The following is a 115,343-nucleotide window of genomic DNA, read 5'->3' as shown; positions in this document are numbered from 1 at the left end:
CGCCATTGCGGCAAATCTGGCGGTTGCGCGTGAACGGGTGGGGCCGGCCACGAAAATCTACTTTGTCTGTAAGGGCGACGGATTCGGCTTCGGTGCCGCGAAGGTTGCGCGGCTGGCGGCGCAGGCGGGCGTCGATGGCTTTTGCGTGGGGAGTCCGGAAGAGGGCGTCGCGATTCGCCGTGCCGGGATCGACCGCGACATCCTGCTGTTTGCCGCGACATTGCCCGAGGATGCGGCGCAGGTTGCCGCGTTGGGACTGACGGTGACGATCCAGAGTCGGGAAAGCCTGCATGCTTTCATCGACGCAGGCGTCGCGGTCGATGCGTTCCTGGAGATCGATCCGGGCTTCGGACGCTTCGGCTTCCTGCCTTCGCAATGGCAAGGTGCGTTTGACGTGCTGCGCAATCAGAAAACAGTACGGCTCAAAGGCGTGTACACGCACCTCAGCTCACCGGAGAACGACGATGTAACACGCCGGCAGGCTGGCGTGTTCGACGCGGCGCTTGCCGATGCGCGTGCCGCGGGCTTCAACGACTTGATAACGATGCTGGCAAGCTCGCGGGTCATGCTCGCGCATCCCCATCTGGCGTATCACGCGGTCGATCCAGGGCGTCTGCTCTACGGTGCGCTGGACGCGGACTGGATGGCCCGCGCGCCGCTGCGTCCTCTGTTGCGGGCCGTGCGCGGGCGCATCATTCATGTGCAGGAGCATCGAGCCGGGTCCACGCTCGGGATTGGCTATGCAGAGCCGATCCAGCTCGAACACGATGTGCGTATCGGCGTCGTGCCGATCGGTTTCTGGGACGGGTTGAATCATGTGCCGCCGCTGGGTCGCGTGCTGGTGCACGGGCAAAGCGCTCCTTTACTTGGACGCCGCTCTTTCCAGCATACCGTGATCGATATCACCGAGATCGGGCAGGCGAGGACGGGGAGTGTGGTCACGCTGCTGGGGCAGGACGGCGACCAGTCGATCACGATCGACGAGATGGCGCAGACGCTGCGGCTACCGGTCATGGAGTTGATTCCGCGACTGGCGAGGGGGTTGCCGCATGTTAGTGCAGGGGTGAAGGATTGATTTGGCCGTACTTGGCTGATGTTGATTGGGATGGGGCGGTGTTGGGAGCGATGCCTCAATCACGCAGCTTGCCCCTCAACTCGCCACTCTCCCGCCATGGCGCGACCAATCTCCTGCTGATCGCATTCTTCTATCGGCCTGTGATAGACAATTTCGCCGTCGCTCATCACGGCGACGTGGTCGGCGAGTTCCATGATTTCATCGAGATCCTCAGACAGCAAAAGCACTGCTGCACCGCGATTGCGCTGTTCGACGATGCGCGCGCGAATCTCGGCGGCCGACGCAAAGTCGAGGCCGAAGCAGGGATTCGCGACGATCAATAACCGAACGTCGCCCGACAATTCGCGCGCGAGAATCGCGCGCTGTACGTTGCCGCCAGACAGATTCGCAATCGGCTCATCGAGCGACACGGTTTTCACGCGATAGCTGGCGACGAGCGCTCGTGCATACCGGCGGATTTTTGCGGGCGAAAGCCAACCCGTACGCGAACTGACGCCGGTGCGATCGAACGCCCGAAACGCAATGTTCTCGGCAACGGACATGTGGCCGACCGCCGCATTTCGCAACGGCTCTTCGGGCAAGCCGAACACGCGGCAGGCCGCCATTTGCGTGCGACGTGGCTGAAACGGTTGCCCGTCGACCGACACGGCGCCGCTGGTGATCGCGCGTTGTCCAGAGAGCGCCTCGACGAGTTCCGCCTGACCGTTCCCCGAGACACCGGCAATGCCGAGGATCTCGCCGCCGCGCACACGCAGGCTAAGATCGCGGACCGCCGGTTGACCGCTGGTGTCGTCTGCGCACAAGCCCTCCACATTCAGCACGACATGGTCTTGACCAGTCCGCCGCTGGGTGCGCGATGCAGCCTCACGCACGGTCGCGTCGCCAATCATCATCCGGCTCATCGCTTCGACACTCAACTCGCCGATTTCGCCCGCACCCGCCAGCTTGCCGCGTCTGAGCACGCTGACGTCATCGGCATAGGCGAGTACTTCGCGGAATTTATGGCTGATCATGATGACGGTGAGGCCGGTTTCTCGCGTCAGCTTTCTGAGCAGCGTGAGTATTTCGTCGGCCTCGGCGGGAGTCAGCGCGGAGGTCGGTTCATCGAGAATCAGCAGGCGTCGACGGAGATACAACTGCCGCGTAATTTCGAGCTTCTGCTTTTCGCCCGCCGAGAGCGCCTCGACCTGTCGGTCCAGTTGAAGACGAAACGGCATCCGGTCGAGAAAAGCCGAGAGTGCGGCCTTTTCCGCGCGCCAGTCGATCAGCGCGGGCACATCCGCGCGCGCCATGACGAGGTTCTCGGCAACCGTCAACGAAGGCACCAGCGTGAAGTGCTGATAAACCATGCCGATGCCGAGCCGATGAGCGTCGCGGATGTTCGTAATCGCAACCTCGCGGTTGTCGATCGCGATCTGACCGCTCGTCGGTGCGATCTCGCCCATGATGCATTTGACGAGCGTCGACTTGCCCGCACCGTTCTCTCCGAGCAGCGCGTGGATCGAACCCGGCTTCACCCTGATCGATACGTCGTCCAGTGCGAGATGAGTGCCGAAGCGCTTCGACATACCGACGATTTCAAGTGCAAGTCCGGTCATTGGCTGGCTCATGTTGCTTCGCTCCATGCAGTATTCGATACTTCAACGGCGTGCGATCGACAACTCGCCCGGCGCGCCTTTAAGGTTGCGTTGCGGCGACGACGACACGATCAGCAGGATCAGCGTCAACACGTATGGCGCTGCATTGAAAAAGTAATAACCTTGCGTGATGCCCGCACTCTGCAATGCCGGACCGATCGCGCCGGCCGCACCGAAAATGAGCGCGGCGCTCACGCAGGCCATCGGACGCCAGCGCGCGAAGATCACGAGCGCGACCGCCATCATTCCCTGTCCTGACGAAAGACCTTCGGTCCAGCTGCCCGGATACGAAAGCGAGAGGAATGCGCCGCCGATTCCTGCCATGAATCCGCCGATAGTCGTTGCGACGAGCCGCACCATATCGGCGGAATAGCCCGCGGCTCGGGTGGCGGCCGACGAGTCGCCCGTCATGCGAACAACCAGGCCCCAGCGCGTACGTTTGAGAGCCCAGGTCAGTCCGAGAGCGAGCGCGATACCGGCGAAGAACAGCGGATTGATCTGCAACGCGACCCGCACCTGTGGCAGCGACGACCAGTCGCCCAGCGCGAGCGACGGCAGATGAGGTGCGTCGGGCTGGATATACGGCTTCCCGAGAAAGAAGGCAAGACCGGTGCCGAACAGCATCATCGCGATACCGATCGCTATGTCGTTGACGCGCGGCAGCCGGCAGATATAGCCGTGCATCGCGCCGAAGAGCGCGCCCGCAATGCCTGCACCGAGGGTTCCGAGCCACGGCGAGTGCGTGTGGAAGCTGATTGCGTAGGCGGCCATCGCACCGAACACGAGCGTGCCCTCAAGGCCCAGGTTGATGCGCCCGGACTTCTCGGTCAGACACTCCCCGAGGCTCACGAACAGGAAGGGCGTGGACACGCGAATCGCGCCCGCGAACATCGCGAGCGGGATACTCCAGGCGCCGATGTCGGTCGTGGTCATGGTGGGCTCCGTTGCGTGATCGATGAATAGATGAGCGGCACATCAGGCCGTACGCGAGCTTCGTGGCGCGCGAAACAGCGCAAAGCGCCCGTACAGCGTTTCGCTGACCAGCAGCACGAGAAAAAGCGTTGCCTGCAACAGGAGGACCGTTGCGTCGGGGAGATCCATGCGTCGCTGGATCAGGCCGCCGGCTGCCGCGAGACCGCCCGCCAGAAACGCGACCGGTACGATGGCCAGCGGGTTGTGTCGCGATAAAAACGACACGAGGATGCCGCTGAATCCATAGCCCGCCACCAGCGACGCGTTTGCCCGTCCCTGCACGGCGGCGACTTCGAAATAACCGGCGAGTCCGGCGCAGGCGCCCGCAATCGCAGTGGCCGTGACGATCAGCCGGCCGACGGCGAGTCCTTGCGCCTTCGCTGCGCGCACGTTGCCACCGGTCATCCGCGCGGCGAACCCGAAAGTCGTGCGGCGCATCAACAGCCACGCGAGCAACGCAGCAACGAAGCCAACCACGAGGCCCCAGTGAATCGAGCTTGTGCCGATGTTGCCGACCGTGTTCGCGTCGCCGATGGGCAGCGTCGACGATTTGTTCGGGCTTGCCGGATCTCGCAGCGGACCGTCGACAAAAAAGTTCATCGTGGCAATGGCGAGATACGACATCAGAAGGCTGGAGATCGTTTCGTTCACGCCCCGGTAATGCTTCAACGCGCCGACCAGCCCGATCCACACTGCGCCGGCGACGACCGCCGCCGCGAGCATCGCGGCGCTCCCGAGGCCATACGGATTCGCGCCGTGAAAGGGCAGCGCCGCGCACGCGGCGGCGAAACCGCCCAGCACGAGCGCGCCTTCGCCACCTATCACGACGAGGCCGAGTTGCGCGGGAATCGCGACGACCAGCGCCGTGAAGATCAGCGGCGCCGCGCGCACCGCTGCGTTTTGCAGCGAGAACCACGTGCCGAATCCGCCGCGCCATAACAACGCGAAAAAGGTGGCCGGCGACTTGTCGAGCGCGAGCAGGAAGAGTGCGAACAGCGCCGCTGTGACGATGATCGCCAGCGCGGTGATCGTCATCGTTTCGGCAATCGCGCGCGCGCGTGTGCCCCATTCACCCGCTTCGGACGACTCGGCGGGTGCCAGCTGGACCGGCGGTAAAGTCGATTGAGTCACGTTGCTCGCCATGAGATGCTCCCGAAAACAGCGCGAATGACCTGATCAGCTGATCGAGCCGATCACGCCTTCCACCAGGAAATTGGTCTTGTCCAGAATCGGGTCGTAGTTGCCGGTGGCTTTGTCGAGCACGAGCTTCCCTGTATTGCTTTTGACCGGTCCCGCGTACATCGGCTTGCCCGACTTCAGGTCCGCGATGGCGGTCAGCGCAGCCTGGCGTGCAGCCGGGCTGGCACCCGCGCCGAACGGCGTGCTCGCCACCAGATCGCGGTCGTAGCCGCCGTACATCGTGTTGGGCAATTTGCGACCGGCGGCGATATCCGCCGTGAAGCTCCTGTAGGCCGTCGACCATTTGGCTTCCGCGCCGGTGATGAAGCCCTTGGGGGCGAGCGACGCCTGCGACACGTTATGGCCGCAGGTTTTTGCGCCGTGCTGTTCCGCCGTTTCGATCACCACCTTCGGGCTGTCGACGTGACACGCGATCACATCGCATCCGCCTGCGACGAGCGCATTGGTGGCCTCCGCTTCGCGCACCGGCAACGACCAGTCGCCAGTGAAGATCAGTTTGACCGTCGCATTGGGATTGACCTTGCGCACGCCGAGCGTGAAAGCATTGATGTTGCGCAGAACGATGCCAATCGGCTTCGCGGCCACATAGCCGATCTTGTTCGTTCGGGTGGACAGCCCCGCGGCCACGCCATTGACGTAATGCGCCTGATCCAGATAACCGAAGTAGCCGCCGAGGTTGTCCGGATGCTTGCCGGGCGTCCGGAGCGTGGTCGGGTGGCGAAACTGTACGTTGGGATTCGCTTTCGCCAGTTCGATCATGTACGGGTCGAAATAGCCGAACGAAGTACCGAAGATCAGCGACGCGTCGTCGAGCTGGATCATCGACTCCATCGTCTTCCTGACGGCGATGGTTTCGGGCACGTTCTCCTCTTCATCGACGGTGACGCCCGCAACGCTGCGCAGCGACTGTGCGGCCAGTGCGTGCGACTGATTCCACCCGAAGTCGTCGCGCGGACCCACGTAGACCATGCCTACGGTGACCTTTTCCTTCGCCGCGGCGGCGAGCGGGCGCAATCCTGTCGCCAGACCGAGACCGGCGGCGCCGGTGAGGGCGAGGAAGCCGCGTCGATTGATGTGTGCCATTGAATGCTCCGGTAGGGTTCAGGTGCAGGTTGACGTTCGTTTTTTTCGGAAAGCGCAGCCCCCGGAGAACCGGCGTGAGTCATCCTCCGGTGGCCGGTTGCTTTCATCTGGAGCAGGTATTGCAGTGAGCCGGTCCAGCCGTCAGGCAACCGGCGGCTCGGCTTTAGCCAGTTCCGGCGCGTTTTTTGGGCGTGGGCCGCGTTTTCCGCTCGAGCGCGATCGGCTGCGGCTCGGGCGAAGAGAATGCGCGCGAGTACTGGTCGAGGATGTCGAGAATGTCGTGCGCAGCGGCCTCGGGTTCCGGCGCGAGCGCGCGCTCCGCCACTGCATGCATGTGCGTGGTCATGAGCCGTTGCGCAAGCGGAACGTCACGCGCGCGCAGTGCCGCGATCAGCTCGAAATGTTCGTGGATACCGCATTCCTGCGAATGCTCACGACCGTAGACCGCGAGGATCAGCGAACAACGCGAGACCACTTCGGAGACGTATCGCTCCAGCAGCGGATTGCCGGACATCTGTGCAAGCTGAAGATGGAATTCACTGGCGAGGCGGCTGGATAGCTTGCTGTTGGCCGATTTCGCCGCCTCTTCCTCCTGGCGTACATGGCCTTCGAGGGTCGCGCCGTACGAAGGCTGCCAGCGCTCGATGACCAGGCGCACGACTTCTTCCTCCAGGCAACGGCGAACTTCGAAGACCGCTTTTGCTTCCTCGCGGCTCGGACGCGCGACCGTTGCCGTGCGCTTGTTGCCGATATCGATCAGACCTTCGCTCGCTAGCCGCGCGAGTGCAGCGCGAATCAGCGTGCGGCTGACCTTGAAATGCGTGGCGAGGGCGTCTTCGGGCAGCTTCGTGCCCGGCACGAGCGCGTGCTCCACGATGGCCTGCCTGAGCGACAGATATGCAGCGTCGGATCGTTTGATCGTGGTCATGGTGGATTTGCCTGGCGTAAAGCGGAAGTGTCGATGTTGACGATGATAATGCAACAGGTATGCCAGAAATAAAATTCAAGAATACAAAATTCGTGAAGCCGAGGCCTTATATGGGCGATCTGGTCGCGTCCGTTAGATCGACAGTGATGTATGGCGTCTGAGAAGTTGTCCGGCACGCACACATTTGGCGCGAAGCATGATCCAGAAATGGGAAATCACGCCCGGTTTTGGTATTCGTAGATTTATTTTTTTGTATACGTGATTTGGCTGTATTGTCCACAACGTGAAAACCGTGGAGCTTCGAAATGAATCAGCAGATCGTCACTCTCGTTCTGAACCAGCAACAACTCGAACTGATAGACCGCGCGGTCGCAGCGGGTGAGGCCGCTGACCGCGTCGCGCTGGTCACGCGAGCCGTTCGCGAAAGCGCGGGTGAGCACGCGGTCGTTCCGAATGCGTCACTACGAGCAACGCTGAAGGGCGCGGGAACGAGCGACGCCTTCACGGCCGAGATGATCGCGCGGGCACCTGCCGAGCGTGAACTGCTCGACACGTTGATCCTGCAAGCCGGCACGGGAAAGGCAATCGAAATTCGCGCGGGTCAGGTTCTGAGAATCGAGCAGATAGAAGGTGCGCAATGCGTCGACTTCAACTGCTTCAATTTGCACGACTACCGGGAATTCATGCATACAGGGCGCACTCGCACGCTGCATGGCATCAATCCCACAACCGGCGATTTTCTGTGGTCGGCGCCGCCGCGTGAGCGGGCAATGATGTACATCAGCCGCGACACCGTGAATTGCAATGACGTGATGTTTCCGCGCTGTAGCGCGAACCTGTACGAGTCTGTCTACGGCTATCACACGCATACCAACTGCCACGATATTCAGGCAGAAGCACAGCGCGAATACGGTTTGACTCCGGATGACGTGCACGACTCGTTCAATCTGTTCATGAACACCGGTGTTCGCGATGGAAAGCCCTTCGTCGATCGCCAGAGTTCGCGACCTGGCGATCATGTCGAACTGCTGGCGTTGATGGATGTGCTTGCGGTACCGAACGTCTGCGGCGCCGATGTCATACGAACGAGTAACTACTCGATCAAGCCGGTCAAATTGCAGGTATTCACGGCCGCTGCTGCGGAATTGCGCGACGTGCCCGCATTGCGACGTATGAAAACGCAGCGCAGCCCCGCCGATTTCAAGGTGTCGACAATACGTGCCGAACGCAGTCTTGCTCGCGACCCATCCTATCAGCCGCAATTCTTCAATACGCCGTTGACGTTCGTCGAACTGGACGTTCCGCTCGGCGATGGAGATTTCGAACTATTCCGCCGTAACCACCGCGCCGACCTGTATCAGGACGACGGCGCGTCGTTGCGCGATGTCGTGTTCAGCTGGTGGGAAGCACGCTTTATCTAACGGGGCGGGGCGCAGCGGCCCCGGAGAAACATGGATATCGACTTTTCGACATTGACCGCGTATCAACGCTACAAGCTGATGGCAAGCCTGATCGTGCCGCGGCCCATCGCGCTGGTCACGACGGTTGGCACCAACGGTGTCGTGAACGCGGCGCCGTTCAGCATGTTTGCGATGCTTGGAGAAGATCCGCCCATTCTGATGATCAGCATCAACCGGCTCGCGGACGGCGAGTTAAAGGACACGTCGGTCAATATCAATCAGACCGGCGAGTTTGTCGTGCACATTTGCGACGAAGCGATGGCCGTCAAGATGCATCGCTGCGGCGAACGTTTTTCCGCCGATGTGAGCGAACTGGAAATGGTCGGACTGACGCCCGAACCGTCGCAGGCCGTTAAGCCGCCGCGCATTGCCGAGGCGCCGGTTGCATTCGAGTGTTGTCTGCACGAAAAACTCGAGACGCCGAGCCGCGAAATATTCATCGGCCGGATTGTGTCGCTGCACGCGCGTGCGGGACTGATCGATACCGACGCGTGGCGTGTGCGATTGCAGGATTTTTTTCCTGTCGCGCGTTTCGGTGCGAGTTTCTATATCGATACGCGTAACCGCTTCTCGCTCGACGGCAGCGGGGTTCAGGCACCCCATGCATCGACCAACATAGACGAGATGTGACACGGCTAGCGCAACACGACCGTGCAACCCACACGCGCCTTTCCGAAGAATCGCAAAAGTTGCGCACTTCCCTCAACGCTCACTCGCCGTCCGGCTTATACCGCGTCACTTCACAGCCCGTTCACGCAGCTGAATCAGTATCACGTCGTCGAGGAAGTCGATCCGTCGTTTCAGTTGACGACCGACGCACTCGCGCACCTTTATGTAAGATCACCTTCGACGAACGAACTGGTCCCGCTCAGCACGCTTGCGAGAGTGGAGAACAATGTCTCGCCGATTTCGGTGAATCATCAAGGGCTCTTTCCGGCCGTGACCATTTCGTTCAACCTCGCGCCGGGACAGTCGCTCGGTAATGCGGTAACGGCGATTCATCAGGCAGAACTCGCAGCGGGAAAGCCCGATAGCCTGACGGGTTCGTTTCAGGGCACGGCGCAGGCATTTCAGGCTTCGCTCGCAAGCGAGCCGTATCTGATCGCCGCTGCGCTGGTGGTCGTGTACCTGATTCTCGGCATTCTCTACGAGAGTGCGATTCATCCACTGACGATCATCTCCACCTTGCCGTCGGCGGGAGTCGGCGCGCTGTTGGCATTGATGTTGAGCGGCCAGGATCTGTCGATTATGGGAATGATCGGCATCATTCTGCTGATCGGCATTGTGAAGAAGAACGCGATCATGATGATCGACTTCGCACTCGTCGCGGAACGCGAGCAGGGCTTGAGCCCTCGCGAAGCGATTCGTCAGGCTTGCGTGTTACGTTTCCGGCCCATCATGATGACCACGCTGGCCGCGCTGTTCGGCGCGTTACCTTTGGCGTTAGGGCATGGCGCGGGCGCGGAATTGCGCGTGCCGCTTGGCATTGCAATTGTCGGTGGACTGATTCTGTCGCAGATGCTGACGCTGTTCACCACGCCTGTCGTGCATCTTTGGTTTGACCGGCTGGCGCATTGGCTGGATAAGTCTCGTGCGAGCAGCACGGTTGTGGAGCGTGAGCCTGCCGCGTGAAAGCTGGAGCTTCGGGGAATGTTCGCGGCATCGTGGCCGACATTAATCGACCATGGTGCCGGCGCCGATCTTGTGCGATCAACGCATGAACAGCCCGCCATTCACATCCCAACATGCTCCATTGGCGAAATAGGCATCCACCGACGCGAGCAGCACGGCGACGTCGGCAACGTACGACGGCGAACCCAACTGGCCTACGGGTATGTTCTCGATCACCGCCTTGAGCTTTTCCGGAGGCACGCTTTCATGCACGATCGGCAGATCCATCGGACCCGGCGATATCGCGTTGACGGTGACGCCGCGCGCGGCGAGATCACGCGCAAAAACCTTGGTCAGGGTAATGGCGCCGCCCTTGGCCGCGGCGTAGTGTGCGCCGGTCGCGGAGCCGCCGTTCTGTCCCGCGAGCGAGGCGATATTGACGATGCGCCCCGCGCCGCGATCGGCGAAAAACTGGCCGAACACCTGGCATCCGAACAGGACGCTGCGCAGGTTGATGTCGATAACCTGGTCGAACTGTTCGGCGGTGATTTCCATCACCGGCACGACTTTAGATGCGCCCGCATTGTTCACCAGTACATCGACTCCGCCCCAGCGTTGGATCAGTTCATCCCGGGCCTGCTCGAAATCGGCTTTCGAGGTAACGTCCAGACGTAACGCGCAAGCCGTATCGCCATCGGCGCTGAGCGACTTCGCGAGTGCGCTCGCGTCGTCGAAAGCGATATCTGCCAGCGCGACGCGATAACCCGCTTCGTGAAAGCGACGTGCGACGACGGCGCCGAGTCCGCGTGCCGCGCCGGTCACTATGACGCCCCGTTTCGACATATCTTCGAAGTCTCCGTGAGTGAACTCAACGCCCGAGCGCTGTTTCGATGTGTGCGGCGACCGCGCACACGGTTTCGTCCGCGCCTTTGCGTCCGATAATCTGCAAGCCTGCTTTCAACGCCGACCCTTCGACAGGAATCGGCAGGCTCAACGCGGGATGCCCGCTCAGATTGAAGGGCCGGATCAGCGACGACATCGCGATGACCGGTGTGCCCGCGCGCGCCGCTTCGATCGTGATCGGCAGTGAGGGAAGCGTCGGCATCACCAGCACGTCGGCGTGTGTGAGGGCTTCGTCGACCAGCGCGGAGAAGCGGGCGCGCACCTGCTCGGCTGCGTCGAGTTGGGCGGCGGTGGTCTTGGCGGCTGCACGCAGACGCGCGTCCAGATCCGCGCCGAGCTTGCCCGTTTCCACGAGGTGGCCGAACGCGTGCGACGTCTCCACGTTGATGACTGCGAGGCCCGCTTCGAACGCGTCGCGCATGGCATCGAGCGTGATGTGGGTGGCGTCGTAATTTGCGCGGGCCACGGCGGCTTCGACGGCAGCGCGAATCGGTCCGTCCGCGTCCACCTGCACGATGGCGACGCGCATCGCCGACGCGTCGCGGGTCGCCGCATCGGCATCGAAGCCGGGATCGATCGCGGCCATCGTCGCAACGAGCATGCGCATATCGCGGGCGAAAGGGCCGACGCAATCGAGCGTCGTCTGTGCAGGCGCGACGCCTGCGCGCGACACGCGCCCGAACGTCGGCTTCAGTCCGATCACGCCGCAGCACGCAGCCGGGCCGCGTACCGAGCCGCCGGTGTCGGTACCAAGCGCGGCGTCGACCAGACCCAGCCCGACAGCCGACGCCGAACCGCTCGACGAACCGCCCGGAATGCGTGTCGGGTCCTGTGGATTGAGTGGCGTGCCGGTGAAATCGTTAATGCCGGTCATCCCGAACGCGAGTTCGTGCATGTTGGCCTTTCCGTGTATCTGCCAGCCCGCATCCAGCAGACGCTGCACGACCTCGGCATGCTGCGTCGATGGCGGCGCGTCGGCCAGCGCGCGGCTGGCGGCCGTCGTCGGATATCCGGCGACGTCGATGCTGTCCTTGATCGTGATGGTGGGACCGTTTGCGTTGTCGCTTGCGCGCAAGACGAACTCGCGGATGAATGCGCTCATGCTGCCGTTTCCTTGCGTGGATTGACCTGCCAGGGCGCGTCGAAAAGACGCTCGGTGCGGAAGTGTTGAATCAGCCAGGCAGCGCCCTGCGCAGTTTGCTGCGTGCACACGAAGTCGACCTCCAGCCGCGCCGAGATCAGTTCGGCCCGGCCGTCGATATAACCCGACGCCTGCAACATGATCCAGCGGCCTTTCGCACTCGCGCCCTGCACGGCGATATGTTCCGCAGTCAGAAAGTGCACGTTGGTGGCGAAGTGCGGCGTGGGTGGCAGATAGCGTTGCAGCATGTCCAGAATCGGGCCATGGCCTTGCAGACGCCCAAATTTCGCGGTGTATTGAGGACCGATGCCTTCCCAGATTGCGTCTTCGGCAAAAAGGGCGGCGAGCGATTCGCCGGGCAGCGCGCGCATCGGGACATCGCACAGCGCCATATAACGCGAAATCGTCTTGCGGACCGCGTTTTCAGCTTCGAGCGCGGCGACGCGATCTTGCAGGGCCTGCAGGGCCTGCAGGGCCTGCAGCGCTTGCAGTGCGTCAAGCGCCGGCGCGGTAGCGTCGCTCATCAGGAAGCCTTTTTGTCGAGCGGCGGCACGGTCAGCGCGCGCCCCACGCGTGCCTCGATCTTGCCGTAGCGCCACAGGTTGTATTCGCCGACCGGCGTCGTGCGATACAGATTGCAAACGGCGGAGGCTGTGTCGAAGTCGGCGACATCGGCCATGATGTAAAACGTCCAGGGCGCGCCGTCGGACTGACCGACGACGAGCCGGTCGTCATCCATTACGCCGAGCACGCGAACATTGTCCATGGCTTCGATTTCCGCCAGCATCTTGCCGTAGGCCTGCCAGACCTCGCCAATCTGCTCGCGCGGCAAGTCGAAGAAATTTTGCGTGACGCCGCAGCAGAACAGCACGCGCAGCGGCAAGGATCGATTGTCTGTCATACGATTGAGGGCTCTTGAAAGTTAAGTGCCATGTTGCATCGAAAGGCGCGGTTTCGTCCAGCGTACGCTGGGATTAGCGCCCGAGCGCGCGTGCGGTCTTGCCTCCGATACCGAAATCGGTGTTCGGAATATCCTTGATCATCACCCGTGTCGCCTGCAAAGGTGTGTCGAGTACATCTGCCGCCGTTTCGCAAAGCGCCGCGATCAGCGCTTCTTTCTGCGCGTCCGTGCGACCGGCGATCAGGATGGCGACGATGACCGGCAGCATGGGCGCGGCGCCTTGCGCGGCACTCTTTCCGCCGATCCCGAAGTTCGCGCCGGGTAGCTCGCTCAGCAGAATGCGCACGCTTTCCGCGGGCGCGCCGATCGATGAAACGGTGGCCTGCGTCAGTCGTTCAATCAATCTCGCCTTGCGGGCTTCGTCGTGGCCTTGCGGCAGGTAGGCTTCGAGTGTCGGCATGAGTAACGTGAAATAGCGTGGGCGCTTAGAGCAGGAAGCCGATCGCGCTGAGCGCTTCGGTCGAATCGAGCAGACGGATAACCTTCTCGACGATCTTCGGCTCGCCGTCGGCAAAACTCAGCTTATGCGTCAGATCGGCTGCAAAGAGCGTTGCCACGCCGCGCTTGTAGGCAACGATAACCTGTGCCGATTTGACTTCGACAACCTCGCCAAAGCCGTTCGACACCGTGAAGCGCGATACCGTACGAACGGTGCGCGCGGCGTCGGCGGCCGACGCGGAGAAGCCCGAGGTCATGCGCTGCACGCGCTTTTTACGCATCTCATGATCGTCGTAGGCGTAGTTCAGCGTGGCCTCGTAATCGGTGGTCTGCGGGTCGATCGGCACCACGTAGTGGCCCGACGGGTCCCACAAATCCAGCCATGCGGTGTAGTCGCGGCGGTCGAGCATTTCGGCTTCGCGCCAGATGAATTCGATTGCGCGGGCGAAGGTTGCTTGGGAGAAGTCCAGGTTGCGGTCGTTCATCATGCCTGCTCCATCATAATGCGCCACTGCCTGTACGCTTCACGCATGCCGGTTTCGTCAGTGGAGTGTGCGGTCTTTTCGCCGTTATCGGCCGTCGTTTCGCGGTTCAGGCCGCGGTTGACCAGAATCGGCACGTCAGGGCCGGCATGCGAGCCACGCTGCACGCGTTCCCAGGCTTCGGCGTCGTCGGGGCTGCCAAAACCGAACGGACCCTGAAAGTGCTCGTGCATGCGCAGACGTTCGCGATTGGCTTCTTCGGGGCCGCCATCCATGGCGAGCGCGATATGACGGATCTCGGTTTCTTCCGCGGAAATCGGGCGCAGCACGCGGAAAAATGCCATCGACAACGCGAGATTCGGAAACAGGTTCAGATTGAAGCCGACGCCCATCAGCGAGCGCACGATGCGGCGCACTTCTTCGGGCGAATGTTTTTCCGCGAGTTTTTTGCTCAGTAAATCGAAGCGCTCGGGCAACGGCGCGCCGTCGTCCTTGTCGAGATCGACCACTTCCGGCATCAGCACGGCAAGACTGTGGCCATTGCCGAGCGAGCGGCAGAACGCTTCGTCGCTCGTCATGAAGCTGGTGATCACCTTCGCCGTTTCGTCATCCACCGACTTCAGCCACGATTTGTGCACGACGGGGAAGTGATACAGGTCCGTGGTGTTTTCGAGCTGGATCTTCCAGTTGCCCTTGAACTTGAACTTGTGCTCGCCGTTCGTGCGGACCGGATAGCCCGCGCCCTGTTTCATGAACAGATCGATCCAGGTTTTCGCGCCGCCCAAAAAGTCTTCGAGCGGTTCGATCGACTCGTTGAAGCTGGCGAAAATCAGGCCGTTGTAGATGCCCACGCGCAACTTGCGCAGCGGTAGATCGCCTTTCTCGCAAACGCCTTCATAGCCGTCGCCATAAGGCAGTGCGCGTAGTGTGCCGTCGAGTGCATACGACCAGCTGTGATACGGACACGTGAAGCCTTTGGCATTGCCCTTATGCTCTTCGCACACCGTCGCGCCGCGATGGCGGCAGCGGTTTTGCAGCACGTTCACTGCGCCGGTCTTGTCGCGTACGACGATGACCGGCTGGCGGCCGATTGTCGTGGTGATGAAATCGCCCGGATTGCGCAGCTCGCTTTCGTGGGCAACCCAGATCCACGTCTTGTAGAAGACGCGTTCGAGTTCCACTTCGAAGATCTGCGGATCGTAATACAACGAGGGCGCAATGCGATCGGACTCGGCACGCTTGTACAGCGAGCTCGCGTCGATGGTCTGATAGGGAGTGTCGCTCATCGAGTTCTCTTGAGTGGGGGCGATCGGCTGCGAAAGCAGCGGTATTAAAGGTGTACGGCTAGTCTCGACGTATCCCACACATCGGTCAAATCCATCTAAAATGGGCCACACAATAAACCCCACTGATAAGAGTGTCCCGATGACCACGATCGATCACATCGACCTGAATCTGTTGCGGGTTTTCCAGGCCATTGTCGAAGAACGCAGCCTCACCAAAGCAGGTCAGCGGCTGGCGCTTTCGCAGCCGGCGGTGAGCTACGCGTTGGGACGTCTGCGTACGCTGTTCGACGATCAACTGTTCCTGCGCACGCGTTTAGGCATGCAACCCACGCCGGTGGCGCTGGAATTGTCGAGTATCGTGGGACGTGCGCTCGATACGGTGCGCGAAGCGCTGCGATACGCGGAATCGTTCGACCCGGCCGTCAGTACGCGCACGTTTCGTCTGTCGCTTTCCGACGCAGGCGAGATGGCGTATCTGCCCGCCATCTGCCAGGTGCTGCACGCGCAGGCACCGCGAGTTCGGCTGAGTGTGCGGCCAGTCTCGGGGCAGGAGATAGAAGACGCGTTGCGGTCGAGCCGGCTCGACTTCGCGATAGGTAATCACCCGCAATTGCTGGCCAGCACGCGCCACCAGCTGCTGTTCGAAGAAGACTACGTGTGTATGACCCGTCGTCGGGAAGGTCTGCCGACGAGTGGCAAGCTGAGTCTGGAGCATTTTCTGGCGGGCTCGCACATTCAGGTGCAGTCGCTCGAACACAGTCATCGTGCGCTCGACGACGCCCTGCGTGCTCAGGGCGTCGGCCGCAACACTGCACTGGAAATCCCGCATTTCGTCGCGCTACCGGCGATTCTCACGGTGACCGACCTGTATGCGACCTTGCCGCGCCGACTCGCGCGCATTCTCAACCAGGCGGACGCGTTCCAGATCTACGACTTGCCGGTGAAGCTGCCGGTGGCGTCGGTCACGATGCATTGGCACGAGCACTTCCACGACGACGACGGCATCGTATGGATGCGCAATCTGCTCGCGGATATCGTGAGCCGGTTCGATCAACCGGCCTGAGGCCTGATCTGGTTTAGCGCGTGAGAAGCGCGCTGCGTGCTTCTCAAAGATCGAGTACCAACACGGGCGACTTCGAACGCGACACGCAGCAGCAGATCACGTCATTGGCCGCGCGTTCGGCTTTGCTCAGGCAATGATCCCGATGATCGGGTTCGCCGCTGACCACATCGATCATGCAGGTTCCACATACGCCTTCGCCGCACGACGTGTCGATCTGCACGCCCACGGCCGCAAGGGCATCGACAATGCTCTGGTGGCTTTCAATCTTCACGCGTCGGCCCGATTGCGAGAGTTCCACTTCGAACGTGTCGAGCGTTTCATTGCTCGCACTGTCCTGTGCGACGTCGGCTCCGAAGCGTTCGAGATGGACCGATTCTTCCGGCACGTATCGCGACGCAACCGTGGTCACCCGAGCCATGAACTGAGGCGGTCCACAGGTATAAACCTGAGCGCCGGCTTGCACGCCTTCCATGCACGCAGTCAATTCATCGTCAAGTCCTTCGCGTACAACGCCGATATGCAGACGGACATGCGCGGCAAAGGGGGGCAACGTCAACAAATCGATGAATGCCGCATGCTCCTTGCTGCGAACGAAATAGTGCAGCGTGAACGGCGCGCCTTGCGCGACGAGATGGTGGGCCATCGACAACAGCGGCGTGATACCGATGCCCGCTCCGATCAGAATCGTTTCGCTTGCGTGCTGCACTAGGCGGAACAAATTGCGCGGCGCGCTGACGGTCAGTTCCGTGCCGACTTTCACGTCTTCATGAAGCGAGCGCGAACCGCCGCGCGATGTCAGTTCTTTCTTCACGGCGAAAAGCCGCGCCTCGCAGTGACGCGGGTCGCTGCATAGCGAGTACTGGCGTGTCGTGCCGGCCGGCGTCGTCACGTCGATGTGCGCGCCGGCTTCATATGCGTCGAACGGCTGCCCGTCGATGCGGGAAATTTTATAGGAGCGGATATCCAACGCTTCGTCGTGCACCGCGTCGACCCGGACCTTGAAAGATGTGGCGTTCATATAGGCGATTCAATCAACATTTCTATGGACCGAAGCATCGGCGTGGGTCGCCTGCCTCAGGTAACCAACATACAAAGCTGGCCGGTATAAGGCAAATCCATAGAAATTCGGAAGTTAAATCAGTGCGGCAAATGCGAGGGCGAGGGCGGCGTATGGCCACGCGCAGCGGCGCGAGTCGCTCGCGATTGAACGTCAGTTACACCTCGGGTTGCTGGAACATCTCGCAGATCGCATCGCGCAACCAGGCGATACCCGGATCGGCTGTGAATTGCGTGTGCGAATGCAACTGGATTTCGATCGGAGGAAGCGCGAACGGCAAAGGCAGGATGCGGAACGAGTGGTTGCGATTGAAACGTTCGGCGATGCTTCTCGGGAAAATCACGGCCAGATCGGTATGTGCAACGATTTCCGGCGCGACGACGAAATGCGGCAAACGCAGCACGATGTCCCGTTTGAAATTCAACTCTTCGAGCCATTGCTGCACCATCCGGTGCCCGGTTGCATTCGTGCTGGCGTAGATATAGCGAAGCGAGGCGAGGTCTTCCCGCGCCGGCTTGCGTTTGCGCAGCGGATGGCCCGCACGCACCACGCAGACGTGCTCGTCGACGAAGAGTCGTTCGCTGACGCAGCCCGCGTCGAGGCCCGGCACGTAGCCCAATGCAAGATCGACCTCGCCCGCGCGCATGGCCGCACTCACCGATTCGACGGGTACGTTGGCAACATCGATCCGTACGCCGGGCGCGGTTTGGTCCAGCATGGCAAGCAGCGGAGGGAGGAAATAGAACTCCGACATGTCCGACATCGAGACGCGGAAAACCCGCTGCGCCGTAGCGGGATCGAAACTCGCCAATTGCTGGACCGCGAGATTGATGATCGAAAAAGCTTGCGTGAGCGGCGGATAGAGCCGGTGCGCTGCGTCGGTCGGCACCATGCCGCCTGGCGTGCGGACAAAAAGAGGATCGTCGAACAACGTTCGCAATCGACGCAGAGCGTGGCTGACGGCGGGTTGCGTCAGGCCGAGCCGGTCGCCCGCGGCGGTCAGACTGCGCAAATCCCAGATTGCGAGGAAGACTCGCAGCAGGTTGAGATCGGGGACTCCGTGTCGCAGATTAGTCATGCGGGCTGTCGAAATGGGTGTCGTCGGGCCGGGAAGCGGAAGGCCGACGCCTTGCCGGAGGCGGCGTCGGCACGCTGACGTGAGACCGCGAATGTCTGCGGTGCCTTCAAATCTTAACCGACATGCCCCGCGAAAACTAATGCGCGCGCCACACGTGGCGACTCGTCAAAGCGCTTCCAGTCGCCGCCGTTCGTACACCCGCAAGTGCAGCGCCACCAGATCGAGAATAGAAGGGGCGCTTCTCATCGTCGGGTTCGCACGCTCTCCAACTGCCTCCGCGTCTCTCAAGCGGATCATCTCTCCGATCAGATGATCGGCCTCGACGCGTGCGCCGCGTTGGAGATCTTTCATCATCGACGCGGTGACACCCGAGGTCTTGTCGGTCACGGCCGACCGGATGCGCACCGACGCTTCCTCGCTCAGCGGATAGCCTGCGCGCGCCGCAATGGCTGCGCATTCATCGAAAAGCGCGTCGGCGAATGCGAGGCCTCCCGACGAAACGATCGTCCCGATCGACCCGCGCATCAAGGTCGTCATGCCCGCGGCGACTGCTATCTGGACCCACTTTTCCCACATGCGTTGAATGATCTGGCCGGTGGCAACGGCTTCGCAGCGCGCGCCCTCAAAAGCGGCCTTCAAACGGGACACACGAGCCGACATGCTTCCGTCGAGTTCTCCGAAGACCAGTTGGTGAGAGTCGTTCAGATGCCGGATGTGGCCGGTCTCGTCGAGCGCTGCGGAAATCAGACAGAAGCCGCCCAGCACGTTGGCAGGCGCGAATCGTTGCTGCATGCGGGAGAGATGCGCCATGCCGTTCAGCAGCGGCACGATTGCCGTTGCCTCGCCGACGGCGGGTGCGAATGCGTCCATCGTGTCCTCCAGGTCGTACGCCTTGCACCCGACGAGGATCACATCGTAGTGCTCCGGCGAGCTTTCCAGCGAAGCACGGGTTACGACATGTGGCGCGCGAATGCGCGTGTCGCCGAACGGACTGTGAACGATGAGCCCGGAATCGGCAATCTGCTTCGCGCGACCGGGACGAAGCAGGAACGAGACCTGAGCGCCATTGTCGGCGAGACGCGCACCGAAATAGCCACCCAGTGCACCCGCACCGATAACAAGAATCCGTATGGACATCAGGGAAGCGACCCTTGGTGGAGCTTGCAACCAACGTTATGGAGAAACGGCAGCGCGTCGGATGAAAAGGCGAGCGCAAAGCTGCCGTACAGACGCGTCGAGCTTAGCGCCTGCCCGTCAAGGCCGCCAATTCGCGCCATTAATGTCCGGCATGAATGAGTTTTATGGAGGCGCGTGCCGCTCAGTCAGATAAGCACGGTTTATTTGCCATGTGGCTTTTGGTTGATTTGCCTAAGAAAAGATGTGCGCCGAGACTTGGCATCGCGTCACGTTACGTCTCGTCGTTCCCAATGCAGCGTATCGGCCCGAACCGGAAAGCAGGGAAGTGTTGCGCGCTTCGAATCCGGCCCGGCTATGCAGGATAAAAAAAGCCAACCACGAACCCACGAAAATTTGCCCATGACGACGAACTACAAAGCGGTTTCGCACCAGAATATTTTCGCTGTACTGTGTACTTCGATGCTCTCTTGCGGCGCCGCGCATGCGGCCAACAATGTGACGCTGTTCGGCATCATCGACGATGGTCTGACGTATTCGAGCAATGTAGGCGGAAAGAGCGCATGGCAGATGCAAAGCGGTATCGCCCAGCAAAGTCGTTGGGGCGTGTTGGGCCGTGAAGATCTGGGCGGCGGCACGGCCGCCATTTTTCGCCTTGAAAACGGCTTCAATGTGAATCAGGGGACCTTGGGCAACGGATCGCGGATGTTCGGCCGCGCGGCCTATGTCGGCCTCAGCAACGATCGTTACGGCACGCTCACGCTCGGCCGCCAGAATGAGTTCATGGCCGACTATGTCGGCGCCTACGGTGCTACCGGAAACTGGGGGATTCTGCTTCCGCACGCCGGCGACCTGGACAATACGGGCATCGATTACCGCGTCAATAGCGCGGTTCGCTATGTCACGCCGTCTTTCTCGGGCGTATCGCTCGGCGCGCTATACAGTTTCGGTGGGACGCCGGGTGAGATGGGACGCAACGCGCTGGAGTCTTTTGGCGTCAACTATGTCAGCGGGCCGCTGAGCATCGCGGCGGCCTACACGGCAATCGATCACCCGGCCACTGCGGTCAACGAGGGCGTCTGGACGGCCAGCAATCCGGTCGACGGCAACTACGGTATTGCCGCTGGCCACTACCGCTCGACCGGCGTCTCCGTTCAATACGTACTGGGGAAAGCGAGGCTTGCCGCGGTGTACACCAACACGCGCTTCTCATCGCTCGATCCGACGCTTGGCGCGCACATCGACGGGGCAGTCACGTTCAATATTGGCGAACTGATTGCCGCCTATAACATTACCCCCGCGCTGCAGGTAGGCGGAGCCTACAGCTACACCGCGGGCAAGGTCTCGGCGAACGGAACCACGCCGCGTTATCACATTGCAGGTGGGGTGATCGACTATTTCCTTTCGAAACGTACCGACGTCTATTTTCAGACGACGTGGATGCGTGCAGCCGGGGATGCCACCGTTGCCGGATTGGCGCCGGTGATCGCCGCATCGAGTGGAAAAAGCCAGTTGGTCGCGCGCCTCGGACTGCGCACCAAATTCTGATGGTGGCACGCGTGGTTTGCCTCACCAGCCGATAGAAGGTTGGTCGTAGTCGTCGACATGCCGTTTCTCTGAAAAGAAGGTGACTCGTATGATCAATATGGATAGCAAAACCGGCAGTCTGCCTGCCGTCTATTCAGGTAAATTCAATTACGTCGTCCTGCTGTGTTTTCTCGTCATCGTGTGTGAAGGGTATGACGCGGCAATCATGGGTTCGATCGTACCGGCGCTGATGCGCTATGCGCCCTGGAATCTGAATGCCGCAGAGATCGGTGCGATGAGCAGTGTGGCGCTGCTCGGCACGCTCGTCGGGTGCTATGTCGTCAGCGTCATTAGCGACTTGCTGGGTCGGCGTCCATTACTGCTGGCATGCGTGACCATGTTTTCCATTTCGATGGCGCTCTCGGCCATTGCACCCACCCCTTTTCTTTTCACGCTTGCGCGTGGAATAGGGGGTATCGGCCTCGGCGGTGTGATTTCGGCCAGCGCGGCGTTGACAGTCGAGTTCTCCTCGCCGGACCGGAAGAACTTCAATTTTGCACTGATGTACTCGGGTTACTTTGTCGGTGCGTTGCTGTCGGCACTCGTCGCGCTGCTGTTCATGCAGGAATACACCTGGCGAGTCGTCGTGGCCGTCGGTGCGTTGCCCTTGCTGTACGTTCCGGTGTTGTGGAAATACATGCCCGAGTCGCCGCTGTATCTCGTCTCGCGCGACCGCGCCGCCGAAGCGAGAGTCATCGCCGCATCGCATGGACTGGTGCTCGAGAATCTGCTTGCCCACAGTGAAGCCGCGGCAGGCGGCGGCAAATTGTCGATCGCCAAGGTGTTCGGAGAAATATTCTCGCAGAGGAATTTTCTCGCGACGGTAGCGTTCTGGGTCGCGCAAGTCGCAGCCGTACTCAACCTGTACGGAATCGGCACGTGGTTGCCGCAGATCATGCGGCAAATGGGCTTCAATCTGGGATCGAGCCTCGCTTTCCTCGCGACTTTCATGACGGGATCGGCCATCGGCGGCATCATGATCGGCCGGTATGCCGATCGTCTCGGACCGCGCAAGTCCGTCCTGCTGACATATTTGATCGGTGCGGTTTGCCTGATCTCGTTGTCGTTCAAGTTCTCCATCTTTTACACCTACTGTCTGATTGCCGTGGCGGGACTCGGAACGGGCGGCGTGGCGATGGTGCAACTCGGATTGATCTCGAACTACTACGCTCCGCATGTTCGCTCGAGCGCAATCGGTTGGGCCGTGGGTATTGGTCGCGTCGGCGCGATGGCTGGGCCGCTGGTCGGAGGCTTCATTCTTCGCGAAGGCATCGACGTCAGGTGGAATTTCTATATCTTTGCGGCGGCGGCCGTATGTGCTGGCGTAGTGGTCGCGCTGGTTCCTAAAAGCGCCGAAGAAGTCGCCGCTGGAGACAAGCCGGCCCGCCTTTCTCATTGAGACACCTCTTTTCAAAGCGGCGACTCGATCCATAGCACAGCCGGCATCCATGTTTTGCCACCGGCAAAGCGGATGCCGGCGCATGTTGACTTCTTCTGGTTAGGGGTTTGTGTGAGATTCATCCTTCATCTGGAAGCGTCGGCTCATGCCGACGAACCCGCAACTACGCGAACTGGAACGACTGACCAGTCCGCTGCCATTCACGCGTGGCTGAGGAGCTGCAAGGCGAGCCGCAAGGCCTCATTGGATGGACTGACCAAGGCCATCGTCCACACGCCTGTCGTCGACAATGTCAGCGATCCCTATAGTGCCCATGAGCGTCCACCCGACAGGGTATTGCAGCTCTACTTCAGCGAACTCGATTTACTGGAGAAGAGTTGCGATCGCGACGGCGCAGTGGCCGGGCTTCTGGCAGAAATAAGCCGGATCTCGAAGATTCGCTATACGTGGACCCAGCAAACGATGGCGGCGCGCAGTTTCAGTGTGCCGGAAATCAACCCGCGTCTCGCCGATGAATCGTCGGGACCGCATTGCACGTTTCTCGTCGCCTATCCGGGACCGGCGGAGAATCTGCATGGATGGCTACGCCATTACATCGATCATCACGCGCCGATCATGGTCACGTTTCCGAACATTCGTGAAGCCGAGATATTCACGCGAGTCGATAGCCCGAATACATTGGATGTCGAGCGCGTCGATCTGATGCAACGAAATAAGGTCGTGTTCGACAGTCCGTCTGCGCTCAACGACGCGCTGGCATCCAACGTACGGCACGAAATGAGGGAAGACGGGCTGCGGTTTCCACCGTTTTCGGGTGGGAGCACGCATTACGCGATGGAAAGCGTGGCGCGGCTCTATTGAATCGATAATGCAAAAAAACCCGATCGACGTCTCGATACGTCGATCGGGTTGAATGCGTGTGTTACTGACGGTAGCTGGTGTCCTGACGATCGAGGCGGCGAATGAGTGCGTCGAGCACCTGGTCTCCACCGCGGAATCGCGGATCGTACTGAAGCGCGTCGCGAGTGGAACGTTCGCTGATGGTAGAAGGGACGGGCAGGATGTTGCCTCGCATCGAATGCGTCGCCACCTGTATCTCGCATGCGCGATTGAGCGTCCAGATGAGTACGAACGCGTGACCGAGCGTCACGCCGTGCGAGAGCAGTCCGTGATTGCGAAGGATCAGCAGGTTCTTGTTGCGCAACGACGTGACGAGGCGGTCTTTCTCGTCGTCATGAACCGTCGTTCCTTCGAAGGTGTGATAGGCAATCTTGTCGTGCAACTGGGACGAATAGATGTTGTGATCGACGAGGCCTTCTTCCATACACGCGACCGCGACGCTTTCCGTGGTATGGATATGCATCACACAGTGCGCATCCGGCACGTGCTCGTGCAGCGCGCTATGGATGGTCAGGCCCGCCGGATTGACCGGATAATCACTGTCGCTCAGGATATTGCCCTTCAGGTCGATCTTCACCAGATTCGATGCCGTCACCTCGTCATACGCCAGACCGAACGGGTTGATCAACAGCTGGTCGCGCTCGCCCGGCACGCGCAACGTGATGTGATTGAAGATCAGCTCGTGCCAGCCGATCATGTAGAAAACGCGATACGTCGCCGCCAGTTTCAGACGAGCCTCCCATTCGGCTGCACTGCAATTGCGTAAGTGGCTTGGGGGTTGGGATGTTCGGTGGTCTTCCATCGATTTACCTCGTTGCGTGAAGAGAGTTCGGGCGAACCCATGCGTGCGGCGGTTATCGTCCCACTTTCGCAATGGGTTCTGGAGCAGTCAGTGTAGTTTTGCTGGCGTGGCCGATCAAATCGACCAGATATCAGTGGATGTATAAACCGGATCTATAGCGCTATCTGGAGAAGAGGGCGCAGCTTCATCAGGCCTGCTGCGTCACAGCAGCAGGGAGCCGATGAAATTGACGAGCGAAGTAGACGAGACTGTCGCGCGTTTCATGCAAGTCGATGTGATGGATGCGCACGAACATGACGGAGTGCGTGCCGACGGTCTTGATGTCGTCCACTGTTCCCTCCAGGCGCACGATCGCATCGGAAAGCACGGGAACCGGCAGCACGCCCGGCTGCCAGGCCGTGTGTTCGAAGCGCTCTGCCATCGAGCAGCCCGTCATGCCTGCGAATGTCTTCGCGGTCTCCTGCGATGTCGCGCCCAGCACGTTGATACACACATTGCCGTTCTGGCGCAGCACGTCATGCACGAAACTCGTCTGATTGATGCACACGAGCATCGTCGGCGGCGAGTCGGTGACGGAACAGACGGCGCTTGCAGTGATGCCGCAGCGCCCGCCGTCGCCATCCGTGGTGATGACATTGACAGCCGCCGCGAGACGGGACATGGCATCGCGAAACCGTTGCTGGGTTGCGATCGCGGTTGTAGTGGTGATCATGTCGGGCAGAACCTGTCTCTGGTTTGGGTTGGGTTCGCCAACTCAGGGGTACGGCGCGAACGCGGGCGGCATGCCGACGAAGAGCGCACCCGCTGCGTCATAGACACCTTCGCCAAGAAAAGCGTGCTGCGTAACGACCATCGAATCGCGGACGAGCCGCTGAAGACGGTTCTCGCGGTAGATCGCACCGATGCCTGCCATCTGATAGGCCTGCATGACGACTTCCGCGCCCGTCTGAGCAGCGTGCGTAGCCGACAGGCGCAGCAGGCTCGCTTGCGCCGGCAGGACCGGATCGCCCGCGATCAGGGTTTGCCACGCCTGCTCGGCGGTATCAAAGAAGAAAGCGCGTGCGCTGCGCAGATTTGCTTCGGCTTTGGCGAGACCCGAGCGGTAATAGGCGCGATCTGCGAGACGCGGCGCGCCGGTGGTCGTTTTCGTCACGCCGGAGAGGCTGGCGAGGAGATCCAGCGCGGCGCGCGCGAGCCCGAGGTTGCAGACGCCGTGCACTTGCGCCTGGTAGGCGATGGCCGGGTAGCGGTAGAGCGGTTCGTCGATCAGCGCAGCGCCGCCGCGCACAAAGGTCCACTCGCTTCCGACCAGTTTGTCTTTCAAACGCAGATCGTGACTGCCGGTGCCCTGCATGCCGACCACGTTCCAGTTATCGACGATCTCTACTTCATTCGCCGGAAATACCGCGGTAAAAGGCTTGCCCGCATCGGGTTCGTTCTGCGCGGTCGGCGGCACGCCTCCGATACCGACGCCGATCCAGTCCGCGCCTTTGCAGCCGCTCGCGAAACGCCATTGACCGCTTACGCTGAAGCCGCTTTCAGTGCGCTCCGCTTTTTGCGGCGGATAAAGTCCGCCCGCGAAGACCTGATCGGGACCGTTCGCGTAAATGATCGCCTGTGTTTCGATCGGCAGCGCGGCAAGATACGTATTGGCCGAACCGAATGCGGCGACCCACGCGGTCGATCCGTCCGCGACCGCGAGACGTTCGAGCATTTCAAGGAAGCGGGGTGGGGGAAGCGCGTCGCCACCGAAACGTCGGGGCGTGCTTGCGCGAAAAATGCCGGCGCGCTTCATCGTGGCGATCATGTCGCGCGGCACATGCGACAGGGCGTCGAATTCGTCGCGGCGCCGCTCGACTTCGTCGATGAGGGTGTCGAGCGTGATCGCCCCTTGCTGCGGGTATGCGGTTTCCTGAGACGCCGGCGAATGAAAGGAGGAACTACGGATACCAGCAAATTCCAGATCGTTTAGCGGCTTGTCCATGGCATCGGTCGGTGGTGAGGTATGCAATGGAACGTAAATTAGAGGCCGCGCTAATCACCGTCAAATGAAGGTCAAAAATGGAGAACATGAATGGGATTCATGTTGATTGGTCGAGCGGCGCGAGGTGGATTTTGTGGTGTTCGAAAACAACGCTCGATCAATTACGGGCCATCACAGTCGCTCTGAAATTTTTCTCGACACATCCAACATCTGATCCAGATATCGTTCGACGACCTTCTCAGTCGTCAGCGCCGAAGCAAACCACGTGAGTCCAATCGAAGCGGCAACGAATTCTTTCGCCATCACCGGTACGGCAAGTGTGCCGGACACGGGTCGGACCGTAGAGTCGCGCAACGCGTACCCACGCGCGCGAGTTTGATCCAGCATCGCTTGAACGCCTGACTGATCCTGAGCAAGCCGGTCTTCGGGATGATGACTTTGGCGCACAACTTCCAGCAGCATCTCCTGCTCTTCGGGCGAGCAGAAGGCAAGATACGCACGCCCCAATGCACGCGAGACGAGGCTCAAACGCATGTTGATCGACGAATGGAGCAGCGAGAGAGGTGAATACGGAATGGTGCTGTAACGCACGACCAGCGCGTCGACGTCGAGCATGCCGACGGCGATCGGCCATTTGATTTCTTCCGTGAGTTTGCGCACGAGCGGCGCAGCAATTTCGACGACGCGTGGAACGTGGTGATAGCCCGAATTCAATGCGTTGACGCCGTCGAGCAAACGGTATTCGCCGGGTCTCGCTCCTCGCGCAGCGAGGCCCAGTTCTTCGAAGGTTCGCAGCAGCCGGACTAGCGTAGGCTTGGGTAGCGAAGTCGACTGATGCAGGCTGTCGAGCGTGGAAACAGGCATCTGATTCAGTGCCCGCAGCAGCGTGATTGCCCGTTCGACTGCCCGGATCGAAGTGTCGCGTTCCGCCATCGTATTGCCTTGCTCGTGTGGTCGGGCGCGTATCGGTGAATCTGACGCCTGCCCGGCGAGAAACGCGAATTATCGCAGGTTTTCGCGTGTGCGCCGAAGGGGCAGTCAGACCATCAAAGTCAGCGCGCCCTTGCGGAGGAGCGACTGGTCTGAGCCGATTACGAACCATGTAGCGCCCATCTGTTCGAATTCGCAACATTCGTTCGGTTCGCCGAGAGCGACGCCCGCCGTCTTGCCGGCGCGACGGGCAATGTCTAGCACCTCGACGGTGGCTTGCATCACTTCGGGCGCACGCGCGCTGGTGAGTCCGAACGACAATGCCAGATCGGCCCGTCCAACGAACAGCCCTGATACGCCGTCCACGTTGGCGATTTCAGCGGCGGCCGCGCAGCCCGCGCGACTCTCGATCTGACACATGACGACAGTGCCGTTCCCCGCAGCGACTGCCTTCTCCATACCCATTGCGCCGTAGCCGGCAAAGCGGGGCGAACTGGAGAAACCTCGCTCGCCGTCGATGAAGCGGGTACGCGCAACCAGTGCGCGCGCCTGCTCGGCGGAATCGACGTGCGGCACCAGCAGGCCGGACGCGCCGAGGTCGAGCGCGGACTGGATAGTCGCGGCTTTCATGTCGGGAATCCGCACGAACAGCGGCAGATTCACGGAACGGGCGGCGATCACCATGATGTCGAGCGTGGTGCGATCGAACGGCGCGTGTTCGGCGTCGATCACGGCGAAATGCAGCCCTGCACCGCCGAGAATTTCGATGATCTGCGGTGCGCCGGTTTTGACGAAGGTGCCGATCTGGCGCGCGGAAGTGTCGTGCATGGTGGTAGCCGTGGATGAATGCAAAATGAAAGCGCCGTATCAGAACGAGGAGGGGTCGACCGGCTGGCGAGCTGCGCCGATCTGCATGACGAGTGCGGTGCAGCCGAGCAGCAGCAGACATAGTGCTGGCAGCAGCATCGCGTAGGCGGGATGCCCGAGCGTTTTACCGATCCACGGCATGGCGTTTTGCGCGAGAAAGCCGCCGAAGTTACCGATGCTACTGATCGCGGCGAGACTTGCGGCGGCGCGCCGTCCACTGAAATATCGGGAAGGTAGAGACCAGAAGCACGGTAGCAGCAGCGAGGTGCAGGGCGTACCGACGACGAGCGCGACATAGCGCAACGTGGCATCGGTGACGAGCAGACTGACCACGAAGGCGACGCAACCGGTCACGCCGATCGTCGCTGCCGCCACGCGCACGTGACGCTCTTTCGTCAGCATGCGCGGCACGATCAGCAGCAGCGCGGCGGTCAGCGCCCACGGGAACATCGTCAGCAGTCCGTTGAGCGAACTGGACACGCCGAAACCCTTGATGACCGTCGGCAGCCAGTAGATCAACCCGTAGAGCGACGTGAGTAGCAGCGTGTAGCCAAGCGAAAACACCTGCACCTTACGATCGCAGAGCACACTCCACACGCTTCCTTCATGATTGGCCGCCGGTGCTTCGTCGGCAACCATACGCGCGAGCCGGTTGCGCTCATGCGGGTCGAGAAACGACGCTGTGTCGATACTGCGCGGCAGGCAGTACAGCACGACCGGCGCGAGCATCAACGCCAGCACGCCGGTGACAATGAACACCCACTGCCAGCCCGCGTGATGCCAGAAGCCGTCGAGCGACAGCAGCATGCCGCCGAATGCCGAGCCGAGCATGTTGCCGAGCGCGCTGCCGAGCGTCAGCAGCGCGAGCGCGCGCACCTGGTAGCGGCGCGGAAACCAGACGCTGAGGTAGTAGACGATGCCTGGATACAGACCTGCTTCGGCGGCGCCGACGAGAAAGCGCAATGCCGCGAATGCCGAGCCCGAGGAAATGTAGGCAATCAGCAAGGTTGCGATGCCCCAACTCAGAACGATGCGGAAAATCCATTTCGGTGCTCCGAAACGATGAACGCCGAGCGCGCTGGGAATTTCGAAGATCAGATAGCCGATAAAAAATAACGACGACGCGAGCCCGTAAGCCGTCTCGGTCAGGCCGATCTGATGCACCATCTGCAGCTTCGCGAAGCTGACGTTCATCTTGTCGATGACCGACACCAGGTACGTCACCAGAATCAGCGGCATGATGTGCCACCATACGCGCCGGATCAGGCGTTCGTCGTGCGTGACTTCGGGATTGGCCGTTTGGGTCACGGAAATTTCCATCTCTCCTCCAACGTAGCGGACCGATTGAACGCGGCGCAAAAGCACGCGGCGTGGGCTCGGCTTCATGTCATTGTGGCCGTCCCTGAACGAGGTCGGGTCCATGGCGGCCAATACTACGTCCCACGTCCCGCATGTCAAAGGGGCTTTCGTGAAGATTTCGCGTGGCGGAATCCATGACATGCGGGCTTTGCTTACAGGGCCAGGTAACACCCCATGCTTTCCGCTGTGCGGAAAGTTGCTGCAGCGAGCTTGGCTCGCCGGGGATGACGTGGAACCATGCGAGGCGTCGAACGTTGCACCGCCAGAAACCTGCGCCGGGCGGCTTCGGAGAACCGTTATAAACGCGAACGAACGCGAACGGGCTACAACACTGTGAGGAGACCCCACATGAAGAAATCGTTGTCATTGATCGCCGCGTGCGGCATTGCCTGTTCAGCGCATGCGCAAAGCAGCGTGACGCTTTACGGCATCGTCGACGCCGGCTTTCGCTATAACAGCAACGCGGGAGGCAAGTCCCAGTTCGCGATTGCGGGCGGCAACGAGAGCGCGTCACGTTTTGGGGTGCTGGGCAAGGAGGATCTCGGCGGCGGCTACCAGGCGGTCTTCACGCTCGAAAACGGCTTCACCACCACGACCGGCGCGCTGCAAGGCGGCCTGATGTTCGGCCGGCAGGCTTTCGTTGGACTCGGCACACCTTACGGTACGGTAACGCTGGGCCGCCAGTACCTCACTCTGTCGAGTTATCTGGGGCCGTTCTCCTCGGGCACTGACTGGGCGGCGCGCGGCGCGGGCTGGGGCTACCATCCCGCAGGTCTCGACGACGTCGACGGCACCGAGCGTGCGAACAACGCCATCAAATACGTCAGTCCGCGCTATCGCGGCGTGCAGGTGGGTGCCACGTATAGCCTCGGCGGCATCGCGGGCAACACGACGCAGAACGAGATGATTTCCGCCGGCGTCGATTACGACGGTGGGCCGTTCAAGATAGCGGCAGCCTATCTGTATGTGAAGAACCCCAACTTCTCGCTCTTCGGCAACAACGCGACCAGCAGCGCGACCGGCAATAACTTCGCGAGTCCGGTATTCAGCGGCTATGCGACAGCGGCGTCGCAGCAGGTCGTCGGCGCAGGCGCATCGTATGCGTTCGGTGCATTCACGGTCGGCGGAATCTATACGAACACGAAGTTCTTCGATATCGGCGCGCTTGCCGTGACTGGGGCGAAACCGCCGCCGGCCGAAGCCGGCAAAACTGCAACATTCAACACGGGTGAAGCGAATCTGAAATATCGTGTGACAACGTCGCTTCAGCTGGGACTGGCTTATACCTACACGCGGGCGAGTTCTTATAACGGAGAGAGCGGCGCGAGTTACCAGCAATGGAATGTCGGTGCCGACTACTCGCTGTCAAAACGCACGGATCTTTATTTCGTCGTGTTGCGTGAGACGGCCGGCGGTTTCGATTCGACAGGTCACCGCGCGGTCGCCGCGCTGACTTTCGCCACGCCGTCCTCGAGTGATACGCAAACCGGTCTCACTTTCGGCATCCGCCATCTTTTCTAGGCGCTTCGCAGCACGCCGTCGGCCGAGCTTGATAGCGGCGCCGACGGTCCGATGCGGCATCTGCCTTCGCACCATTCGACCTCATTGGAGACGACATGCCTTCTTTGCAAAACAATCCGAACGCCTCGGGTGATCAGCGAATCAAACTGTTCGACTCGCATGCCCATCTGGTCGCCGACGATCAGACGCGTTATCCGCGCAATCCCATGAAGCGCTCGCCGAATGCGCCACCGCGTCTGCCCGGCGTGATCGGCCTTCCGGGCGGCAAGCATGGTGTCAATCCGATCAACGAGGTGCCGGACGTCGCGCGCATGCTGCCGTGGATGGACGATGAGCGCGTCGAGGGCGCGGTGGCGGTGCAAAAGCGCATGGTTTACCGGTTTGATAACAGCTATATCCTCGATTCATCGGATGCGTATCCCGACGTGTTTTCCGCCGTCGTCATTCTCGATGCGGAAGACGAAGGCACGCCTGCGCTGGTGCGCTCGTACATCGAGAATCATGGTCTTGCGGGTGTACGCCTGTTCGGTGGCCGTGAAGCCGATGGCACGATGCCGTGGATGAATTCGCCGCGCGCCTTGCAAACGTGGGCCGTGGCCGACGAATTCGGCATCGTGATGGATCTCGAAGTGCTCGCAATCGGCGGTGGCGGTCCGTCGGTGCCGGCCATTATCGAACTGGCGCGACGCTATCCGAACCTGCGCGTCGTGCTCGATCACATGCTCGAACCGGAAGTGGAAGACGACAATTACGGCTTCGACGAACGCTTCGAGCCGCTCGCCGCGGAGCCGAATATCTTCTACAAGTTCACGTCGATCAATCTCGACATCTACCGGGAAACCAATACGCCCGCGGATCAGGCGCTGCGTAGCGCAGTCGATATGTTCGGCGCCGACCGGATCATGTGGGGTTCCGACATCGGCACGTCGTCGGGTACGTACAAGGATATGGTTCAGCGCATGCTCGACGCCACGAGCCTGCTCAACGACGCGGAGCGTCACGCCGTGCTGTACGAAACCGGCAAGCGCGTGTTTCTGAAAGGTGGCACGCGTGGCTGACCAGGCTCATGCGTACTTCGGGGTTTGCAATAGGAGAGGGCCATGTTTATAGATCTTGCGGCCACGCCGGACTTCAAGCGTACGTTGTTCAATGCGATTGTCGCGCCGCGCCCGATTGGCTGGATCAGCACCATGAACGGCAAGGGGCAGGTGAACCTCGCGCCATTCTCACACTTCAATCTCGTTTCGACGGCACCGCCGGTGGTGATTTTTTCCTGCAATGCGCCGGCTGACCGACACGAGAAGGACACGATCGCCAACGTGCGCGAAACCGGGGAATTCGTCACCAATCTCGTGACCTGGGATTTGCGCGAGCCGATGAATCTCAGCTCGATGAACGCGCCCTACGGCACCGACGAGTTCGAACTGGCCGGCCTCGAAAAAGCGCCGAGTTCGATCGTAAAACCGCCGCGCGTGGCGGCTTCACCTGCCAGCATGGAATGCCGCCTGTTGAGAATTGTCGAGATCGAGCCGACTGGTCCGGGCGAAACGTTCAGCCATGTGGTTTTCGGCCGCATTGTCGGCGTGCATCTGGATGACCGTTTCGTCGATGCGGAAGGCCGTTTCGACACTGCCGGCACGGAGCCGCTCACACGCATGGACGGGAACCGTTACGCGACTGTAGGCCGCATGGATGTACTGGGCCGGCCGAGTCCGCGGCGCGACTAACTTCGACAACATTGAGGGAAACATGATGACCAGTACCACCGATACTGCCGTGCGCGACACCGCCGTCTACGATCTCACGCCTGGCGCCGTGGCGCGTGGGCAGAATTTTTTTGTGCAGTGGCTCGAAGGCGAGGGTAAGACGTTCGACGCGCATAGCGCGCGAGAAATGCTTTTGCTGCTTCCCGAGCACGGTGCCGAGGTGCGCGTGGGAAATGGTGTGGCGCAAACCGTGTCAGGCCGCAGCGTGTGCGTGCTGCCGGCGGGCGACGTCACCGTGCGACCGGAAGCGGGTGGTCGTGCGGTGTTGATCGCGTCCTCGCGTGATGATCTGGCGCCGGGCGTCGCGTGCAACGAAAATGACTATGCGTCGCCCGATGCGCGCATTGTCGGCAGTGAGGCCGGCTATCGACGCACACACGGGAATGGCGAGTTGCAGGTGATTGCCATCGACGATATCCGTCCGCCTGCGGACAAGCCGCGCTTAAAGATGCTGCAGACCGACACGCTCAGCATCAATTGGGTGGAGTATCAGGATGCGCGCGATCGTTCAAAACTCAGCCCGCACAGTCACACGGATTTCGAGCAAGGATCGCTTGCTATCGAAGGGCATTTTGTACACCACCTGCGTGTGCAATGGGGCGCGGACGCGAACCAGTGGCGCGACGACCAGCATCTGGAAGCGGGTCCTGCATCGATGATTACGGTGCCGGTTCAGTTGATCCACACCACCGAAGGTGTGGGTGAGGGCCGTCATTTGTTGATCGATGTTTTCTCGCCGCCGCGCAAGGACTTCATCGATAAGGGTTGGGTTTCCAACTCGGCCGATTACACCCGCGCCTGATCGTCAGCGAGCTCCGGCATGTTCGCCATAGAGACCGGCTTGTGCGGCGCGCAGCCGCGCGAGCGCAAACACCATCTGCATGAGTGGCGCGGCGAATTCGAGTTGTTTCGCACATTCGAGCGGCGCGCCGAGAATGGCATCGAGTTCGACGTGGCGACCGGCTTCGAGATCCTGCAGCATCGAGGTCTTGATCGCGCCAAGGCGGCGCGTTCGCTCCATACGTTGTGCGATGTCGATATCGAGCGAAAGACCGGCACACCGGCCGAGCGCGAGGCACTCCTTCATCAGGTTGGCGAACAGCGCATGCGTTCCGGAATCGTCGATCAGGCGATCCGTGCTCGCCTGGGTGATCAGACTCAACGGATTGGCGCAGGCATTGCCCAGCAGCTTGATCCACAGATCGCGGCGAATGTCTTCGCTTGCGGAAGTCGGCAGGCCGGCGGCGCTCAGCAACTGCGCCCAGCCATTCGCGCGTGCGCTCACGCCACCGCAGGGTTCTCCGATCACGATGTTGCCGCCGCTGTGGTGATGCACGACGCCGGGCGCGGGCGAACTGCACGACGCCATGACGCTGCCACCCAGCACATGCTCGAGAGCGAACGCGCGCTCGATGTCGCCGTCAGGATCGACGCTGGCGAGGCGCAAACCCTCGAGAGGCTGGCCGGGCGCGAGAAAATACCACCACGGCAAGCCGTTTCCAACCGGCAGCACAATCGTGTCCGGGCCGATCAGCGGCGTGAGCGACGCGGCAATGCCGGGCAACGTGTGCGATTTCAGCGCGATTACGACCAGATCCTGATGGCCCATGTCGGCGCTGTGCGCGTAGGCCTCGACTGGCACAACGCGTTCGGCTTCGTTCGGACAGGTGTAGCGCAACCCGGAAGCGTCGAGCGCGTGCAGCGTTGCGCCTCGAGCGAGTATCGAGACACGGTGCCCAGCGAGTGCAAGTCGCGCAGCGAAATGACCGCTAATTGCGCCCGCGCCAACAATTCCGATATGTCGCGCCTGAGTGGATATTTGATTCATGGTGGCTTCGGTTCCGATCGACAGATCGACTTATTGTCGCCGTGTCGCTCGACTCGTCCGGAATTTTTTGCGCGCTTTCCTCCTGGCGAAATCTTTCTCCCGTATGCATCATGCGGACGGTTTTCGGCCGCGCTCCATCTAAAGGATTGAAGAGATGTCCATCGACAGTTCGACTCTCAAGCGCGTCACCGCGCAACTCTATGAACGTTCGCTCAAAGCGATTCCCAACGACACGCGCGCTTTCCTGCAACGCGCGTCGCGCAGCGAGACGAACGAAACCGGCAAGGCCACGCTGACGATCATGCTCGAAAGCGCCGACGGTGCGCGGCGTGACGGTACGCTGGTGTGCAGCGATGTCGGCATTCCAACCTACAGCATCAAGATCGGCACGCGCGTGCAATTCGATGGACCGGTGCGCGCCGCAATCCGGGAAGGCTTCGCGGAACTCGCAGCGAACATTTCGCCGCCTATCCTCAAGATGGTTACGAATCCGCTGACGCACGAGCGCAGTTATGCGGGCAAGGACATGCCGATCGTCAGCTTCGACATGATCGACGACGCCGATTACGTCGATATTGTCTGCGCGCCGAAAGCAATGGGCACAGGCCGCTGGGAGGCCGTTGAGGCGTTCGTCTATCCGACCCACGAACAGATCGAGCGCTTTGTGCTGGACACGATGCTGCGCGCGGGCTCGCAGCCTTGCCTGCCGCTCGTGATCGGCGTAGGCATTGGTGGGACGTTCGACTATGCGGCGCGTCTCGCGAAAGAGCAGATGCTGCGGCCGTTCGGCCAGACCAATCCCGAGCCTGTTCTTGCGAGCATGGAGCGCCGCCTGCTCGATGCGGTCAACGCGATGGGATTCGGGCCGATGGGCACAGGTGGCGACACGACCGCGATGGCCGTCCACATCGACTACGCAGCGAGCCACGGATTCGTTCCGGTCGCCGTCTGCTTCAACTGCTGGATCAACCGGCGCACAGCGGCGCGTATTCACGGCGACGGTCGCGTCGAATTCATGGAAGGCTGATGATGAGCAAAATACACGATCTGCGTTTGCCGCTCACGCGTGAAAGCGTGCTCGATCTCAAACTTGGCGACATGGTCCGGTTGTCGGGCGAGATCACGGTGACCATTGGACTGCCGACGCATCGCCGGATGGCGGAGGCGATTACGAACGGAACGCCGTTACCGGTCGATCTACGTGACGGCGCGTTTTTTCACTTGAGCACGTATGTCGACGAGACGGCAGCCGGGCCAGTGCCGCTTTATCTGAATCCGAGCACCAGCACGCGCTATAACCCCTGGATGCCGACGCTGATACGCGGTTTGGGCGTGCGACTCGTGGGCGGGAAGGGCGGTCTCGACGAAGCGAGTGTCGCCGCTTTACGCGAATGCGGCGGTGTCTATCTGTCGTTTCTTGGTGGCGGCGCGAACTTACTGTCGCGCTCGTTGCGACGGGTCGTGGCGATGAACTGGCCTGAATATATTTCGCAATTCCGGCTGCTCACTCTGGAGGTCGAACAACTCGGACCGGCAACGGTCGCAATCGATGCGCATGGCAACAGTCTTTACACGCAGTTGCACGAACGAGCCACGGAGCGCATGCCGGACATCATTCGGGCGCTTGGCAATGGTTAGCAGGGAGGGGCTTTGTTTTATTTCTACGGGCGGCGCTCGCGTTGATGTCGTTGTAGCTGATTCGCTTTCTATTCAAAAGCAACTGCTCAAAACAGAAGCTGGGGCCTGTTCCTTGCCGAGCGCGCCGCGTGGCATTACCTACTCGGGCGCGAGTACGCGCAAGCGGAAGTGCAGGCATACCGGGTGGCTCGTTGATGCGAGCTGAAAACCCCGGTGTTTGACGACGTGCGAAACGTCAAGTGATCGGGCAGACCAACGACGCATAGGCAAGTGTACCGGTCGCGCCGTAGCCGGCGCGCTGGTGCGCAAAGCTGCGCTGTCAAAAAACCGAAGTACGAACTGCACTCTGGAAGCCCTCGCTGTCGCGTCGAGGCAGGTGAGGGGCGCGTGCTGCCGGTCGCAACGCGGCATCGTTGAAGTTGTGTATGCCAATTGCATGAGGCGGCATTCAGGCATGAACGGTCGGTCGACGCCGACGCCTATTTTGCGGACAATTTCCGTGTCCGTCTCTTGATGAGCGAGTAGTGATATAAAGGAAAGCTGATGGGACAAAAATTGGCCGATGACGAACTGGAACTGTACCGACGAGTGGACGAAGTTCTTTTCTACGTTTAGCGTCGCAAACAGCCCGGCGACACGCGACGAATTTTATGCGTATCTGCCCATCGCTTTTTCAATGATGCAGGTTGAGGGAGCGAGTGCGTCGACAATTGCGGCATACCTTGACAGCATCACGAGCGAGCGAATCGGTCTGGATGCGAATCCTGAACATTTCAACCGCGTCGCCCAATCGCTGCTCGACTGGAAAACTGAAGTCCGTGCAATTTTTGCACGGCCGAAATGAGCCTGCGGACCAACCCAATCCCTCAGCGGCGATGACGCTGAGCTTCCACAGACGGCCAAAAGAGTCATTCGACGCGATGACATGAATCGCTGACAATGCTCGATTTGCCTTTACCAAGGGAGGTCCCAAGAGGATCGACGAAACGGGTCTGTACGCGACGAATAAAAACGTTTTGTGCTGGTTCGCTACAGCGAAAGCCCTTGCGCTGATCGTCCCGGTCGCTTTCCGATTGTCAATATCGCCTCGCCCGGTAGTGCGAGAGGACGTTGCATCGAGCACCGCAGTATGTGTGCTTTGTCGACCCTTTCGTTCAAAAGGGCTTCAAGAGCAGAGGCGGCGCCGGTCTTGCCACTTACCGCGATGGCTTCTTCGGATCGCTTCTGCGCGCCCTTATTAATCTAACTGGACCGGCGTTTCCTTTCTCGACGATATTCGTTATCGACGTCGTTTCTACTGAGCCGATCCTGGCGACGAGTTACCGGTTATATCCGGCGACGGCCGAGTCGCAACAGACCAAATCGGCTATGAAAGCTTACGGCGTGCGCGGCTTGAATTGCCGCAAAAGTGCTCGGTACGCATTACCGGGCGAATAAGCCATAAGTAAAAGTTTCATGCAATTTGAAATGCCCGGTGCATATTTAACCTTTCTCGATGGCCATTTAAAAATTTTTAAATATCCAATAATGGTTTATTCGTTTTATTCTTGTAGAATCGCGCGGGTTAAATAGTAACGGACAAAAAGAGGCGTTATGGGGGCGCAGGACGTTATCGCGGCCATTACAGGTCGTCTTGCACAGGATGACCGGCTGTTGAAACTGGATACGCCGCTTGGCAGCGATGTACTCGTGCCGCAACGAGTGGTCGGCAAATCGCGTATCGGGCGGCACTTCGAGTTCACGCTGGACGTCGTTTCGACGTCGTCGAACATCGAACTCAAGAAACTGATCGCGCAGCCTGTTACTCTCTGGATCCAGCAGTCCGATAAGTCCTATTTGCCGCATAACGGCTTTGTCCATACCGCACGCCGGCTCGGTTCAGATAGCGTGCTCACTAGCTATCAGATCGGCTTTGCGTCGTGGATGCATTTCCTCAAATTCAGGCGCGATCAGCGGATCTGGCAGGACGTGAGCATCGAGGAAATCGTCAGCGATGTATTCAATGCCCATCCTCAGGCTCAAGGGCGCTTCCAGTTTGCGCTGTCAGGGCAGTTGCCTGCGCGTTCGTATTGCCGGCAAGACGAGTACGACTGGAACTTCGTGCATCGATTGCTGGAGTCGGAAGGTCTTTATGGTTTCTGGCAACAGGCCGAGGATGGCAAAGCGCACACGCTGGTGATCACGGACAATCTGTCGTCGTTCAACCCCACGTCGCCGCAAACGGTGAGCTTCTACCGCGCTGGAACGAACAGCGAAACGGATGCGCTCACGCAATGGTCGGGCACGCGCACGTTGCAAAGCGCGCTGCTGACGACGCGTACGTTTGACTATAAAAGTCCCTCCGGTCCTTATAACCCGAAGGGCACCAGCACGCCGACGATGCCCATGCAGGGCGCGTTGCCGGCGCAGGCCGAGGTCTACGAATATACCGGTGCTTACACCTACGGCGAGCAGGATCGCGGCGATCAGCTTTCGCGTATCCGCATGGAAGAGTGGGAGTCACAAGCGAAGCGCTTTCATGGCGTTGGCGGTGTGCGCGGTATCGATGTCGGACAGCGCTTCACATTGAGCGGACATCCCGATCATGATCGCGATGCGGCCGATCAGCGGGAATTCGCTGTAATCGAAACCGTCTGGACGATCGAGAACAACCTGCCTGTCAGTAATGATGCGCCGGTCTTTTCACATAGTCTTCAGCAGACTGTCGCGAGTCTGCGTTCTGCATCGAACGCGTTGACCAGCGATGGATCAGAAGGCTTCTATCGCGTCGATATCGAGGCACAGCGAACGACAATACCTTATCGCAGTCCATTCGAGCACGCGAAGCCGGATGTGCAGCTTGAATCGGCGATAGTCGTCGGCCCGCAGAACGAAGAGGTCTATACCGACGAACTGAATCGCATCAAGGTGCGCTTCGTCTGGGACCGGCTCAATGGTGGCGATGAGCGCGCGTCGTGCTGGTTGCGAGTCGCGCAGTCGGATTCGGGCGGCGGTTATGGCGGCGTCCATCTGCCGCGTGCGGGAGAAGAAGTACTCGTTGATTACGTCGATGGCGATTGCGACCGGCCGATTGTAGTTGCACGTGTCTATAACGGCGCGACCAAGCCACAGTGGCATTCGAATGGTTTGCTGTCTGGCTACCGATCCAAAGAGTTCGCAGGCAGTGGCTACAACCAGCTTGTGATGGACGATGCGACCGGGCAGAACCGTCTTCAGCTCTACAGCAGCGGCGCGAATTCATATCTGCATATGGGTTATTTGATTGCACAGAATGGGAATGAAAGAGGCAGCTATCTCGGCAGTGGGTTCGATTTGAAGTCGGATGCATTTGGCGCGATCCGGGCAGGCCAGGGCCTTTACGTCAGCACGTACGCGAAGAGCGCAGCAAGTCAGCAACTCGACGTAAGCGAAGCACACACGCAGATCACCAACGCACAGAGCGTAATGGATGCACTCTCGCAAGCAAGCGAGACCCATCAGGCCGAAGCGTTCACTGACGGCCGGAACGCCCTGAAGGATTTCGCAAAGGCAACGTTATCGAGCGCACCGGGCGCGAGGGCGAGCGGCGGCAACACGGCTTGTGGCGGCACGGGTAGCGCGAATGCGTTCAGCGAGCCCGTCATGCTGATGGCGAGCTCTTCGAGTATCGCGCTGTCGACGCAGCAATCAACGCATATCGCAGCCAACGAGCAGATCAATCTGGTCAGCGGCCAAAGTGTTCATGTGGCAACGGGCAAGTCCCTGAGTGCGAGCTTCGCGCAAAAGCTCAGTCTCTTCGTGCAAAACGCAGGCATGAAGCTGTTCGTGGGCAGAGGCAAGGTCGAGATTCAGGCGCACGACGACAACATCGAAGTGACTGCGCAAAAGTCCGTCAAACTCATCTCGGCGACACAGGCCATCGAAGGCATGGCGAAACAGGAAATCCTGCTGACCTCGGGTGGCGCATACATCCGGCTGAAAGATGGCAACATCGAGATTCACGCGCCGGGCGCAATCGATGTGAAGGGCTCTCAGCACGGTTTCAATGGGCCCGTTCGGCTTGATGAGAAGTTCCCCACGTGGACCAACAGCGAGCCGAAAAGGTTCGTGGACTTTTCGGGGTGACAACGATGGGGCAGCCCCGTAAAAACGAACTGAATAAAGGATAGCTAGTGGCGCAGCAACAGGACAAGCCGTCGCAAGTCGAGAACTGGGCATATCCGTTTCCTTTGAAGAATCCTGGTGCGCAGCCCGCTCCCGAAGACTATCTGAGCGCGCTCGGTGCATCGGAAGATGGTTTCTATCCACTCGGTGCGAACGGCCTTTGGCACGGTGGAATCCATTTCGGAAAAGGCACAGCTGGCAAGTTCGATCAGGACGCCGGCGTCAAGTGTATTGCAGATGGTGAAGTCGTCGCGTTTCGCGTCAATTCGAAGATGCAGGAACTCGCATATCCGGAAAGTCTCAAGGCTGGATACTCGAGCGGTTTCACGCTTGTGCGGCATCGGCTTGTATTGCCAAAGCCACCCGCGCCATCCACCCCACCCGCACAGCCAGCGGCGAATACGCCAAACGCTGCGCCGGCGCAGAACGCGAGCACACCTGCCGAAGACGTTCTGACGTTTTTCAGCCTTTATATGCACACGCTGTCGCTCGATGGTTACGGAACGTCGAAGGCGCTGCCCGCCTACTACGGCGCGACCGACATTTACACGGTGGGCAACAAGGCAAACGATCCTCGCAAGAACGCGGCCGGTTCCGAGGATCACAGCCAGCCTGGCCTGCGCGTGCGAGCGTCGCATACGGCCGGTAGCGCAGTGATAGGTTGGCTGGCGCGCGATACGAAGATCAAGGTCGGCCAGAAGCACGGCTCATGGGGCAAGATCGCGAGTTTTGTGTCGGGTACGGTTCAGTCGTATCAGGAGGGCGCCGCCTTGCCAGCGGATGCCGCAACAGGATGGGTCTTTTTGGGCGAACTGGACAAGCAAAGCCAGCCGTCTGCAGTGGATCAGATCCACGTCCTGCCGAAGCCTCACGCGATCGCCGCAGGCGAGACGATTGCGCTTGTCGGCGAGTATCAGCGGCTCGTGGAAGCGCGGGCGCATCACACCTTGCCACCCAAACAAGGTGAACGACCACTGCTCCACGTCGAGGTTTATACGGGCGACGATATCAACGCCTTCATTTCGCGCAGCCGCGCACGGGCGCAGCAACTCGATCCGAAAACCCGCAATCTCCTGCTGATTTCGAAAGGCGCAAAGCTGGTGCAACCGTCTGCGCCCAGTTCATCGATCCCGCATTCAGCAACTGTCAAGGACGCGCCGGGCTCGCCAGCAAGCGGTCCTTGGCGGAAGGTCCTGCAGGTAACCGCAAACGGACAGCCGATCAATAATCAGGCGCTCTGGATTGCACGTTCTGATACGCAAGGCAATCAGGATCGCCCGGCGTGGAGCCAGTTTCCCTTGACCCTCCAGGCGGCGGGCGGCGCGGCGGCAGCCTGGACGCGTGTGGTGAGTACCGCATCGGCGCAACGTTGCGTCGAAGCTGACAACAAGGCGTGGTACGCAGTGAGCATCGCCGACGAGAACAATGCCGAAGTCAACGGTTGGGTCTGCGATCACGGGCATCCTCTCGTTGAGCTGAAAAGTCCCTGGGATTGGCCGGGGTTCGATGTCCTGACTCTGCAGACGTCGGTTTCCGATATGTTTGCACGCGCGCTCTATATCGCAGACAGCGGCACGCCGGACGAGATCGCGCAATTCGAGGGCTCATTCGCGAATGCGCGCTCCGACGAAACCATTCGCAAGCTTGAAGACGCGATCGACGCTCAGGGGCAACGCGATGGAAGGATCACTGCGCACGAATTGCAGATGGCGCTCGGCAAACCCTGGCTCGCGGATCGGATCGATCATCTGATCGTGCGATACGAAAGTGAATGGGGCGGGGAGATGAGCAAGTGGGATGCGCTCGATTCGCATATGCATGCAGGGCTGCCTGTGTGGCAGGCGGAGAAGACGCGAATTGATGTGCTGCGATTTTGGAGTGGGATCAGCGGTGTGACTGGATGGCCAACGAGCGCGAACGTTTATCACGTGCATCCTCTTGGTCTTGTGGGGAATTTCTTTAATCCCGACGCTTGTGCTTGCGGCTGCTGCATGTCCGTCACCGGAACACGATACAAGGCAGATGCCCACACCTATTGGTACGGCCCGCAGCATACAGGTACGATTTCGTTAGGTGCGTGCGCTGCGTTGGCTACGATGCGTGCTAGTGGGAAATTAAGCGAGACCGAGGACAAGATTCTCCGTGCGATGTCTCAGAATGAAGGCAAAGTGGATACGGTCCAGGCGATCGACAAAGCAATTATCAGCGCGGGGGCGATGCAGAAGACTATCCGTGGCGCGCAGAGTCGGGGCGAGTTAGCCACTCAGATCGCTGCTTTTCGCGACGCGTATCCTGCCGAGTATGAACAGTATTTTTCCGGTTGCGGCTGGACCGTCACCGGTTCAGGTAGCGATGCTTCGCTCGGTTATTCGCATTCGACATTTACGAATGGCAGCCGGATCGTTGGCGACGATCTCTACACCGCGCTGCGGCGCGATTGTTCGCTTGCAACTTTCGGCAAACCAGTAAAGTGCCCACCTGTTGCGTCGATGGCGCATGCTGTATCGTCGCCGCAGTATCAGGAACTGCAGGTCAAGGACTTCATCGATCGTCTCAATCACGCGATTGGCAAGAGTCTTAGTGGCTATTCCTATCAGATCAAGGACTATCTTCAATCGCCGCTTGGCCGCGCAACCGTCCTGGATCAGGACGTGAATGCGCCGGGTGCGACGGCAAACAGCATGAAAGCCTCGCTGGATCGATTTTTCCAAAACAATCCGCATGTGTCTCGCAATCCCAATGAGTGGGGGGCGAACAGGCCTGCTTACGAAACCAGCATTTTGCACGACTATGGCCCATCACGCTTCATGGCACAGGTCAACGGACAGTCAGTCGCACCGGGGCGATATGATCATCTGGTTAATGCGCTGGGAATGCCAAACTGAAAAACGCGACTTCTGAATTCATGAAAGCTAATACTCCACCGTATCGAACCCGCTCTCCTCGCATACAGGCTGTACGTATCGGCGCGGCCATTGCTGCGATTTTGGTGCTAACCGGCGGTACAGTCGAATTGGCTGTCGCCGCTGCTCCGCCGTCCACACTCCGTTTCGGATTGCCGGGCGGAGGCTCAATTCTGTATGGCAAGGCCACGAACCCTCAAGCCCCGTTATCCCAGCGTGCATGGCAGGAGGCCATATTCCATTTCCCGAACGGCGCAACATTCAGCGTATTGCCAAAAGCTGGCGAATCGATCTCGCCCAGTCTGGTAATGGAGCCTCCGAATGACAGCAATATCTCGCCATCCGGCCAATATATCGTTATTGGACGAATCGAGTCGGGATCAGTTTCGTCGAAGCCCGGGCAAGCCGAGTCCGATGCGAGCCGGGAATACTGTTCCACCATCGAGATTCGCACGGGGTGCATTACAGCTGATCAAGCTGGTGAGATATGCGGAGCGGGCTGGCAGACGGGCCAATCCGCTCAGTGGGGAACCGACGACCAGACGAACCTGATGTTGAAGGACGACCGTCCATCGGCCAGCAGACTGATGCGGTTTATCGGCGCTGGCCAACCACCGAGGTCACTCATTAGCAACGATTCGGGCGCCGACAATCTCCTGCGTTGCGACCCACCGTCAGCGGTCAATCGGGGAGCGTACCAGGGGATTGCGGCCGCGTTGCATGCCGCAGGTGCGCAAAACGATGCGCGACTGATTGACGACGCGTTTGCAAAGGCGGGTATTGGCACAACCGGTAAATCGGTTTTGTCCACCGAAGCAACGGGTCATCTCATGGCAACCATATCGGTGCAAAGAGCGACACTTTATAACGCCCCGGATGATGCCAGCGCGGGACGCGCCTATCTGGTCAAAAACGATAGAGTATCGGTATTGAAGCAGTCGCCGTCCGGTTGGGCCTATGTGGACTACGGCAACGCTTCTGGCAAGCATCTGCTTCGTTGGATCAAATCCGATCAACTGACGATCGAGCCGTAATGTGCTCCGTAATCTGAGCGAGATATACGACACGACTCGTATTGTTAGCGTCCGAATTACAGACATTCAGGCAAACATGTTGCACACCGATTCGGCCCGATACGGGATCAAAAACGCTATTCAAGCGTCCGCCGATTGGGTGTCCGCTGTCGAGCAATCTCATTGTCCGTTTCGGGTCGAAATTGCCCATTCACTGAAGCCAACAGCGGTCGTTCACCCTTGCCTTTGTTGACAGGTATGCAACGAGCCGCCGTCGTTTACGTGTAGATAAATAGTCGCCATCAATGGTCGATCACGGGCAAAGTTCAAGACGGTGAGGAGGGCGGCGGACCGGGCAGGGATGCGGTCAATCAACATAAGCGCTCGGAAGCAATCGCCGCCAGCATGACACCGTCGCCATTGTCCGCGCAGTTCGCGAATCCTCCTCGGGTTTTTCGAGGCAGCTGCTCGGGGTGGCTGCGGCGCTTGCACAGCACCTCGCAGCATCGTGTCAACGACCCTTTGAGATTATTGACCGATATCATCGACGGAACGCGTGCCGGATGGAGGTTGAGAGTGGTGAGCGTAGCGAAGGGTTTGAGGCGTGGCTGAACGCGTTGGGGTGGACTTGTGACAGTGGCTCTTACTCCATTCGAAGTGGCAGCTCTTCGGTCACAGTCCCAAGAATGATGTTTGTAGTTCTGTCAAATCCCGATGAGCCGCAGCGCATTCATCGCGCGGCGTCTGTCCGGAACCGATCGAAAAAGCCGCGCCTGGTGTCGGTGCGCTGAATTTTCGTCGACGAATCGATATAAATGTCCACGCGACTATACGGCGACTTGATGTTCACGCCGTCCCGGCTCGCGAAAGGCAGGCTGACTTCGGTCCATGAGTCGGATGCGGGAAACATGGGCATAAAGAATTTCTCCGTCTGACCCGGCGCCAGTTCACCGCGCGTAATTGCGTCGTTCTCGTTGAGGAGAAATGCGACCGGCTTTTGTGCATCCGCGGAGTAATGCAGCACGATTGCGGGGCGCGAAAAGAACCACGCGACCAACGCAAGAATGCATTGCAGACCAATCCATTTGAGTAATCGTACGGGCATTTTTTCGGTGATGCGCAGTGGTGCGTAGTTAATCACGTTAGGCCGGGTGAGAGCACTGATGTGGCCGCTTGGCGGCGTCGCTGCCCGCGCCCCACGGCATGGGAACGGCGGATATTTTGCGGAGCAAGAGATCGGTCGTCAATGCGTCCGGTTTGGCGGCTGCGTAAAGGTCGATGCCGAGTTGGATTGAAATATGATCGGGCACGTCGTCGGCGCTGCTCGGCCACGAGCCGTTTTGAGGGTGATTCTGTTTGGACGGAATCGGTGCGCCAGTGCCAATGCTGCGCAGCCGTGCATGTCGTTCAGCGTCGAGACAAGCGGACAGCTGGCGGAGGTTTTGTCGCCATGCAACACCTTACACTGTCCGCTCGGCAGCGTCGAGTTGTTCGCGCCCGCCACGACGTGGCAGCGTTTCGCGCACGACATCGTGGCACCGTCGAACGAGACATGCTGCCCGTGACTGCTGAAGGTGGGATCGCCCTGAGTGACAGTTGCGCCGCACGCTGCCTTGTCACCTTCGCGTATCCATCCGCGCACTTTCATAGCGAAGTTATTTGCCAGGGCAGGTATAAAAGAACATTTCTACGCCGCGCAGCGACAATGGGCGCTCGTCTTTCACAAACGAAAGCGAGAACCCCTGGAGCCGTTGCGACATTGCGCATGCGCCGCGCGGCAACTGATAGTTGACCTGCTGCACGCATTCGTTCTTCGGAAATTTTTTCGACGTGGTCAGATTGTCGACCGATGGCGTACCGCCGCGCAATTGCCCTTTCATATAAGTAAAGTCGGGTTTCTCAAATGCGAAGTTCGAAAACAGCTCCTTGTGATCGATCATCGTGCGCACGAGCCAGTCCACTTTTTCGCCAGCCGGCTTATGGTTTTTCTCGAGATCGACGCCGGCTTGCACGTTCGTGAGCAATTCAAATTTGCTTTTGTCCGCGTACTTTTTGAATGCATCGGCATCGGGAAAGTGCGCGAAAAAAATCTCCTGCACGCTTTGCAGGTCGGCAGATGTGAAGCAGATATTCTGCGGTACGGCGAACGCGGAATGGCTTGCGCAAACGAGGGCGAGCGCGAAAGCTGCGGCGATCGGCCTGATTGCTGATTTAGCGTGTTCCATGACCTTTGGGATCTTTGATGTGATGTAGTTTATTGAGTTCTGCGGCGTTCGCATCCGGTAGTTGCACGCCCTTTTTTATCTCTTCCTGCGCGTAGGGCAGATAGGTGAGAGGAACATGGAACCCGTGTATGGACACTTGGTGAAATCGGTAAAATCGATCGTGCCGCCGAAGGTTTCGTGTCCGCCCTGGTTGCCACCGAGTACCACGAGTCTCTTCTTCGAATCGTACCGTAGACAAACATCATGTGGCCAGGATTTCCGAGCAAGGCGATGCAACCGTATACCGCTTCCTTAATCTCCAGAAAGCTCGGGTCGTCGACAAATTTGCGCGCGCGATGCCGGTCTTCGGCCCTGGCCACCATCTTGCGGCGATCCTGCAGCATCACCCAGTTAACGAACGCAGCGCAATATGCGTTCTTGCTGCCGCTCAGCGTTTTTATCCAGTTTTTTCATCGACGAGATCGTGCTATTTCGTGATTTCGGTCTGCGTGATATGCATTGTCATCGGCGCTAACTACTTCAAGTCGCAGGGCGTCGACACCTCAATTGCCAATGACCCTAACTACCCATTTACGGGCGGTATCCGCTGAATCCAGATCGCTGTCAAATCGCGAAGCAATCGGTGCAGATGCATCTACGGCTTGGAGGCTTTGACGTGGCATTCAAAATCTGCTTCATCCAATCGGGCTTCTGACGTGCCCAGTGACGGGATTCATGCCAGGCACAGTGATCTCGCAGATCGATAGTTCGCATGGGTATTGACTGTGTTGGGCGACCGCTCTGGAGAAAGCCGAAGGTCCCTTCAGGGGCGATCACGGTCCGCTGCGTTGGGCGGTAGTCGGCCAGTCAGACTGGTCGTCCATGCAACCAGGCGGATGCCTGATGGGCTGCTTTCCGTCAACGCCTGGTCGTTCGTCGGATCAGGATCCCGGGTAGGCAAATTTTTCAGTAATTTCTGTCTTGACAGAAATTACTGAAGTCGATAGATTTGCCACATGAAACTTACACCTGTCGCTGAACGATTTATCCTGCATTGGGGCGAAATGGGCTCGCGGTGGGGCGTTAATCGCACCGTTGCCCAGATCCACGCTTTGCTCTATCTGCTCGGACGTCCGGTCGCCGCCGAGGAAATCGCCGACACACTGGGCGTCGCGCGTTCGAACGTAAGCACCAGCCTGAAGGAATTACAGGCGTGGCGTCTTGCAAAAGTCGTTCACGTGATGGGCGACAGGCGCGACCACTTTGAAACATCAACCGACATCTGGGAATTGTTCAAGTTGATCGTCGAAGGGCGGCGTCAGCGCGAAATCGATCCAACGCTGACCATGCTGCGCGACAGCCTCATGGACCCTGGACTGGCGAAAGAAAGCAAGGAAGTGGAGCAACGACTGTCTGACACGCTGGCGTTTCTGGAAACGCTAACGACCTGGTCCGACGAGATGTTGCGTCTGAAGCCCGATACGTTGATGAAGACATTGGGGGTGGGCGCGAAGATCAGCCGGGCAGTCAGGCGGAAGTCGAACTGATATTCAATGTGCGGGCCGATGGTCCGCTTTTTTTGGCCATCATATTTCTGTTTATACAGAAATAACAGTAAAGGAGAAAGAAATGAAGGCGATTCTGCTGATGGTTTTTCAGTTCGCGGGGCCCGTGCTGGTCGGGCTTTCGATAACGCACTATCTGCGCGCGGTGACAGTCCGGTTGCTGACCGACGTGTGCGGAACCCCCGACCGCGCGGAATTCTGGGCACGGATTGCGGCGGTACTGATGGTGTGCATGCCACTTGCGCTCGTACTGGTTGTCGCGACCAGCCCGATGAGATGCGTGACCAGTGATGTCGTGTGCGAAGACGTCGTCGTTCGGCAAACCTTCCTTGCCACGCTGCTGGGCTCGCTGTTCTCCGTCGCGTCGGTAGCGCTGGTAATCGGGCGATATCTCCCTCGCGCCAGAACTTCTGGCGAAGTGCAACCGGCCGTGGAGGCGACGTGAACGTTCTTATCTGCGGAGCGCATGGGTTCATCGGTGCCGCACTGTGTGAGCGGCTCGAAAAGAGTGGACATACGGTGATAAGAGGCGTGCGGCATGCCGTCGAAAAAAATGAATTAGAGGTCGACTACACCCGCGACCGCGAAGCGATGCAATGGGACGCTTTGCTGCAAGGCGTCGATGCCGTGATTAACGCCGTGGGCATACTCATAGAAAATCGCCTGCAGACCTTCGACGAGGTCCACTCGAAAGCACCGATTGCTCTGTTCGATGCCTGCAGTCGACTGCGTATTCGGCGCGTCATCCAGGTCTCCGCGCTTGGGGCGCAATGCGGCGCGACGCCATACTTTAAAAGCAAGCGTGCCGCGGACGACTATCTGCAATCGCTCCCTGTCAGTTCGTGGATCGTGAGGCCCGCGCTGGTTTATGGATCGTCGGGGGCGTCGGCTGCATTCTTTCGCATGCTCGCAAGTCTGCCGGTTCATCCGCTGCCTGCGGGTGGCCATCAACGGCTTCGTCCGGTTCACGTGGACGATCTGACGGAAGCGGTCGAGCGCCTGCTCGAGGCGGACGCCGGCGACCAGCGTGTGGTTGATGTGGTCGGCGGCGAAGAGGTCGAATACCGCGAAATGCTGGCGATCTATCGACGGTCGCTAGGTCTTGGCCGATTCTGCCAGATGTCGATTCCCGCCTGGTTGATTGGCGTCGGTGCCGCGTTGCTCGATCGCATACCGGGATCGATGCTGACCCGCGACACGTGGCGCATGCTGCAAGCAGGCAGCACTGCCGACGCTTCCGCGACGGCAACCTTACTCAAACGGCCACCACGAAGCCTTCGCACGTTTATCGATAGAGATGCAGCAGACTTGCTTCATCGAGCGCTCAGTTCCTGGCGATGCATCCTGCTAAGGAGCGTGCTCGCATTCGTATGGATCTGGACGGCAGTGTCGAGCGTCTTTCTCTACCCTCGTGACGAGAGCCTCGCGTTGCTTGCGCGCGCCTATCTGCACGGGACCAATGCGATCGTGGCGTTCTGGCTGGCAGCGGCGATCGATTTTGTCTTTGGTGCGCTGACGATGATCAAGCCGGGACGTTTGCTCTGGCTGTCACAAACGGCATTGATCGTCACTTACTCGCTGATTATCGCTGTCACGATGCCCGAAATTCTGTGGCATCCGTTCGGCCCCGTTCTAAAAAACCTGCCCATTCTCGCCATTTTGCTGATTCTGTTCAGCGAGGATACGTCGCGATGAACCTCTACCTTGCGATCAAGACGCTTCACATTCTGTCTTCGGTGCTACTCGTTGGGACAGGCTTTGGGTCCGCGTTCTACCTTTATTTCGCGCACCGCACCCGGTCGATTGCCGTTATCGCCCCGGTGACCAGACTGGTCGTACGCGCGGACTGGTGGTTCACCACGCCGGCCGGACTGTTTCAACCACTGTCCGGCTTCTGGCTGGCGCATGCCGCAGGATGGGCATGGAAGAGTCCGTGGATTGTTGCGGCGGTCGTCCTTTATGGTGTCGCTGGAATGTGCTGGTTACCCGTGGTGTGGCTGCAGATCGAGCTGACCAGGATGGCGCGCGTAGCGTCTGAAAGCCACCTGACTGAATTGCCCGAGCGCTACTGGCGATTCGCAAAATTGTGGGAGGGACTGGGCTACCCGGCTTTCCTGGCAATGGTGATGATCTATTTTCTGATGGTATTTAAACCTGCTTGACTTTCTGCTTACATCTGCGCTCAAGCCGCGCTTCAAACGGCGGCCACACACCCGTCCGCTGTCACCTGAATGCCTGCGATTACCATGAAAGCCGTCATTGGAGTTCGAAATGTATGGCTGACGGCAATGGGTCGGAACCGGTCAACCGTGTCGCCACAAGACACCTCGCCGAGAAACGAGATCTGCCACGAAGCGCCGAGCTTGCAACGGCTTCGAGCGCTGCTCCCTAAATCATCGCTAACCGCCGTCGGCCGCTGGATTTACTCCACGGAGTACCGTTCACTGGCCGGCTCGTATTCTGCAGCCTGCGCAGGTCGCCCTTATCTATATCCGCCTTGACGACCTAAGAAACATTCCGAGCTGGTTGACTCTCGAAGAGTCTCTGCTTCGTCTGAGGACTTTCTATTTCCCACGGACGGGAAATAAGTTGTGGATGCCACGCCTGATTTGCCGTCACTCGCTTTCGGTCCCTGTCCAAAAACCTTCGTTTGCTGCAGCAAGGACAGTGGTCCACGACCAGCGGCATTCCCTGCACCGCGCGCCGCCAGCAAAAAACCAAATATAAGTGTTTACCCTCCACCCATTGCCAACAACCTATCGATATACCGATAATATTCTCATGGATGTGAAAACAGCAGTACGCGTCTTCGACGTGATCAACCTCTTTGCCGAAGTCCGGCAGCCGATGATCTACAGCGAAATTGCGCGCCGAACCGAGATCCCGCTATCGAGCTGCCACGCGCTGTTGCAGACGATGGTGGCCAAAGGCTATCTGTACGCGCCGGGCGTGAAGGCCGGCTATTACCCGACGCAGCGGCTGCTGCATGTTGCGCGTGACATCTGTAGCGAAGACCCGTTGATCCTGACGTTCCAGCCGCTACTCACCGCGCTGCGGGACGCCACCAACGAAACGGCCGCCCTCGCCACGCTGGCAGGCAACCGCGTGGTGTACCTCGATGTCATGGAATCGCGGCAGAAGATTCGCTATAGCGACGAGCCGGGCGGGTTCATGTACGTGCATGCAAGCGCGGCAGGTAAGGCGCTCGCGGGAGCGCTCGCAACGGACGGGCGCCGCAAGCTGCTCGATGCCTGCGAACCGTTTCCCGCGCTAACTGACGGCTCGATCGTCGAGCGCAAGGCGCTGGAGCGCGAGATTGAACAGGGCGTGACGAATGGCTGGCATCGCTCGACGGGCGAAAACGTGGAAGACGTCGCCGGCCTCGCGCGCGGCTTCCTGATCCACGGCGAAGCGTTCGCGCTCGTCATCGGCGCGCCGAAAGCGCGGCTGCTGAGGAATGAACAGAACGCAGTGAAGGCTTTGCTCGATGTGTACGGACAGATCCCGCAGGTACTGTTGACCTGAGGGGCGACAAACCGGGCGAAAGCGCGGCTTGATAAAAGGAAAGTAGCAATGCGTTGGAAGAACAGGCCGCAGGGGTCCAACTGGGGCGATTTCGGGGCGAATGACCAGCTTGGCCGGCCGAATCTGATTGGTCCCGAGCAAGTACTGCGCGGCGCGCGCGAGATTCAGGCGGGACTGAGTTTTTCATTGTCGCTGCCACTCGATTATCCAGGTGACAACAAGCTGAATGTCCGTCGTCATCCGCCCGTTTTGCGGCCGACGTTTCGTGACGGACTGCCATATGTGAACTTCCCATTCGCGCGTCACGAAGCGGGCGCCACCGATGTCGTCAGTGATGACCAGGTACTGTTGTCGCTGCAGTACTCGACACAATGGGATTCGCTTGCGCACGTGGGCGCGCGTTTCGATGCGGATGGTGACGGCGTTGCGGAGAGCGTGTACTACAACGGCTACCGCGCGAATCAGGACATCGTTGGGCCCATGGAGTATCGGCAGGATGACGGTTTTGCGCCGCATGCATGCGGCGGCGAGCACAGTCATGCAGACGTGCTCGGCATCGAGAATCTCGCTGTCAAAGGCATGCAGGGCCGGGGCGTACTGGTCGACTTTGCCGCGCATTTCGGCCGCGAATTCCGCAACCTTGGTTACGACGACCTGATGCATGTCATGGAGAAAGATGGCATCGAGATCGAGCGCGGCGACATGCTCGTGTTGCGCACAGGCTTTTCCGAACTGCTGCTCGAAATGAATCGTCAACCTGATGAAGCCGTGCTGAATAGCCAGTGCGGCGCGCTGGATGGACGCGATGAACGGCTGTTGCAATGGATTAGCGACTCGGGCATCGCGGCGCTCGCTGCCGATAACTACGCGGTCGAACGATTCCCTGCGCTCGCGCCCGCCACGCCGGGCGAGCATCCGCTGATGCCCTTGCATCACCACTGCCTCTTCAAACTCGGTTTGCCGCTCGGCGAACTCTGGTATCTGCGCGATCTCGCGTCATGGCTGCGAGAGCACAAGCGCTCACGCTTCATGCTGACGGCGCCGCCGTTGCGCCTGCCGGGTGCGATGGGTTCGCCCGTCACGCCTGTCGCCACCGTCTGATTTTCATTGCACAACGAACACAAGAAATGGCCAAGGAACGAGTTCTTATTACGGGTGGCGCGGCCGGTATTGGCGCGGCATGTGCGGCACGTTGCGCAGCGGACGGGTACGAGCCCGTGGTGATCGACCGCGTGGGCGACGGCATCATCGCGGATTTGTCGGACATCGACGCAACGGCCCACGCGCTGGAGCGCGCGCTGCAAGATGGACCGATCACGCGCCTGATCAACAACGTTGGCGTAGTCGTGCCGGCCGATGCGGAAAAGCAGACGCTCGACGAACTCGAGCGCGCATGGGCGCTCAACGTGCGCTGCGCGCAGCAGTGCATGCAGGCATTGCTGCCGGGTATGAAGCAGGCGGGCTTTGGCCGCATCGTCAATATGTCGTCGCGTGCGGCGCTCGGCAAGGAATTGCGTACCGCGTATTCGGCGACCAAAGCCGCACTGATCGGCATGACGCGCGTGTGGGCGCTCGAACTGGGCGCTTTCGGCGTGACCGCCAATGCAATCGGTCCGGGCCCGATTAGAACCGAGCTGTTTGACCGCGCGAATCCGCCCGATGCGCCGCGCACCCAAGCCATCATCGATGCGGTGCCCGTCAAGCGCGTCGGCACGCCTGACGACGTCGCGCACGCCGCTTCCTATCTGCTCGATGTGCGCAGCGGCTTCGTCACGGGGCAAGTGTTGTACGTGTGCGGCGGTATGACGGTCGGCGTCGCGGGAGTGTGAGATGAGCGCAAATGTCGTTCAGCGAACGGCGCGGCGCGCGGGCATCGTCGGTGGCGGCAGTATCGGCGTGGCGTTCGCTGTCACGTTCGCGCGGGCCGGCTGGCAGGTGCGCGTCTTCGATCCCGCGCCGGAAAGGCGCGAGGCCGTGCTTCAGGAAGTGCGCGCGCGACTCGACGAACTGACACGCTTCGGCTTGCTCGATGAAACGGCAAACGACGTAGTGGCACGCGTCGCCGTGGTGGACAGCATCGCAGCCGCGGCCGCCGATGCCGATCTCGTCGAAGAGTGCGCGCCTGAACGTGTGGAGATCAAGCGCGAACTGTTTGCCGAGATGGATCGCGCGGCGCCGCCGAAAGCCGTGCTGGCCAGCGCCTCGTCGTTTCTGGCGACATCGAAATTCGTCGATGAAACGCTGCCGGGGCACGCACGTTGCCTCGTCGCGCATCCGGGCAATCCGCCTTATCTGATTCCTGTGATCGAGATCGTGCCGGCGCCGTTCACTTCGAATGAAGCGGTTCAACGCGCGATGTCGCTGTTTAGCGAAGCAGGGCTCAAACCCGTGCTGGTCGGCAAGGAAGTCGAAGGCTTCATCTTCAACCGGCTGCAGGGTGCCGTATTGCGCGAAGCCTATTGCCTCGTGCGTGATGGCGTCGCCTCCGTCGATGACATCGATACGGTGATGCGCGAGGGACTCGGCATGCGCTGGTCAGTCATCGGGCCGTTCGAGACAGTCGACCTGAATACGCGCGGCGGCATCGCTTCGCACGCGCAGAAAATGGGTCCGTCATACGCGCGCATGGGTGCCGAACGTGGCCAGGATGATCCGTGGACGAGCGAGCTCGTGGGTCATGTCGAAGCGCAGCGCCGTGCAGCATTGCCGCTCGACGAGTGGGACACGCGCGTCGCCTGGCGCGACCGCGCATTGATGAACCTGGCACGCTACCGCCGCGAAAGCGGACGTGCCGCCAACGACGATTGAAACCCTGATCCAAACCTCTGCGTTGCAACGCGCACGCATGCAATAACTACTACGACGACCAACGAGACATTTCATGCAGAAAGTCACCGCCTTCTTTACCGAGCTGATGCGCCGGTATTTGCCCGATCCTTTTGTATTCGCCATCGGCCTCACGCTATTGACGATGGTGCTCGCCGTCACCGTTCAAGGCCAGGCGATCACAGCGCTCACGACAAGCTGGGGCAAAGGCTTCTGGGCGCTGCTCGCCTTCACGACGCAGATGGCCGTGATCCTGGCGATGGGCTATGTGCTCGCCACCGCGCCGCTGACGGAACGTTTTCTCGACCGACTCGTCGCGCGCGTGAACGACCCGCGCATGGCGATCATTGTCGCGACGCTGGTCGGCGGGATCGGCAGCTATCTGAACTGGGGCTTCGGTCTCGTGATCGGCGGCATCGTGGCGCGCAAGCTCGCGCTACGCGTGAAAGGCGTCCACTATCCGCTGATCATTGCATCAGCGTATAGCGGTTTTACGATGTATGGGCTCGGCTTGTCGTCCAGTATTCCTGTTCTGATTTCGACAAAGGGGCACCCGCTCGAAGCGCAGATGGGCGTGATTCCGTTGTCGGAGACGATCTTCTCGCCTGTGATGCTGCTGACGAGTCTCGTCGTCATCATCACGTTGCCGCTACTCAACGCATGGCTGCATCCGAAGCCGGGTCAGCCCTTCAAGGAGATCGACCGTAGCTTCGAAACTGCGCCGGCCACGAGCGCGCCTGCTGTCGACGTGGAAGAGGGCAATACGCTCGCGAACCGCCTGAATAACAGCCGCCTGCTGAGCTATCTGATCGGCCTCATCGGCGTGGGCTATGTGGTGCTGTACTTCATGGGCGGCGGGTCGATGGACCTGAACCTGATCAACTTCATCATCCTGTTCCTCGGCATCATCATGCTGGGCACGCCGATTCGTTACGTCGAAAAGCTGAACGAAGGGATTCGCACGATCAGCGGCATCATCCTGCAGTACCCGTTCTACGCGGGCATCATGGCCATCATGGCTTCGTCGGGATTGGTGAAGACGCTTTCGGCCTTCTTCGTGAAGGTTGCGACGCCGGCAACACTGCCGTTCTGGGGGCTCATCAGTTCGTTCGTAATCAACTTCTTCGCGCCGTCGGGCGGCGGTCACTGGGTTATCCAGGGTCCGTTCATGGTGGAAGCTGCCAAGTCGATCGGCGCGTCGGTTGCGCACACATCGCAGGCCGTGATGCTCGGCAACGCCTGGAACGACCTCGTGCAACCCTTCTGGATCCTGCCGGCGCTTGCGCTGTCGAAGCTGAAGCTGAAGGACATCATGGGCTACACGGTCATCATGATGTTCTGGATCGGCATTGTGTACACCGTGGCGATTCTGGCCTGGGGTTAAGGTCAATCTGACGGGACGTGGTGAAATCCGGCACGTCCCGTCAATATTTAATTTGGAGAAGAAGGATGCTATTTCTGGCGCATATGCAGGTACAGATTCCGCCTGATGCCGACAAGGACATGATCGAGCGGGTCAAAGCAGAGGAGAAGGCTTATTCACAGAACCTTCAACGCGAAGGCAAATGGCGTCACCTGTGGCGCGTCGCCGGCGAATATGCGAACTATAGCGTGTTCGATGTCGCGTCAAATGACGAACTGCATACGTTGATCAGTTCGTTGCCGCTGTTTCCGTTTATGAAGATCACTGTGACGCCGCTTGCGCAGCATCCGTCTGCGATTGTTCCGAACTAAGCTAACTCATGCCTTTTATCATCGAAACTTTCGACAAGCCGGATTCCGCGCAACTGCGGCTCGATAAGCGGCCTGAGCATCTCGTGTTTCTGGAACAGCAAAAGCGTCTGCTGCTGGCGTGCGGCGCCAAGTTGACTGATGACGGCGAGAGCGCAGGTGGAGGCGTGTATGTCGTCGATGTGGAAACGCGAGAAGAAGCCGAGCGCTTCATAGCGCAAGATCCTTTTGCGCTTGCAGGACTTTTCGAGCGGCTGAATATTCAGCGATGGCGAAAGGCCTATGTCGACGGCGTCTGCTACCTGTGACGTCGAGTCGTGATCTGGCAACGCCAAGATTGAACTCGCTTGCACTTCTGTGAACAAGCCTGGCGCCATCGTGGGCACTAACATCACGATGGCGCGTCTCAACTTACTTCGAGGCCAAGGCAGTCTCTCCGCCCAACAGTTTCTCGATCTTCCACTCACCGTCTACGACCTTGAAAATCGTGAAAGCCGGATTGCGCAGATTGCCTTGTTCGTCAAACGCAATCGTGCCGGTCACACCCTGACGGCTGATCGCGTGCACTGCCTTCGTCAGCGTTGCCGGATCGGTTGACTGGGTCTTTTCGACGGCTTCGATGAACGTGGCGGTAGCGTCGTAGGCGAACGGCGCGTGCAACTCGACCGGATGGTGATAACGGGCACGATACGCCGCATCGAACTGCTTGCCACCGGGCATTTCCTCGAGCGGCCTGCCGGGTTCAAGTGCGATGACGCCGTTGGCGCCAGCGCCCGCCAGTTGCACGAACGTATGGCTCGTACCGCCCGCGCCGAGCAGTGTCGCCTTGATGTTCAACTGCTTCATGCGACGCGCAACCTGCGCTTCTTCCGTGTCGAGCCCGCCGAAGAACAGCACGTCGACGTGTTTGGCTTTCAGCGTGGTCAACACGCCGCTGAAATCAACGGTTTTGTCGTCTACATACTCGTGATCGACGATGGTGCCGCCATTCGCCTCGACGCCCTTGATGAACTGCGTGGCGAGACCCGATCCAAACGCCGTGCGGTCATCGATCACACCGATGTTTTTGCCTTTGAGCGTCTTCACCGCATAAGCGCCGGTGATCGCGCCGCTCAGATCGTCATGGCCCATGATGCGAAACGACGTGTCATATCCCTGCAGCGTGTACTGATGGCCGGTGGAGGCCGGCGCGATCTCTGGAACATGCGCCGCGTTGTAGACGCGCGAAGCAGGGATGCTGCAACCGGTATTCCAGTGACCCACCACGCCCACCACGTGTTGATCGACCAGTTGCTGTGCAACCGTCACAGCGGTGCGCGGATCAGAAGCGTCGTCGACGGAGGCCAATGCAAACTTGACCGGTTTGCCGTTCAGCGTGGGATGTTTCGCGTTGGCGTCGTCGATCGCGAGTTGCGCGCCGTTTTCCAGGTCCTTGCCGATTCGCGCGGACGGGCCGGTCAATGGTCCGGCGAACCCGATCAGGATCGTGCTCGTGTCGTTCGCAACGGGCGACGACCCTTGAGCGTGAGCCGCATGGGATGCGAGCAGCGGCAGGGCGGCTGAAAGTGCAAGCTGCAGCACTTTGAAGGACGGCTTGGCGGGCTTGGAGGTGTGGTGTGACATATCTTGTATAGGCAGACAGAACTTGGGTTGGATGAAAGGCGCCTGCGATGTTGCTGCGCTCTAGCGTGCGGGCGTGACGTGGCGAATCGCGTCCAGCGTCGCGGCGGTGGTCGCCACCGCGCCAAATACGCCGCTCTTCTTGATCAGCAAGCGCAACGCAGCTTCGTGGACGTCCTCGGTTCCGGCTGCGGTGGCATCGGAAACGGTCAATGTGTCGTAGCCACGATCGAGCGCTTCACGTACCGTGGTGTGGATGCAGCAGTCGGTAGTGAGGCCGGCGAAGATCAGATCCCGAATGCCGTTCTCACGAAGGAAGCCGTCGAGATTTGTCGTTGAAAACGCGCCGTACGACGGTTTGTCGAAGACGGCTTCGTTCGCGAGGGGCGCGACTTCGGGAATGATCTCCCAGCACGGTTCGCCCTTGATCAGATAGCGTCCGTTCGGACCGCTATCGCCCACGGCAACGCCGCGGCCGTCTGCTCCTCGCCAGAGGCGATGAGGCTGCACATCGGACAAATCCGCCGAGAACGTTTCGCGCGTATGGCAGACCGTGATGCCGCTCGCGCGGCACGCTTCGAGCAACGCCTGAATCTTTGGAATAGGTTTGCGCAAGGCGGTCAGGTCGAAACCGAAGCCAGCCATGTAGCCGCCTTCCGCGCAAAAGTCGCCTTGCACGTCGATCACAATAAGGGCCGTCGTGGCAGCCGATATTGCGCGGTTCAGCGGAAATGCGTAAGGCGCTGCGCCGACGCGGTCTGCAGGTGTGGAAGTCATATCGAGGCAGGTCCGTGGGCGCCATACGAACGACGCCGTGATTAATAGAGTGTGTGCGCTGTCCGGGCGCGGGCTAAACGTCGGCGCAACAGATGCCGGCGGCTTCGGCTACGGCGTGAAGCAACACGTCGGCGCCCGCGGTCGCCCATTCCGGCGTGATGGCTTCGGCCTCGTTGTGGCTCAGGCCACCCACGCAAGGAATGAAGATCATCCCCGATGGCGCTACGCGCGCTATGTAACACGCGTCGTGTCCAGCGCCTGAGACAATGTCCTGATGCGGTAGGCCGAGAGTGCGTGCGGCTTGTCGGACGGCGTTGACGCATTCAGGCGCAAACGGCACCGGGGCATAGTCAAAAATCTGCGTGATTTCGACCTCGAGATTCTGCGCGAACGAAATCCGCTGTACTGCATCACGCATGCTTGCGTCCATCGCATCGAGCACGGCGCTTTCAGGGTGACGAAACTCGATCGTAAAAAAGCATTCGCCCGGCACGGTGTTGCGCGAATTCGGACGCGCTTCGATCATTCCCACGGTGGCACGGCCATGCGGCGAGTGCTGCAGACCGAGTTGATCGACGAAATCGATGACTCGCGCCGCACCGACCAGTGCGTCGCGCCGCAATTCCATTGGCGTCGTGCCGGCATGTGCGTCGGTGCCGCGAAAGGTCAATTCGTACCAGCGTTGTCCCTGGCCCGCCGTTACCACACCAATCGTCTTGCCCGCGCGCTCCAGCACCGCACCCTGTTCAATATGCAATTCGAAAAACGCGTGAACAGGAAATCCGCTGGCCGGCTCGCTTCCGGCATAGCCGATCGCCTGAAGCGCCTCACCGATGGTCGTGCCCGTCGCGTCCTTTCGCGACAACGCGAAGTCGAGCGAGAAAGCGCCCGCGAACACGCCTGAGGCAACCATCGCCGGCGCGAAGCGCGAGCCTTCTTCGTTGGTCCAGATGACGACGTCGACAGGTCGTTCCGTTTCGACTCCAGCGTCGTTCAGAGCCCGAACCACTTCAAGGCCGCCAAGAACGCCGTATATGCCATCGTACTTACCGCCAGTGGGCTGCGAATCGGCGTGTGAACCCGTGACAACGGGCGCCGCATCGGGTTGTCGGCCCGCGCGTCGCGCAAAAATGTTGCCCATCTGGTCGACGCGGATCGAGCAACCCGCGTCATTTGCCCACGTGACAAACAGGTCGCGCGATTCCCGGTCCAGTTCGCTTAGCGCGAGGCGGCAGACACCGCCTTTGGGCGTCGCACCGATCTGCGCCATGCGTTCGAGTGACGCCCAGAGACGTGCGCCATTGACGCGAGGCAGCCGTGTAGAGTCGAAGCGGGCAAGCACGTCATTCATCGCTATGCTCCGCCGAACGCGGCGAACTCTCGCCGGCGTCATTCATCCGATAGCGGAAATCACAACGCGGGCCGCCCTGCATCAGCGTGGTTGTACGCGTCAGTTCGATGCGAGAGTCGTAGCCCTCGATGAAAAGCGCGTCACGCGCGCAACTCAGGAGATGTCCAATCTCACCGAGTCCCATCTCGTGATACATCTCCGCGTAGCGGCAGCGGTGTACGTCGTAATCGTAATGTGCGGCGTCTTCACGCTGCACCGAAACATTTAACGCATCGTCCTTTTCCCACAACACCTGCAATGCGACGAACGATGCGATGCTCGTGCCGTTTTTCTCCTGCGCGGCGAACGTTGCTCCAGCGGCCACTGCGGCACCCCGCACGGCTTCGCCGATCACGGCCTGTGCTTTTTCCGTGCCGAGATCGCGTTTGAGGATCTGATAGATGGGTTTGATGATTTCGGCTTCGATACGACGGCGAGCCAGAATGCCGAGACGATCGTCGTCTGCGTGGGGCGCGGCGATCGGAGTGCTGTTTGTGGTTGTCATAAAACGTCCGGCGTGGGGTGCTTGATATGTGAGAAATATTAAGTTATCGCCGAGGTGACGCAAAATGAAAAATAATTACATAGACAGATGAATTCAGAATTAGGCCTGAAGAGCAGGGATTATTGTGCCTTATGAGGGGCGGTGTCATATCTGCCATATCTCGCTTATAATTCAATACATGAAAAATATCGAACAATTGAGCGATGATCCGCCGCTGCGTGCTGTGCGTGCCTTTGAAGCGTTCGCGCGCCTTGGATCGGTCACGCAGGCGAGTGCGGAACTCGACATCACACCTTCCGCGGTCAGCCACCAGTTGCAACTACTCGAAAGCTTCGTGCAAACGCCGCTTACTCGTAGGCAAGGTCGCATGCTCGTGCTAACCGACGAAGGTCGGGACTATTACCGTTCGATAAGTGCTGCGTTTTCGGTTTTGCGTAGTGCGACAGGCATAGTGCGGAGCCGCACGGCGCTACGACAGGTGACGATCAGCCTGATTCCGCTCTTCGGCATTGGCTGGTTCATACCGAAGCTCAGCGCGTTTCTCGCCGACAACGAAGATGTGGACGTCAACGTGCTGTACGCGCATCACCGCAACTATCACAGCGACGCATCGGATATTTCAATTCGCTTCGGCGCGGGCGAGTGGGCCGGTTATACGAGCACGAGGTTGCTGTCGGGGCAGGTCGTGCCGGTGTGCAGTCGCGTGTTCCTGAAGCAGCGCGGGCCGATCAGAAATGCGGCCGATATCGCCGCGCTGCCGCTTCTGCATGACGAAGATCGTGCAACATGGGTCGCATGGCTGCGTCAGCAGGGCGTGCCGAACGTGCACCACGCGATCGGACCGCTTTTCGAGGATGGTCAGTTGACGCTGAACGCAACGCAGGCTGGGCTCGGCATTGCGCTGTTGCGCGCGCCGCTGATTGAACGCGAGCTTGCGTCGGGAGAACTGGTTCGTCTCTCCGACGCGGCGCTGGACGATGGTCGCGATTACTATCTATGCACGCGCACCGACACTGACTTGCCTGCTGGGGCGCGACGCCTCGCGCAATGGATTCAGAGCGAGATGAATCGCTGATTACAGCTCAGCGAAGCAACATGCCAGAGAATGGAGAATGTCGAAACGCAGCGCATCCGATCCATCAGCGTGTATGACCACGGCGCCCTCTGCAAGCGTTCGGTTTCGTGATGTGGAAATGGTCCGCGTGCATATAGCCATGCTTGCCAGTTGGGCGTTTTGCTGGGTACGCACGCGATTGCCGTCCTTGGCAGTTGCTATTCGGTGAGCGAAGTCATTCCGTCACTGAGCGTCGGTCACGCTGCGGCAGACAGGGAGTTTGCAGCGAACCTGATTTTTATGATTTGGGATCGCTGCCGTTATGGGTGTCCCGGACGGTGTACGCACTGGCTAAAACATGCCAGTCACTCGCCGGACCTGATTGGCCACACGGCCTTCTGCGCTGCGTTGAACTGCGGATCGTATTCCACATCCACCTTCACTTTCTTTTTGATTGCGTGACCATCATAAAGAATGTCGGCAACCCGCTGTTCCTGACCGACCAGTCCCGAGTCGAACTTGACGAACGCGCCGCTGCGCACGTGATATTCGAACGCCGCACGCTCGTCGGAGACTTTCAGCGTGTCTTTGAGTATGCCCACCACCGTGTCGCGGTTCGCGTCATGCCACGCCCAGTAGCCTGACATCCGTGAGAAAAAGTCCTGTAGTGCGGCGACCTTGGCCGGATCTTTCAGCACGTTCGAAGTCGTGGTCCACACGTTCAACGCGGGGATTCCCGTGTCGCGATCGGTCAGCAGCACGCGGCCCGCGCCGGATTTGATAGTGGTAAGAATCGGTCCCATGCCTCCCGAGACCACATCGACCTCGCCTGCATTAAAGCCGGCCGCCGCCGTGGCCGCATCGGCGAACTTGATCGGCTCGATGTCCTTCTCGGTCAGGCCGGCTTTGACCAGTGCCGCGAGATACTGCGAATGGGCGTAGCCGCCGTAGTTGTAGCCGACCTTGTGCCCCTTTATGTCCTTCGGAGCGTTGATGTTCGCCGAGGTTCGCACGGCGGTGACGGCGGCTGGATAGTCTTTAGAATACGCATTGCGCCAGGCCGCGACGATACGCAGCGGTACTGAATCCTTCGTCCATTCCGTACGAGCGTTGGCCTGTTCGATGGTGAGCGAAGTGTCGCCCATATGACCGAGGTCGATCCGGTTTGCGTACAGCGCGGAGAGATTCGCCGCGGGTCCCGTCAGCAACACCCACTCGATCTGGTAAGGCGCCGAATTGACGACCCCGGATTGACGGATCAGCGCGGGAAAAGCGGGGTCCTGATAAGCGATGACGAGTTTGGTGCCCTTCAGATCAGGTTGCGCTTGTGCGCGAATGGGGCTGGAAAGCGTGAGCGTGGTTGCGGCAATCAGCATTGCAATGCCGGAGAATACATTTTTTATTCGGGACATATTTCGGATGGAATGGAGAGAGAGTGAGAAAGAGATCAGGTCATGCTGAGCGAAAAACTGGACAGGAGTTCTCGCTTGAGCAGGTTGAACTCGGGGGAAGTCACGTCGCGCTCACGCGGCAGATCCACACGCATCTCGTGATGGATTCGCCCTTGCGAAAGAATCACGATGCGATCGGCGAGAAGCAACGCTTCTTCGAGGTCGTGCGTGACGATCACCAGACCGAACCGGTAGCGCGACCAAAGTTTCGACACGAGGGTTTGCATGCTGCGGCGAGTGAAGGCGTCGAGCGCGCTGAACGGTTCGTCGAGCAGCATGAGTTCCGGGCTGCGCTGCAACGCCCGCGCAATCGCCACACGCTGCGCCTGGCCGCCTGAGAGACTGACGGGCCAACTGGTCAGCTTGTCCTCAAGTCCTACATCGCGCAGCGCTGCTTCTGCGCGCGTTCGGGCGTCGGGGCGATGAGCGTCGTCGAGCAACACGTTTTTCCAGACCCGCAAGGCCTGGATCAGCCGTGGCTCCTGAAAAACGACCGACGTACTGGCGATGATGTCCGTCGTGCCGCTCGAGGCGGTCTCGAGCCCGGCGAGCAGCCGCAACAGCGTGGTCTTGCCGGTTCCGGACGGACCGACTAGCGCAACGCATTCTCCGCGGCGAACGGTGAAGTCCACGTTATCGAGCACGGTGTTCTCGCCATAGCGTTTGCGAACGCCGGACAGGCGCGCGACCACACGCGCTTCGTCGTCGTGCAAGTGGTAAGCGGGCTCAGACATGCGTGCCTCTCCAGACGAGAATCTTGCGTTCGAGAAGGCGCAGCAAAGCGTCCACCAGAATGCCGAGCGCCGCGTAAACCAGGATGCCCGCGATGATGATGTCCGTGCGCTGAAACTGGTTCGCGTTGTTCAGGATGTAGCCAATACCTGCACTCGCATTGATCTGCTCGGCGGCCACTAGCGCAAGCAGCGAGATCGCTGCCGAATAGCGTACGCCGACAAGAATGCCCGGCATCGCCGTCGGCAGGATGATCAGGCGTATCTGATGACGTCGCGTCAGCCGGAACGTGCGGCCCAACTCAAGCAACTTGGGATCGATGCCGCGAATGGCGTGATAGGTGCCGAGATACATCGGTGACAGCGCCGCCCCTCCGATCAGTGCGATCTTGGACACTTCGCCAATGCCGAACCACACGACGAAGATCGGCACGAGTGCGATAAACGGTATGGTTCGAAGCATCTGCAGCACCGTATCGAATCCCCGTTCCGCGTTTTTGCTGAGGCCCGCAGCGGTGCCGAGCATGAGACCCGCACCGCCGCCGATGAGCAGCCCGAGCGCCGCGCGTGCGAGCGATATTTTGAGGGCGTCCTGCAGGTCACCCGACTGCCAGAGTTCGCGATAGGCGGCCACCACGGAGGAGGGCGGCGGCAGCACGAAATCGGTCGCGAGACCGAGCGATGAAGCCAGTTGCCAGCAGGCGAGCAATAGCAATGGGACGATGGCGCGCAGCGCAGGTTCACGCATCGCGGGGAACCAGGTCGATCCGCTGAGCGGACGGGCGACGGGCGCTTCTCTTAAGGTCGATTCTCTTGTGGACATAAGTCTTCTATCGCTCCATCAGGCGGAACTCATGAGAGAGGCCGACTCGTCCGCATAGCGGCTTTGCGGACGAGGAAGGCCATAGTGTTCGCGCAGGGTCGTGCCTTCGTAATCGCGTCGGAAAATGCCTTTGCGCTGCAACAGCGGAACGCCGTGGTCCACGAAATCGGCCAGCCCGGCGGGAAACGTGTCAGCGTTAAGGTTGAAGCCGTCGGCGGCGCGTTGTACGAACCAGCGTTCGATGTCGTCTGCAATGGTCTCGGGGGTGCCGACGATCATGCGATGTGCACCCGGATTGCGATCGAGCAGTTCGCGCACAGTCAGGTTCTCGCTTTGCGCCAGCAACACCGTTGAACGGATGAAGCCGTGTGAGACGTCGGTGCGTTGGCTCTTTTCGATACGCGCGTAAGGCAGCGGTGCATCGAGTTCGAGGTCCGTCGACGCGAGGCCTAATGCACCAGCGAATTTTGCGAGTTCGGCACTGCGGTCCAATAGTGCGTCGAGTTCCGCTTTGTGACGGCGCGCTTCTTCGAGTGTGCCGCCGATCACCGGGTAGAGGCCGGGCAGAATCAATAGATGGTCGGGTTGACGGCCGTGTTCCACCGCGATCGCCTTGATCTCCCGATAAAACGCCTGGGCGCTTCCGAAAGTGGTCTGTGCGGTAAAGACAGCGTCCGCGTGGCGTGCGGCCAGCGCGACGCCGGCAGGCGATCCGCCCGCCTGCACGAGAACCGGCCGACCTTGCGGGCTGCGCGGCACGTTCAGCGGTCCGTGCACCTGGAAGTACGGACCTTCGTGCGCGATTGCATGTACGCGCGCCGAGTCGGCATACTGGCCGCTCGCCTGGTCGGCCACCAGCGCGCCGTCTTCCCAGCTATCCCAAAGCTTTTGCACCACCTCGACAAACTCGCCGGCGCGCGCATAGCGCGCTTCCTTGTCGAGCGGTGCTGGCATGCTGAAGTTGGCTGCGGCGTTCGCATCGTATGTAGTCACCGCATTCCACGCGGCGCGTCCTCCGCTCAGATGGTCCAGAGACGCGAACCGTCGTGCGAGGTTGTACGGGTCGTTAAACGTGGTCGAGGCGGTGCCGATCAGTCCGATAGAGCGCGTAACGCCTGCAAGCGCGGTGAGCAGGACGGTCGGTTCGAGCGACTGCCACGTACCTGTCGCATGACCACGCAAGGCCGCCATGTCGGACAGAAACACGGCGTCGAGCTTGCCGCGCTCGGCGGTCTGGGCGATCGAGGTGAAATGCGCGAGGTCGGTGATCGCGCGTGGATTACCGGCCTTGCGCCAGGCGGCCGGATGACGGCCGAGGCCTGAAATATTGGTATTCAGATGCAGCGTGCGGCGTGGACTCATGATCGTGTTCCGATGCAAAACAGCGTTCAGGGGAGGGCCAATGCAGGGCTTGGAAGTGAGACCCAGCGAGCGGTGCTCTGCTTCGAATTCCTCATCTCCGTCAACGGCGCGGACTCAGTTCGACGGCAACTGTGCCTTCAGAAAAATGCGGCGCGCGGCAAGGGCGCGCCATTGACCGCGTGGTCGCCAATTGCGCGTGCCTTGTAGACGACCGGGTTGTGCGAGGAAATCGTGCGGATATTGCGCCAGTGACGGTCGAAACGTGCGCTCTCTCGCGCAGCGGACGCTCCGCCGGCATTGAACAGAGACGTGGCCGCGCGCAACGCGAGGTCGTCGATCGCGACTTTGGATTTCGCCGCCTGCAACGCTGCCTCGACATACAAGGCTTCGTCGGGCGCGCCCGCGAGCGATGAGTCGAACGCGCTGCCGAGCGTGACGGCACCCCGCAGCACCGCCGACTCGGCGATGTAGGCCGCGCTCTGCAATTCGCCGATCACCTGTTGAAGCAGCGGATCGTCGGCGGGACGCGGAGCGCTCGCGTGGTAGTAGTTGCGCTCGCGGCTGCCGAGCAGACCGCTCGCGTCCGCCGCGATACGGCGCACGATGCCCGCGATGATCGTCGTGAGCCAGAGCTGCGCGAACGTCGCCTGATGCGGAATACGCACGTCTTCGTCGAGCGGCAGCACGTCGCGCGGGTCCACATCGACATCGGTGAATACGGTGGTGCCGCTCGCGGTATTGCGCTGGCCGATGCCGTCCCAGTCGTCCTGCACGTCCACGCCTGGCTGCCGGGTGCCCACGCGGGCCGCGATGAAACGCCCGTCGGCCGCTTTCGCATTGACGATGATGTGGTCGAAATACAGATTGCCCGTGCTGTAATACTTCTTGCCGGTCAGGCGATAACCGCTGCCGTGTGGCACGAGCCGTGTGTTGCCGTCGCCATCGCCGACATGTTGCGTGCCGATCTCGCTCGCGCCTAGACCGAACAGCTCGCCCGCGAGAACCCGGTCGAGCCAGCGCTGATATTGAGGAAGATGCGCAGCGCGGCGCGCCTTCTCGACGAACGCGAAATGGTTGCGCAGAATGTGCGGGATGTTCGAGTCGGCCGCGGCGAGATCGAGCACGAGTTCATAGACCTGCGGAAGCGTCGCTCCCGCGCCGCCTTGTGAAGCGGGCAGGCGGAACAGGCCGAGACCCGCCGCACGAATCCGCTCGATGGCATCGCGCGTGCCGGCCGTATCACGCTCCCGGGTTTCCTCGGTTGCTTCAATATGACCGATCAAGGCGCGCAGTGCGTCGCTGCCGGGCAATACGCTTGTGAGCGCTGACGGACGAGAGAGGGGATCGGATAGGGAATTCATTGTTAGCAGGTTCCTGTGTCGTAACTGGGGCGCTCGTTCTGAAAACGATTACGCGTTCTGCACACTGGCAAGCGACGAATACGCGCCTACCGGTGTCGTGCTGAAGCCCTTCAGATTGGCCGCGTGGATCGAGTAGAGATGCAGTTCGAGCAGGTTGATCGACGGGATCTGCTGCTGCGCGATCAATTGCATCGCGTCGATGAACGGCTTGCGTTTGACCGGATCGGCCTCGCTAACCAGCCCCTCAATGGCACGGTCCATTTCCGGTGTCGAGTAGCCGCTTGCATTGCTCGACGTGGAGCCGGGCTTGATCTGCTTGCTCCAGTAGCGGCGCGTCACGCCGAGTTGCGGATCGGCGAATGCGGAATACCAGTTCGTGATGGTGTCGAAGTCGTAGTCGGCGTACGCGCGGCGGTTGAAAGTCGGCACATCGGTCGCGATCAACTGCAACTCCACGCCAATGCGGCGCAACTGCGCCTGGATGAACTGCGACGTCAACGTGTACTGGTTTCCGAACGGCAGCGGCAGGTTGTTGATGCGCAGACGAACGCCGTCGCTGCCGCGTTTCAATCCCGCTTCGTCGAGCAGCGCTTCGGCCTTCGCCGGATCGAATTTGTACTGCGGCAGGTCGGGCTTGAAGAACTGCTTCTGGTAGCTCGGAATCGGACCTTGCGCTGGTTTGGCGAGTCCATACCAGACAATGCGGGCCAGTGCGTCGCGGTCGATTGCATGAGCGAACGCCTGGCGCACCCGCACATCCTGGAAGCGTTTCTGACGCAGGTTGAAGTCGAAGAAGCAAATCGGCGCGATGCCGTCGAAGGCACGGCCCGACACCACAAAACGCGGGTCTTTCTGCAAACGCACGAGATCGGGCAGTGAAACTGCGTCAGTGGGGGCGTAGCGCAAATCGCCCGATTGCAATGCGGTGAGGCGCGCGCCTGCATCCGGAATAATGCGGAAGATGATGCGTTCGAAATGCGGCTGGTTTGTCTTGTCCCAGTAGTCTGGATTGCGTTCGAGCGAGACGTAATTGCCGCGCGCCCATTCGACGAACTTATACGGCCCGTTGCCGATGGGTTTCGCGTTCAGCGGGTTGGTGAGCGGCGGACTGCCCGCGTACAGGTGTTTGGGCAGGATCTGCGTCTCGTAGCCGCCGAGCGCCGCCCACATGGCCGGAACCGGCGACGAGAAGCGGAAGATCGCAGTGTGCGCGTCAGGCGTGTCCACGGCGTCGAGCGTGGCGAAGGTGGCGCCGCCGCGCGGATGGAACCGTTTGGTCACTTCCATCAACGAGTACTGCACGTCGGCGGAGGTGAAGGGCTGGCCGTCGTGCCACTTCACGTCGTTGCGCAAATGGAAGATCACGGTCTTGCGGTCGGACGATTCGTCCCATGCGCGCGCAAGTTGCGGGACGGGCTTCAGCGCGTCGTCGTACGTGATGAGGCCGTCGAACAGGTTCACCGAAACGAGCACCGCCGGATTGGAAATGTTCAGTCCGGCAACCCAGCCCGACGGTTCCGGCACGACACTCGCCTGCAGGGCCTCGTCATCGCGCGTACCCGGCGTAGTTGCGGCGAAGCTGAGGCCGGGCACGAGCGGCGCGGCAGCGGCGGCGGTGGCCATCTGGAAGAACTGGCGGCGGGTGATCAATTCGGTTGCTCCTCGATGCGTTCAATGGAATGGGTATGACTGGGCCTGACCCGGTCGCTAAAGTCGAGCGCAACTGTGCGGGCGGGCACGCCTTCGCGATAGAGATGGCAGGCCACCGTATGGCCGGCGGATAAGGTCACGGCGGCGGGATCGGTTGCGGCGCACTCGGGCATAGCGTGTGGGCAGCGCGTGCGGAAGCGGCAGCCCCGTGGCAGGTCGTAAGGGCTTGGCAGCTCGGCTACGGTCGTGCTCGCCGTCGTGATGCTTCGCGTGGCGCGCGACGGAATCGAATCGAGCAGTAGCCGTGTGTACGGATGCGCAGCGTGACGCCAGAGTTCGCCGCGCGGCAACACTTCGACAATGCGTCCGAGGTACATCACTGCAATGCGGTCTGCGAGATAGCCGACGGCCGCCAGATCGTGGCTGATGAACAGATAGGCCATACCGCGCTGGCGCTGGAGATCGCCGAGCAGGTTGAGCACCTGCGCCTGCAATGACACGTCGAGTGCGGACACCGGTTCGTCGCAGATGAGGATGTCCGGGTCGATGGATAGCGCACGCGCAATATTGGCGCGCTGACGCTGTCCACCGGATAGCTCGTGTGGCAGACGGTCCGCAAGCTGCGGGGCGAGTCCGACCTGTTCGAGCAGCGCGTCGATGCGCTCACGGCGCTCGGCGCGATTGCCCATCTGGTGCAGTTCAAGCGGCAGCGAAAGTGTTTTGCGTACCGACTTGCGCGGGTCGAGCGCCGACAGCGGGTCCTGAAACACCATCTGCATGCGTTTGCGCCAGGGCAGCAAACGCCGGCCTTCCAGCGGAACGATGTCCGTGCCGTCGAGCCGCACAGCACCGCTGTCGGCATCGACAAGACGCACCAGTGCGCGGCCTAGCGAACTTTTTCCACAGCCCGACTCGCCGACCAGCCCAACCGTTTCGCCGCGCGCCACGTCGAGCGACACATGATCTACGGCGGTCAGCGTGCCGCGCCGGGTCGGATAGCGTACGCAGAGAGCGTCGACATCAAGCAGCATGGGTCAGCCTCGCTTCGATCAATTCGGGATCCTGGGTGCGTGAGCAGGCTACGCCGGCTGTCGTCTCGCCTGGCAATGCATCAGTCTGGAGTGCGCGCCAGTCGGGGACGGTGGCGCGGCAGCGGGCATCGGCGAACGCGCAGCGCGGCGCGAACGCACAGCCGCTTTGCAACAGGCCCGGCGCGGGCACGGCCCCTGGAATTTCCGAAAGCCGCTCGCGCACACCGCTCGCGAATTCGCCGTGCGGCGGGCGGGCACGCAGGAGTCGTTGGGTATAGGGATGCAGTGGCGCGTCGAACATGGCGTCCACGCTACGTTCTTCGATCTTGCGGCCCGCATACATGACAGCGACGCGATGCGCCAGTTGACCGACGATGCCGAGATCGTGCGTGATGAGCAACATCGCCATGCCGGTCTGTCGCTGTAGCGAAGCAAGCAATGCCAGAATCTGCGCCTGAATGGTGACGTCGAGCGCAGTGGTGGGTTCGTCGGCGATCAGCAGGCGAGGCTCGCCCGCGAGCGCCATTGCGATCAGAACGCGCTGGCGCATGCCGCCCGATAGCCGGTGGGCGAAATCGTCCACACGGCGGCCTGGTTCGGGTATGCCGACCAGTCGCAACAGTTCGAGTGTCTCGTTGCGTGCCGCGCGTCCGCGCAGACCGCGGTGCAGCGACAACGCCTCTTCGATCTGTCGGCCAATCGGACGCACCGGATTGAGCGCGGACAGCGGATCCTGAAAGATCATGCCGATACCGCCGCCGCGCACGTTACGCCAGCCTCGCTCGTCGAGCGTCGAGAGATCGGCGCCGTCGAACAGCAGGCGTTGGCTCGTGACAGTTGCGCCGCCTCCAGCGAGCAAACCCATCAGCGCGAGTGCGGTAGTGGATTTGCCGCAACCGGATTCGCCCACCAGTGCGAGCGTTTCGCCCGCGGCGATCTCGAACGAGAGCCCGTTGACGGCGAGCGCCGGACCGCTACGGGTGGCGAACTCGACGTTCAGTGCGTCTGCACGCAGAAGCGGGGTGGCGTTCATAGCGTCCCTCGCTGGGCACGGCGGCGCGGATTGGCCAGATCGTTCAGCCCGTTGCCGAGAAGGTTCAGCGCGAGCACGGTCAGGAGCACGGCGCCGCCGGGAATCGCGGTCATGTACCACGCAGTCTGCAAGGCTTCGCGGCCCGAGCCGATCATGCTGCCCCAGGTGATCACGTTCGGGTCGCCCAGTCCGAGAAAGGACAGGACCGCTTCGGTCAGGATCGCGTTGCCTGCCAGAATGGAGATCATCACAATGGCGGGCGTCATCACGTTAGGCAGCACGTGCGTGACGACAATGCGCGGGCGGCTCATGCCGATCACGCGCGCTGCCTGCACGTATTCGGCGCGGCTCACGCGCAAGGCTTCGGCGCGGACGAGGCGCGCGACCTGCGGCCAGCTTGTCAGCGCGACGCTCAGGATGATGGTCGCCACGCTCGGCCGAACCACGACCACCATGACGATCGTGAACAGCAGCGCGGGCATGGTCTGGAAGAATTCGGTGACGCGCATCAGGATTTCGTCGACGAAGCCGCCGTAGAAGCCCGCGACCGCGCCGACCAGCGCGCCCGCCAACGCGGCAAGCAGTCCGGCGGCGATGCCGATTTCCAGTGAGACGCGTGCGCCCCACGCAATGCCGCTCGTGATGTCGCGTCCCATCATGTCGGTGCCGAGTGGAAAACCCGCGTCCGTACCGGGCCAGACAAACGGCGAGCCCACCATGTCCATCGGGTCGTAGGCGGTAATGTGGCGTGCTCCCAGCGCGATCACGGCGATGGCCAACAGCATCAGCGCACCGGCGGCAAGACTCGGCGCTTCACGCACGATGCGCAGCACAGTCAGAACCGGACGCAGCGGGCGCGAAGGAGAGAGTGGAACCGGGCGGCTCATCGCTGCACCTCGATACGCGGGTCGAACCAGCCATAAGCGAGATCGGCGATCAGATTGACAGCCAGCACCAGCAGCGAGCTGACGAACAGAATGCCGAGCAGCAGATTCAGGTCACGTGACGACACCGCGTCGAGTGCCAGTTGACCCAGCCCCGGCCAGCTAAAGACAGTTTCGATGGCGACCGACCCGCTGAACAGCGTGCCGAATTGCAGCGCGGTCATCGTGACGATGGGCAGCAGCGCGTTAGGTACCACGTGCGACACCACCGTGCGAAAGCGCGACACGCCTTTGGCGCGAGCGGTGCGCACGAAATCCAGTCCGACGATTTCCAGCACGGAGGCTCGCATCAGCCGGGCGTAGATCGCGAGGTAGTAGGCGGCGAGGCAAAACACGGGCATGACCATATGCGATGCGACGTCGCGTACGTAGGCCCAGCCGTGTGCGTCCACGCCGAGTGTCGTCATGCCGCCGGAGGGCAGCCAGTGCAGATGTGCCGAGAACAACACCATCAGCATGAGGCCGAGCCAGAACAGGGGCGTGGCGAAGCCCAGCGTCGCCAGAACCGATACCACGATATCGACGGCACGCCAGCGCGAGACGGCGGCGAGCGTGCCCGCCGCGCAGCCGATCAGTAGCGCGAGGACGAGCGCGCTCACGAGCAGCAGCGCGGTTGCGGGCAGCCGGTCCGAAATCAGACGCAGGACAGATTCGTTGTATCGGAACGACCAGCCCAGATCGAGGTGTGCGAGGCGTTTCAGATAGGCGACGAACTGCAGCGCGAGCGGCTGGTCGGTGCCGAACTGACGGCGAAGCTCCGCCATGAACTCGGGCGTCGCGGCGCCGGCTTCACCGGCGATGACGTCAGCGAGATCGCCGGGCGCGAGCCGCAGCCAGAAGAAGTTCGTAATGGCGATCACGACGACCAGCGGCAATGCCTGACATACGCGCCGCAGCGGATAGGGCCAGGGGCGTCGCCGTCTGGAGGGAGGCCGGGGCAGCGTGCTCATGTCGCACCTGCCGCGCCGAGCGTAACGTCGTCGAGCGAAGCATAGACGCCGATCGGCGTCGTGTTGACGTTCTGCAGTCGCTTTGCGTAGATGCGGAAAAACTTGAGTTCGCCGAGATTGATCGACGGGACGTCGCGCTGCGCGATCACCTGAAGCTGATGAATCGCCTGCGTGCGCCGTTGCGGGTCCTGTTCGCTCTGGATCGCCTCGATCACCGTGTCCATTTCCGGCGACGCGTAACCTGAACCGTTGCTCCACGCTGCGCCCGCAATGATGTTCTTCGACCAGTAGCGGCGAATCACACCGATCTGCGGGTCGGCGAACGCCGCGTAGAAGGCGCTCATCGTGTCGAAGTCGTGGTCGGTGAAGACTTTGCGCAGATACGTCGGCAGGTCGTAATTGACGAGCGTGACTTCGACGCCAATGCGCTTGAGCTGCTGCTGGATGAACATGCCCGCGCGCTGGTAATCCTCACCGTAGGTGTGATTCAGGTGGTTAAAACGCAGACGTACGCCGCTCGCGTCGCGATGCAAACCTGCCTCGTCGAGCAGCGCTTCGGCGCGGGCGGGGTCGTACGGATACTGTGGAGTATCCGGCGTGTAGAAGTTCTTCTGGTAACTTGGAACAGGACCTGTTGCAGGCGTTGCGAAGCCGTAAAAGACGGCTTGGGCCAGTTGCTTCGTATTGATAGCATGCGCAATCGCACGGCGAACCCGCACGTCCTGAAAGCGTTTCTGGCGCAGGTTGAAGTCCATGAAAAACATGGGTGCGTTAGAGCGCCAGCCTTTGGAATCGACCGTGAGATTCGGATTCTGTTCCAGCCGCCGCGCTTCGATGAGCGAGACCGGTGTGAGCGGTGCGTATTGCACCGTCCCACTTTGCAACGCGACGCTGCGAGCGCTTGCATCGGGGATGATCCGGAAGATCAGCTCGTCGACGTGCGGCTTGCCCTTGTCCCAGTAGTCCGGATTTTTGACGAGCCGGATATAGTTGCCGCGACTCCATTCCTTGAAGACGAAGGCGCCCGTGCCGACCGGTTTCGCGTTGTACGGATTGGTGAGCGGATCGGTGCCTGCGTATAGATGCTTCGGGAAAATGAACGCGGAAGACGTATCCAGATAGGCCCAGATCACCGGCGACGGTTGTGCGAGCCGGAACACGGCGGTATGCGCGTCGGGGGTATCGACGGCGACGATCTGCGCGAACGTGGGCCGCGCGATCGGATGGACTTTCTTCGACACTTCCATGATCGAGTACTGCACGTCCGCCGAGGTGAATGGCGTGCCGTCGTGCCATTTGACGTCGTCGCGCAGCTTGAACGTAATGGAGCGCCGATCGGCCGACTCGGTCCACGAGCGTGCAAGTTGCGGCACGGGACGGAAATTTTCGTCGTACGTGATCAGCCCATCGAACAGATTGCTGGAGACTACGTTGGTCGGATTGGCGGGCGTCGATCCCGCAGCGAGACCGGCCGGCTCGGGCAGCGTGTTGGCGACAAGCACGGAAGCGCCATTGACCGTTTGCGCACCGGCGGGTAACGAAGCGAGCAGGCTTGCGCCCGCCAATGCACTGCTTTTGACGAGAAATTCTCTGCGAGTCGGCATAGTTCGATGAGTATGTTATTGACGATCAGAAGCGGCGCGATGGAATCCGCAAGGACATGTCGCACACTGAACGGATCAGAAAGCCGAACGGCCTTTAGAGCCGCAAGCCCGCCTCGCGCATCAGCGGCAGGATGTGCGTCCCGAAATCTGCGAGGTCCTGTTCGAAGTCGAAAAACGTGAGCTGCACGCCGCCGCAACCTGCATCGCGCAACCGCAGCATGTCGTCGACAATGCGGTGCGGACTGCCGACCAGATGCAGGTTGCCGCCCACGGCGCGTTCGCCGGCACGGCGTTCGTGCTTGCTCCATGCGTGAGCGTCGCTCGAACCGGTTTTCGGGTTCATGCGCGCGTTGAAATTCGCGGCTGCTTCAGTGTCTTCGGAGGCGCGAATGCGTTCGTAACGGGCCAAAGCGTCGTCGTCGCTCGCGGCACTCACGATGGTCGGGTTGATGATGGGCCGCACCTCGCGTCCGGCGGCAGCCGCTGCGAGCCGCAGACCCTCGGTGAATTTGGGCAACGCGGCGAGCGTAGGTTCGAGTTGCACGCCGACCGGACTCGGAATGAACACGAAATCCGAATATCGCGCGCCGAACTCGAAGCCCGCTTTGGAGCCGGTTGCGTTGATCAGAATCGGCCTTCCATGCAACGGCCGCGGCGACACGTAGGCGTCGTTGAGCGTCCAGTGCTTGCCTTCGATCGTCACGTTCGAATCGGTCCGCCATAGCTGATCGAGAATTTCGACGAACTCGGCGGCGCGCGCGTAGCGCGAATCGTGTTCTTCGCGCGTCTGGCCGAACATGCGTGCTTCGTCGGCGATGTGGCCCGTGACGAGATTCACGCCCCAACGGCCACCGGAAATGTGATCGAGCGTCGCGCCGATTTTCGCCAGATGCAACGGATGCCACGGGCCATACAGCACGTGAATGGTCGAAATCAGCAGGATGCGTTGCGTGATCGCGGAGAGCGCGGCGGTCGTGATGAAACTGTCGAGCGACACTTCACGGAAATTGGTCTTCCCGCCATAGCCGCCTTTGGGCATCCACTGTGCAAGGCCGAACACGAGATCGAAGCCGAGTGCCTCGGCTTGCAAGGTTAAGCGCGCGTTGTAGTCGAAGCGCCAGTCGGTCGAGCGGGGTAACGTCGAGATCGACCAGCCGCCGTTCTGAATCGGCAGGAATAGACCGAGATTGAATGGTTGCAGCCGGACGCGTTCGAGCGGGCTGAGCGTGGTGTCGTCGGCGAGAGAGGCGGTGTAGGCGTGGGTCATGAGATGTTTTGCGCAGCGCGTGGATCAGTAGGTGAAGCCGAGCGGCGGCGCATCGCCGCGCAGCAGATGCGCGCCGATCGCTTTGCTGCGGTAGACGATTGGGTCGTGCAGGCTGATCGTGCGGGCGTTGCGCCAATGGCGGTCGAAGTTGTGGCGCTTCAGTGCAGTCGATGTGCCGCCCACGTCGAATAGTTTTTGCGCGACATGTAACGCAGCCTGCTCGGTGGCGAGTTGTGCCTGCGCGGTTCTGACTGCGGTGTCGACCAGTATGGTTTCGAGTGCGTCGGGCGGCAGATCGTCGTACTGCGCGTGCGAGGCACGCGTGAGCGCATCGGCTGCGTGACCGAGGACGAGTTCCGCAGCGAGCGCCGAGGTGGCCAGTTCACCGACGAGCGCCTGAACGTACGGGTCGAGCGTGACGTGTTCGACCTGGGTCGTGCGCGAAGGCCGGGCGCCGTCACGAGCCCAGTCGCGAGCGTCGTCCAGCGCGGCGTACGCGATGCCCGACTTGAGCGCGGCAAACAGGATCTGCGCGCCCGAACTCGTGTAGTGACGGCGACCTGTCCAGTAGCCCACGACGACGATCTCTTCGGCCTTGACCTCGACGTTGTCGAAGATCGTCGTTCCGCTGCCCGTTACACGCTGTCCCACGCCGTCCCAGTCGTCCACGCGCGTAATGCCGTCGCGATCCGTCGGCAGGATCGCGTAGACGATGCGGTTGTGCGGATCGAGGACGGTCGCGAATACGAGATCGGCGAATAGCGTCGGCGTGCTGTAGAACTTGCGGCCGCTCAGGCGGTAGTCGCTCCCGTCCGCAGTGAGCTGGATGGTGATCTCGCTGGAGCGCGCACTGCCACGCTCGGTCGAGGCGTTGCCGATCAGCGCGCCTTGCGCCACGCGCCGCCAGACGCGCTGCTTGAGCGCGTCGTCGCCCATCAGACGCATGCGCTCCTGATAGACATAGTGCGGAACCAGCAACTGCGCGACGCTCGAATCGCCACGCGCGAGTTCGGCAATCACCCGCACCACATCGCCGTAGTCGATTTCGTTGCCACCGAGGCTCGATGGCGTGCGCAGGCCGAGCAGGTCGTACTCGCGCAGAAGCGCGAGGGCGTCGTACGGAAGGATGCGTTCAGCGTCGCGCGCGGCGGCCTTCTCGCGCAACGTGCGAGCCAATGTTCGCGCGCGACGAAGCGCGTCGTGCGCCCGGCTGGAGGTCGATGCGGGCGGCTCGGCGGCGTTCACGGCGGAAAAATGTCGTTGTGTCATGGACTAGATAGCCGGAGCGCGACGGGCAGCCGACGGGCGGGCCGCGCGGCGTGTCCGTGGCTCATAGGAGATGCATTAGATGGAAAGAAACCTTCCTGCCCGTGGAAAAAAGATTCCACATATCGGATAATTTCTGCATTGTGGTGAGAAACAATCTCTTATCCAACCATGCGTTTTTCATAAGCAAAGCGGTGAGGGCGATATCCGGAAACGCAAGCGCAGATTGACTGCGCAGAGCGAAGCCCGCCGCATGAGCAAATAAAGCGAGAGAAACAATGAAAGTTCTGGTCAGAGAGGAGGCGACGGAAGGCGCGGGCGCAGGCGGGCGCAACACCGAGTCCGGCTCGCTAGCGCGCGGATTGCAGGTGCTTGGCGTGCTTCACGAATCCATGCATGCGTTGTCGCACTCGGAAGTGGCCGAAGCGGCCAATCTGCCGGCCAGCACGACGCATCGGCTGTTGCAGGCGCTCGTCGAACACCGGCAGGTCGAACGCACGCGCGGTGGGCGGTATCGACCGTCGGCGCGCAGTTTGCTGCCGCTCGTCATGGATCACCCGCTCAATTCGCTGCGCCGGGACGTGACGGGTCTCTTACGTGGGCTATGCGATCGGCACGGTCCGTCCACCAGCCTCATTCTGTTCTTTGGTACAGAGCGTGCGATGCTCGAATCCGCGCCGGGCCGCTACAGCGTGATGCCGTACTACGATACCCATCTGAGCGCGCCTTATCACACCACTGTCTCAGGCAAACTACTGCTCGCTCATCTCGATCCGGACGAGCAGAAGACGCTGATAGCCGGGAAACCGCTGCTTGCGCGGACACCGCACTCCATTACTGACGTGGCACGTCTGCAGGACGAATTGAACACCGTGCAATCAGAAGGCTTCGCGACGAATCTTCATGAAAACGTGACCGGTATATGCGCGTGCGGTACGGTGCTGAAATCGTCGAACGCGAGGGCGATTGGTGCGATCGTGATGTCAGGCCCCAGCGAATACTTTTCGTCAGAGACGATCCCGGTGATGAGGCGCGAGTTGCGCGAAACATCGGCTCTGCTCACGCATACGTCTCTTGCGCTGCGCGCGGTCGCGCGGTTTTTGGAGTGAGGTCGACTGGGAGGCGCGTCGTATGACTGGATTGGCCGGGTGTGTTGAGAGTGCCCGGTGGTGTCGCGCAGCCGCTCTGGCCGGAGGCACAATTGATCTTGCTACGTGTACCGGTCTGATTTTCTCGAGGCATATTGAAAGATGGTCTGGGGTTCGCGTACGTCCATTGTCGATACGAGCAGTGAATGATTGTCGAGCAAGCATTCAGCCGAAAACTGACGAAGCTAATCTTGATTGAGATCGTGTCGCGGGCTACGTGCGAGCGCAATCGATCCCTGATACCCGCCGTCAACTAACGACGGGTATCAGGTTTAGAATCGGTGCGTCATCCCGACAAGAGCCGCGAGTTGGTGATTGTTGCCCGAGTAATTGCTGCCATTGAGATCGGCAACAGCTTGCTTGCCCGTCGAGTCGACGCCCGAAGCGGTTTCATAGAAGCCGATCGCGTAGAACGATGTGCGTTTGGACAGCGAGTAAATCGCGCCCAGATTGAACTGGTTATACTTCGCGCTTCCGACGTTGTCTGCCCCGCTGTTGCGGGTATAGATATAGGCGCCCGCAAGCTGCAAAGCAGGATTGACCTGATACTTCAAATTGATTTCGCCGGAATTGAACGTAGCGGTGCCGCCTGCATATTTGGGCGAAGCAATCGCGCCGACCGCGTTGACGGAGCCCAGATTCTGGAACTGCGTGTTCGAGTAGAGCAAGCCGACGATTGCCGGGCCAAGCGTATAGGAGCCACCAGCAACAATGATCTGTTGCGAACCCGCCGACGCATAACCGCCGTAGATCCTGTTGTTGATGTTGTTGTTCGCACCGGTAACCGAAGAAGTCGGCGTCGACGAATTTCCCTGATTACCGTAGGTCGCGTAATACGGATCCTTGACGAACGTATAGCCGGCGCCGAGGCTAACCGGACCGTTCGAATACGATAGCGCCGCATCCACCACCGAGTTGCGCGAGAAGTCTCCAGCCTGGCCGCCAAAGCTGTACAGCACACCTGCCTGCAGGCCGCGGTACTTCGGACTGACGTATTTGAGCGAATTCTGGACGCGATTCGAGGTGTCGACGTTATCGACATCGCTTGCTCGCGTGCCATAGCCGAGACCCGAAGCTGCCCAGTCCGCGCCGGATGCGTAGATGGAAGTCAGATCGTTACTGGCGGAGTACTGGCGCCCAGCGGTCAACGTACCCCAGTTCGTGCTGCTGACGCCGACGAACGCCTTACGGCCGAATAGAAGACCACCTTGGCTCAATGCACCGGTGCCGGTAGTAAAGCCGCTTTCGATGTTGAATATGGCCGACAGACCACCACCCAGGTCTTCCGTTCCCTTGAGTCCCCAGCGGGATGATGTTCCTTGCGAAAATGCATACAGGTGCGAGCCTTTCACGTTGTTGTTAAAGAGCAATCCCGTATCGACGATGCCATACAGCGTTACGCTGCTTTGGGCGTGGGCAACGCCACCGATCGCGTTCAGCGCAAGGAAGGCTACCGAGGTCTTTGTCAATTTCATCTGTGTTTTCTTTGTAGGTGTGCGAATTTATCGCGCAGTAGCGAGCGACACTTTATGTTCCCGAGTGATCAGGAGTTGTCGTGCGTATGAACTGGACAGGAAAATCTGGCCGGATCATCGAAACAACGTCGATATTTTTGCCGAGTGCCGGAAAAAAATCGTCCAACGATTCTTCATGTTCTTATATGAATACGCGCTGTCGCAATGACGACGCTTCTCAAACTCCAGACTCCAAACCCCAACTCACGACGTGCGGATCGCGCAATCCGAGTAATGGCAATGCGACCTCGGACGGAAGTATCGTGGTACTTCGACGCGTCGAAGGCCGCGTGAGCACTTTGGCCGGCTGACGCGCAAACATTGCGGACCGGCGCCCCTGGAAGTGACAGCCAGCCCGTGCTTCTACTTTGACCGCCTGATGCGGGCGGCGATGGAGAGTGTTTAAAAATCGAGCCCTGGGCCGCCAGCGCCGGGACCGCCCGGCTGACCTGCGGCCGGCGTATCCTTCGGTGCTTCGTGAACGGTGGCGTCGGTGGTTAGAAGCAGCCCTGCAACCGACGCCGCGTTCTGGAGTGCGGTGCGGGTGACCTTGGTCGGATCGAGCACGCCCGACTCGACCAGATCGCCGTATTCGCCGGTCTGTGCGTTGTAGCCGAAATTGCCCGCGCCTTCCGCGACCTTTGCAACGACCACGCTTGCTTCTTCGCCGGCATTCGTGACGATCTGGCGCAACGGCTCCTCGAGCGCGCGCAGCACGATCTTGACACCGGCGTCCTGGTCGGCGTTCGCGCCCCTGAGGCCGCTGATTGACTGCTTCACGCGGATCAGCACAACTCCGCCGCCAGGCACGATGCCTTCTTCGACGGCTGCGCGCGTGGCATGCAATGCGTCGTCGACACGGTCTTTCTTTTCCTTGACCTCGATTTCGGTTGCGCCGCCTACCTTGATGACCGCCACGCCGCCGGCCAGCTTGGCCACGCGTTCCTGCAGCTTCTCCCGGTCGTAGTCGGAAGTCGCTTCCTCGATCTGCACGCGGATCTGCTTGACGCGCGCTTCGATGTTCTTGCTGTCACCCGCACCGTCGATCACGGTGGTGTTTTCCTTGCCGACTTCGATGCGCTTGGCCTGGCCCAATTCGGCAAGCGTCGCTTTATCGAGCGACAGGCCGGTTTCTTCGGCGATGACCTGACCGCCGGTCAGGATCGCGATATCTTCCAGTAGCGCCTTGCGACGATCGCCGAAGCCGGGCGCCTTCACCGCCACTGTCTTCAGAATGCCGCGAATGTTGTTCACGACCAGCGTGGCTAGCGCTTCGCCTTCCACGTCTTCTGCGATGATGAGCAGTGGGCGGCCGGCTTTGGCGACCTGTTCGAGGACCGGCAGCAGATCGCGAATGTTCGACACTTTCTTGTCATGCAACAGCACAAACGGGTTATCGAGTACCGCAACCTGCTTGTCCTGATCGTTGATGAAATACGGCGACAGGTAGCCACGGTCGAATTGCAGACCTTCCACTACGTCGAGCTCGTCGTCAAGCGACTTGCCGTCTTCGACAGTGATAACGCCTTCCTTGCCGACGCGGTCGATCGCTTCCGCGATACGCTGACCGATCGACTCTTCGCCGTTGGCCGAAATCGTTGCGACCTGGGCGATTTCCTTGCTGGTGGTGGTCGGTCTGCTGATCTTCTTCAGCTCTCCAATTGCGGCGATCACCGCCTTGTCGATGCCGCGTTTCAGATCCAGCGGGTTGAGGCCTGCCGCCACGTATTTCTGGCCTTCGCGCACGATGGCTTGGGCAAGCACGGTCGCCGTGGTGGTGCCGTCGCCCGCGGCATCGCTGGTGCGTGACGCGACTTCTTTGACGAGCTGCGCCCCGATGTTTTGCACGCGATCCGGCAATTCGATTTCCTTCGCAACCGACACACCGTCCTTGGTAACGATCGGCGCGCCGAAGCTGCGTTCGAGCACCACGTTGCGGCCTTTCGGGCCCAGTGTGACCTTGACCGCGTTGGCGAGGATGTTGACGCCTTCGACTAGCTTCGAGCGGGCGACGTCGCTGAAAATGATTTCTTTTGATGCCATGGTTAGACGCTCCGTTCGTTATTGAGTGACGACTGCGACGACATCTTCTTCGCGCAACACGAGCAACTCATTGCCGTCGACTTTGACCGACTGCCCGGCGTATTTGCCGAACAACACGCGTTCACCGACTTTCAGATCGGGTTCGATGCGCTTGCCGTCGCTATCGCGTTTGCCTGGCCCGATGGCGATCACTTCGCCCTGATCGGGTTTCTCTGCGGCGCTTTCCGGAATGACGATGCCCGAGACGGTTTTGGTTTCCTGGTCGAGACGTTTGACGATCAGGCGGTCATGCAGGGGACGTAGGCTCATGGTTCCATTTCCACGGTTAATTTCTGGCACTCGTCGTTGGTGAGTGCTGACCGGGATCGAGTATAGGAATGCGCCGACCGTTGCTCCAATAACGGATTCATCGATTCTTATCCGCAATTCGCATTTCACAATCACGCATATTCATAGCTCGATTTGCTGGTTTTGTGCGGAGAGCCGCGTCCCTATACTGACCCGTCCCTTCGGCATGTCCGTGCGAAGCGCTGCATCGATTAGCCAACGCAATTAGCCGGGTCGAGCCCGATCCGAGCGCTTATACGAGGAATCAAGGCATGCAGGTCTCAGAGAGCACCAAGGCGCGCGCGACGCTCGACGCAATACTCGCCGGGTTGCCGGCACTTGCGCAGGCGATTGGCGAAGACGCCGCGCAGCGTGAGTTGCGGCGCGAGTTGCCATTCGACGGTTTCCGCGCATTTCGCGAATCCGGTCTGGGTGTGCTTCGTTTTCCCGTGGAGTGGGGCGGCCTGGGCGGATCGCTGGAGGACCTTTTTCAAGTGATCGCCACGCTGGCTGCGCATGAATCGAATGTCGCGCACGCATTGCGGATTCACTTCGACCAGACCGAGCAATTGCTGCTGTCGCCGCAGTCCGCATTCAACGACACACAGATCGAGCGCATCCGGCAAGGAGCGATCTTCGGGGGAGCCTCGACAGAACTGGGCACGGCAAGGCCTGGAGAAATCGTGACGAAGCTCGTTCGCGACGGCGAACATTTTCGTGTAACGGGCAAAAAGTATTATTCGACTGGGACCGCATTTGCGGACTATGCACGCATTAACGTGCAGGACGAAAGCGACCAGAAAGTGTCGATCGTGATTCCGGTCTCGCGTGAAGGCTTGCAGGTCGTCGACGACTGGGACGGCATGGGGCAGCGCATGACGGCGAGCGGCAGTCTCGTGCTCGATAACGTGCAGGTGCTTTCCGATGAGGTTGCGACTCGCGGCTACACGACGCTCGCTGGCCGGCATGGCAGCGCAGTGCGCCAGTTGCATCTGGTGACCGTGGCGGCAGGTATCGTGCGCAACATCGTCGCTGATGCTCGCCGCTACGTGACGCAATTTGGCCGTCCGGTGCTGCATAGCCCGGCACCCTCCGCGCGGGAGGACGGCTTCGTGCAGCAGGTGGTGGGCGATCTGGCAGCGCACAGCCTGTCGATCGACGCGCTAGTCGCGACCAACGCGCGCACGCTCGACCGCTCGGCGAATGCGATCCACAGCGGATCCGCGAACGCTGAAGAACTGGTACTGGAAAGCGCGCTGGCCACCGCAAAAACGCAACTCGTGGTTAGCAAGCTGGCGCTATATGCGGGCGAGCGTCTATTCGAAATTGGCGGCGCATCGGCAACCGGTCGCGCACACAATTTCGATCGCCATTGGCGCAATCTGCGCACCATCTTCAGCCACAACCCCTTGCTTCACAAAGCGCGCGTGATAGGCGACTACGAACTGAATGGCGTGACGACACACCTGACTGAAGGACGCGTGTTCTAACGCGCTGCCATTTCTTCACCTCCTGTTTCGAGTATTGCAACCATGAGCCGAGACTTGCTGTTACTGCTGGAGCCGGGCTTCGCCGATCCGGACCATCCGGGTGAACGATTTATCTGCCCGGACAGTGCGCCCATTGAAGGCTTGCTCGCGAGCGATCCAGCGCGCAACGCGCGACTCGACATTTGCCGGTTGCCGTTCCCGCGTCCGCGCACCGCAGTGATCGAAGCGCTGGGTGCCGGGCACCAGAATCTGCCGGTGCTGATTCTGGGCGACGCGCAGCCTGCGCCGGCCGACGCGCAGACGCTCGGCGTCAAACGCTTCGTGACGGACACGCGCCGCATCCTCGATCTGCTCGCACAACGACACGGGTTCCCCAAAGTTCATTGACGCCTCGCGATGCGATCACGGCATGCTCGCCGATCACTTAGCGGACCAAGGCGATCTCGCTTCGCTCCAACACTTCATTCGGCCGCAACGGCCACCAATATCGGCACAAGGATCTGGATTACATGGCACGGTTGAATCGACGCGAATTTCTTATTTCATCGGGCGCAGCGCTCGCGGCGGCCGGCATGCCGGCGCTGGCGCTCGCCCAAGGCGAGGCTGGCGCACCGAAGCGGGGCGGCACGCTGAACATGTTGATCAATCCGGAGCCTCCAGTGCTCGTGTCGATCTTTCAGACTACCGGGCCCGCGCTCGTTGCGAGTAGCAAGGTGCTGGAAGGTTTGCTGGCTTATGACTTCGATCTGCGTCCGAAACCTCAATTGGCCACGGAATGGTCCGTCAGCCCGGACGGTCTGAAGTACACCTTCACGCTGCGGCAGAATGTGAAATGGCACGATGGGCAACCTTTCACTTCGGCGGACGTCGCTTTCTCGATCGATCTGCTCAAATCGGTTCATCCGCGTGGCCGCAGCACTTTCGCGAACGTGACGAGCGTGGCGACGCCCGATGCGCGCACCGCGGTGATCGAACTGTCGAAGCCGGCGCCGTATCTGTTGAAAGCGCTCTCTGCCGGCGAATCGCCGATCGTGCCCAAACATCTGTATGCGCAGGGCGACCCGTTGTCCAATCCCCACAACAATGCGCCGATCGGCACTGGGCCGTTCCGTTTCAAATCCTGGACGCGTGGTGCCAACATCGTTTATGAGCGCAACCCGGACTATTGGGACGCGGGCAAACCGTACATCGACGGCCTCGTGTTCAAGGTGATTCCCGATGCTGCCGCGCGGTCGGCGGCGTTCGAAACTGGCGCGCTCGATCTGGGCGGCGAAAATCCCGTTCCGCTGACGGACCTGCCGCGCCTCACGCAATTGCCGCAACTGGCGGTCGAAACCCGCGGCTATCGCTTTCTGGAGCCGCTCGCCGAGATCGACTTCAACCTCGATCATCCGATCCTCAAAGATCTGCATGTGCGCCAGGCCATCGCGCATGCGATCAATCCGCAGGTTGTGCAACGCACGGTGGCCTACGGCTATGCGGATCTGTCGCCCACGCCGATCACGCCGGGTTCGCCATATCACGACGCTAAACTGACGCCGTACCCGTTCGATGTCGGCAACGCTGAGAAACTGCTCGACGCGGCAGGCTATCCGCGCAAGGAAGGGGGTGTGCGCTTCCGTTTGACGCACGACTTCCTGCCGTATGGCGACATGTACCGCCGCCAGGCCGATTACGTCAAATCCGCATTGGGGCGGGTTGGCATCGACGTTACGGTGCGTTCGCAGGATCTGCCTGCATTTTTGAAGCGCGTGTACGCGGATCGTCAGTTCGACTTCACGAGTATCGGCGTGAATACGTTGTTCGATCCGAGCGTGGGCGTTCAGCGTCTCTACTGGTCGAAGAATATCCGCCCCGGCGTGCCGTTTTCGAATGCACCGCATTACAGCAATCCCGAGGTCGACCGTCTGCTCGAAAGCGCCGCGGTCGAGACCGACGAGAGCAAACGCGTCGCGCTATATCAGCAGTTCCAGCAGATCGTTTACCGCGATCTGCCGATTCTCAACCTGGTCGCGCCGCGCATGGTCACGCTGGCGAACCGGCGGGTTCGCAATCACACGGTGTCCGCGCAAGGCCTCGAAGGCAATCTCGCGGATGTCTATCTGAGCGCATGACAGGAGCCGCACGATGAGTCGAGGTGTGCGTTTTGGTGCGATTCTGCGGCGGACCGCGTGGCAAGCGTTGCCGACGGTGATCGGCATCGTGGTCCTGAATTTCTTTCTACTGAAGCTGATGCCGGGCGACGCCGCCGACGTGCTCGCCGGCGAGTCGGGTTCGGCGACCGTGGAAACCATGCAGGTGCTGCGTGCGAAGTTTGGGCTAGACCAACCGGTGCTACACCAATTGTGGTCGTATCTGACGCATCTGTCGCACTTCAGCCTCGGCTATTCGCCGCGCTACGACATGCCGGTGATGCAGTTGATCATGTCACGCCTGCCCAATACGTTGCTGCTGATGGGCGTGGCGTTGTCGTTCGCGATCGTGACCGGTGTGGTGCTCGGCGCGGTGATGGCGCATTGGGCCGGCAAGTGGCCGGACCGTGTGCTTTCCGTGCTGGCTCTGCTGTTCTATTCGACACCGGGCTTCTGGATCGGATTGCTGGCCATCGTGCTGTTCTCGGTGCATCTGGGTTGGCTGCCGAGCGGCGGCAATCTCACGCTCGGCGTGCAACTGCACGGCTTCGCCTATTTTGCCGATGCGCTCCGCCACGTGCTGCTGCCGGCTGCCACGCTGGCCACCTTCTTCGTCGCCATCTACGCGCGGCTCACGCGGGCGGCGATGCTGGAGGTGCAGCGCCAGGACTTCGTGCGCACCGCGCAGGCCAAGGGTCTGCACCCGTGGCGTGTCACGGTGCGTCATGTGCTACGCAATGCGCTGATGCCGCTCACGACCATCGTCGGGATTCATTTCGGCACCTTGCTGGGAGGCGCCGCCGTGACCGAGACGGTATTCAGCTGGCCCGGTCTCGGACGGCTCGCACTCGACGCCGTGATGGCGCGCGATTTCAGCGTACTGCTCGGCGTACTGCTGTTGTCGTCGCTGCTCGTCATCATCGCCAATGTGCTGGTCGATCTGCTGCAGGCATGGCTCGACCCCCGTGTCGCGTGAGGAAATCCGCGCTTTTTTCCAAAAGGATGACATGCCCTCCGACTCTTCCAATCTGATTTCCTCGCCGCCCGAGCCGACAGCGTCGCCATGGCGGCGCCAACTGGCCGGCACGCTGTTCGGCTTGCGTCGTGGCAACCCGTCCGTCCATCGCGGGGCCGCCGGGCGCGGCGTCTGGCGCGCGCTTCTGCGCAATCCGTCGGCGCTGGCCGGTCTCGTGTTGCTCGCGGCGTTCATCGCGCTCGCGCTGAGCGCGGGGCATCTGTTTCCCGGCGATCCGCTCGACATGGTGGCAGCGCCATTCGAATGGCCGGGTACGGATGTGCAATACCGGCTCGGCACCGACTCGCTCGGACGCGACGTCGCCGCAGGTATTGCGCACGGCACTCGCGTGTCGCTTCTGATCGGCGCGGTGTCGGCCGGGATCGGGCTCGTGATCGGCACGCTGGTTGGTGCCACGGGCGGTTTCTTCGGCGGCGTGATCGACGATGTGCTGGTCCGTATCACTGAACTCTTTCAGACCGTGCCGTCGTTCCTGCTGGTCATCGTAATCGTCGCGATTGGCCGGCCGAGTGTGACGGTTATCGCGCTCGCCATCGGGATCGCGTCATGGCCGACAGTCGCGCGGATCGTGCGGGCGGAATTCCGTTCGCTGCGCCAGGCGGACTTCGTGCTCGCCGCGCGCAGCCAGGGATTCAGCAACGCACGAATCATTTTCGGCGAGATTTTGCCGAACGCGTTGCCGCCGGTGATCGTCACCGCGTCGGTGATGGTGGCAAGCGCGATTCTGATCGAGTCGTCGCTGTCGTTTCTCGGCATGGGCGATCCGAACGTGGTCAGCTGGGGCGGGATGATCGGCGCCGGCCGGGATTCGCTGCGCACCGCCTGGTATCTGACTGCTATTCCCGGCGCGGCGATCGTGCTCGCGGTGCTGGCGCTGAACCTGCTGGGCGACGGTCTGAACGATGCGCTCAATCCGCGACTGCGCGAACGGGCTTGATCCTGTCTGGCTGAATGGCAGGTGCTTCGCGCGCCTGCCGCGCGGCCGGCAACGTATTCGAGGATGAACAGTGGCAAACCTGCTTGAAGTACGCGACCTGCGCGTGAGTTTCGGCGCGCACCAGGCCGTTCGTGGCCTGAATTTCGATATCGCGCAAGGCGAGACGCTGGCGCTGGTCGGTGAGTCGGGTTGCGGTAAATCGGCGACGGCGCTTTCGCTGATGCGGCTCGTGCCCAATCCGGGACGGGTGACGGGCAGCCTGCGTTTCGACGGTCGCGAGTTGCTCGATGTGCCGCCGAGCGAGATTCGCGACATTCGCGGCCGGCAGATCTCGATGATCTTCCAGGAGCCGATGACGTCGCTCAACCCCGTGCTCTCGATCGGTGCGCAAATCGTCGAGACATTGCGTCAGCACGAACGCCTCTCGAGGGCGGCTGCATTCAAGCGCGCGGTAGAGTTGCTCGATCTCGTGCAGATCCCCGAGCCGCAACGGCGCGTGTTCGATTATCCGCATGAGCTTTCCGGGGGCCAGCGTCAACGGGTGATAATCGCGATGGCGGTGGCCTGCCGCCCCCGCCTGCTGATCGCCGACGAGCCGACCACTGCGCTCGACGTTACGATTCAGGCGCATATTCTGGAACTGCTCGACGGCCTGCGGCGCGAGTTGTCGATGTCGCTGCTGCTGATCACGCACGATCTTGGGAGCGTCGCGCAACACGCGGACCGCGTCGCGGTGATGCTGGCGGGCGAGAAGGTCGAAGAGGCGCCGGTCGCGCGGCTTTTCACGCAAGCACAACATCCCTATACGCGAGGTTTGCTTGGAGCGTCGCTCAATCTCGCGGACGACCTGCACTATCGCGGCTGGAAACTGCCCGAAATCCGTCACGGTATCGACGACGACGGCAAACCGGGCTTCGCCGTCGTGCCGCGTTCGGTGCGCACCGGGCAGTTCGTCGCGGATAAAGACGAGGACGCGGATCCCGCCGGCCGTGAAGCTGCACCTGAAGATGCGCCGTTGCTGGAGCTGCGTGACGTGCGGATCGACTACCCGCAAAGGCACGGCAAAACTACGCTGCGCGCCGTGGACGGCGTATCGCTGAAGATCGCGCGCGGTGAGACCGTTGGGCTCGTCGGCGAATCCGGTTGCGGGAAATCCACGCTCTCTAAGGCGATCATGCGGCTCGTGCCTGTCGCAAGCGGCAGCATCCGTCTGCGTGGCACCGATCTCGTGCCGTTGAGCGAGCGCGACTTGCGGCCGCTGCGCCGTCACGTGCAGATGGTGTTTCAGGATCCGTATGCCTCGCTCAATCCACGCCGCACGATCGCGGAGATTCTCGATACCGTGCTGGTCGTGAACGGTATCGGCAACGCCCAGCAGCGCCACACTCGAATCGTTACCATGCTCGATCGCGTTGGCTTGCCCAACTCGGCGCTCGGGCGCTATCCGCATGAGTTCTCGGGCGGCCAGCGGCAACGCATCGGGATTGCCCGGGCGCTGGTGCTCGAACCGGATCTGCTGATCTGCGACGAACCGGTGTCCGCGCTCGATGTGTCTATTCAGGCGCAGATTCTTAATCTGTTGGTGGATCTGAAACGCGATCTCGGGCTCGCGTATCTGTTCATCTCGCACGATCTTTCAGTGGTGCGCTATATCGCCGACCGCGTGCATGTGATGCAGGCAGGGCGCATTGTCGAGAGCGGGCACCATCGGGACATCTGGCGCTCGCCGCAGCATCCGTACACCCGCACGCTGCTCGAAGCGATTCCGGGTCGGACGTTCGACGCTCAGGCAGCCTAGCTCGCGAATCGCGCCCTCATGGCGAGGGCGCTGACGCCCTCGCAGTGCTTCAATTCCTCACTCCGGACTGAAGTACGCTGGCAAGCGAAAGCCGGCGTAGAAACGATTGCCTCGAATCGCGCGCTGGAAATCTGCAGACTGATATGCCTGGACGATATCCTGCGTCGCGCGGGCGTTGCGGTTCGTGGCCTTCACGACGACCTGGTTGATATACGGCGGTGTCATCTCTTCGAGCGCGAGCGCGTCGGTCAGCTTATGACCGCTGAAGATGGCGAAATTGCCCTGAATCGCGGCGTAATCGACGTCTTCGAGCGCGCGGGGCGCCTGTGCCGATTCGAGCGGGACGATCTTGATGCCGGCGGGATTCGCGATGACGTCCTGCTCGGTAACATCGACGGGATTGGGGTTCGGTTTGATCCTGATCCAGCCGATTCGCTGCAGTATCTTCAATGCGCGTTCCAGATTGACCGGGTCGTTCGGCACCGCGACCCGGCTACCGGGTTTGACCTCCGCGAGCGTATGGTGCCTGCTCGAATAGAGTCCCATCGGTGGTGTGGGAACCTGCACCACGCCGACCAGATCGGTGCCGTTGCGGTCGTTATAGGACTTCAGATAGACCTCGTGCTGCATCACGTCGGCGATAATCTCGCCGCGGTAGACGGCCTGATTCGCTTCGAGGCCGGTGCTGAACTCAACGTATCTGATTGCGTAGCCTTTCTTGCGCAGTTGCGGCTCGACACCCGCCTTGAATTCGTCGGCATAGGGGCCGGGCACGAAACCGACGCGCAGTTCCTGCGCCGGGCCGCCGTTGTCAGCGGCATAGGTGGTCAAGGCGGAGAAGCCGGCAAGCGTGATGGCCAGCAGGCAAGCGGCTGTGATGTGCCGTCGGGCAGAAGAGGGTGCGGCAATAGGTCGGGGCATGATGACTAGCGTGTAGGAATGAGGGATTAAATGGCTAACACGGGGCGCCGGCTTCATAAACGGGTGGTACGTGAAAACCACCATGTGCGTCTGCTCATGCTCCCCCCTGCTGGAACGGCACTTGCCCATCTTCGGCTGCGCCGTGTCGCGGGATTCGCCCGAAGAACGGATGCCCTGGATCGTTGAAGCCCGGCGTGGACGGATGCCCGCTCGCCACCAGCGAATCGACGAACGCTTCGTCTTCGGCCGTCAGGCAGTAACGCAGCGCCGGCAGATAATCGAGCCACTGTGCTTCGGTCCGCGGTCCGCCGATGGTCGATGTGATGTACCGGCTATTGAGCACCCACGCGAGTGCGAACTGCCCGGCGGACAGCCCCTTTGCTTCGGCATGCTCGTGCACGCGGCGCGCGAGTTCAAGCGATTCCGCGCGCCACTCGGTCTGTTGCAGACGGCGGTCGCTGCGGCCTGCGCGCGTGTCGGCGGCAGGTGTCGAGCCGGGTTCGTATTTACCCGTTAAAACACCGCGTGCGAGCGGACTATAGGAAATCACGCCAAGCCCGTAACGGTGGGCGGCCGTCAGTTGCTCCGCCTCGGCCTGGCGATTGGCGATGTTGTAGAGCGGCTGGCTCGCCACCGGCGCGTCGAGTCCAAGCGCCTGCGCGGTGTGGCTGAACTCGGCGATTTTCCACGCGCGATGATTCGACAGACCGTAATAACGCAGCTTGCCCGCCCGAATCAGATCGTTCAGCGCCCGCACGGTTTCCTCAACCGGCGTCGTGTGGTCTTCGCGGTGAATATAGAGCAGGTCGATGTAGTCGGTGTTAAGGCGTTTCAGGCTGGCGTCGACGGCCCGCATGATATGTTTGCGCGATGCGCCTCGCGCATTGATGTCGGCGTCCTGCAACGGATTGGCGAACTTGGTCGCGAGCACCCAGCGCTCGCGCTGCGCGGCGATGCTGCGGCCGACCACGCGCTCCGACTCGCCTTTGGCATAGACGTCCGCCGTATCGATCGAATTCACGCCATGTTCCTGCGCCTGATCGATGATACGTGCGGCGCTCGTTTCGTCGGTGGGGCCGCCGAACATCATCGTGCCCAGCGTCAGCGTCGATATCCTGATGCCGCTGCGGCCGAGTTGTCTGTATTCCATGTGTACGGATTCCGTGAGAGAGTGAATCGGGAAAGTGTTAGCGTTGCAGCCAGACGTCGGCGAAGCTGGCCGACACGCCGTCCGGCGAGGTCGTATGGTTGTGTACCGCGCGCGAGTAGACCGTCAGGTATTGCGGCGAGACCAGATTGATGTCTGGCAGATCGCGTTCGAGAATGCGCTGAATCTGCGAGAACAACTGCTTGCGCTTCGCTTCGTCGGTTTCTTCTGCCACCCGCGAGAACAACTGGTCGATCTCTGGATTGCTGTAATGCGAGCCGTTGGTGAAAGGCACGCCACGCCGGAAGTTGTTGGTCGTATAGAGACGTGCCACGCCTACTACCGGATCGAACAGATTGCTCATGCCATTGATCGAAAAATCGAAATCGCGGTCCGTGTAGATGCGCTTCAGATAAGCGGGCAGATCCTGAGTGCGCACTGTGACGGCAATGCCCACTCGGGCTAGTGCCGATTTGACATAGGCGGCGGTGCGCGCGGGCAGGTCGCCGATCGGCAAGGGATCGACGGTGAGGGCGAAACGCGTACCATCGGCTTTGCGCGGATAGCCGGCTTCGTCGAGCAGCGCGTTGGCGTGCTCCACGTCGAACGGATACGGCGTGGGTGCCGGGTCGTAATAAGGGCTCGAGGGAATAATCGGACTGGCGAGCGGCGTCGCGTAGCCGTAATAGATCACCTTCCGGATCACCTCGCGATCGAGCGACGACGCGATCGCCTGGCGCACTTTCGGATTCTTCAACAGGGGATTGTCGAGATTGAATTCAATGCGCGCCACGCCCGCCTGGAATTCATAGCCGCGAGTATCGACGCCGAGTTTCGGGTTGGCCTTGAGGCGCGCGAGATCGGACAGAGGCACTGGCGAGTCGCCGCTCAGATCGGCGGAACCATCTTCGAAGGCGACGGTGCGGGCCGCCGGATCGTTGATTACCTTGACAACGATGCGATCAAGCCTGGGTTTGCCTGTGTCCCAGTAGCCGTCGTTGCGCGCGTATTCGACATAACTGCCGCGCACCCATTTGACGAAGCGGAACGGGCCGGTGCCGATCGGCGCATTGTTGGCAGGATTCGTCAGCACGTCGGTGCCTTCGTAGATATGCTTCGGCACGATCGGCGTTTCCGACGACGAAAACGCCTTGATCAGATAGGGGGCCGGTTTAGACAGCGTAATCACCACCGTAAAAGGGTCCGGCGCTGTCACGCTGGTGACGTTGGCAAAGGTGGTTTTGGCGCGTGGGTGGACCTGTCTGAGCGTCTGTATCGAATACGTGACGTCGGCGGACGTGAAGGGCTTGCCGTCATGCCATTTCACCCCACGGCGCAGATGGAACACGTATTTCCTGCTGTCATCGCTCACTTCCCACGAGGAGGCGAGCGAAGCTTTCGGCTGAAACTTGAAGTCGTATTCCAGCAGGCCTTCCACTACTTTCGGGCTGACCTTAAGCACGTTGGTCGCCGTGGTGGCAAGATCGACCAGCGCGGTAGGCTCGGGGGTGACAATGAAAGTGAGTGTGCCGCCGCGGGTCTGCGCATGCGACTGCTCAGCAGTCAGGGCGACGATCAGAGCGACAGCCAATCCGATTGCGCCTTTGAACAGACGTGCGCCGCCGCGGCCTCGCGGCGCCTGCGTGGTGACATATGACATCGTATGGTGGCGTGAGGGACGAAAGAAGATATGTACCTGGATCAATCGGTGAACGCTTCCGGTGGAAGCGCGCGTGCGTACTGGGTTGATTTCGATTCGAGCAAGCGCGTGTAGTCAGAACCTGAGCCCTGCGTCGCGCAGCAACGGCACAACGCGTTCACCAAAGAAATCGAGGTCCGGCTGAAAATCGAAGAAACTCAACTGCACACCGTCGACACCTGCCGCATGCAGGCGCACGATGTAATCGGCGATTTGCTGCGGCGAGCCGACGATCGAAACGTTGCCGCCCACCGCGCGGGCGGCCGCCTGATTCCGTTGCTCGGCGTTGCCGCGCCACGCGTGGGCATCGCTGTCGAAACGATGGAAACTACCCTCGTCGCCGTGCGCCACGATCGCATCGCGATAAGCAAATGCTTCAGCTTCAGTCTCGCGGCAAATCACCATGGGATTGATCAACGTGCGAATCTTGCGACCATACTTCGCTGCGGTAGCCTTCACGCGCGTCGTATGCGCCGGTAGCGCCGCTAACGCGCCCTCGATCTCGGAGCCGGCCGGACTTGTGATGAACACCACGTCCGAGTAACGCGCGGCGAAATCGATTCCCGCATCCGAACCGGTGGCATTCACCAGCATCGGCCGACCATATTTCGGCTTTGGCGACACGAACGCCTTGTCGAGCTTCCAGGTGGACCGTGCTGGCGCGTAGCTGAAATTATCGGGTTGCGCCCAAAGCTGCTGCACGGCGTCGAGAAACTCCGCGGCAAGCTCATAGCGACGATCATGTTCGATACGTTGCCAGCCGAACATTTCATGTTCGATCGCACGATGGCCGGTGACCACATTAATGCCCCACCGTCCTTTCGAAATGTGATCGAGCGTCGCGCTGAACTTCGCAAAGTGCAGCGGATGCCACGGTCCATAGAGCACGTGGCTGGTGGCGACCAGAATGATGCGTTCGGTGCGGGCCGTCATTGCGGCAAGCGACATGAACGAGTCGAGTGCTTCACCGTTGAACACGCCACCGTAACCGCCTTTCGGCAGCCATTGCGACAGAGCGAAGACGAGATCGAAGCCCAACGCCTCGGCTTTTTGCACCAGCGCCAGGTTGTAGTCGAAGTTCCAGTCGGTGGTACGGGGCAGCGTCGATGCGCTCCAGCCGCCGGCCTGAATCGGCAGAAATAGCCCTAGCAGCAGCGGTTGTTCGAGGGCGCGCGAAACGGGACTATCGGCGAAAGTGGTTGGCGAGCGGATGGAAACGAAGGGCGTGACGGCCCCCGTTTTTTCAGCGGATGCCGTCGAAGCCTTGGGTGGCGCGGCGAGAATGGATTGAATCACTGTGATGGTCCGTGCCGTTTGGCGTGAGAAGAGCGCGTTCGATCGCGCAGTTACCCGTTTCGCGCTGTTGACGGGACGAGATTCGCGGCACGACGCCAACGCTCGCGTGAATGCAGTAGATCACGCAAGGTTGGGAATGCAAAACAACGAATTCTGCTTTTCAATTGAGGTGAACGCTGCTGCATAGCCGTGCTGCTATAGCGGAGATATCGTATCGCTCGATGCGATCGGAGCGATTCGTGGGTCGTATTACGCGGTCGACGCCCTATGCACGATACTCAATCTGATCAGGAATCCTTAGACCGTCATTGATGATCCGCGCATGTGGGCGCGACCGCGTAAACGTTCGAAAGCCATCAAAACCAAGGTGCAAAGCTAATTACTTTTGCTTGCTTTTCGTTCCTTTCCAGTCAACTTAATATCCGTCCTTCCAATAACAAAGAGGATATGTATGAGCCTGCACAACGGGATACGAAAAACCTTAAACGCCGCAGGGCTCGTCTTCGCATTGATTGGCGTCTATACGGCGCCCACCCTGGCGGCGCCCAATCATGGCGGAACGCTGACCTGGCTCGTCACGCCCGAACCCGCGTCGATCGTTCCCTTGACCACCACGGCTGGCGGTAACGCGGAAATCGGTCCCAAGGTGGTCGAGGGTTTGCTGACCTACGACAAGGACCTGAATCCTCAGCCGCTGCTGGCTACCGCATGGTCGGTCAGCAAGGACGGACTTCAATATCGCTTCACGGTGCGTCGCGGCGTAAGGTGGCACGATGGCAAACCGTTGACTTCCGCCGACGTTGCCTTTTCGATTCTGACGCTCAAGCAGGTACATCCGCGTGGCCGAAGCACGTTCGCCAACGTGGTCGATGTCAAGACGCCGGACCATTACACCGCGATCATCGAATTGTCGAAGCCGGCGCCGTTCCTGCTGACTGCGCTGTCCGGTTCGGAGTCGCCGATCATCCCCAGGCACCTGTACGAAGGGACGGACATCGCAACGAATCCGTACAACAGCGCGCCGGTCGGCACGGGGCCGTTTATGTTCAAGTCGTTTGTGCACGGTAGCTACATTCTTCTCGAGCGCAATCCGGACTACTGGGACAAGCCGAAACCATACGTCGACAAGATCATCGTGCGCTTTCTCCCGGACGGCGCGGCGCGCGCTGCCGCGCTCGAATCGGGTGCTGCCAATCTCGGCGATCAGGCGATCCCGTTATCTGACGTCAAACGCTTCACGACGCTCCCCGGCTTCACGGTGGATACGACCAATTGGCCGTATGTCAGCAACCATCAGCAGTTGATCTTCAATCTGGATACCCCCGTTCTGAAAGACAAGGCAGTGCGTAAAGCGATCTCGCAAGCGGTGGACGTCAATGCGCTGAATAGGGTTGTCTGGTATGGCTATGGTCAGGTTTCCGCTGCGGCGATCGGCTTGGCCAACACGCGTTACCACGATGCGGATATTCACTACTTTCCGTATGACATCGCGCAAGCCAATGCCGCGCTCGATGCGGCGGGCCTCAAGCGTGGCGCGGACGGAAAGCGCTTCAAACTGCGTTTGCTCTTCAATCCCTTTCAGGACCCGCGTGCTGCCGATTTCGTGCGTCAATCGCTAGCGCGGATTGGAATCGACGGTGAGATCGAAAGCTATGATTTCGCCACCTATGTGAAGAAGGCTTACACCGATCGCGCTTTCGACATCACGCTCGAAGCACTCTCCAATGTATTCGACCCGACGGTGGGTGTGCAGCGTGTATTCTGGTCGAAGAACTTCAAGATCGGACTACCGTTTTCCAATGCGGCGCACTACTCGAATCCAGAAGTCGACCGTTTGCTCGAGGCCGCGTCGGTGGAGACCGACGAAGGCAAGCGCCGCCAGTTATTCATCCAGTTCCAGCAGATCGTTCACGACGATATTCCGTCGATCGAGTTCGGGGCAAATCCGAGCATCACGGTCGTGTCGAAGAAGGTGAAGGACTATGCACCGACCGGGGAGGGGTCGCGGGGGAATTTTGCTGATTTGTACATTCAGCCGTAATCAGGTGATGGAGCGGATGCGATCTCGTGATTCTTCGGGCGCACGGCGTTCCAGCGGCCGGGCACGGGCAATATCGCCGGTGTGGCGGGGTGGGGCGCTGTTATCGTGTGGATTCAGCGCCCTGCCAGTTTCTTGAAACCTCACGCAGTCGCTGCCGTTTCCCGTCTTTCGAGGTGCCGGCTTACGGGTCGCCGCAACCCGAAGTGCTCACGCAATGTGCGGCCTTGATACTCGGTCCGGAAGATGCCGCGCTGTTGCAGCAGGGGCACCACGCCGTCGGTGAAATCCTGCAAGCCGCCGGGCAGCACATCGGGCATCAGGTTGAAACCATCGGCGGCGCCGCGTTTGAACCAGTGTTCGATATCGTCGGCTATCTGCTCCGGTGTACCGACGATCACCCGGTGCCCGCCGCCACCTGCCAGCGCGCGGATCAACTGGCGCACCGTGAAGCCGTTCGAGCGCGCTTGTGCCAGCGTGGCATGGAAGAACGTATGGTTGCCGTTGCCGCCACCGGGCAGCGAAAGATCGTCAGGCAGACGCTCGTCGAGTTTCAATCGATCGACCCTCACGCCCAGGATACCCGCAAGCCGGGTGAGGCTGTAACTCCATGGGATCAGGTCCACCAGTTCATCGCGTCGGCGTAGTGCTTGCGCCTCGGTCGCGCCGATGATGGTGGTCAGGCCCGGCAGCACGCGGATCGCATCGTCGCCGCGACCATAGGCCGCTGCGCGCGATTTCAATTCTCGTGCGTAAGAGGCGGCTTCCTCGAACGACTGCGACGCGGAGAACACGGCTTCCGCGTGACGGGAGGCGAGCTCGCGCCCATCTGCCGAGCCGCCTGCCTGAATCAGCACAGGATGACCCTGAGCACTGCGGGGCAGATTGAACGGGCCGTCCACATTGAAGTATTTGCCGCGATGGTCGATGCGATGCACTTTCGCGGCATCGACGAACCGCCCGCCTGGCTTGTCGCCGATGAACGCGTCGTCTTCCCAGCTATCCCACAGGGCCTTCACGACCTCGGTGAATTCAGCGGCGCGTTCGTAGCGCTCGGTGTGATCGGGTACCGCATCACGTCCGAAGTTGCGCGCTGAACCGAGATCGGCAGTCGTCACGATGTTCCAGCCTGCGCGCCCGGCACTCAGATGATCGAGCGTGGCGAAGCGCCGTGCGATGTTATACGGCTCGTTATAACTCGTCGACGCCGTGCCGATCACGCCGATATGCGTGGTCGCCGCCGCAATGCCGGCGAGCAGCACGGTCGGCTCAAGCGCCGTGATCGGCCGGAAGTCGATCTGATCGGCGATCGACGCGTTATCGGCGAGAAACACGGCGTCGAATTTGGCCGCCTCGGCGATTCGCGCGACGCGGATGTAGTGGTCCGGATCGATGAAAGCTTGCGGATCCGCGTCGCTGGTACGCCAGGCGGAAGGCACGAAGCCCGAGTGGAGGATGTTGACATTCAGGTGAAGCTGGCGCGGCGGATTGGTTCTCATGGGTCGGATCGAATGCGGAAGGGGCCAGCAACGAAGGAGCAAAGCCATCTGGCCGATTCGACAATTGTCGAGTGGCCCTGCATTCGAGACCACCAACGATTTCTGGCATCGATATGCCGGCAATGACTAAGGTTTGCCGGAACGCATGAGCATCGTAAGACCGCATGGCGCTCAAGCGTTGACTGTGATTTGCGATGTGCTGTTCAGGCAGCACGACGCGTGACGCTCGTGCACAACGAGTTGTTCTGATCAACGCTTCACACAATCGTTTCACACGTTCGGCCATTGACCCCGCGCTTTATCAGAAGGGCTTCTTAGCTCTTGAGAATTGCTTGGTTCGTGCTGTTCACACCCGTTGTTAAAGTCCACGGCTCACGCTAAACGCATGCGCCGCTGACCTCGCGGGCCGTTAAAACAACAGGAAACCACCGTTATGAAGCTCAGAGTGCTTGGCGCAGTGATCGGCGCCAGTCTGCTTGTCATGTCCGCCGCCGCGCACGCGGATCGACTCGACGACATCAAGAAAGCAGGTGTATTGCGCGTGGCTGCATTTGACAGCAATCCGCCGTTCGGGTTTGTCGATCCGAAGAGCAATCGGATTATCGGGCTCGATGTCGATTACGCTCAGGCGGTTGCGACGCGCCTCGGTGTCAAGCTTGAGATCCAGCCGACCAACCCGGCCAACCGCATCGCTTTCCTGAAGTCGGGCAAGGTGGATCTGGTGTTCGCCAACTTCACGATTACGGACGATCGTAAAAAGGAAGTGGATTTCAGCACCCCGTATTTTGCGTCGGGCACGCAATTCATCGCGAAGAAAGGCACGCTTACTTCGCCGCAGCAGTTGAACGGTTTGCGGATCGGCGCCGACAAGGGCACGACCAATGAGCAGCAGGTGCGCGCGCAATTCCCGAGCGCCACGATCATCGCGTACGACGACACGCCGTTCGCCTTTGCCGCGCTTCGCACGGGCAATGTGCAGGCGATCACGCAGGACGGACCGAAGCTCGTCGCGTTGCTGGCAAAAGTGCCGGACAAGGCGAACTACGAGATCCCGCCGTTCACGATCTCCAACGACTACGAAGGCGTCGGCGTCCCGAAAGGCGAGACGCGCCTGCTGAACGTCGTCAACGATACGTTGAAGGATCTCGAAGCCAAGGGCACGGCTGGCACGATCTACGATACCTGGTTCGGTCCGAAGAGTGCCGCGCCGCTGCCGCGTCTGTTCAAGATCGGCGATCCCCAGAAGAGCTGACGCCGTTTGCTTCACAGCCACTTCCGCATGGCCCGGTCACCGTGTGAGACGTGTGACCGGGCCTTCTTGTTGAGACAGGACCACGTTTCATTCGAATGCATTTTTTGAATTTCTGGCTTGACCCGCTCTACCTCGGCTGGCTCGCCCATGGCTTTCTCATCACACTGATCCTGTCGGCGTGCGTGAGTCTCTCCTCGACGCTGTTTGGATTCGGGCTGGCGATGGCCCAGATCGCGCAATCCCGGCCCATTACCGCGGCGGCGAAGGTCTACGTACTTGTGTTTCGCAATTCTCCGCTGCTGGTGCAATTGCTGTTCTGGTACTTCGGCGCGGCGACGCTGCTGCCTCACACGTGGATGGCATGGCTCAACGCGCCGCATGTGCTGAGCGCCGGGCCATTCGCGCTGCGGTGGCCGAGCTTTGAACTGTTCGCCGGCTGGCTCGGCTTGTCCTGTTATAGCACCGCATTTATCGCGGAGGAGTTTCGCGCCGGCATCCGCGGCGTGGGCACCGCGCAATATCAGGCGGGAGCTGCGTTGGGCATGACGCGCTTTGCGACCTTGCGGCACGTCGTTCTACCACAAGCGGTGCGCATCGCCACACCGCCGCTCGCGGGGCAATACATGAATATCGTGAAGAACTCGTCGCTGACAATGGCAATTGGCGTGGCCGAGTTATCTTATATGTCACGCCAGGTCGACACAGAAAGCTTCCGGACCTTTCAGGCGTTCGGCACGGCTACCGTGTTGTATATCGGAACCATCGCGCTGATCGAAATGGCGTTGGTCATCTGGCAACACACCGGCGTAAGAGCGTGGCAGCGAGGGCGAGCATGACCGCGCTCGAGTGGCTCCCGACGCTTCGCTATCTGCTGCTCGGTGCGTTTCCGAACGGGCCGCTGGGCGGCGCTGCGCTCACGGTCGTTCTCTCGGTCGCCTCGGCGCTGCTGTCGGCCGGGGTGGGTTTGGCGGTCGGCGTGGCGCTCTCGCTGACACGCGGCGGCGCGCATCTGCTGCTGGTTGGAGTCGTCGCGTTTTTTCGGGCAATTCCAGTGCTGATGCTGATCTTCTGGACCTTCTTCCTGATGCCGATCCTGCTGCATATCGACGTGCCGGGGCTGGTCGCGGTGGTGTGCGCGCTGTCGCTGATCGGCGGCGCGTATCTGTCGCATGCCGTGCATGCGGGCATTGTGTCGGTCGGCACCGGCCAGCAGCAGGCAGCGCAGTCGCTGGGGCTCACGCGCTGGCAGGCGTTGCGTCACGTGGTGCTGCCACAGGCGGTGCGCATCATGATGCCGTCGTTCGTCAATCAGTGGGTGTCACTGGTCAAGGACACTTCGCTCGCGTATATCGTCGGCGTGCCGGAATTCACCTTTCTCGCCAATCAGGTCAATAGCCGCCTGATGATCTACCCCGCGCAGATTTTTGTGTTCGTCGGGATCATCTATTTGCTGCTGTGTTCTGCGCTGCAATGGATCGCGCATAGCCTTCTGCTGCGTGCGCCATCTGCGCCAACGGGCGCACGGCCGGAGGAGAGGCCGGTGACGCCGCTGCCGGTTGGCGGGGTCAGCGAGTGAGGCATTTGAACAGAAGCAGGCCAGCACGCCGTGGTCGAAAATCGAAACAGGTTATAAGCAGGCTTATCACGATAGAGCCATTTCGGCGCTAAACTTTGTCCTGCGAGTACCGGTTCAAAGTATTGCGCCCGCAAGAATGACAATCTTATCTTCGAAATTAGCGGTGCTTGAATAGAGCTAAGCCCGGTCCCGCCGTAGTCTCATTGAGACCAACATCCGGTCGGCTGGATGTACAGTCACGGTAATTTCGAATGCTTCGTTCGCATGGTCGAGATAGCGGCGAATGATTTTCAATCCCGCCGAGCCTTCTTCGGCATTTAGCCGACTCGCCAGTTCGGCGTCTAGCGGCACCGCCTGAATTGTCTGCGCAACTTCCGCAATGCGCTTCCCAAACTTTGACTCAATGAGTGAACTGATAAGTTCCGTCGGGGCTTCCTTCAGCAGCTTCGGAACATCCGCATAGGCTGGGTCCACATACGCGTCAGTCCAGCCAATCGGAAGCGCGGCACCCTTTCGGCGGAGCCGCAAAATCTGAATGCGTACCCACCGACTCCCCGGCGCGCAACCAAGCTCTCGCGCCAACAAGCGGTCAATGACGACCTCATCAACGCTCTTAATTAGTCGCTCCTGGTCTTCGGCAAGCTGAACCAACCCGTCGAGCGAGGCCATCGACTGGCTGTATCCACCTGATGGCGTGGTCGACTCCACTCGTGTCCCGACACGCTTTCGTCGCGACACCAACCCCATCGCCTGTAACTCCTGGAGTGCAAGTCGGATAGTTGGGCGACTGGTCCCGTACTGGTCGCATAACTCCAATTCCGTCGGTAGGAGGGAGCCGATCGAATACCGCCCCGAAGCGATTGCCACAGCCAGGTCGTGTGCAACTTGCGAGTAGAGGGGGCTTGCCATTAGCGCGACCGATAGAAAGATGAAATGGTATCAGACCTCCCGTCCAGTAAGGCGGCAGCGGGCCTGTCACAGCGAAGCGCCAGGGCAAGAGTGTTCACAAGTGACTCCTTGGTTAGGGTTATCACCTATATGGTATTTCTCTACGAAGGTCGATAGCAATATGTAATTACATATTGCTCGTGACTGCGATTGTCGTACAACAGCCACCAGTCAACTTGAACGGACCTCGCCTATGTTTTCAAACTTTTCTATCAAGACACGAGTCTCACTGGCGTTCGGTGTACTTGTTGTCCTTTTGCTGGTTGTGGCGGGGTTCGGGCAATACGGAACGAAAGCTGGCAAGGACGCGTTGCACGACACCTATGCGGTGCAGCTTTCGTCTGCAGTCGCAATTGGTGACACCAAGTACAACCTCGCGATTGCTCGCGTGTCGATGGACCGGGCCCTGCTTCATCCGCAGTCCCCGGACGTTGCCGCCTTGATTCCGAAAGCTCGCGACTATGTCGAGACGGCACGTAAGGCATACGCCCGTTACCTTGCGCTGCCAAAGACCGGGGACGAGCAGCGACTTGCGGAAGCAATGACTAGAGCCTTCGACGCTCTTGTGACGGGTGGCATAGAGCCAACCCTTCAGGCGCTGCAGGCCGGAGACGCGACAACTGCTGACCGTATAACGATGACGGTCATGCCCAATTTGTCGCTTGCGTTGACGAAAAGCACGGCTGATTTGAACGCATATCTGATGGGTCACGGAGCGAACGAATATGCGCAGTTTCAGTCGACACTTAACGCAGTGAGCATTTCGTCAGGCGTGTTGTTCTTTTTGGCTGTCGGTATCTCGTTGGCATGCGCAGTCGGTCTGCATAGGGCAATTTCGCGCCCGCTCGCAAGCGCATTGAATGCATGTGCGTCTATGGCGCAAGGCAATCTATCGAAGCGAATTGAGGTACATGGTCGCGATGAGATGAGTGAACTGATGCGGGGACTCAGCGCGATGCAGGATGGCTTGAAGGATACCGTGTCGACCGTCCGGACAAGTAGCGAGTCAATGGCGACAGCAACTCACCAGATTGCCTCTGGAAATGCTGACCTGTCACGTCGTACCGAATCCCAGGCCGCTGCCTTGCAGGAAACGGCCGCCAGCATGGAAGAGTTGACTGCCACGGTCCGACAAAACAACGAGAGCGCCAACAACGCCAGCCATCTCGCCAGTCAGGCAGCACAGGTCGCGCAAACTGGCGGCACCATGATGGAAAGGGTTGTTGAAACCATGTCGGGCATCAGCGAGCAGTCGGAGAAAATTGCCTCCATCATCGGAACCATTGAAGGCATTGCATTCCAGACTAACATTCTCGCGCTTAACGCGGCCGTCGAAGCTGCACGCGCTGGTGAGCAAGGTCGAGGATTCGCGGTCGTCGCCACTGAAGTGCGGACACTCGCTCAACGTTCAGCGACAGCAGCCAAAGAAATAAAGACACTTATCGACAGTGCAGCAACGAGCGTCACCGAAGGCACCGGTCTGGTCAATTCGGCCGGCACGACGATGAGCGAAATCGTCACCTCGATTCAGAAGGTGAACGACATCATGACCGAGGTAGCGGCGGCATCGAAAGAGCAAAGCGATGGCATCGAACAGGTCAACCGTGCGGTGTCGCAGATGGATGAAGTCACGCAACAAAACGCTGCACTCGTTGAGCAAACGACCGCAGCAGCTGTGTCGCTGGCTGAGCAGGCGCAGGTACTGCGCGCGGCTGCTGTTCGTTTCCAGACCTGACGAACACGCCAGTCCCTTTCAATCGTGGCGACGTAGCTGCAGGGCGTAAGTGAACCGGTCAGCGGGAAAGACGCTGACCGTCGCTTCAAACACAATGTTGTTCTCGTCAACGTAATGTCGGGTGATTTCGAGAGCATGCCCGTCAACCTCCGCGCCAAGCTGCACCGCAATCCGGGCGGGCACACCAACCGCCCTGATTTCCTGCCGCACTTCCCGCACGACACGCCCGAACCTCTGTTCGACCATTTCGCAAATTAGCCCCGAGCTCTTGCGGAGCTCCCGCCTGATGCCCGCCCCAATCAGTGGCTCTAGATAGACATCCGTCCAGCAGATGGGCTTGTCCGGCTTCGCGGGGTCAACGCGCAGCATTTCGGTACGCAGCCAGCGCGACCCGGTCGTTACACCCAGTTGCGCCGCCAGCGACGGACTAGCCGAAACCTCAGCAACGGACTGCACGTGGCGTTCAGTCACGACCGCGAACTGAATCAAATCTTCGACGCTGGACAGCGACTGCTCGAATGCAACGCGAGGCTTCGTTGCTTCAACCCGAATGCCCGCGCGCTTGCGGCGGGAAATGAGCCCCAATTCCTGCACGCGCTCCAATGCGGACCGCACGGTTGCACGGCTGACCCCATATTGCGCAGAAAGGTCAACCTCGCTCGGTAATGAAGAGCCGATTGCAAAAGTGCCATCGCCGATAGCCTGGATAAGTTGTTCCGCGAGCTCGGCGTACCGGGGTTTCATCTAAATCTGTCCTTTTTTCGTTTCAAGGCCGTGAAGGCGCGCTAATGCTAGCTCGCAGAGGGCTCATTGCCAAGCACCCACCACCTCAAAGCCCCGATAGTCAGGTCTTACCAAGGTAAACCCGAAATTGACGGGTTCCAAATGCGTCAATATAGTCCGTACATATTCTAAAAGTACGGACATATTAAGCAACTCTCAGTGGTCAGATAGTTGCTGCACTCAGGAGACTCGCATGGCAATTCACAGCGAAACGGCAACCCATCACGATACGGATGCAAGTCCGGACAGCCTGCGACGAAAAACGCCGTTGTACGCCCGGCTCGGCGTGCAGATCGTGGTCGGTATCGTCGCTGGCATCGCGCTGGGGTTCATTGCGCCGAAGCTCGCAGTGGACATGAAGGTGCTTGGAGACATCTTCCTGCGCCTGATAAAGATGATTGTCGCGCCACTTGTGTTTCTGAATGTCGTCCTGGGTATCGCGGCCGCCGGCGACCTGAAAAATGTCGGCCGGATTGGGCTACGCGCGCTCATCTATTTTGAAGTCGTGTCGACCATCGCGCTTGCCATCAGCATGGTGGTTGCCAACCTGTCAGGCGTTGGGACGGGCATGCATCTCACGCAGAGTCCGAAGGCAGCCGCTGCTGCCCATGCTCAATACGGAAAGGCCGGCGCAACTTCGGTCGAGCACTTTCTGCTCACGCTCTTCCCCGACAACTTTGTGGGCGCTTTCGCCAATGGCTCACTGCTGCAGGTATTAGTGATTTCAATTGGCTTTGGGGCTGCCGTTCTGATGCTGAAGAAGGAACAACGCGAAAGCGTTGAAGGCGCGCTCACACGCATGTCCGACTGCTTCTTCAAGTTCGTCGACGTCATCATGAAGTTTGCGCCGCTAGGCGCATTTGGTTCGATTGCCTTCGCCATTGGCAGCAGCGGGATGAACGCTGTGATTTCTCTCGGCTATCTGCTCATTGTGATGTATCTCGCACTCGCATTCTTCGTCGTAGTCGTCCTGGGCATCGTGTTGCGGCTCTATGGCTTCAACGTGTTCCGGTTCCTGCGCTACTTCAAAGACGAAATCTTCCTGCTGTTTGCTACGGCGTCGTCAGAAAGTGCGCTTCCGCGGTTGTTCGAAAAGCTTGAGCGGCTCGGATGCTCGCGCCAGGCGACAGGACTCGTTCTCCCGACCGGCTACGCCTTCAATCTGGACGGCACGGCGGTCTACATGTCCCTTTGCGTGCTATTCCTTGCTAATGCTTATGGGGTGCCGCTCGACTTCCACCAGCAACTCGGCCTGCTCGTGCTGATGCTAATAACGTCGAAGGGCGCGGCGACTGTCTCGGGCGGGACGTTTATCGTCTTTGCGGCCACCGTGACCGCGTCAGGCCTCCTGCCCATCGAAGGCTTGCCTATTCTCTTCGGCATCAACCGTTTCACGTCGCAGGCAGTTTGCATCTGCAACGCAATGGGCAACAGCGTGGCAACGCTTGTCATTGCGAAATCCACCGGTGAGTTCAACGAGAGCGCGGCACGCAACGAGTACCAACGCGTGTTCGGCGCTGCTCCCGGCAAAGTCATCTGATTTCAAAAATGTTGAAGGGATAGCTATGCGCATCACCGCCATCAGGGAAATCGCGGTCCCGCTTGAAGGAAACGTCGCGAACGCTCTCGTGAGCTTCGCCGAACACGACGTGTCGCTCGTCGCCATCGAGACCGACGTTTTACGCAACGGCAAGCCAGTCATTGGTTACGCATTCGATTCCATCGGCCGATATGCCCAGAGCGGCATCCTGCGCGACCGGTTGATTCCGCGTCTCAAATCCGCAGCCCCCGACAGCCTGCTCGATGCCTCAGGGGCACTGTTCGACCCGGAAAAAGTCCTTAGGACTATTCTGCGCAACGAAAAACCTGGTGGTCACGGCGACCGTGCCGCAGCCGCAGGCGCGCTCGAACTCGCTGTATGGGACCTGAATGCGAAGTTGAAGGATGAGCCTGCGCACGTCACCATCTCCCGTCACTTCGGTCGCCAGGGCAAGCGGAACGGTGTGAACGTTTACGCGGCGGGCGGCTACTACTACCCGGAAGAGAGCACGCAGCGTCTTGTCGACGAGTTCAAAGCCTATCGTGAACTGGGTTTTGATGCCTTCAAGATGAAAATCGGAGGAGCGGACCTGGACAAGGACCTTGCGCGCATCGAAGCCGCGCTGACTATCGCCGGAAAGGGCCAACGGCTTGCGGTCGACGCCAACGGTCGCTTCGACCTCGGTACCGCGCTAGCCTATGCGGAAGCCATTACCCCTTATGACCTGCGCTGGTATGAAGAGATTGGCGACCCGCTTGATTTCGACTTGAACCGTCAGGTTGCAGAAGCTTATAGCGGCCGGATTGCGACAGGGGAGAACCTGTTCTCGGTGCCCGACGTGAAGAATCTCACCCTTTTCGGCGGCATGCGGCCCGGCAAAGACATATTCCAGATGGATGCGGGTCTTGCCTACGGGTTGACCGAATACTCCCGGATGATTGACCTCATTGAGAGTCACGGGTTCGACCGTGCGCAGGCTTATCCGCACGGCGGCCATCTAATCAATCTCCACATCGCGGTCGGCCTCGAACTGGGAGGGTGCGAAGCTTACCCGGGGGTATTCCAGCCATTTGGGGGATATCCCTCGGGCTGCGGCATCGGCGGCGGTCTAGTGAGGCCGACTGATGCAGCAGGTTTTGGGCTTGAAGAAAAAGACGCTCTGCGCCCGTGGCTTACGTCGCTCGCAGACTGATTAAGGAACCTCAAATGGCAACGACTGTATTCGATTCAGCACTCTTTCGCGATATGTTCGGCACACCCGAAATGCGAGATGTGTTCTCAGACAACGCCTACCTCAGCCGATGCATCGACGCTGAAACGGCGCTCGCGAGGGCGCAGGCCAAGGCAGGCCTGATTCCTGAGCAAGCCGCTCGCGACATCACCGAACGGAGTGACTTTGGCAAGCTTGACCTTGATGTATTACGTCGCGAGACAGAGACGGTCGGCTATCCGATTTTGCCTCTGGTCAAACAGGTAAGCGAAATGTGTGGTGAGTCTGGACGCTATTTGCATTGGGGCGCGACGACTCAGGACATCATGGATACCGCCACAATGCTCCAGTGTGCTCAAGGCGTGGCAATCATCGAAAAACAGTTGGACCAGGTGCGTGAGGCATTACGGGAACTTGCAATCAAGCATGCAGATACGGTTACTGCCGGGCGCACGCATCTACAGCACGCATTGCCAGTCACATTTGGCTTCCGTGCTGCTGTTTGGCTATCGGCGCTGAATCGCCACGCGGAACGTCTCCAGCAAGCGAAAGCGCGAGCGTTGATGGTCGAGTTCGGTGGGGCGGCGGGAACGCTCGCCTCGTTGGGCGACCCGGAACGTGCTCTGGAAACGCGCAAGCTCTTTGCAAATGAGTTGGGCTTAGGTAATCCGGAAATCACCTGGCACGTCGCACGAGACGGGCTGAACGAACTCGTTTCTCTCCTGGCAAGCATCGGCGGCTCGCTCGGAAAAATTGGACTTGACGTTATGATGATGGCGTCGTCTGAATTCGGTGAAGTCGCTGAGCCTTTCGTCCCGGGACGTGGCGCCAGTTCAACGATGCCCCAAAAACGTAACCCGATTTCCAGCGAATTGATATTCGCGGCGGCGAAGATGCTGCGTGAGCGAGCGGCACTGATGCTCGACGCGATGATGCACGACTTCGAAAGAGCGACCGGTCCGTGGCACCTCGAGTGGAGCGCTGTGCCGGAAAGCTTTCTACTAGCTGCGAGCGCGCTCTTTCAGGCTAATTTCATGTTGCGTGGCCTGCATGTCGACAGTGAACGCATGCGGAAAAACCTGGATTTAACAGGCGGACTCATCGTCGCGGAAGCGGTGATGATGGGGCTGGCGCCAGCCATCGGGCGCCAGCATGCTCATGACGTCGTCTACGATGCCTGCCGCACCGCCATCGATACCGGTCGCACTCTATATGACGTTCTGACCGAAAATGAACAGATTCATCACCATCTCGACGACTCGAAATTGCGAGCGCTAACTGACCCCGCGAATTACCTCGGCGCTGCTGCACACATGGCGCGTTCGGTCGCTCATTCTGTTTAGCCAAAAGCGTCGCGTCCGTCGCACGGGGGACGCATCAACATGCCTTAGAGTTTCCAGACATACAGGCTCTAGCTGCAAGACTGCGGATACGGCAGTCCGAGTGCGTTTGCGGTAATGTCCAGGAGGCTTTGCGGGGCGCCCCCTCGGCGCGTTACAGCTGAATGTTTCGACGCTCGTAGATACGTCATCTACGCGCCTTGTGGAGCAATTCGGGTACCTGCGCCGGCGGTGATGAGAAGTCCGTCCGCGTCACGAAGCCAAGCGAGAGCTTTCTCCAGCGTTTCATTCTGCGAACTGGTCACGGGTGTATTTGAGCCGAATGTCGTACGTTCGAAGTCGGAGTATCGTAGTGTGATGGCCTTGCTTCCGATGCGCAATGCAACTCTTTGGAGGGAGACCATGAACTTTCTACATCTCCCTTGGAGGCGGCAATGAACAAAGCAGCAGGTGGCAGCCAAAGTGGCACACGCGGCAGTTCAGGCGGTACATCGAAAGGCTCTTCCAGTGGAGCAAAATCGGGCGGAAGCAGCGGCCGCCCAGCAAATGGTTCTTCGGGCGGCAATTGGCCGAGTACGACGGGAAATCCGTCAGGCGGCGGGAGGGGCAACGCTACACCTCGAGCAAGCCGATGACGCATTGTTTGCCGAGACAGCAGCCATCCCAGCGATATTGATGGTCCATAAGGAAAGGCGTATCGCCAGAGTGCGGACCGGCGACCACGACGACCCTCCTTCGCGTCGTGGCGCCGCGCCGCGGTCAGACCGTGACAAGATACTTCACAGCGTCCATCGCCAGGCTTATTCCAAGCCCGCACAGCATGACTCCCATCACCCATCTCTGAACGAGCATCAGACCAGGCCTGCCCTGGAGAAATCTGGCCATCCCGCTGGACGCAACGGCGACAGAACCGTTCGCCAGAGCGAACGCCGCAATCAATAGCGAGCCGAGTGTGAGGGACTGACCAAACACATCACTTCGTCCGTGGTCAATGAACTGCGGCAGCAGCGAAATGAAGAGCATCGCCAGCTTGGGATTCAGCAGGCTGGTTGTCGCACCCTTAGCAAGCAGCCGAAGCGGTGCCTCCTGCGGCAATTGACGCACTTCGAATGGGGAGCGTCCTCCGGGCCTTACAGCCTGCCATGCAAGATAAAGAAGGTATGCCGCGCCGGCCGCACCAAGAATCGCGCTCGCACCCGGCACTTTGAGTACGAGTGCTGTGATTCCAAACGCCGCGCTGAACATGTAGAAGAGGTATCCGAGCATCACCCCGGCCAATGAGATAAGGCCAGCGCCGCGACCCTGCGCAATCGAACGTGACATCACGTAGACCATATTCGGGCCGGGCGTAATCGCGAGCATCCCACCCACCGCCAGAAACTGGTACATCGACGCTGAACCATGCATTGCAGTCACCTCGAGAAGCTTGAGAACTCGATTTTCCGACTACACGCCTCTGAAGAGAAACGAATTAAACTGCGTCAACTCCTCAGATTTTCTGAATAATATGAAAAAGCTCGATTTGGACGTGCTCGAGATGATCGTGGCAGTGGCGGACTCGGGCTCGTTTGCCAAGGCGGCGCAGACCGTGTTTCGCTCGCCGTCGGCCGTCAGTATGCAAATCCGCACAATCGAGGAATCGCTCGGGAAGCAGCTTTTCGTGCGCGACACTCGCAACGTGGCGGCCACTGCGGAAGGCAAGAGACTGGCGGACTACGGACGTCGCATGCTCGAGATGCGCGATGAAGCGTGGGCCTCGGTCGTTCGGCCCGAAGTCGAAGGACAGGTCACTATCGGAGTCCCCGATGACTATGTGTCCTCGTTGTTGCCTCAGGTGCTGGCCAGGTTTGCGGTCATGCATCCACGTGTGGACATTCGCGTTATCGGATTACCCAGCATCGCCCTCGTGCCTTTGCTGAAGGACAACAGCATAGACCTGGCCTGCCTGACCAAGGTAAAGGGACTGGCTAGCGAATTCATCAGGCACGAGCCAATCATATGGACGGGCACTGAAAAGCGGAAGATTTGGCTCGAGCGTCCGTTACCTATCGCAGTATTCGCGGACGGCAGCACGGCGCGCGACCACGCAGTGCGAGCGCTGAAAAGGGACAATATCAAGTTCCGGATGAACTATGAGAGCCCGAGCTTCCTGGGTCTGCTCGCCATGGTCCAGGCAGGGCTCGCGATAGCGCCTCTCGCGAAATGCAGCATCCCGCCAAATTTCATTCAGCTCACAGAGAGCGATGGCGTACCTGCGATGAATGATATCGAGGTAGTCCTCGCGCGAAGCGCCAAATCCGCTCGGCCCCCTTGCGATTATCTTGCGCAACAGATTCTGGAAGAATGGAAAGTGTGACCGTCAAACTGCGTTGAGATACAACGACGCGGCTGCCCCCGAGGCTAACTGTAGCGACGTACGTGTTGCCTGCCGAGCAGGCGTTTATGTCTGGCTATCAGCAGCGGATGACATGACCGTAAAAAAACTGACCCGCGTCCAAGACTATGCTTAATCCATTGGCGGCCGCTAGAGGGCGCGATAGCTGAGACATAGAGCTATTTGCTCGAGAAGTGCGGCAATCGTGTGCGTCCACTATTCACAAGACGGTGCGCTTTTCAACAGGGAGGTAGAGTGGAGCCGCAAACGCGACGCAACAGTGACCACATGAAGCCTGATGTGCCGTCGAAACCGTAAACGTCCTATCGCGGCTCCATGTTTTCTACGCTTTAGGCCATGGCAGGAAGTCCATCAAGCAGCTTATCGAGGGTAACAGGGTAGTCTCTCACGCGAATGCCAGTGGCGTTATAGACCGCGTTCGCGACAGCGGCCGCAACGCCGCACAATCCCAATTCACCCACGCCTTTGGCCTTCATCGGTGAAGAGATGGGGTCGGTCTCATCAAGAAAAATGACCTCCTGGTGCGGAATGTCAGCGTGCACAGGCACCTCATAGCTCGCGAGGTCGTGATTGGCAAAAAATCCCTTGCGCTTGTCAACAACCAGGTCTTCCATCAAAGCGCCACCGACGCCCATCGTCATGGCGCCAATGACCTGACTTCGCGCCGCTTTCGGATTGAGGATACGTCCTGCCGCACATACGGCAAGCATGCGCCGAACGCGAATCTCACCCGTTGCAGAGTCGACTGCGACTTCGACGAAATGCGTGCCAAATGTCGATTGCTGGTACTTCTTGTCCAGGTCTCCATATTCGATGAAGTCCTCGGCGACGAGCTCTCCATTCGCCGCTGCATCTCCAAGTGAGACGGCGCGGCCATCGGCATGCACGTGTCCGTCCGCAAATATGGCATCTTGGTCCTGCATTCCCAAACGGCTAGCCACCATCTCTCGCAACTTGACGCAAGCTGCGTACAGGCCGGAGGTCGAATTGTTCGCACCCCACTGACCGCCCGAGCCCGCCGACGCGGGAAATGACGAATCACCCAGTCGCACCGTCACGTCGTCAATAGAAACGCCCATCATCTCTGCTGCTGTCTGGGCGAGGATGGTGTAGGTACCCGTGCCGATATCGGTCATATCGGTTTCGACGGTGAGATGACCCGTGCGGTCGAGACGGATACGAGCACCAGACTTCGTGAGCAGGTTGTTCCGGAACGCCGCTGCCATGCCCATGCCGATGAGCCAACGACCTTCGCGAACACTCGCTGGTTGCGCGTTGCGGCGCGTCCAGCCAAAGCGCTCCGAGCCGACCTTCATGCATTGGATAAGCTGTCGCTGCGAGAAAGGACGCTCAGGTTTCTCCGGGTCGACTTGCGTATCGTTTCGAACGCGGAATTCGACGGGGTCCAGCTTGAGCTTTTCGGCCATCTCGTCCATCGCGATTTCGAGTGCCATCAGACCCGGTGCCTCGCCGGGTGCGCGCATCGCATTGCCTTCGGGCAGGTCGAGTAACGCCAGCCGAGTAGCGGTGAGGCGGTTCGCTCCTGCGTACAGAAGCCGCGTCTGATTGACCGCAGTCTCCGGACCTCCACCCATCAGATTGCCCGACCAACCCTCATGCGCAATTGCCGTCAGACGACCGTCCGTTCCGGCGCCAAGCCGGATGCGTTGAATCGTCGCTGGACGATGAGTCGTGTTGTTGAAAATGAGTGGCCGGGTCAATGCCACTTTCACCGGACGGCCAATGGCTTTCGAGCCAAGCGCTGCAAGCACTGCATCGGACCGAACGAAAAGCTTGCCACCAAAGCCGCCGCCCACATACGGTGACATCAGTCGAACTTTGTCCCGACTCACGCCGAGCGTCGCCGCCACATCGCCCGCACCCCAGTTAATCATCTGGTTGGACGTCCAGATGTTGACCGAGTCGCCTCGCCACCAGGCGATAGAAGCATGCGGCTCCATCATTGCATGCGCCTGGTCTGGTGTCGTGTAGGTGGCGTCGAGCTTTACGGGCGCGCTATCGAAGGCTCCTGCGAAGTCTCCAACTGCCGTCTGGGACGGGCCGCCAAAGCCGGTCGGACGCGCTAGTCCAGCGCCGTCCTTTGCCTGTGCAAGGTCGTATGCGCCAGAAGACGGGATGTATTCGACGCGCACCAGGGAAGCGGCCGCCCGAGCTTCTTCGAAACTCTCAGCAACAACGATGGCCACCGCTTGATGGTAATGCTGGATGTCCGGGCCACCGAGCAATTTCGCCGTGTTGAATTTCCCCTTCCCAAGCTTGCCGGCGTTTGCCGCAGTCACGATGGTCAATACCCCTGGCGAAGCGCTCGCTGCCCTAAGGTCCATCGACGCGATGCTTCCCTTCGCGATAGATGAGCCGACGACAAAGCCATACGCCGGCGAAGGAAAGCCTTCATGGTGCTCGTAGGCGTAAGTGGCCGTGCCAGTTGTCTTCAACGGCCCGTCCACGCGGTCGGTCGGATGACCGACAACTTTGAGTTGGTCGATGGGGTTGGTCTTGGCGGGTTCTGAGAATTTCATTTTTATGCCCTCGCTTCCATCAAGACTGCACTCAGCGTTCGCTCGGCGAGCTTCACCTTGAAAGTGTTATCAGGAGTCGGTCGCGCATCGGCGAATGCGTTTGCAACGACAGCGTGCGCCCCCTGCGGAAGTGATGTTTCCGCAGATTCCACGCGCCAGGGCTTTGGTGCCACGCCGCCGAAGGCTACGCGTCCAGTTCCGTCGCGTTGCACGATGGCGGCGACAGACACGAGCGCGAAGGCGTAAGAGGCCCGGTCTCGCACCTTGTGATAAAGGTGAACCCCACCGATGGGCGCCGGCAACGTGACGGAAGTAATCAACTCGTCCGGCTGCAATGCTGTCTCAAGTTGAGGTGTTTCTCCGGGTAGCCGATGGAAGTCGGCGATTGGAATCCGGCGCCTCTGATTCTGCGCATTCACCGTCTCCACAGTGGCGTCCAGCGCTCGCATTGCAACAGCCATGTCGCTTGGATGAGTTGCAATACAAGCGTCACTGGTGCCGACCACACCGAGCGAACGCGAAGCACCACCTATGGCGCTACAGCCGGACCCCGGGTGGCGCTTATTGCATGGCTGATTTGTGTCGTAAAAATACGGACACCGAGTGCGCTGAAGCAAATTTCCAGCGGTCGTCGCTTTGTTGCGGAGCTGTCCCGATGCGCCTGCCAACAGCGCACGCGATAGCACTCCATAATCACGCCGCACTCGCATGTCTGCTGCGAGGTCCGTGTTCCGCACGAGTGCGCCAACACGGAGTCCACCTTCAGGCGTTGCCTCGATTCGGTCAAGATTAAGGCCGTTGACGTCGACGAGATGCTGCGGTGTCTCGATTTGCAATTTCATCAGGTCCAACAGGTTGGTGCCGCCAGCGATGAACTTGGTATCAGGGCGCCGGCTCGCAGCAGCTGCAGCTTCAGCCGGGGTGTTAGCGCGCTCGTAGGTGAAAGGCTTCATGCCACACCTCCGGCAACTTCCGTGATGGCCTCGACGATATTGGAATAGGCACCGCAGCGACAGATGTTGCCGCTCATGCGTTCGCGAAGTTCGTCGACGCTCAGCAGCGGCTTCTCGACGAGGCTCCTGCTCACATGGCTTGGCACGCCGCGTTTCACTTCGTCGAGCATGCCGACCGAGGAGCAGATTTGCCCTGGCGTACAGTACCCGCACTGGTAGCCATCATGTTTGATGAAGGCCGCTTGCAACGGATGCAGGCGGTCGGGTGTGCCAAGGCCCTCAATAGTGGTGACCTTGTCACTTTGATGCATCACTGCGAGCGTGAGGCAGGAATTGATGCGGCGACCATTCACGAGGACCGTACAGGCGCCGCATTGACCGTGGTCACAGCCTTTCTTCGTACCGGTCAAATGAATATGCTCGCGAATCGCGTCTAGCAGCGTGGTACGCGTGTCAAGCTGCAGCGCATGACGTTGTCCATTCACGTCAAGCGTTACACGTACACTTGTTTCGCTTTGCTCGGCGGTGGAAGACGTCGAACCCGCTGCAGCAAGCGCACGGTCAGGTCTCACGCTTACCGCGGCGGCCGCTGCTGCGCCGCTGACGAGGAAGTTTCGCCTTGATAGGGTGGGAGTATTGTCATCCATGCGCTTACTCCTTAATTTCACAATGGGAGGGGGATAGTCGCGTTGACTTCTGGTTATCAACGCATCCGCGACAAGGTCGGTCGGTGAACAAGTTGCAAAGAGCCTGTTTTTTGCGCCTCACCTGCGCGCGAAAATCGTCGTCCTCGACGAACGCTTTTTCAATTTAATGAGGAGGATGCTCGCTGCCGCGTGACAAGTTCTTCAGGCCAAGTGCGGACGCGGCGCTCCCGATTCCCATGAGAGCAATAACCAATCCCATCGGAAAGGGGCTGCCGTTCGCAAGCGCGCCCACGACAGCGGAGCCCGCGATTCCGGTTCCGTACTGAATGGAGCCGATAAGGGCAGAAACTGCGCCCGTTCGGCCAGGGAAGATGCCCATGGCACCGGCAATTGAATTGGCGACGATAAAACCATTCAATGAGACAAAGACAAAGAGCGGGATGACAAGACCGGCGATACCGCCGAAGTCGGTCAACGATGTAAGCGCGACAGCTGCGCCGGACACAGCTGCTGCGACGGCTCCCGCACACATGATGTTGTCGCCTCCCCAGTGTCGAACATACCGTGCGTTCAACTGATT

At 60.2% G+C, this 115,343-nt stretch carries 102 protein-coding genes and 2 pseudogenes (2 of these 104 cut by a window edge); 47 read left to right on the top strand and 57 right to left on the bottom strand.

The genetic code is table 11. From position 1 onward, the window contains the following. Nucleotides 1-1,075 carry the 3' portion of an alanine racemase gene (alr, locus tag P3T18_RS00980; RefSeq protein ID WP_429298039.1) on the top strand. 83 nt of this gene lie to the left of the window's left edge, so the window shows 1,075 of its 1,158 coding nt (coding positions 84-1,158); its start codon lies beyond the left edge, outside the window; its stop codon occupies nt 1,073-1,075. A gap of 59 nt (nt 1,076-1,134) precedes the next feature. Here the strand turns inward: alr and P3T18_RS00975 are convergent, their stop codons facing one another. From P3T18_RS00975 to P3T18_RS00955, 5 genes are all read right to left on the bottom strand, one after another. Further along, the gene (locus tag P3T18_RS00975; RefSeq protein WP_429298038.1) at nt 1,135-2,685 is read right to left on the bottom strand and encodes an ABC transporter ATP-binding protein; all 1,551 of its coding nucleotides are present in this window, start codon (nt 2,683-2,685) and stop codon (nt 1,135-1,137) included. Between the two features lie 30 nt (nt 2,686-2,715). Further along, entirely contained in the window at nt 2,716-3,645 is a 930-nt protein-coding gene (locus P3T18_RS00970; RefSeq protein ID WP_429298037.1) for an ABC transporter permease, read from the bottom strand. A 42-nt stretch (nt 3,646-3,687) separates the two neighbouring features. Beyond that, the gene (locus P3T18_RS00965) at nt 3,688-4,827 is read right to left on the bottom strand and encodes an ABC transporter permease (protein WP_429298036.1); all 1,140 of its coding nucleotides are present in this window, start codon (nt 4,825-4,827) and stop codon (nt 3,688-3,690) included. A gap of 33 nt (nt 4,828-4,860) precedes the next feature. After that, entirely contained in the window at nt 4,861-5,967 is a 1,107-nt protein-coding gene (locus tag P3T18_RS00960) for a BMP family ABC transporter substrate-binding protein (RefSeq protein ID WP_429298035.1), read from the bottom strand. Between the two features lie 163 nt (nt 5,968-6,130). Continuing rightward, nucleotides 6,131-6,895 carry a GntR family transcriptional regulator gene (locus P3T18_RS00955; protein ID WP_429298034.1) on the bottom strand — a complete coding sequence of 255 codons (765 nt, stop codon included), beginning with the start codon at nt 6,893-6,895 and terminating at the stop codon, nt 6,131-6,133. A 305-nt stretch (nt 6,896-7,200) separates the two neighbouring features. Here P3T18_RS00955 and P3T18_RS00950 point away from each other — a divergent pair, with 305 nt between their 5' ends. The 3 genes and pseudogenes from P3T18_RS00950 to P3T18_RS00940 all read left to right on the top strand — a co-directional run. Beyond that, nucleotides 7,201-8,316 carry a DUF1989 domain-containing protein gene (locus P3T18_RS00950; protein WP_429298033.1) on the top strand — a complete coding sequence of 372 codons (1,116 nt, stop codon included), beginning with the start codon at nt 7,201-7,203 and terminating at the stop codon, nt 8,314-8,316. 30 nt (nt 8,317-8,346) lie between these two features. Further along, complete coding sequence (locus P3T18_RS00945) at nt 8,347-8,985, top strand: flavin reductase family protein (protein WP_429298032.1); 639 nt, start codon at nt 8,347-8,349, stop codon at nt 8,983-8,985. Between the two features lie 120 nt (nt 8,986-9,105). Continuing rightward, nucleotides 9,106-9,987: pseudogene (locus tag P3T18_RS00940) on the top strand (efflux RND transporter permease subunit); the annotation flags it as partial. Between the two features lie 78 nt (nt 9,988-10,065). Here the strand turns inward: P3T18_RS00940 and P3T18_RS00935 are convergent. The 7 genes from P3T18_RS00935 to P3T18_RS00905 all read right to left on the bottom strand — a co-directional run bounded on the left by P3T18_RS00935 (nt 10,066) and on the right by P3T18_RS00905 (nt 15,177). Beyond that, a complete protein-coding gene (locus P3T18_RS00935) occupies nt 10,066-10,809 on the bottom strand; it encodes an SDR family NAD(P)-dependent oxidoreductase (RefSeq protein ID WP_429298031.1) in 744 nt (247 codons plus the stop codon). A 25-nt stretch (nt 10,810-10,834) separates the two neighbouring features. Further along, on the bottom strand, nt 10,835-11,971 hold the full coding sequence (locus tag P3T18_RS00930) for an amidase (RefSeq protein WP_429298030.1): 1,137 nt from the start codon (nt 11,969-11,971) through the stop codon (nt 10,835-10,837). Further along, nucleotides 11,968-12,534, bottom strand: a complete 567-nt coding sequence (locus tag P3T18_RS00925) for a nuclear transport factor 2 family protein (RefSeq protein ID WP_429298029.1) — start codon at nt 12,532-12,534, stop codon at nt 11,968-11,970. Before P3T18_RS00925 ends, P3T18_RS00930 begins: the two co-directional genes overlap by 4 nt. Further along, complete coding sequence (locus P3T18_RS00920; RefSeq protein WP_429298028.1) at nt 12,534-12,911, bottom strand: hypothetical protein; 378 nt, start codon at nt 12,909-12,911, stop codon at nt 12,534-12,536. The genes P3T18_RS00925 and P3T18_RS00920 overlap by 1 nt, the downstream gene beginning before the upstream one ends. Nucleotides 12,912-12,984: 73 nt before the next feature. Further along, on the bottom strand, nt 12,985-13,371 hold the full coding sequence (locus P3T18_RS00915; protein WP_429298027.1) for a tautomerase family protein: 387 nt from the start codon (nt 13,369-13,371) through the stop codon (nt 12,985-12,987). A 25-nt stretch (nt 13,372-13,396) separates the two neighbouring features. After that, complete coding sequence (locus P3T18_RS00910; RefSeq protein ID WP_429298026.1) at nt 13,397-13,897, bottom strand: aromatic-ring-hydroxylating dioxygenase subunit beta; 501 nt, start codon at nt 13,895-13,897, stop codon at nt 13,397-13,399. Continuing rightward, entirely contained in the window at nt 13,894-15,177 is a 1,284-nt protein-coding gene (locus tag P3T18_RS00905; protein WP_429298025.1) for an aromatic ring-hydroxylating oxygenase subunit alpha, read from the bottom strand. Before P3T18_RS00905 ends, P3T18_RS00910 begins: the two co-directional genes overlap by 4 nt. A 139-nt stretch (nt 15,178-15,316) precedes the next feature. On the opposite strand from P3T18_RS00905, the gene P3T18_RS00900 reads away from it, so the two are divergent. Further along, a complete protein-coding gene (locus tag P3T18_RS00900; protein WP_429298024.1) occupies nt 15,317-16,240 on the top strand; it encodes a LysR family transcriptional regulator in 924 nt (307 codons plus the stop codon). A 43-nt stretch (nt 16,241-16,283) separates the two neighbouring features. Here P3T18_RS00900 and P3T18_RS00895 read toward each other — a convergent pair whose 3' ends face one another. The 3 genes from P3T18_RS00895 to P3T18_RS00885 form a co-directional block, all read right to left on the bottom strand. Continuing rightward, nucleotides 16,284-17,258, bottom strand: coding sequence for a PDR/VanB family oxidoreductase (locus tag P3T18_RS00895; protein WP_429298023.1), 975 nt, complete (start codon nt 17,256-17,258; stop codon nt 16,284-16,286). 196 nt (nt 17,259-17,454) lie between these two features. After that, nucleotides 17,455-18,375: a LysR family transcriptional regulator gene (locus P3T18_RS00890; RefSeq protein WP_429298022.1), complete on the bottom strand. Its 921-nt coding sequence runs from the start codon at nt 18,373-18,375 to the stop codon at nt 17,455-17,457. Between the two features lie 165 nt (nt 18,376-18,540). Further along, on the bottom strand, nt 18,541-19,512 hold the full coding sequence (locus P3T18_RS00885) for a ketopantoate reductase family protein (RefSeq protein WP_429298021.1): 972 nt from the start codon (nt 19,510-19,512) through the stop codon (nt 18,541-18,543). A 399-nt stretch (nt 19,513-19,911) separates the two neighbouring features. Between P3T18_RS00885 and P3T18_RS00880 the strand changes: the two genes are divergently transcribed. From P3T18_RS00880 to P3T18_RS00870, 3 genes are all read left to right on the top strand, one after another. After that, the gene (locus P3T18_RS00880; RefSeq protein ID WP_429298020.1) at nt 19,912-21,057 is read left to right on the top strand and encodes a porin; all 1,146 of its coding nucleotides are present in this window, start codon (nt 19,912-19,914) and stop codon (nt 21,055-21,057) included. An 88-nt stretch (nt 21,058-21,145) separates the two neighbouring features. Then, a complete protein-coding gene (locus tag P3T18_RS00875; protein ID WP_429298019.1) occupies nt 21,146-22,495 on the top strand; it encodes an MFS transporter in 1,350 nt (449 codons plus the stop codon). A gap of 54 nt (nt 22,496-22,549) precedes the next feature. Then, nucleotides 22,550-23,356 (top strand): ethyl tert-butyl ether degradation protein EthD, encoded by an 807-nt coding sequence (locus tag P3T18_RS00870; protein ID WP_429298018.1) that lies wholly within the window; start codon nt 22,550-22,552, stop codon nt 23,354-23,356. Between the two features lie 61 nt (nt 23,357-23,417). Here P3T18_RS00870 and P3T18_RS00865 read toward each other — a convergent pair whose 3' ends face one another. From P3T18_RS00865 to P3T18_RS00840, 6 genes are all read right to left on the bottom strand, one after another. Continuing rightward, on the bottom strand, nt 23,418-24,197 hold the full coding sequence (locus P3T18_RS00865; protein WP_429298017.1) for a class II aldolase/adducin family protein: 780 nt from the start codon (nt 24,195-24,197) through the stop codon (nt 23,418-23,420). 187 nt (nt 24,198-24,384) lie between these two features. After that, complete coding sequence (hpaC, locus tag P3T18_RS00860; RefSeq protein WP_429298016.1) at nt 24,385-24,909, bottom strand: 4-hydroxyphenylacetate 3-monooxygenase, reductase component; 525 nt, start codon at nt 24,907-24,909, stop codon at nt 24,385-24,387. A 42-nt stretch (nt 24,910-24,951) separates the two neighbouring features. After that, nucleotides 24,952-26,181, bottom strand: a complete 1,230-nt coding sequence (locus P3T18_RS00855) for an acyl-CoA dehydrogenase family protein (RefSeq protein ID WP_429298015.1) — start codon at nt 26,179-26,181, stop codon at nt 24,952-24,954. A 171-nt stretch (nt 26,182-26,352) separates the two neighbouring features. Continuing rightward, a complete protein-coding gene (locus tag P3T18_RS00850) occupies nt 26,353-27,114 on the bottom strand; it encodes a DNA-binding transcriptional regulator (RefSeq protein WP_429298014.1) in 762 nt (253 codons plus the stop codon). A 105-nt stretch (nt 27,115-27,219) separates the two neighbouring features. After that, nucleotides 27,220-27,939: an HpcH/HpaI aldolase family protein gene (locus tag P3T18_RS00845; RefSeq protein WP_429298013.1), complete on the bottom strand. Its 720-nt coding sequence runs from the start codon at nt 27,937-27,939 to the stop codon at nt 27,220-27,222. A gap of 39 nt (nt 27,940-27,978) precedes the next feature. Next, a complete protein-coding gene (locus P3T18_RS00840) occupies nt 27,979-29,298 on the bottom strand; it encodes an MFS transporter (protein ID WP_429298012.1) in 1,320 nt (439 codons plus the stop codon). 387 nt (nt 29,299-29,685) lie between these two features. Here P3T18_RS00840 and P3T18_RS00835 point away from each other — a divergent pair, with 387 nt between their 5' ends. The 4 genes from P3T18_RS00835 to P3T18_RS00820 all read left to right on the top strand — a co-directional run bounded on the left by P3T18_RS00835 (nt 29,686) and on the right by P3T18_RS00820 (nt 33,426). Next, nucleotides 29,686-30,858: a porin gene (locus P3T18_RS00835; protein ID WP_429298011.1), complete on the top strand. Its 1,173-nt coding sequence runs from the start codon at nt 29,686-29,688 to the stop codon at nt 30,856-30,858. Between the two features lie 95 nt (nt 30,859-30,953). Further along, entirely contained in the window at nt 30,954-31,916 is a 963-nt protein-coding gene (locus tag P3T18_RS00830) for an amidohydrolase family protein (RefSeq protein ID WP_429298010.1), read from the top strand. Between the two features lie 42 nt (nt 31,917-31,958). After that, a complete protein-coding gene (locus P3T18_RS00825; protein WP_429298009.1) occupies nt 31,959-32,585 on the top strand; it encodes a flavin reductase family protein in 627 nt (208 codons plus the stop codon). A 22-nt stretch (nt 32,586-32,607) separates the two neighbouring features. Then, nucleotides 32,608-33,426, top strand: a complete 819-nt coding sequence (locus tag P3T18_RS00820; protein ID WP_429298008.1) for a hypothetical protein — start codon at nt 32,608-32,610, stop codon at nt 33,424-33,426. A 3-nt stretch (nt 33,427-33,429) separates the two neighbouring features. On the opposite strand, the gene P3T18_RS00815 is transcribed toward P3T18_RS00820, so the two are convergent. Then, on the bottom strand, nt 33,430-34,452 hold the full coding sequence (locus tag P3T18_RS00815) for a ketopantoate reductase family protein (RefSeq protein ID WP_429298007.1): 1,023 nt from the start codon (nt 34,450-34,452) through the stop codon (nt 33,430-33,432). 154 nt (nt 34,453-34,606) lie between these two features. Here P3T18_RS00815 and P3T18_RS00810 point away from each other — a divergent pair, with 154 nt between their 5' ends. The 6 genes from P3T18_RS00810 to P3T18_RS00785 all read left to right on the top strand — a co-directional run bounded on the left by P3T18_RS00810 (nt 34,607) and on the right by P3T18_RS00785 (nt 44,170). After that, nucleotides 34,607-35,479: a fumarate hydratase gene (locus tag P3T18_RS00810; RefSeq protein ID WP_429298006.1), complete on the top strand. Its 873-nt coding sequence runs from the start codon at nt 34,607-34,609 to the stop codon at nt 35,477-35,479. Next, the gene (locus tag P3T18_RS00805) at nt 35,479-36,090 is read left to right on the top strand and encodes a fumarate hydratase C-terminal domain-containing protein (protein ID WP_429298005.1); all 612 of its coding nucleotides are present in this window, start codon (nt 35,479-35,481) and stop codon (nt 36,088-36,090) included. Before P3T18_RS00810 ends, P3T18_RS00805 begins: the two co-directional genes overlap by 1 nt. Before the next feature lie 562 nt (nt 36,091-36,652). Continuing rightward, complete coding sequence (locus tag P3T18_RS00800; protein ID WP_429298004.1) at nt 36,653-36,934, top strand: hypothetical protein; 282 nt, start codon at nt 36,653-36,655, stop codon at nt 36,932-36,934. A gap of 749 nt (nt 36,935-37,683) precedes the next feature. Further along, entirely contained in the window at nt 37,684-40,194 is a 2,511-nt protein-coding gene (locus P3T18_RS00795) for a type VI secretion system Vgr family protein (protein ID WP_429298003.1), read from the top strand. Nucleotides 40,195-40,241: 47 nt separating this feature from the next. Next, entirely contained in the window at nt 40,242-43,118 is a 2,877-nt protein-coding gene (locus tag P3T18_RS00790) for an SH3 domain-containing protein (RefSeq protein WP_429298002.1), read from the top strand. A 20-nt stretch (nt 43,119-43,138) separates the two neighbouring features. Next, the gene (locus tag P3T18_RS00785) at nt 43,139-44,170 is read left to right on the top strand and encodes a hypothetical protein (RefSeq protein WP_429298001.1); all 1,032 of its coding nucleotides are present in this window, start codon (nt 43,139-43,141) and stop codon (nt 44,168-44,170) included. Nucleotides 44,171-45,392: 1,222 nt separating this feature from the next. Here P3T18_RS00785 and P3T18_RS00780 read toward each other — a convergent pair. Continuing rightward, complete coding sequence (locus P3T18_RS00780; protein ID WP_429298000.1) at nt 45,393-45,797, bottom strand: PAAR domain-containing protein; 405 nt, start codon at nt 45,795-45,797, stop codon at nt 45,393-45,395. A gap of 7 nt (nt 45,798-45,804) precedes the next feature. Beyond that, nucleotides 45,805-46,428, bottom strand: coding sequence for a hypothetical protein (locus P3T18_RS00775; protein WP_429297999.1), 624 nt, complete (start codon nt 46,426-46,428; stop codon nt 45,805-45,807). A gap of 191 nt (nt 46,429-46,619) precedes the next feature. Here P3T18_RS00775 and P3T18_RS00770 point away from each other — a divergent pair, with 191 nt between their 5' ends. The 12 genes from P3T18_RS00770 (at nt 46,620) to P3T18_RS00715 (ending at nt 56,308) form a co-directional block, all read left to right on the top strand. Continuing rightward, on the top strand, nt 46,620-46,964 hold the full coding sequence (locus P3T18_RS00770) for a hypothetical protein (protein WP_429297998.1): 345 nt from the start codon (nt 46,620-46,622) through the stop codon (nt 46,962-46,964). A gap of 405 nt (nt 46,965-47,369) precedes the next feature. Continuing rightward, nucleotides 47,370-47,900, top strand: coding sequence for a GbsR/MarR family transcriptional regulator (locus P3T18_RS00765; RefSeq protein ID WP_429297997.1), 531 nt, complete (start codon nt 47,370-47,372; stop codon nt 47,898-47,900). 82 nt (nt 47,901-47,982) lie between these two features. After that, on the top strand, nt 47,983-48,363 hold the full coding sequence (locus P3T18_RS00760; protein ID WP_429297996.1) for a hypothetical protein: 381 nt from the start codon (nt 47,983-47,985) through the stop codon (nt 48,361-48,363). Further along, nucleotides 48,360-49,613 (top strand): SDR family oxidoreductase, encoded by a 1,254-nt coding sequence (locus P3T18_RS00755; protein WP_429297995.1) that lies wholly within the window; start codon nt 48,360-48,362, stop codon nt 49,611-49,613. Before P3T18_RS00760 ends, P3T18_RS00755 begins: the two co-directional genes overlap by 4 nt. Further along, nucleotides 49,610-50,080 (top strand): DUF2269 family protein, encoded by a 471-nt coding sequence (locus tag P3T18_RS00750; RefSeq protein WP_429297994.1) that lies wholly within the window; start codon nt 49,610-49,612, stop codon nt 50,078-50,080. Before P3T18_RS00755 ends, P3T18_RS00750 begins: the two co-directional genes overlap by 4 nt. A 619-nt stretch (nt 50,081-50,699) precedes the next feature. Next, complete coding sequence (locus P3T18_RS00745) at nt 50,700-51,443, top strand: IclR family transcriptional regulator (protein WP_429297993.1); 744 nt, start codon at nt 50,700-50,702, stop codon at nt 51,441-51,443. Between the two features lie 48 nt (nt 51,444-51,491). Then, nucleotides 51,492-52,544 carry a cyclase family protein gene (locus tag P3T18_RS00740; protein WP_429297992.1) on the top strand — a complete coding sequence of 351 codons (1,053 nt, stop codon included), beginning with the start codon at nt 51,492-51,494 and terminating at the stop codon, nt 52,542-52,544. 26 nt (nt 52,545-52,570) lie between these two features. Next, on the top strand, nt 52,571-53,272 hold the full coding sequence (locus P3T18_RS00735; RefSeq protein WP_429297991.1) for an SDR family oxidoreductase: 702 nt from the start codon (nt 52,571-52,573) through the stop codon (nt 53,270-53,272). Between the two features lies 1 nt (nt 53,273). Then, a complete protein-coding gene (locus P3T18_RS00730) occupies nt 53,274-54,251 on the top strand; it encodes a 3-hydroxyacyl-CoA dehydrogenase (RefSeq protein WP_429297990.1) in 978 nt (325 codons plus the stop codon). Between the two features lie 73 nt (nt 54,252-54,324). Beyond that, a complete protein-coding gene (locus P3T18_RS00725; RefSeq protein ID WP_429297989.1) occupies nt 54,325-55,653 on the top strand; it encodes a short-chain fatty acid transporter in 1,329 nt (442 codons plus the stop codon). Nucleotides 55,654-55,718: 65 nt separating this feature from the next. Then, a complete protein-coding gene (gene catC / locus P3T18_RS00720; RefSeq protein WP_429297988.1) occupies nt 55,719-56,003 on the top strand; it encodes a muconolactone Delta-isomerase in 285 nt (94 codons plus the stop codon). Nucleotides 56,004-56,011: 8 nt separating this feature from the next. Further along, the gene (locus tag P3T18_RS00715) at nt 56,012-56,308 is read left to right on the top strand and encodes a YciI family protein (RefSeq protein WP_429297987.1); all 297 of its coding nucleotides are present in this window, start codon (nt 56,012-56,014) and stop codon (nt 56,306-56,308) included. 103 nt (nt 56,309-56,411) lie between these two features. On the opposite strand, the gene P3T18_RS00710 is transcribed toward P3T18_RS00715, so the two are convergent. The 4 genes from P3T18_RS00710 to P3T18_RS00695 form a co-directional block, all read right to left on the bottom strand. Next, the gene (locus tag P3T18_RS00710; RefSeq protein ID WP_429297986.1) at nt 56,412-57,623 is read right to left on the bottom strand and encodes a branched-chain amino acid ABC transporter substrate-binding protein; all 1,212 of its coding nucleotides are present in this window, start codon (nt 57,621-57,623) and stop codon (nt 56,412-56,414) included. A gap of 60 nt (nt 57,624-57,683) precedes the next feature. Beyond that, complete coding sequence (locus tag P3T18_RS00705; RefSeq protein ID WP_429297985.1) at nt 57,684-58,397, bottom strand: cysteine hydrolase family protein; 714 nt, start codon at nt 58,395-58,397, stop codon at nt 57,684-57,686. Between the two features lie 73 nt (nt 58,398-58,470). Then, complete coding sequence (locus P3T18_RS00700) at nt 58,471-59,748, bottom strand: Zn-dependent hydrolase (protein ID WP_429297984.1); 1,278 nt, start codon at nt 59,746-59,748, stop codon at nt 58,471-58,473. Continuing rightward, nucleotides 59,741-60,292 carry an L-2-amino-thiazoline-4-carboxylic acid hydrolase gene (locus P3T18_RS00695; RefSeq protein ID WP_429299011.1) on the bottom strand — a complete coding sequence of 184 codons (552 nt, stop codon included), beginning with the start codon at nt 60,290-60,292 and terminating at the stop codon, nt 59,741-59,743. The genes P3T18_RS00700 and P3T18_RS00695 overlap by 8 nt, the downstream gene beginning before the upstream one ends. Nucleotides 60,293-60,470: 178 nt before the next feature. Here P3T18_RS00695 and P3T18_RS00690 point away from each other — a divergent pair, with 178 nt between their 5' ends. Further along, nucleotides 60,471-61,367, top strand: a complete 897-nt coding sequence (locus P3T18_RS00690) for a LysR substrate-binding domain-containing protein (RefSeq protein ID WP_429297983.1) — start codon at nt 60,471-60,473, stop codon at nt 61,365-61,367. Nucleotides 61,368-61,711: 344 nt separating this feature from the next. Here the strand turns inward: P3T18_RS00690 and P3T18_RS00685 are convergent, their stop codons facing one another. The 13 genes from P3T18_RS00685 to P3T18_RS00625 all read right to left on the bottom strand — a co-directional run bounded on the left by P3T18_RS00685 (nt 61,712) and on the right by P3T18_RS00625 (nt 76,822). Then, a complete protein-coding gene (locus P3T18_RS00685; RefSeq protein ID WP_429297982.1) occupies nt 61,712-62,722 on the bottom strand; it encodes an ABC transporter substrate-binding protein in 1,011 nt (336 codons plus the stop codon). Between the two features lie 71 nt (nt 62,723-62,793). Next, complete coding sequence (locus tag P3T18_RS00680) at nt 62,794-63,531, bottom strand: ABC transporter ATP-binding protein (RefSeq protein ID WP_429297981.1); 738 nt, start codon at nt 63,529-63,531, stop codon at nt 62,794-62,796. Continuing rightward, entirely contained in the window at nt 63,524-64,351 is an 828-nt protein-coding gene (locus P3T18_RS00675) for an ABC transporter permease (protein WP_429297980.1), read from the bottom strand. The genes P3T18_RS00680 and P3T18_RS00675 overlap by 8 nt, the downstream gene beginning before the upstream one ends. 18 nt (nt 64,352-64,369) lie before the next feature. Further along, on the bottom strand, nt 64,370-65,713 hold the full coding sequence (locus P3T18_RS00670; RefSeq protein WP_429297979.1) for an LLM class flavin-dependent oxidoreductase: 1,344 nt from the start codon (nt 65,711-65,713) through the stop codon (nt 64,370-64,372). 137 nt (nt 65,714-65,850) lie between these two features. Further along, complete coding sequence (locus P3T18_RS00665) at nt 65,851-67,074, bottom strand: acyl-CoA dehydrogenase (protein ID WP_429297978.1); 1,224 nt, start codon at nt 67,072-67,074, stop codon at nt 65,851-65,853. 48 nt (nt 67,075-67,122) lie between these two features. Beyond that, a complete protein-coding gene (locus tag P3T18_RS00660) occupies nt 67,123-68,724 on the bottom strand; it encodes an ABC transporter substrate-binding protein (protein WP_429297977.1) in 1,602 nt (533 codons plus the stop codon). After that, entirely contained in the window at nt 68,721-69,755 is a 1,035-nt protein-coding gene (locus P3T18_RS00655) for an ABC transporter ATP-binding protein (protein WP_429297976.1), read from the bottom strand. The genes P3T18_RS00660 and P3T18_RS00655 overlap by 4 nt, the downstream gene beginning before the upstream one ends. Then, nucleotides 69,745-70,788, bottom strand: coding sequence for an ABC transporter ATP-binding protein (locus tag P3T18_RS00650; RefSeq protein WP_429297975.1), 1,044 nt, complete (start codon nt 70,786-70,788; stop codon nt 69,745-69,747). The genes P3T18_RS00655 and P3T18_RS00650 overlap by 11 nt, the downstream gene beginning before the upstream one ends. Then, entirely contained in the window at nt 70,785-71,675 is an 891-nt protein-coding gene (locus P3T18_RS00645; RefSeq protein WP_429297974.1) for an ABC transporter permease, read from the bottom strand. Before P3T18_RS00645 ends, P3T18_RS00650 begins: the two co-directional genes overlap by 4 nt. After that, entirely contained in the window at nt 71,672-72,682 is a 1,011-nt protein-coding gene (locus P3T18_RS00640; RefSeq protein ID WP_429297973.1) for an ABC transporter permease, read from the bottom strand. The genes P3T18_RS00645 and P3T18_RS00640 overlap by 4 nt, the downstream gene beginning before the upstream one ends. Beyond that, entirely contained in the window at nt 72,679-74,286 is a 1,608-nt protein-coding gene (locus P3T18_RS00635) for an ABC transporter substrate-binding protein (protein ID WP_429297972.1), read from the bottom strand. Before P3T18_RS00635 ends, P3T18_RS00640 begins: the two co-directional genes overlap by 4 nt. 94 nt (nt 74,287-74,380) lie before the next feature. After that, nucleotides 74,381-75,553, bottom strand: coding sequence for an LLM class flavin-dependent oxidoreductase (locus P3T18_RS00630; protein ID WP_429297971.1), 1,173 nt, complete (start codon nt 75,551-75,553; stop codon nt 74,381-74,383). A gap of 24 nt (nt 75,554-75,577) precedes the next feature. Beyond that, nucleotides 75,578-76,822, bottom strand: coding sequence for an acyl-CoA dehydrogenase family protein (locus P3T18_RS00625; RefSeq protein WP_429297970.1), 1,245 nt, complete (start codon nt 76,820-76,822; stop codon nt 75,578-75,580). A 275-nt stretch (nt 76,823-77,097) separates the two neighbouring features. Between P3T18_RS00625 and P3T18_RS00620 the strand changes: the two genes are divergently transcribed. Then, nucleotides 77,098-77,928, top strand: a complete 831-nt coding sequence (locus P3T18_RS00620; RefSeq protein WP_429297969.1) for an IclR family transcriptional regulator — start codon at nt 77,098-77,100, stop codon at nt 77,926-77,928. Nucleotides 77,929-78,239: 311 nt separating this feature from the next. Here P3T18_RS00620 and P3T18_RS00615 read toward each other — a convergent pair whose 3' ends face one another. From P3T18_RS00615 to P3T18_RS00605, 3 genes are all read right to left on the bottom strand, one after another. After that, a complete protein-coding gene (locus P3T18_RS00615; protein ID WP_429297968.1) occupies nt 78,240-79,442 on the bottom strand; it encodes a porin in 1,203 nt (400 codons plus the stop codon). Between the two features lie 441 nt (nt 79,443-79,883). Beyond that, nucleotides 79,884-81,524 carry a chaperonin GroEL gene (gene groL / locus P3T18_RS00610; protein WP_429297967.1) on the bottom strand — a complete coding sequence of 547 codons (1,641 nt, stop codon included), beginning with the start codon at nt 81,522-81,524 and terminating at the stop codon, nt 79,884-79,886. A gap of 18 nt (nt 81,525-81,542) precedes the next feature. Further along, nucleotides 81,543-81,833 carry a co-chaperone GroES gene (locus P3T18_RS00605; protein WP_429297966.1) on the bottom strand — a complete coding sequence of 97 codons (291 nt, stop codon included), beginning with the start codon at nt 81,831-81,833 and terminating at the stop codon, nt 81,543-81,545. A gap of 290 nt (nt 81,834-82,123) precedes the next feature. Here P3T18_RS00605 and P3T18_RS00600 point away from each other — a divergent pair, with 290 nt between their 5' ends. The 6 genes from P3T18_RS00600 (at nt 82,124) to P3T18_RS00575 (ending at nt 89,244) form a co-directional block, all read left to right on the top strand. After that, nucleotides 82,124-83,341: an acyl-CoA dehydrogenase family protein gene (locus tag P3T18_RS00600; protein WP_429297965.1), complete on the top strand. Its 1,218-nt coding sequence runs from the start codon at nt 82,124-82,126 to the stop codon at nt 83,339-83,341. A 42-nt stretch (nt 83,342-83,383) separates the two neighbouring features. Further along, on the top strand, nt 83,384-83,728 hold the full coding sequence (locus tag P3T18_RS00595) for a DUF3088 domain-containing protein (RefSeq protein WP_429297964.1): 345 nt from the start codon (nt 83,384-83,386) through the stop codon (nt 83,726-83,728). Between the two features lie 122 nt (nt 83,729-83,850). Then, on the top strand, nt 83,851-85,455 hold the full coding sequence (locus P3T18_RS00590; RefSeq protein ID WP_429297963.1) for an ABC transporter substrate-binding protein: 1,605 nt from the start codon (nt 83,851-83,853) through the stop codon (nt 85,453-85,455). A 13-nt stretch (nt 85,456-85,468) separates the two neighbouring features. After that, on the top strand, nt 85,469-86,449 hold the full coding sequence (locus P3T18_RS00585) for an ABC transporter permease (protein WP_429297962.1): 981 nt from the start codon (nt 85,469-85,471) through the stop codon (nt 86,447-86,449). A 31-nt stretch (nt 86,450-86,480) separates the two neighbouring features. Then, nucleotides 86,481-87,446: an ABC transporter permease gene (locus P3T18_RS00580; protein ID WP_429297961.1), complete on the top strand. Its 966-nt coding sequence runs from the start codon at nt 86,481-86,483 to the stop codon at nt 87,444-87,446. Between the two features lie 70 nt (nt 87,447-87,516). Further along, nucleotides 87,517-89,244, top strand: a complete 1,728-nt coding sequence (locus tag P3T18_RS00575; protein WP_429297960.1) for an ABC transporter ATP-binding protein — start codon at nt 87,517-87,519, stop codon at nt 89,242-89,244. A 57-nt stretch (nt 89,245-89,301) separates the two neighbouring features. Here the strand turns inward: P3T18_RS00575 and P3T18_RS00570 are convergent, their stop codons facing one another. The 4 genes from P3T18_RS00570 to P3T18_RS00555 all read right to left on the bottom strand — a co-directional run bounded on the left by P3T18_RS00570 (nt 89,302) and on the right by P3T18_RS00555 (nt 94,304). After that, complete coding sequence (locus P3T18_RS00570; RefSeq protein WP_429299010.1) at nt 89,302-90,165, bottom strand: MetQ/NlpA family ABC transporter substrate-binding protein; 864 nt, start codon at nt 90,163-90,165, stop codon at nt 89,302-89,304. A 94-nt stretch (nt 90,166-90,259) separates the two neighbouring features. After that, the gene (locus tag P3T18_RS00565) at nt 90,260-91,315 is read right to left on the bottom strand and encodes an aldo/keto reductase (RefSeq protein ID WP_429297959.1); all 1,056 of its coding nucleotides are present in this window, start codon (nt 91,313-91,315) and stop codon (nt 90,260-90,262) included. Between the two features lie 37 nt (nt 91,316-91,352). Then, complete coding sequence (locus P3T18_RS00560) at nt 91,353-92,972, bottom strand: ABC transporter substrate-binding protein (RefSeq protein WP_429297958.1); 1,620 nt, start codon at nt 92,970-92,972, stop codon at nt 91,353-91,355. 114 nt (nt 92,973-93,086) lie between these two features. Next, complete coding sequence (locus P3T18_RS00555; RefSeq protein ID WP_429299009.1) at nt 93,087-94,304, bottom strand: LLM class flavin-dependent oxidoreductase; 1,218 nt, start codon at nt 94,302-94,304, stop codon at nt 93,087-93,089. A gap of 454 nt (nt 94,305-94,758) precedes the next feature. On the opposite strand from P3T18_RS00555, the gene P3T18_RS00550 reads away from it, so the two are divergent. Continuing rightward, a complete protein-coding gene (locus P3T18_RS00550) occupies nt 94,759-96,348 on the top strand; it encodes an ABC transporter substrate-binding protein (RefSeq protein ID WP_429299008.1) in 1,590 nt (529 codons plus the stop codon). Between the two features lie 140 nt (nt 96,349-96,488). Here the strand turns inward: P3T18_RS00550 and P3T18_RS00545 are convergent, their stop codons facing one another. Then, a complete protein-coding gene (locus tag P3T18_RS00545; RefSeq protein ID WP_429297957.1) occupies nt 96,489-97,844 on the bottom strand; it encodes an LLM class flavin-dependent oxidoreductase in 1,356 nt (451 codons plus the stop codon). A 433-nt stretch (nt 97,845-98,277) separates the two neighbouring features. On the opposite strand from P3T18_RS00545, the gene P3T18_RS00540 reads away from it, so the two are divergent. The 3 genes from P3T18_RS00540 to P3T18_RS00530 all read left to right on the top strand — a co-directional run bounded on the left by P3T18_RS00540 (nt 98,278) and on the right by P3T18_RS00530 (nt 100,672). After that, nucleotides 98,278-99,096 (top strand): ABC transporter substrate-binding protein, encoded by an 819-nt coding sequence (locus tag P3T18_RS00540; RefSeq protein ID WP_429297956.1) that lies wholly within the window; start codon nt 98,278-98,280, stop codon nt 99,094-99,096. Between the two features lie 95 nt (nt 99,097-99,191). After that, nucleotides 99,192-99,932, top strand: coding sequence for an amino acid ABC transporter permease (locus P3T18_RS00535; RefSeq protein WP_429297955.1), 741 nt, complete (start codon nt 99,192-99,194; stop codon nt 99,930-99,932). Continuing rightward, a complete protein-coding gene (locus P3T18_RS00530) occupies nt 99,929-100,672 on the top strand; it encodes an amino acid ABC transporter permease (RefSeq protein ID WP_429297954.1) in 744 nt (247 codons plus the stop codon). Before P3T18_RS00535 ends, P3T18_RS00530 begins: the two co-directional genes overlap by 4 nt. A 177-nt stretch (nt 100,673-100,849) precedes the next feature. Here P3T18_RS00530 and P3T18_RS00525 read toward each other — a convergent pair whose 3' ends face one another. Both P3T18_RS00525 and P3T18_RS00520 read right to left on the bottom strand, forming a co-directional pair. Further along, nucleotides 100,850-101,341 (bottom strand): GntR family transcriptional regulator, encoded by a 492-nt coding sequence (locus tag P3T18_RS00525; protein WP_429299007.1) that lies wholly within the window; start codon nt 101,339-101,341, stop codon nt 100,850-100,852. Nucleotides 101,342-101,389: 48 nt separating this feature from the next. Further along, nucleotides 101,390-101,581 (bottom strand): annotated as a pseudogene (locus P3T18_RS00520) (GntR family transcriptional regulator); the annotation flags it as partial. Nucleotides 101,582-101,813: 232 nt separating this feature from the next. On the opposite strand from P3T18_RS00520, the gene P3T18_RS00515 reads away from it, so the two are divergent. Further along, nucleotides 101,814-103,355 carry a methyl-accepting chemotaxis protein gene (locus P3T18_RS00515; protein ID WP_429297953.1) on the top strand — a complete coding sequence of 514 codons (1,542 nt, stop codon included), beginning with the start codon at nt 101,814-101,816 and terminating at the stop codon, nt 103,353-103,355. A gap of 18 nt (nt 103,356-103,373) precedes the next feature. On the opposite strand, the gene P3T18_RS00510 is transcribed toward P3T18_RS00515, so the two are convergent. After that, complete coding sequence (locus P3T18_RS00510) at nt 103,374-104,099, bottom strand: GntR family transcriptional regulator (protein ID WP_429297952.1); 726 nt, start codon at nt 104,097-104,099, stop codon at nt 103,374-103,376. 232 nt (nt 104,100-104,331) lie between these two features. On the opposite strand from P3T18_RS00510, the gene P3T18_RS00505 reads away from it, so the two are divergent. The 3 genes from P3T18_RS00505 to P3T18_RS00495 are packed head-to-tail and all read left to right on the top strand — an operon-like array spanning nt 104,332 to nt 108,231. Further along, nucleotides 104,332-105,678: a cation:dicarboxylate symporter family transporter gene (locus P3T18_RS00505; protein WP_429297951.1), complete on the top strand. Its 1,347-nt coding sequence runs from the start codon at nt 104,332-104,334 to the stop codon at nt 105,676-105,678. Nucleotides 105,679-105,703: 25 nt separating this feature from the next. Continuing rightward, nucleotides 105,704-106,870 carry an enolase C-terminal domain-like protein gene (locus tag P3T18_RS00500; RefSeq protein WP_429297950.1) on the top strand — a complete coding sequence of 389 codons (1,167 nt, stop codon included), beginning with the start codon at nt 105,704-105,706 and terminating at the stop codon, nt 106,868-106,870. A gap of 14 nt (nt 106,871-106,884) precedes the next feature. Continuing rightward, nucleotides 106,885-108,231 carry a class-II fumarase/aspartase family protein gene (locus P3T18_RS00495; RefSeq protein WP_429297949.1) on the top strand — a complete coding sequence of 449 codons (1,347 nt, stop codon included), beginning with the start codon at nt 106,885-106,887 and terminating at the stop codon, nt 108,229-108,231. A gap of 756 nt (nt 108,232-108,987) precedes the next feature. Here P3T18_RS00495 and P3T18_RS00490 read toward each other — a convergent pair. Continuing rightward, complete coding sequence (locus tag P3T18_RS00490; protein ID WP_429297948.1) at nt 108,988-109,635, bottom strand: LysE family translocator; 648 nt, start codon at nt 109,633-109,635, stop codon at nt 108,988-108,990. A gap of 100 nt (nt 109,636-109,735) precedes the next feature. On the opposite strand from P3T18_RS00490, the gene P3T18_RS00485 reads away from it, so the two are divergent. After that, complete coding sequence (locus tag P3T18_RS00485; protein ID WP_429297947.1) at nt 109,736-110,584, top strand: LysR family transcriptional regulator; 849 nt, start codon at nt 109,736-109,738, stop codon at nt 110,582-110,584. Between the two features lie 368 nt (nt 110,585-110,952). Here the strand turns inward: P3T18_RS00485 and paoC are convergent, their stop codons facing one another. The 4 genes from paoC to P3T18_RS00465 form a co-directional block, all read right to left on the bottom strand. Then, on the bottom strand, nt 110,953-113,163 hold the full coding sequence (gene paoC / locus P3T18_RS00480; RefSeq protein WP_429297946.1) for an aldehyde oxidoreductase molybdenum-binding subunit PaoC: 2,211 nt from the start codon (nt 113,161-113,163) through the stop codon (nt 110,953-110,955). A 2-nt stretch (nt 113,164-113,165) separates the two neighbouring features. Beyond that, nucleotides 113,166-114,116: an FAD binding domain-containing protein gene (locus tag P3T18_RS00475; protein ID WP_429297945.1), complete on the bottom strand. Its 951-nt coding sequence runs from the start codon at nt 114,114-114,116 to the stop codon at nt 113,166-113,168. Continuing rightward, on the bottom strand, nt 114,113-114,763 hold the full coding sequence (gene paoA, locus P3T18_RS00470) for an aldehyde dehydrogenase iron-sulfur subunit PaoA (protein ID WP_429297944.1): 651 nt from the start codon (nt 114,761-114,763) through the stop codon (nt 114,113-114,115). The genes P3T18_RS00475 and paoA overlap by 4 nt, the downstream gene beginning before the upstream one ends. Before the next feature lie 163 nt (nt 114,764-114,926). Then, a protein-coding gene (locus tag P3T18_RS00465) for a multidrug effflux MFS transporter (protein ID WP_429297943.1) crosses the window boundary here: on the bottom strand, nt 114,927-115,343 show its 3' end. The gene runs 861 nt beyond the window's last position; 417 of the gene's 1,278 nt are visible here — the last part of the coding sequence; its start codon lies beyond the right edge, outside the window — the gene reads right to left on this strand; it ends in the stop codon at nt 114,927-114,929.

Source organism: Paraburkholderia sp. GAS199 (assembly GCF_050436585.1).
GTDB lineage: Bacteria > Pseudomonadota > Gammaproteobacteria > Burkholderiales > Burkholderiaceae > Paraburkholderia.
This window is presented reverse-complemented; position numbering and strand designations above follow the sequence as displayed.

Excerpts from the sequence above, each read along its gene's own strand:
- P3T18_RS00975 (WP_429298038.1), bottom strand. The coding sequence starts at position 2,685 with ATGAGCCAGCCAATGACCGGACTTGCACTTGAAATCGTCGGTATGTCG.
- P3T18_RS00970 (WP_429298037.1), bottom strand. The coding sequence starts at position 3,645 with ATGACCACGACCGACATCGGCGCCTGGAGTATCCCGCTCGCGATGTTC.
- P3T18_RS00965 (WP_429298036.1), bottom strand. The coding sequence starts at position 4,827 with ATGGCGAGCAACGTGACTCAATCGACTTTACCGCCGGTCCAGCTGGCA.
- P3T18_RS00960 (WP_429298035.1), bottom strand. The coding sequence starts at position 5,967 with ATGGCACACATCAATCGACGCGGCTTCCTCGCCCTCACCGGCGCCGCC.
- P3T18_RS00955 (WP_429298034.1), bottom strand. The coding sequence starts at position 6,895 with ATGACCACGATCAAACGATCCGACGCTGCATATCTGTCGCTCAGGCAG.
- P3T18_RS00950 (WP_429298033.1), top strand. The coding sequence starts at position 7,201 with ATGAATCAGCAGATCGTCACTCTCGTTCTGAACCAGCAACAACTCGAA.
- P3T18_RS00945 (WP_429298032.1), top strand. The coding sequence starts at position 8,347 with ATGGATATCGACTTTTCGACATTGACCGCGTATCAACGCTACAAGCTG.
- P3T18_RS00935 (WP_429298031.1), bottom strand. The coding sequence starts at position 10,809 with ATGTCGAAACGGGGCGTCATAGTGACCGGCGCGGCACGCGGACTCGGC.
- P3T18_RS00930 (WP_429298030.1), bottom strand. The coding sequence starts at position 11,971 with ATGAGCGCATTCATCCGCGAGTTCGTCTTGCGCGCAAGCGACAACGCA.
- P3T18_RS00925 (WP_429298029.1), bottom strand. The coding sequence starts at position 12,534 with ATGAGCGACGCTACCGCGCCGGCGCTTGACGCACTGCAAGCGCTGCAG.
- P3T18_RS00920 (WP_429298028.1), bottom strand. The coding sequence starts at position 12,911 with ATGACAGACAATCGATCCTTGCCGCTGCGCGTGCTGTTCTGCTGCGGC.
- P3T18_RS00915 (WP_429298027.1), bottom strand. The coding sequence starts at position 13,371 with ATGCCGACACTCGAAGCCTACCTGCCGCAAGGCCACGACGAAGCCCGC.
- P3T18_RS00910 (WP_429298026.1), bottom strand. The coding sequence starts at position 13,897 with ATGATGAACGACCGCAACCTGGACTTCTCCCAAGCAACCTTCGCCCGC.
- P3T18_RS00905 (WP_429298025.1), bottom strand. The coding sequence starts at position 15,177 with ATGAGCGACACTCCCTATCAGACCATCGACGCGAGCTCGCTGTACAAG.
- P3T18_RS00900 (WP_429298024.1), top strand. The coding sequence starts at position 15,317 with ATGACCACGATCGATCACATCGACCTGAATCTGTTGCGGGTTTTCCAG.
- P3T18_RS00895 (WP_429298023.1), bottom strand. The coding sequence starts at position 17,258 with ATGAACGCCACATCTTTCAAGGTCCGGGTCGACGCGGTGCACGACGAA.
- P3T18_RS00890 (WP_429298022.1), bottom strand. The coding sequence starts at position 18,375 with ATGACTAATCTGCGACACGGAGTCCCCGATCTCAACCTGCTGCGAGTC.
- P3T18_RS00885 (WP_429298021.1), bottom strand. The coding sequence starts at position 19,512 with ATGTCCATACGGATTCTTGTTATCGGTGCGGGTGCACTGGGTGGCTAT.
- P3T18_RS00880 (WP_429298020.1), top strand. The coding sequence starts at position 19,912 with ATGACGACGAACTACAAAGCGGTTTCGCACCAGAATATTTTCGCTGTA.
- P3T18_RS00875 (WP_429298019.1), top strand. The coding sequence starts at position 21,146 with ATGATCAATATGGATAGCAAAACCGGCAGTCTGCCTGCCGTCTATTCA.
- P3T18_RS00865 (WP_429298017.1), bottom strand. The coding sequence starts at position 24,197 with ATGGAAGACCACCGAACATCCCAACCCCCAAGCCACTTACGCAATTGC.
- hpaC (WP_429298016.1), bottom strand. The coding sequence starts at position 24,909 with ATGATCACCACTACAACCGCGATCGCAACCCAGCAACGGTTTCGCGAT.
- P3T18_RS00855 (WP_429298015.1), bottom strand. The coding sequence starts at position 26,181 with ATGGACAAGCCGCTAAACGATCTGGAATTTGCTGGTATCCGTAGTTCC.
- P3T18_RS00850 (WP_429298014.1), bottom strand. The coding sequence starts at position 27,114 with ATGGCGGAACGCGACACTTCGATCCGGGCAGTCGAACGGGCAATCACG.
- P3T18_RS00845 (WP_429298013.1), bottom strand. The coding sequence starts at position 27,939 with ATGCACGACACTTCCGCGCGCCAGATCGGCACCTTCGTCAAAACCGGC.
- P3T18_RS00840 (WP_429298012.1), bottom strand. The coding sequence starts at position 29,298 with ATGGAAATTTCCGTGACCCAAACGGCCAATCCCGAAGTCACGCACGAC.
- P3T18_RS00835 (WP_429298011.1), top strand. The coding sequence starts at position 29,686 with ATGAAGAAATCGTTGTCATTGATCGCCGCGTGCGGCATTGCCTGTTCA.
- P3T18_RS00830 (WP_429298010.1), top strand. The coding sequence starts at position 30,954 with ATGCCTTCTTTGCAAAACAATCCGAACGCCTCGGGTGATCAGCGAATC.
- P3T18_RS00825 (WP_429298009.1), top strand. The coding sequence starts at position 31,959 with ATGTTTATAGATCTTGCGGCCACGCCGGACTTCAAGCGTACGTTGTTC.
- P3T18_RS00820 (WP_429298008.1), top strand. The coding sequence starts at position 32,608 with ATGATGACCAGTACCACCGATACTGCCGTGCGCGACACCGCCGTCTAC.
- P3T18_RS00815 (WP_429298007.1), bottom strand. The coding sequence starts at position 34,452 with ATGAATCAAATATCCACTCAGGCGCGACATATCGGAATTGTTGGCGCG.
- P3T18_RS00810 (WP_429298006.1), top strand. The coding sequence starts at position 34,607 with ATGTCCATCGACAGTTCGACTCTCAAGCGCGTCACCGCGCAACTCTAT.
- P3T18_RS00805 (WP_429298005.1), top strand. The coding sequence starts at position 35,479 with ATGATGAGCAAAATACACGATCTGCGTTTGCCGCTCACGCGTGAAAGC.
- P3T18_RS00800 (WP_429298004.1), top strand. The coding sequence starts at position 36,653 with ATGACGAACTGGAACTGTACCGACGAGTGGACGAAGTTCTTTTCTACG.
- P3T18_RS00795 (WP_429298003.1), top strand. The coding sequence starts at position 37,684 with ATGGGGGCGCAGGACGTTATCGCGGCCATTACAGGTCGTCTTGCACAG.
- P3T18_RS00785 (WP_429298001.1), top strand. The coding sequence starts at position 43,139 with ATGAAAGCTAATACTCCACCGTATCGAACCCGCTCTCCTCGCATACAG.
- P3T18_RS00780 (WP_429298000.1), bottom strand. The coding sequence starts at position 45,797 with ATGAAAGTGCGCGGATGGATACGCGAAGGTGACAAGGCAGCGTGCGGC.
- P3T18_RS00775 (WP_429297999.1), bottom strand. The coding sequence starts at position 46,428 with ATGCGAACGCCGCAGAACTCAATAAACTACATCACATCAAAGATCCCA.
- P3T18_RS00765 (WP_429297997.1), top strand. The coding sequence starts at position 47,370 with ATGAAACTTACACCTGTCGCTGAACGATTTATCCTGCATTGGGGCGAA.
- P3T18_RS00760 (WP_429297996.1), top strand. The coding sequence starts at position 47,983 with ATGAAGGCGATTCTGCTGATGGTTTTTCAGTTCGCGGGGCCCGTGCTG.
- P3T18_RS00750 (WP_429297994.1), top strand. The coding sequence starts at position 49,610 with ATGAACCTCTACCTTGCGATCAAGACGCTTCACATTCTGTCTTCGGTG.
- P3T18_RS00745 (WP_429297993.1), top strand. The coding sequence starts at position 50,700 with ATGGATGTGAAAACAGCAGTACGCGTCTTCGACGTGATCAACCTCTTT.
- P3T18_RS00740 (WP_429297992.1), top strand. The coding sequence starts at position 51,492 with ATGCGTTGGAAGAACAGGCCGCAGGGGTCCAACTGGGGCGATTTCGGG.
- P3T18_RS00735 (WP_429297991.1), top strand. The coding sequence starts at position 52,571 with ATGGCCAAGGAACGAGTTCTTATTACGGGTGGCGCGGCCGGTATTGGC.
- P3T18_RS00730 (WP_429297990.1), top strand. The coding sequence starts at position 53,274 with ATGAGCGCAAATGTCGTTCAGCGAACGGCGCGGCGCGCGGGCATCGTC.
- P3T18_RS00725 (WP_429297989.1), top strand. The coding sequence starts at position 54,325 with ATGCAGAAAGTCACCGCCTTCTTTACCGAGCTGATGCGCCGGTATTTG.
- catC (WP_429297988.1), top strand. The coding sequence starts at position 55,719 with ATGCTATTTCTGGCGCATATGCAGGTACAGATTCCGCCTGATGCCGAC.
- P3T18_RS00715 (WP_429297987.1), top strand. The coding sequence starts at position 56,012 with ATGCCTTTTATCATCGAAACTTTCGACAAGCCGGATTCCGCGCAACTG.
- P3T18_RS00710 (WP_429297986.1), bottom strand. The coding sequence starts at position 57,623 with ATGTCACACCACACCTCCAAGCCCGCCAAGCCGTCCTTCAAAGTGCTG.
- P3T18_RS00705 (WP_429297985.1), bottom strand. The coding sequence starts at position 58,397 with ATGACTTCCACACCTGCAGACCGCGTCGGCGCAGCGCCTTACGCATTT.
- P3T18_RS00700 (WP_429297984.1), bottom strand. The coding sequence starts at position 59,748 with ATGAATGACGTGCTTGCCCGCTTCGACTCTACACGGCTGCCTCGCGTC.
- P3T18_RS00695 (WP_429299011.1), bottom strand. The coding sequence starts at position 60,292 with ATGACAACCACAAACAGCACTCCGATCGCCGCGCCCCACGCAGACGAC.
- P3T18_RS00690 (WP_429297983.1), top strand. The coding sequence starts at position 60,471 with ATGAAAAATATCGAACAATTGAGCGATGATCCGCCGCTGCGTGCTGTG.
- P3T18_RS00685 (WP_429297982.1), bottom strand. The coding sequence starts at position 62,722 with ATGCTGATTGCCGCAACCACGCTCACGCTTTCCAGCCCCATTCGCGCA.
- P3T18_RS00680 (WP_429297981.1), bottom strand. The coding sequence starts at position 63,531 with ATGTCTGAGCCCGCTTACCACTTGCACGACGACGAAGCGCGTGTGGTC.
- P3T18_RS00675 (WP_429297980.1), bottom strand. The coding sequence starts at position 64,351 with ATGTCCACAAGAGAATCGACCTTAAGAGAAGCGCCCGTCGCCCGTCCG.
- P3T18_RS00670 (WP_429297979.1), bottom strand. The coding sequence starts at position 65,713 with ATGAGTCCACGCCGCACGCTGCATCTGAATACCAATATTTCAGGCCTC.
- P3T18_RS00665 (WP_429297978.1), bottom strand. The coding sequence starts at position 67,074 with ATGAATTCCCTATCCGATCCCCTCTCTCGTCCGTCAGCGCTCACAAGC.
- P3T18_RS00655 (WP_429297976.1), bottom strand. The coding sequence starts at position 69,755 with ATGCTGCTTGATGTCGACGCTCTCTGCGTACGCTATCCGACCCGGCGC.
- P3T18_RS00650 (WP_429297975.1), bottom strand. The coding sequence starts at position 70,788 with ATGAACGCCACCCCGCTTCTGCGTGCAGACGCACTGAACGTCGAGTTC.
- P3T18_RS00645 (WP_429297974.1), bottom strand. The coding sequence starts at position 71,675 with ATGAGCCGCCCGGTTCCACTCTCTCCTTCGCGCCCGCTGCGTCCGGTT.
- P3T18_RS00640 (WP_429297973.1), bottom strand. The coding sequence starts at position 72,682 with ATGAGCACGCTGCCCCGGCCTCCCTCCAGACGGCGACGCCCCTGGCCC.
- P3T18_RS00635 (WP_429297972.1), bottom strand. The coding sequence starts at position 74,286 with ATGCCGACTCGCAGAGAATTTCTCGTCAAAAGCAGTGCATTGGCGGGC.
- P3T18_RS00630 (WP_429297971.1), bottom strand. The coding sequence starts at position 75,553 with ATGACCCACGCCTACACCGCCTCTCTCGCCGACGACACCACGCTCAGC.
- P3T18_RS00625 (WP_429297970.1), bottom strand. The coding sequence starts at position 76,822 with ATGACACAACGACATTTTTCCGCCGTGAACGCCGCCGAGCCGCCCGCA.
- P3T18_RS00620 (WP_429297969.1), top strand. The coding sequence starts at position 77,098 with ATGAAAGTTCTGGTCAGAGAGGAGGCGACGGAAGGCGCGGGCGCAGGC.
- P3T18_RS00615 (WP_429297968.1), bottom strand. The coding sequence starts at position 79,442 with ATGAAATTGACAAAGACCTCGGTAGCCTTCCTTGCGCTGAACGCGATC.
- groL (WP_429297967.1), bottom strand. The coding sequence starts at position 81,524 with ATGGCATCAAAAGAAATCATTTTCAGCGACGTCGCCCGCTCGAAGCTA.
- P3T18_RS00605 (WP_429297966.1), bottom strand. The coding sequence starts at position 81,833 with ATGAGCCTACGTCCCCTGCATGACCGCCTGATCGTCAAACGTCTCGAC.
- P3T18_RS00600 (WP_429297965.1), top strand. The coding sequence starts at position 82,124 with ATGCAGGTCTCAGAGAGCACCAAGGCGCGCGCGACGCTCGACGCAATA.
- P3T18_RS00595 (WP_429297964.1), top strand. The coding sequence starts at position 83,384 with ATGAGCCGAGACTTGCTGTTACTGCTGGAGCCGGGCTTCGCCGATCCG.
- P3T18_RS00590 (WP_429297963.1), top strand. The coding sequence starts at position 83,851 with ATGGCACGGTTGAATCGACGCGAATTTCTTATTTCATCGGGCGCAGCG.
- P3T18_RS00585 (WP_429297962.1), top strand. The coding sequence starts at position 85,469 with ATGAGTCGAGGTGTGCGTTTTGGTGCGATTCTGCGGCGGACCGCGTGG.
- P3T18_RS00580 (WP_429297961.1), top strand. The coding sequence starts at position 86,481 with ATGCCCTCCGACTCTTCCAATCTGATTTCCTCGCCGCCCGAGCCGACA.
- P3T18_RS00570 (WP_429299010.1), bottom strand. The coding sequence starts at position 90,165 with ATGCCCCGACCTATTGCCGCACCCTCTTCTGCCCGACGGCACATCACA.
- P3T18_RS00565 (WP_429297959.1), bottom strand. The coding sequence starts at position 91,315 with ATGGAATACAGACAACTCGGCCGCAGCGGCATCAGGATATCGACGCTG.
- P3T18_RS00560 (WP_429297958.1), bottom strand. The coding sequence starts at position 92,972 with ATGTCATATGTCACCACGCAGGCGCCGCGAGGCCGCGGCGGCGCACGT.
- P3T18_RS00550 (WP_429299008.1), top strand. The coding sequence starts at position 94,759 with ATGAGCCTGCACAACGGGATACGAAAAACCTTAAACGCCGCAGGGCTC.
- P3T18_RS00545 (WP_429297957.1), bottom strand. The coding sequence starts at position 97,844 with ATGAGAACCAATCCGCCGCGCCAGCTTCACCTGAATGTCAACATCCTC.
- P3T18_RS00540 (WP_429297956.1), top strand. The coding sequence starts at position 98,278 with ATGAAGCTCAGAGTGCTTGGCGCAGTGATCGGCGCCAGTCTGCTTGTC.
- P3T18_RS00535 (WP_429297955.1), top strand. The coding sequence starts at position 99,192 with ATGCATTTTTTGAATTTCTGGCTTGACCCGCTCTACCTCGGCTGGCTC.
- P3T18_RS00530 (WP_429297954.1), top strand. The coding sequence starts at position 99,929 with ATGACCGCGCTCGAGTGGCTCCCGACGCTTCGCTATCTGCTGCTCGGT.
- P3T18_RS00525 (WP_429299007.1), bottom strand. The coding sequence starts at position 101,341 with ATGGCCTCGCTCGACGGGTTGGTTCAGCTTGCCGAAGACCAGGAGCGA.
- P3T18_RS00515 (WP_429297953.1), top strand. The coding sequence starts at position 101,814 with ATGTTTTCAAACTTTTCTATCAAGACACGAGTCTCACTGGCGTTCGGT.
- P3T18_RS00510 (WP_429297952.1), bottom strand. The coding sequence starts at position 104,099 with ATGAAACCCCGGTACGCCGAGCTCGCGGAACAACTTATCCAGGCTATC.
- P3T18_RS00505 (WP_429297951.1), top strand. The coding sequence starts at position 104,332 with ATGGCAATTCACAGCGAAACGGCAACCCATCACGATACGGATGCAAGT.
- P3T18_RS00500 (WP_429297950.1), top strand. The coding sequence starts at position 105,704 with ATGCGCATCACCGCCATCAGGGAAATCGCGGTCCCGCTTGAAGGAAAC.
- P3T18_RS00495 (WP_429297949.1), top strand. The coding sequence starts at position 106,885 with ATGGCAACGACTGTATTCGATTCAGCACTCTTTCGCGATATGTTCGGC.
- P3T18_RS00490 (WP_429297948.1), bottom strand. The coding sequence starts at position 109,635 with ATGCATGGTTCAGCGTCGATGTACCAGTTTCTGGCGGTGGGTGGGATG.
- P3T18_RS00485 (WP_429297947.1), top strand. The coding sequence starts at position 109,736 with ATGAAAAAGCTCGATTTGGACGTGCTCGAGATGATCGTGGCAGTGGCG.
- paoC (WP_429297946.1), bottom strand. The coding sequence starts at position 113,163 with ATGAAATTCTCAGAACCCGCCAAGACCAACCCCATCGACCAACTCAAA.
- P3T18_RS00475 (WP_429297945.1), bottom strand. The coding sequence starts at position 114,116 with ATGAAGCCTTTCACCTACGAGCGCGCTAACACCCCGGCTGAAGCTGCA.
- paoA (WP_429297944.1), bottom strand. The coding sequence starts at position 114,763 with ATGGATGACAATACTCCCACCCTATCAAGGCGAAACTTCCTCGTCAGC.